Source organism: Hymenobacter sp. DG01 (genome assembly GCF_006352025.1).
Classification (GTDB): Bacteria; Bacteroidota; Bacteroidia; order Cytophagales; family Hymenobacteraceae; genus Hymenobacter.
Window position 1 is genome coordinate 2574933 of the sequence record NZ_CP040936.1, and the last position, 115343, is coordinate 2690275.

Sequence of the window (115343 nt, forward strand, 5' to 3'; positions counted from 1 at the left end):
GCACGAGCTGCTGCGGCCCTTCGGCTTCAGCTACTTGGTCGTGAAAGACATCGTGCAGAGCTTCGGGGCCGAGTCGGGCCGCCGGTTTGAGTCGCCGACGCACTTGCTGGTGAAGGACCGGGAGCAGCTGGTTATTACTCCGCGCAACCTCCAGAAGTTTGGCACCCAACAACTGCAGGCCGGGCAGGAAGCCCTCAAGATTGACGGCCTACACCTGCGCACCGAGCTGCTGGAAATAACCGAAGGCTTCGAGGTGCCGCGAGGCAAAGCCGTGGCCGCTCTGGATGCCGATGCCCTGAAGTTTCCGCTCACGGTGCGGGCCTGGCAGGAAGGCGACTGGTTTATGCCCATCGGTATGAAGGGCAAGAAGAAGCTCTCCGACTTCCTCATCGACCAGAAAGTGCCCCTCAACCTCAAAGACAACGTGCAGGTGCTGGTTTCCGGCGACGGTAAAATTGCCTGGGTTATCGGCTTCCGCCCCGACGACCGGTTCAAGGTGACCGAAGAAACCGAGCGGGTGCTGGTGGTGAAGCGGATGTAACGGACGGGGCTTTACGATGTCACAAATAGGGGCCTTTCGTCCTTGACCCTGCAGCTATTTTGAGATTTAATTAGGACATCCTTTCACTTAACCCTTATAGTATCATGAAAAAATTATTCTAGTGACTGCCCTGCTGGGCGGTGTGTCTGTGGGATCTGCCAAGGCGGAAACATCAATAAAAAGTACAGCGCCTCTGAATAAGTTAGAGAATACATCTGTTGAGCTACATACTCTTGAGGCTGCTCGACTGATCTTCCAAGCCCGCACCTATCATCTAATTGCTTGTGGGCACAATGAAACATTATATGCAGCAACCAAAGAAGCTGCTAAAGAATACATGGCTTGGATGATAGAAGCGTACTGTTAGCTTTTTTGACGACAGTATATTTAACATACTGACAGTGACCTTGAATATCCAAGGTCACTGTCAGTATGCTTTGACTAAATAAATATCATGAAACACTGCATCATAGTTATACTCCTTCTTGCATTTCATGCGAAACACAACTTAATCGCACAGACAGATCCATCTAATTCGACATCAAGATCAATTACTTGTATATATAAATTAACTTATCAGCCTGACTCATTGAATAATGACAGAAAAACAGAATTGATGTCACTTACTATTAACCCTAACTTATCTAAGTTTGAAAGTCAGTATTCCTATAAAGCAGACTCTATTATGGAAAGTGTAAACTTTAGCCAGGCATCTGTTGACTTATTGGGAACCTATCTTAAAACAGGCTTCTCCTATGAGCTATACAAGTTGTCGTCGCCCAAAACCATAAGATATTATGATAAGATCGGCAGGAAGCGTTATGAAATAGCTCAACAACGCACGGATATGAGGTGGCAAACCACAACTACCACCAAAAAAATAGCAGGCTATAGTTGCCGAAAAGCTATTACCACTTTTGCGGGCCGACACTGGGAAGCATGGTTTACTACTGAAGTTCCCGTATCAGAAGGACCTTATAAATTCAGCGGACTGCCAGGTTTGATTATTGAGATATACGACACCAAAAACAACTATCATTTTGCCCTGATTAGCCTAAAAAATAAAGTAAACTCACCTGCTCTAACCCCGCCCACCAACCTGCTAAAAACTAACGAAACCACTTTCAAGAAGGCAAAGCAAGATTATTTACTTCAAGGTGTAACTACAGTAATAAAAAATAATTCCAGCAACTCTCCAGCAGATGTACAAAAGCAGCTTCAGGCGTATAAAGACAAGGCTGCCCGGCGAAATAACCCTATCGAGTTGAAATAGTAGTAGCCATGCTACTCTTATAGTACAGTATCCTTACTCGGACCTAATGCCAGGCAAGCTTCTACTGACAGCGGCTGTACTGCTGGGGCTCTGCTGGCACTCTGCTGCCCAAACCACCCTTACGGGCACCATCACCGACACGCAGCGCCAGCCTATTCCGGGGGCGCTGGTGGAGGTGCAGCCCCTACCGGCCCTGAATGAGTCGGCGGTGGCCGTCACGGATGAGGCCGGCCGCTTCACGGTGCGCCTGCCGTTTACTGCCGACTCGGTGTTGCTGAGTGCCCGCTCCCTGAGCTTCCGGGAGCAGACGCGGCGGCTGCGCAACCAGTCGCAGGCGGTTACCCTGGCCCTGCCGGCCAGTACCACCGCGCTTAAGGAAGTCACCATCAAGGCCCCGCCCATCCGGCGGGAGGGCGACACGCTAAGCTACCGCGTGTCGGCGTTTACCGAGCAGAAGGATCGGGTACTTGCCGACGTGCTCAAAAAGCTGCCGGGCGTGGAGGTAGAGGCCGACGGGCGCATTCTGTACGAGGGCCGACCCATTCAGAAGTTCTACATCAACGGCGCCGATTTGCTGGAAAACCGCTACAGCCAGGCCAGCAACAACCTGCCCGCCGAGGCCGTGCAGGACGTGCAGGTGCTGAAGCGCCACCAGCCCATTGCGGCCCTGCGCGGGGTGCAGAGCACGGAGCAGGCCTCCCTCAACATCAGTCTGAAAAAGAAGGTAACGGCCACCGGGCAGGCCCGGCTGGGGCTGGGCGCGGCCCCGCTGCTCTGGAACGCCAACCTCTCGCCCATGCTGTTCACGCCCCAACAGCAGCTGCTGGATACCTACCAGACCAACAATACCGGCCAGGACGTAGCCGCCGAGCTCAGGCCCCTGGGCTTCGACGACCTGCAGCGGCTGCGGGAGCCCGGCCTGCGCAAACCCGAGCTGACGGGCATTCAGGACCTGGGGGCACCGCCGCTGCCGGCCAGCCGGTGGCTGTTCAACCGCGTGCACCTGCTGAGCGCCAACCATCTGGTGCCCTTCAGCAAGGAAGCCCAGCTCTGCCTCAACGCCTCCTACCTCACCGACGAGCAGACGCGCACCGGCACCACCCGCACCCGCTACACCCTGCCCGATGGCCGCGTCATTACGCTCCGGGAAGACAAGCGCAACATGCTGCGCCCCCGTCAGCTCACCATCGACCTGGCCTACATCCGCAACGTACAGCAGTACTACCTCAAGAACACGCTCAGCCTCGTGCGGAGCTGGGACGAGCAAACCGGCCTGCTCACGCGCGGCCCCAACGGGGCCGAGGTTTTGCGCCAACAGGCTCGCAACCCGTTCAGCAGCCTCAGCAACCGGCTGGCACTGGTGCGGCCCGCCGGCCGTGGGCGCATGGTGCAGGTCAGCTCTGAAATAGCCCTGGCTGGTAGTCCGCAGAGGCTCTTGGTGGAGCCGGGGCCCCTGCCGGAGGTTCTGGCGGGTGGGCAGCCCTACGCCCAAGCCGTGCAGGATGCCCGGCAGCGCAGTTTCTATACCAGCAACTCGGCGGCGCTGCTGTGGGGGCGGGCGCACTGGCACTATACAGCCACGGCTGGCTTCACCCAGGAAATTCAGGGGCTGACTTCGGAGCTGGGTGTATCATCGGGGGCCGAAGCGCCTACCCCCGATACGCTGCGCAACCGCCTCCGCGCCCACCAGGCTCACTACTACCTGCGGCCGGCGCTGGAATACAAAACCGCCCGGTGGCATCTGGAAGCCGAAGCCCCGCTGAGCTACCGCACCTTCCGGGCCACCGACGCCCCGCTGGCCGCCGCCCAGCACCGCCGCTGGTTTACGCTGGAGCCCCAGGTTTCGGGACGCTACGAGCTGAGCGGACTGTGGAACGCCAGGGCCAGCGCCGAGCTGACCAACCAGCCCGGCAGCCCGGAGCAGCTGTACTACGGCTACCTGCTGCGCGACTACCGCACTCTGCAGCGCAACGCGGCGCCTCTCACCCAGGAGCGGGTTGTTAGTTCGCGCCTGGGACTGTACTACGAAAACCCCTTGACCTCGTGGTTTTACCAGGCCACGTACAGTTTCAGCAGCAGCACCCGCAACCAGCTGCTGCGCAGCCTGGTGCGCCCCGATGGCACCCTGACCACCGTGGCCGTGGCCCGGCGCGCCACGGCGCCCCGGCACACCCTGGCGGCCCAGGCCAGCAAGTTCATCAGCCCCTGGAAAACTACCTTCACGCTGCAGCTCAGCGGCACGGTCAGCCGGCAACCCCTACTCCTCAACGCTACCCCCACCACCACCCGCAACCAGTCGGGTACGGTGCGGCTGCGGGCTAATGCGGCGGCTTTCAGCTGGGGGAGCCTGGAATATGCGGGGCTGCTGACGGTACTGCGGAGCCGGGTGGGCGCGGCCGCCCAGCCCACCACGCGGCTGCAGGAGCACCGCGCCAGCCTGGCCCTCTACCCCACCGAGCGGCATCAGCTGCTCTTCGCCACCGAATACTACCAGAACACGGGCACCGGCGCCACCATCCGCACGTTTTTTGCCGACGCCAGCTACCGCTACACCCTACCCACGGCCCGCAAGCTCGATGTGGAGCTAAAGGCCAGTAACCTGCTCAACAGCCGGGCTTACCAGTACGCCTTCGTGTACGACTTCGTGCTGGTGCAGAACGAGTATGAACTGCGGCCCCGGCAGCTGCTGGTTTCGGTCCGGGCTTCTTTCTAGGCCCGGTGAAAAGTGAAGAAACAACGCTCTGTAGAGGAATAATGCGTGGGGTCGTTGCCAAAGTAACCGTTATGTCGAGCCTTGCGAGACATCTCGCTCGGTTAACGTCTGAATTACTACAGCAACGTCAACACGCGGGATTCCTCGGCTGCGCTCGGAATGAGGGGCTTTTATCTTGCACTCTGCACGGCCTCACCGCAAAAGCCCTACCCCCTGCGCAGAGCGCAACCTTTCTTTCAGAACGCGAGGCAGTTGCTGAGGCACGGTGCAGTTTTATGCGGTCAGGACTTGCCGGAACGGGTTTTCGGTTAGCTTTACGACCTCATCCCTTAGTTCACACCCAATTCCTCACCCAATGAAAGTTACCGTAGTTGGAGCCGGCAACGTGGGCGCAACCTGCGCCGATGTACTGGCCACCCGCGAAATTGCCAACGAAATTGTTTTGGTTGACATTAAGGAAGGTTTCGCCGAAGGCAAAGCCCTCGACATCTGGCAAAAAGCCCCCATCATCGGCTACGATTCCCGCACTGTAGGCGTAACCGGCGACTACAGCCGCACCGCCGACTCTGACGTGGTAGTAATTACCTCGGGCCTGCCCCGCAAGCCCGGCATGAGCCGCGACGACCTGATTTCGACCAACGCCGGCATCGTGAAAACGGTAACCGAGCAGGTAGTGAAATACTCGCCCAACGCCATCATCATTGTGGTGAGCAACCCGCTCGACGTGATGACCTACCAGGCCCACCTCACCTCGGGCCTGCCCCGCGAGAAGGTGTTTGGCATGGCCGGCATTCTGGACACGGCCCGCTACCGCGCCTTCCTGGCCGAAGCTCTCAACGTAAGCCCCAAGGACATTCAGGCCGTGCTCATGGGCGGCCACGGCGACACCATGGTGCCCCTGCCCCGCTACACTACGGTAGGCGGCATTCCGGTAACGGAACTTATCGGCAAACAGGAGCTGGACGCCATTGTGCAGCGCACGGCCGTAGGCGGCGGCGAGCTGGTGAAGCTGATGGGCACCTCGGCCTGGTATGCGCCCGGCGCGGCGGCCGCCCAGATGGTAGAAGCCATCGTGCGCGACCAGCGCCGCGTGTTCCCGGTGTGCATTGAATTGCAGGGCGAGTACGGCATCAATGGCGTGTACCTGGGTGCTCCGGTTATCCTGGGCCGCAACGGCATTGAGAAGGTAATTGAGCTGCAGCTGAACGACGAGGAAAAAGCTCTGCTGGAAACCTCACGCGGCCACGTAAAAGAGGTAATGGACGCCCTCGACAACATGAGCAAGGCTTCAGCCTAAGCAGCTCAGCCCAAATCATAAATTCCTGACATAAAAAAGCCCGCTGAGCAATCAGCGGGCTTTTTTATAGGGTTGAAGATCTGAACGAGGGTAGCGTCTTACCGCTGGCTGGCCCGGAACAGCTTCTGCTTTTCATCCTTGGAAAGGCTTTCGTAGCCGGAGCGCGAAATCTTGTCCAGAATCAAGTCGATTTCGTCCTGCTCGGGCTTGGCCAGCACTCCCTTTTTGGGCGCGGCAGCCGCTGGAGCCGGAGACGCACCGCCGCGGGTTACGCGCAAGTTGGGCCGGCCCGTCACGAGGCGGGTAAACCAGTCGCCGATGGCCTGCACGGGGCGGCCCAGGTCGCGGCCGGCCTGCAGCTGCTTAATGAAGACGTAGCCCAGTATAGCCCCGCCGATGTGGGCCAGTCCGCCGCCCTCATTGCCCTGGTTGATGGCTATGAAGGACAGCAGAATAACCACGGCCGCAATGTACTTGATGCGTACGGCCCCGAAGAGGAAAAGCATAAACGTGTACTCGGGCAGCAGCGTGGCCGCCGCCATAATAACGGCCGTTACGGCCGCCGAGGCGCCCAGCAACGACACGCCCCCGGGCCGGTCCAGAGCCGGAATCAGGTTGAACGCCAGCAGAAATACCACCGCTCCGGCCAAGGCCCCCAGAATATACAGGCTCACGAGGCGCCGGTCGCCGAGGTACTCCCGAATCAAGGCGCCGAACCAGTACAGGTTCAGCAGATTGAACAGAATGTGCAGGAAGCCTTCGTGAGTGAAGGCGTAGGTGAGCAGGGTCCAGGGGTGGCGCAGCAAAGCGGCCAGGTCAGAAGGCAGCTGCAGTTGCCGGACTACATTGGGGTAGTAAGCTGCGTACGTGCCGCTCAGCTTCATCACGGTTTCAATCAGCACCAGGGCCACAAACACCAGCCCGTTCAGCAGCAGCAGCTGAATCAGGGCGTTGTCGCGGCGGCTGAAAGCAGTCCGGATATCGGTCAGAATACTCATGGGTGGGGCAGGGTTAGAGCCGGGCCGGGGGGTAGGAAAGGAAGCGGCACCGGGCGGTAATTTCTACAATTTTCGGGCAAGCACCTCACCCGCGCGCCGAGCCTGCCACTTAGTACAGGCGGGTGCGGTTGCGCTGCCAGAACAGCAACACCACCAGCCCCACCAGCATTCCGCCCAGGTGAGCAAAGTGCGCCACATTGTCGCCAGGTACGCGGTGCACACCAAAGTAAAACTCGTAGAGGCCGTAGAGCACTACGAAATATTTGGCCTTGATGGGAATAGGCAGCGGGAAAACCATCAGCTCCGTGTTCGGGAAGAAGAAGGCAAAAGCCAGCATAATCCCAAACAGCGCCCCCGAGGCCCCCACCATGGGGTAACGCACACTATCCGAATAAGCAGCCTGCATAGAAGTTACTACCCCTTGAATCAGGCGCTGGTCGTCGGGGGTTTGGTGCAGCTGCCGGATAACAGGCTGGTAAGCCTCGGCGTTATCCGACACGTTGTGGTCCACGAAATCCTGCAGGTGCAGGTCGGAGGGTTCCTGCTGAAACACCTCGATGTCGTGCTGCATGCGGCGCAGCTCGTAGGTGCGCAGGCCATTGTATAGGATGCCGGCTCCGAGGCCACAAATCAGCCAATACGTCAGGAAGCGCTTGGCCCCCCAGCGCTGCTCCAGCAGGGGACCCAGCGAAATCAGACCCAGCATGTTGGAGAAGATGTGCCCGATGTTGGCGTGCATGAACATATAGGTCGCCAACTGCCAGGGCTTGAAATTGGGGTTATCGAGGGGGTAGAGCGCCAGGAAATTGAGACCGCCGAGCTGCAAACTCAGAAAGAACACCACCACGTTGGCGATGAGCAGGTTGCGGACCATGGGGGTAAACTGAAACATGAATTGCGGGATTGACGCTGACAGGTGTGATTTCGCTCGGTACTCGTGCTTACGTGAACTCAACTGAATTTGCTGACTGCACCTTCGCCCAGGCTACCGGCAAGGCCGGCCTCAGGCTTCTTCTAACGTTGGTTGCTTACTGAACACTGCTGGCCTACCAAGCCAGAAACACCAGCGCAATCAACCTAAATCAGCGCCAATCAGCGGTTGAAGAGGGCCTGCACCTGCCCCAGCTCCAGCAGCACAATGGTGCGGCGGCCATCGGGGGTGTAGTTGGGCACCTGACAGGCAAACAGCTTATCCACGAGGGTGGTCATTTCCAGCTCCGAGAGGCGGGCCCCGGCAGCCGTGGTAGCCACGCGCCGGGCCAGCACCCGCGCCATCTGCTCACGGCGGTCCAGCTTTATGGGGCCGGCCGTATTCCGAAACTGCTCAATGAGGCCTTCTAGCAGCTCTTTCTCGTCGCGGGCCGGCACGTCGGCCGGAATACCCTCCACGGCAATAGTATTCTTGCCGAAATCAGTGAAGCGGAAACCCAGGGCCCGCAGTGGCTCCTCTACCTCCCGCAGAATGGCGAAGTCCTGAGGCGTGAAGGTGATAGTACGCGGAAACAGCAGGGTCTGGGAGGCACTGACTTCCCGCTCCAGGCTCTGAGCGTACTGCTCAAACAGAATTCGCTCCCGGGCCGCCACCTGGTCAATCAGCATCACCCCCGACTTCACGGGCACTAGCAGATACTGCTGGTGCAGCTGCAGCACTTTATTGCCAGGCCCCGTGGACGATTCGCGCAGGGGTAGCTCGGGGGTAGTATTGGGGGTGGCGGGTTGCGCGGGTGCGGCGGGGGTAGCAAAAGATGCGGCTATGGCCACACCCGCCTCCGCTGGGCCTGGCACTTCCGCTGCTGATTCAGTCGGGCTTTCCGGCGCAAGCGCCGGCCGGGGCACCGCCAGGTTGGCCGCCGAGGGCACAGGTACGCCTACGGCGGTGGCCTCATGCTCCACATCGGGCACGCTGATCTGGCTCAGGCTCTTGTAGAAGTTTTCCAGCTCGCGCTTGGCCTGCTCGGTCGGGCGGGGCGGCAGCTGGCGCTCGTAGGCATCGGCGCGGCTGGGCTTTTCGCGGGAAGAGCTGTTGCTGCCCGCCGCCTGCGCCGCCGCCGAGGCCAGGGCATCGGGCTGGAAGTCGTCGGCGAAGGGGCTTTTCTCATTGCCCGAAATGCGCAGCGGCTGAATGGGGGCAAAGTTCACGTTGCCATCGAAGTCCAGTGACGGGGCCATGTTGTGCAGGCCCAGGCTCTGCTTGATGGCCGAACGCACAATGGCGTACACCGTCTTCTCGTCCTCGAACTTGATTTCGGTTTTGGTGGGGTGCACATTGATGTCGATGGCCTTGGGGTCGAGCTCCAGAAACAGCACGTAGAAGGGGTGCGTGTCTTTGGGCAGCAGGCCCTCATAGGCGGTCAGCACGGCGTGGTTGAGGTAGGCCGAGCGGATAAAGCGGTTATTGACGAAGAAAAACTGGTCGCCCCGGCTTTTCTTCGCCGACTCCGGCTTACCGATAAACCCTTTCACCGTCAGGAAAGGGGTAACCTCTTCCACCTGCGCCAGCTGCTCCTTGTAGCCATTGCCCAGCAGGCTCACGATGCGCTGACTAAGCTTGCCAGCCGGCAGGTTAAACACTTCCAAATCGTTCTGAAACAGAGAGAAGCTGATCTGGGGGTTGGCCAGGGCTACGTGCTGAAATTCATCCAGAATGTGGCGCATCTCCACCGCGTTGCTCTTGAGGAAGTTGCGGCGGGCCGGCACATTGAAAAACAGGTTCTTGACGCTGATGCTGGTACCGTCGGGGCAGGCCACGGGCTGCTGGCTGCTGATCTGGGAGCCCTCCACCAGCAGCAGGGAGCCGGTATCCTGGTCGCGCTGCTTGGTCCGGATTTCTACCTGCGCCACGGCGGCAATAGAAGCCAGGGCCTCGCCCCGGAAGCCCAGGGTGCGGATGCGGAACAGGTCTTCGGTGGTGCGGATTTTAGAGGTAGCGTGGCGCTCCAGGCTCATGCGCGCATCGGTGGGGCTCATGCCCTGTCCGTTGTCCACCACCTGCACCAGCTGCTTGCCGGCTTCCTTCACGATGAGCTGCACCTGGGTAGCGCCGGCGTCCACGGCGTTTTCCAGCAGCTCTTTTACGGCAGAGGCCGGGCGCTGCACCACCTCGCCGGCGGCAATCTGGTTAGCTAAATACTCGGGTAAAAGCTGAATTATATCGGCCATATACGCTTGAAATCAGAAGAAAAACAGCCCCGCCGCCGGTGCCCGCCGCGGGGGCTATCCGCCTGATAACAACCGGCGTCGGGAAATTATCCGTAAGTTTGCGGCCAACTTTTGTGTGCGCGACGTGAGACGGTTTTGCTTGCTCATGCGTTGGAAGAGGCAGACGGCAAGAAGGGGAAGGCCCGCAGTTGAGGCCCGCCACTCCACCGAAAGCACCTTCCGGCACCCTTTTTGGAAAAGCAAAAGTAGGGCTTTTGGCTCGTCGTTCATCTCTCATACCCCTTCAGCACAGACCACCGGAGCCGATGCTCAAAGACTTTCGGATTGGAATCTTCCTGCTAGTACTGGCCGTCACGGGTCTGCTTATCTCCTGGTCGGCCCCGCGCGAAGAAGGCGGGCGCCCGATGTCGGTGGCGGAGCAGAACTGGGTTGACAGCGTCTTTAACTCGCTTACACCCGACCAGCGCCTGGGGCAGCTGTTTATGGTGGCTGCCTACTCCAACAAGGACCGCAAGCACGCCCAGTACACAGAGTTCCTGATCAAGAACTATAATATTGGCGGCCTGATGTTTCTGCAGGGCGGCCCGCGCCGGCAGGCCAACCTTACCAACCGCTACCAGGCGGCGGCCAAAGTGCCCCTGCTGGTAGCCATGGACGCCGAGTGGGGCCTGGATATGCGCCTGGATTCCAGCATGCACTTTGCCAAGGGCATGACCCTGGGCGCCATGGACGACGACCAGTACGTGTACCAGATGGGCCGCGAAATTGCCCTGAAGATGAAGACCCTGGGCGTGCACGTGAGCTTCTCGCCCGTTATCGACGTCAACTCCAACCCCAGCAATCCGGTTATCGGCAACCGCTCCTTCGGCGAAGACAAGGAGCAGGTTGCCAAGCACGGCATTAGCTACATCCGGGGCCTGCAGGACCACGGCATAATGGCCGTAGTAAAGCACTTCCCCGGCCACGGCGACACCGACGTGGACTCGCACGTAGCTTTGCCCGTCATCAACTCCGACATGGCCCGGCTCACGAACGTGGATTTGTACCCGTTCCAGAAGGCCTTCGACCAGGGCGTAATGGGCGTGATGGTCGGCCACCTCTACATGCCGCTGCTGGACACTGTCCGTTCCCTGTCGGCTACCATCTCCCGCAACCTGGTAACGGGCCTGCTGAAGGAGAAGATGAACTACCGCGGCCTCGTGTTCACGGACGCCCTGAACATGAAGAGCGTCTCGACGCTCTACAAGCCTGGCGAGTTGGATGCGCTGGCCCTGGCCGCCGGCAACGACGTGCTCCTGTTCTCGGAAGATGTGCCCATGGCCCTCCAGAAAATCAAGGAAACCATTGCGGCCGGCAAAATCGACCAGGCCGACATCGACCAGCGGGTGCGCAAGGTGCTGCGGGCCAAATACTGGGCCGGCCTGAACCGCTACCGCCCCGTGGATGTGCCCAACCTGATGCAGAACCTGAACCGGCCCCTAAGCCGCATGGTGCAGCAGCAGATTTATGAGCACGCCACCACGGTAGTCAAAAATGAGGACGACCTCCTACCCTTCAACCGCCTCGATACCCTGCGGATTGCGGCCGTAACCATCGGCTCGGATGCGCCCACCTATAAGGAGATTATGGGCAAGTATCAGAACGGACCGGTGTACGCCGTGCCCAACCGCTACGCCGTCGATTCGGCGTTTGCCCGCATTGCCGGCCGCCTCGCGCCCTACAACGTGGTAGTGGTGAGCCTGCATAATATGAACAATACGCCCACCCACAACTACGGTATTGGGGAAGGGGCGCTGAAGTTTCTGAAGGAGCTGCAGGCCAACCCCCGGATCAAAACGGTGGTGGTGGCTTTCGGCAACGCCTACTCCCTAAAGTATCTGGAAAGCAACCGCAACCTAGTGTGCGGCTACGAGGACAACTACGCCTCGCAGTTGGTGATGCCGCAGGTGCTGTTTGGGGCGCTGCCGGCTAAGGGTCGCCTACCCGTCACGGTTTCCGAAAACCTCAAAGCCGGCACTGGCCTACCTACCCCCGATTTCAAGCGCCTGCGCTACGGCACGCCCGAGGAAGCCGGCCTCGACTCACGCATCCTGTCCCAGATTGATAACGTGGCCCTGGAGGCCGTGGCCTACGCCGCTGCGCCTGGCTGCCAGGTGCTGGTGGCCAAGGATGGTATGGTAGTGTTCGACAAAAGCTACGGCTACTGCACCTACGATAAGTCGCAGCCGGTAAACAGCAGCACGCTCTATGACCTGGCTTCCGTGACGAAGGTAGCGGGCACTCTGCAGGCCATTATGTACCTCAAGGACCAGGGCAAGATCAACCTCGATGAGAAGGTAGCCACCTACCTGCCCGAGCTGAAAGCAACCAACAAAAAGGACATGACGGTGCGTGAGGTGCTCATGCACCAGGCAGGCCTCAAGCCCGGCATCCCGACCTGGGAGAAGACCGTTACCAAAGCCGGCCCCAAGCCTACCTTCTACGCCAGCACCGAGTCGCCGCAGTTTTCGCGGGAGGTAACTCCGGAGCTCTACAGCCTCAGCACCTCCGATGATTCCGTCTGGACCTGGGTGCAGCGCTCCGGCCTGCTACCCAAGGTGAAGGGCAAGTACCCAGTAGAGTACTCCGACCTGAGCTTTATCATTCTGAAGCGGGTAGCCGAGAAAGTGCTGAAAGAGCCCATTGATGGCTTCCTGCAGCGCACGTTCTACCAGCCCTTGGGCCTGGGCACCATGACCTACAACCCGCTCAGCAAATTCCCGAAGTCGTGCATAGCGCCCACAGAAAATGACACCTACTACCGCCGTACCCTGCTGCAAGGCACCGTGCACGACCAGACGGCGGCCATGATCGGGGGGGTAGGCGGCCACGCCGGCTTGTTCTCCAACGCCAACGACCTGGCCGTACTTATGCAAATGAACCTGCAGAACGGCCGCTACGGCGGGCAGCGCTACTTCCAGACGCCGGTGGTCACGGAGTTTGCCCGCAGCACTGAGGCTGGCAACCGCCGCGGCCTGGGCTGGGACAAGGGCGACCCGAGCAAGCCCGAAGGCCCTACCAGCAACCTCTCACCGGCCAGCACCTTTGGCCATACCGGCTTCACGGGTACCTGCGTCTGGATGGACCCCGAAAACAAAATCCTCTACATCTTTCTTTCTAACCGCGTGTACCCCGATGCGGGCAATAACAAGCTGCGTCAGTACAACATCCGGACCCGCATTCACGACGTGATATATAAGTCGTTGCAGAAAACATGATTTGTTGTTCCGCTTTCCTGTTTCTTTGATTCCGCAATCGGCGGTAAGCGCTTTCTGGAAGCGACTTGCCGCCGATTTTTTTGTCTGTAGCGCGAGGCTCTAGCTTCGCGCACCGTTGTACCGCTTTGGCGGCGCAACGTTGGCCCCTACTACCTCGCGAGGCTGGAGCTTCGCGTTACTTCTCCCCGCTCCCATGAACATCGGCATTGTTTGTTACCCCACTTTCGGCGGCTCGGGCGTCGTAGCCACTGAACTCGGTAAAGCCCTAGCTCTGAAAGGGCACCGCGTGCACTTCATCACCTACAGCCAGCCGGTACGCCTCGATTTCTTTAACGAGAATCTGTTTTATCACGAGGTCTATATTCCGCCCTACCCCCTCTTCCAGTTCCCACCCTACGAGCTGGCTCTGGCCAGCAAGATGGTGGACATCGTGCAGAACGAGAAGCTGGATGTGCTGCACGTGCACTACGCCATTCCGCACGCTTCGGCGGCCTACATGGCCAAACAGATTCTGCTTACCCGGGGCATTCGGATTCCGGTGGTAACTACCTTGCACGGCACCGATATTACCCTGGTGGGTAAGGATGCCAGCTACGAGCCGGTGGTAACGTTCAGCATCAACCAGAGCGACGGGGTTACGGCCGTTTCGGCCGATTTGCGACGCGAAACCTACGAGTACTTCGCCATTGAGAAGGACATTGAGATAATTCCGAACTTCATCAATCTGGAACGCTTCCAGAAGCTGAACAAGGGGCACTTCCGGGCGGCCATTGCGCCGGAGGGCGAAAAGCTGCTGGTGCATACCAGCAATTTCCGCTCCGTGAAGCGCATCGACGACGTGGTCAAGATTTTTGCCGGGGTGCGGGCCCATATTCCGGCCAAGCTCCTGCTGGTAGGCGATGGCCCCGACCGCCCGCGCATTGAAAAGCTCTGCCGCGAGGTTGGCTACTGCAACGATATCCGGTTCCTGGGCAAGCTGGAAGCCGTGGAGGAGGTCCTCAGCGTGGCCGATCTGTTCCTGATGCCTTCCGAAAAGGAAAGCTTTGGCTTGGCGGCCTTGGAAGCTATGGCCTGCGAAGTCCCGGTTATCAGCTCCGACGCCGGCGGTATTCCTGAGCTCAACGAGCACGGCGTGACCGGCATGGTCAGCCACATCGGCGACGTGGATGACATGGTAAAAAACGCCCTCTACGTGCTGCAGGAAGATAACCTGCCCCGGTTCAAGACCGCTGCCCGTGCCCACGCCGAAACCTTCGCGGTGGAGAAGATCGTGCCGCTCTACGAAGCCTGCTATCAACGCGCCATTGATGCTACTCTGGTGGAAGTAGTGAAATAATAAATGAGTGAAGTGTCATGGCGAGGACGGAGGACGACGCCATGACACTTCACTCATTTGCCCAAAGCCTGCTAAACAGATAAGCCCTTACCTCCAGCATGGAGGTAAGGGCTTGTTACATTTCAAGGGGGTAGCACATTGGTCAGGACAGATGGCGTCGGTGCCCTCGCCATGACACGTTACTCAATCACTCACTTACTTATTCACCGAATGGCTACTTAAAACATAGCCACGGCCTCACGCTTCACGGCTAGCAGGGCCGTGGCCGTGGGGTCGAACTGGTTGGTCATGAGGCCCTCCAGGATGTGGCGCGCCAACTCCGGGCCGCGGGCTTCCTGGGGGTTGGGCAGTGCCTGATAATGAGTGCTGATAAGGTTTACCACGCTCTCCTGAGCCTGCTTCACGGCGGCCCAGGTTTCGGGCTGCATGTAGAGCTGCTGGCTGAGATTGTGCTCTACCTCAGCCCGAATTTCCTGCAGCAGCAGGCGGTGGTAATCGGAGGCCGGAAGGCCAGCGCTGCTCACGCGCACCAGCAGGTTGTTCGGCGTGATGCGCTCCAGCAGCATGGTCACGCGCTCCAGAGCCTGCAGGCGCAGCGGCAGCGTGGTTTTGCTGGCTTCGAGACGCATTTCGACCAGGCGGCGCTGCTGCTCCTTTTCCAGGAATTGCTGAAAAAGAAAGTAAATGGCACCCGCCACAATAAGGGCCGGCAGAATAATCTTGAGCAGATCGAAGAGGTAGGCGGTGGAATCCATAGGGGCAGGTTGGGCCGAGTAGTAAGGGTAGGACGCCGGGGACGCCGGCGCCAAAACGAGGCATAAAGGGATAAACAAGCGGAAAAGGCAGCCGCCTGAGGCCCGCAAATATAGTGTGAACCGCCAGCCGCTACCTGCTGTTATACCTTCAATCGGAGCTTGAGTTTCGAGCAGGGCCTGCATCCGGGGTTCGGACGCATCAGGTGACTGCCGCGAGCTTCGTATATTTGTCGCCTTACTTCCCTAACGACGAACTCACTATGGCAACGGCCGTCTCCACGAAACTTGCTCCCATTAGCCTCACTCCCCGCGCACTGGAAGAGGTTCGGAATATTCTGATTGAGAAAAACGTGCCCGCTGAATACGGGCTGCGCGTTGGTGTGCAGGGTGGTGGTTGCTCGGGCATGAGCTACCTGCTCGGCTTCGATAAAGCCAAGGAGCAGGACGAAACCTTCGACCTCGACGGCGTACTGCTCATTATGGATAAGAAACACGCCATGTACGTGCTGGGCATGGAGGTTGACTTCCAGGATGGCCTGAACGCCCGCGGCTTCGTGTTCAACAACCCCCAGGCCAAAAGCACCTGCGGCTGCGGCTCCTCGTTCTCAGCCTAACCTATTGACTTGCGCTACCCAGGTAGCAAACTGAAAAGCCTCGGCCAGCTGGTCGGGGCTTTTTGTTTATCTACTAAACGCAGCTGACGGCACAGAGGCGGTGTATATCAGAGTTGCTGGCTACTTTAGGCCGCTCTTCCCTCCTACCCCCTTCTTATCCTCTGATGCGTTCCTTCCTAGCCCTGGGCCTTTTGCTGGCCGCTACCGGAGTACAAGCCCAAGCGTTCAGCCCCGCCGAAATTGCCCGCTGGCAGCAGCAAGCCAAGCAGGTAACCATCACGCGCGACACCTGGGGCGTGCCGCACGTACAGGGCCGCACCGATGCCGACGCGGTGTTCGGGCTGCTATATGCTCAATGTGAGGATGATTTTGCGCGGGTGGAAATGAACTACCTCGATGCCATCGGCCGGCTGGCCGAGGTAGAGGGCGAGTCGGCTATATACCACGATTTGCGCGCCCGCCTGTTCATGGACAGCACCCAGGCCGTTCGTCTCTACAAGAAAAGCCCGGGCTGGATGAAGCAGCTACTCAATGCCTTCGCCGACGGCACCAATTACTACCTCTACACCCACCCCAAAGTCCAGCCCAAGCTGCTACGGCGCTTCCAGCCCTGGATGCCTTTGATGTTTAGCGAGGGTAGTATTGGGGGCAATATCAGCGTAGTGCCCCTGGAGCGGCTGAAAAACTTCTACGGCAACCGGAAATCGACCTCCTGGCAGTGGCCCGATTTTGAGAAGGCCGAGCGGGAACCGGTGGGCTCCAACGGCTTTGCGGTGGCTCCGGCTAAAAGCGCCAGCGGCCACGCCCTGCTGCTCATCAACCCGCACACGTCATTCTATTTCCGCCCCGAGGTGCAGGTAAGCAGCGAAGCGGGCCTGAACGCCTACGGGGCCGTGACGTGGGGGCAATTCTTTGTGTATCAGGGCTTCAATGAGCACTGCGGCTGGATGCACACCTCCAGCCAGGCCGATTCCATGGATGAGTACCTGGAAACCATTGAGTTGAAAGACGGCAAGCCCTACTACCGCTATGGCCAGAAGCTGCGGCCCGTGCAGGTAGCTACCGTTTCCATTCCCTATCTGCAGGATGGCAAAATCGCGCGGCGGCAGTTTACTACCTACCGCACCCACCACGGCCCGGTGGTTGGCCAACAGGCCGACAACAAATGGGTGACGGTGCGCATGATGGACACGCCGCTGCAGGCCCTGGAGCAGTCGTACCTGCGCACGAAGGCCACCGACTACGCCAGCTTCCGGAAGGTGATGAAGCTCAACGGCAACGCCTCCAACAACACGGTATTTGCCGACAGCAAGGGCACCATTGCCTACTGGCACGGCAACTTCATGCCCCGCCGCGACCCGCAGTTCGACTGGAGCCAGCCCGTGGATGGCAGCAACCCCCAAACCGACTGGAAGGGTCTGCACAAAGTCGAAGACATTGTGCAGGTGATGAACCCCGCCAGCGGCTGGATTCAGAACTGCAACTCTACCCCCTTCACCGTCTCAGGCCCCAGCAGCCCCGATAAGAGCAAGTACCCCGCCTATATGGCCCCCGACGCCGAGAATTACCGCGGCATTAATGCAGTGCGGGTGCTCAGCCAGAAACCAGTGTTTACCCTGGATACGCTGATTGCCGCCGCCAAAGACCCCTACCTCCCCGGTTTTGAGGAACTGCTGCCGGCGCTGGCTAAGGATTTCCAGTTCGTGACGGACAGCCCTAACCCGCCGGAGGGTGAGGTAGTGGAAGCCATGAAAACCCTGCAGGCCTGGGATAAACGCTACGGCAAAGTCTCCGTAGGCCAGACGCTGGCTACTTATTGGGGTGAGCGGCTGTTGCGTCTGGCTCGTCCGCGCGTACCAGCCGGGCAGGTGCTGGACTACATCAGCCTCGTTAAGTTTACCATTGCCAACACCACGCCCCAGGAGAAGGTAACGGCCCTGCAGGAAACCGTGGACGAGCTAACCCGCGACTTTGGCACCTGGCGCATGCCCTGGGGCGAGGTAAACCGCTTCCAGCGCCTCACCGGCAACATCCAGGAAACCTACGACGACCAAAAGCCCAGCCTGCCAGTGGCATTTACCTCGTCGGCCTGGGGGTCGTTGGCGGCCTTTGGCTCCCGGGCCTACCCCGGCACCAAGAAGCGGTACGGCAGCGTCGGGAATAGCTTTATTGCGGTGGTGGAGTTCGGGCCGCGCGTTAAAGCCCGCTCCGTGCTGGCGGGCGGTAACAACAACCAGCCTACTTCCCCGCACTTCACCGACCAAGCCGGGCTGTACGCCGAGGAGAACTTCAAAGAAGTGTGGTTCTACCCCGAAGACGTAAAGCAACACGCCGAGCGCACCTACTCGCCGGGGCAGTAGTAGCAAGTATAGGGACGGTAAACCGTCATGTCGAGCTTGTCGAGACATCTCGCGTGCTGACGTTGCATTAGCATTACAACATCAGCACGCGAGATGTCTCGACAAGCTCGACATGACGGTTACTATTATGCCCGAAATGATGGTCTAAATTGACCTGACGATTTAAGAAAGAACGTCAAGTACTCTAATTAACACATCAGGGCGTTATTCTTTTCTACTTGAAATACTTGGCGTACTCGGCGGGCATGGTGTCCAGGGGCTTGATGAGGATGTCTTTGTAGAACACCTCGGCGGCTTCGCTTTGCAGCTGAATTTTGCCGTAAGTCAGCGGTTGGCGCTGCCCATTTACAATGGCTCCGGAGTTATTCACGGCCAGCACAACGTGGCCATTCACGATGTGCACACTCTGGCCGTTTACGTTGATGAGTTCCAGCTCATTCCACTGGCCGTTCGGTACTTCATAATTCGCCGAAGCCTGACAGAAGCCGGGCCCCCCGCGGCCCATGGTCACGGGGGCGGCCGTGGCGTTGTAGCGGAGCGTGTCCCGGGTTTTGTTGTAGGCGGCCCGGATGTCGGCGGTGGAGTTGGCAATGCACCAGAAGTCGCCCATGGCGTTGCCCTTCTGGTATTCCGACACCTGAAACTCTTGGCTGAGCATCCAACTGCGCCAGTAATCGACCCCGCACTCGCCCTGGCTGTTATACAGGATGCCACTGTCGAGGGGTTCATCGAGGCGGGGCGTCCACTTCTTGGTTCCCCATTTCACCTTCAGCTTGAGGGCGTAGTTGCGGAAATCCTGCTTCGTGAAAACGCAGCCGTATATCTCGCCGCTGATGCGCAGTACCGGCTCACCTTCCTGCATTACTACGGAAAAGACGTTTGCCTCATTTTTGCCGTAGCCGATGGGCGCCAGCGGCTTGCCCTGGGCGTCGGTGGGCTGCTGGCCCCGGTAGCCCACCTGATGGCGGTAGCTCTGAAACGTCTGCCACTTACTCAGATTTTTGTCTAGCAGCGGCTCCCACCCTTCGGGCGCTACCGAGGAGGTAGAGATTAGCAGCAAGATGGCCCCGCAAACCAGGGTAGTAGATTTTCTCATCGGGCGAAATAGATAGTAGATGGATAATGCGCCCAATCTACTGATTTCAAGCTACGATGTACCAGTAGCCTGCCCCAACTGAAACTATCTGCTACTTCCTGACAGGCTTGATGCTGATAGCGGCCCCGCCCCCGGCGGCGAGTGCTAGCTTGAGCGTGGTTTTGCGGTCCACTTTCTGCTTGCGAATCTGGTAGGCCATGGGGTTCTTGTCCCAGCTGGCTCCTTTGCCATCGGCGTAGATAGTGGCTTCGTAGGTAGTGCCGGGCGTGAGGAAATCGAGCTTAATGGTTTGAGTACGGGCATTTTCGTCGGTGATGGCGCCTACGTACCACTCCTCAGTACCTTTGGCTTTGCGGGCCGTGGTGAGGTAGTCGCCCGGCTCAGCAGCCAGAATGCGGGTGTCGTCCCAATCTACCGCTACATCCTTAATGAACTGGAAGGCATCGGGGTGCTGCTCGTAGGCTTCGGGCAGGTCGGCGGCCATTTGCACGGGGCTGTACAGGGTCACATACAAGGCCAGCTGCTTAGCGAGCGTAGTGTGTACCTGCTTGCCCTGGTTGCGCTGCGGGTTCCAGCCTTCCAGCTTAATCTGGAAGATGCCGGGCGTGTAGTCCATGGGGCCACCCATGAGCCGGGTGAAGGGCAGAATGGTTTCGTGCTCGGGCGGGTTACCGGTGCTCCAGGCGTTGAACTCGTTGCCCCGGGCCGCTTCTGAGGCCAGCCAGTTGGGGTACGTGCGGTGCAGCCCCGTTGGCCGCACTGATTCGTGCATGTCCACCATGATCTGGTTTTCGCCGGTTTTCTGGGCTGTGCGGTTGTAGTGGTTTACCATCCACTGGCCGTCGTGGTGCTCCCCGCGCGGGATGATGCGGCCCACGTAGCCGGTTTTCACGGCGTCGTAGCCATACTGCTTCATGAAGCGGTAGGCGGCATCCTGGCGGCGCTCATAGTTGGTGACGGAGGAGCTGGTTTCGTGGTGCATTATCAGCTTCACGCCCTTGCTGGCGGCGTAGGCCTGCAGCTCCTGCACATTGAAATCGGGGTAGGGCGTTACAAAGTCGAACACTTCTTCCTTCCAGTTATTCGCCCAGTCTTCCCAGCCCACGTTCCACCCCTCCACCAGCACGCTCTGCAGGCCGTGCTTGGCCGCGAAGTCGATGTAGCGCTTCACGTTGGCGGTGTTAGCGCCGTGGTGGCCGTTAGGCTTCAGCTTGCTCCAGTCGGTGCCGGAGAGCTTGATGTTGCTGGTATCGGCGTAGTTCCAGCTGGCTTTGTTGACGTGCATCTCCCACCACACGCCCACAAATTTCTGGGGCTTGATCCAGTCAGTGGTCGGGAATTTGGTGGGCTCGTTGAGGTTGAGGATGAGCTTGCTGGCTAGCACCTCGGGGGCTTTGTCGCTGACGATGATGGTGCGCCAGGGCGTATGCTCAGGGGCTTGCAGGTAGGCGGCCGCACCGGTAGCGGAAGGCACCAGGTGGCTGCGCAGCCCGAAGGTCTGGGGATTCACGTCCAGCATCATGGCGGGGTAATTGACCAGCGCCGCCTCGTGGATGTTCACGTACAGCCCCTCGTCGGACTTAAGCATGAGCGGCGTTTGGATGCGCTGGGGCGCCGATTTCTGCTGAATGGGCTCAATAGAGGCACTATTAACCTCGCTCAGGCGGGTAGTGCTGTAAGTGTATTCGTTGGAGTCGTAGTCGCCCGGAATCCAGAAGGCTTTGTGGTTGGCGGGCAGGTTGAACTCGGTTTTCTCTTCCTGCACCGTGAAATACTGCAGATTCGGCTGCTGCGGAAACTCGTAGCGGAAGCCCAGCCCGTCGTCGTAGAGGCGGAAGCGCACTACCAACCGGCGGCCGTCCGCAGAGGGCTGCCGCAGGGTCACGGCCAGTTCCTTGTAGCGGTTGCGGATCTGCTTTACCTCGCCCCATACGGGCGTCCAGGTATCGTCGTGCTGGCTGGAATCAACCTGCGCAACGGCCAGGCCCTTATCCAGAGCCGGCAGCCCTTGCAGCAACATGCCCAAGCGGCTCGGCTTGAGTACCGCCCTACCCCCTAGCCGCAGCTGATACGTTGGCTCGCCTGCCGGACTGAGCTGGAAACTCAGGGTGAGCTTATTACCAGGTGAGTGAACCGTTTGGGCTTGGACAGCAGAGCCCAGGAGGCCCGCCAACAGCAGGAAGGAAAGACGTTTCATAAACGAAGCCGGAATGAACAGGAAAGGTACGCCGTCATTTCCCAGACCCGCTAGGCCAGTGTTACCTGCTACTGGTTTTGTGTTACCCACCCGGCTGCCCGCCTATTTAGGCTTCTTATAAAGCGTTTCGAAGGCTTTGTACACCGCCCGGTGCAGAATAGTAGCGTGCGTTTCTTCCGGAAACGGTACGTATTCAATACGACTGCCTTTAGCCGGCGCGGCCCGCAGAGTCGCCACCATAGCTTCGGTGGCTTTCTTCATCTCGGGGCCTTCGTTGCCAAGCGCCACAAACACGTTGACGGGTGCCGCCGCTGCAGCCGGCTTGAGCAAGCCGGGGGCCTGGGCTACCAACGATTCATTATCCCACCACAGGCTGGGGCTGGCAATGATGTAGTTATTAAACAGCGTGGGCTTTTTCAGCAGCACTTCCATGGCAAACAACCCACCTAACGACTGACCTACCAATGTTTTTTGCCCATTGGTACGGTAGGTTTTCTCCACGTAAGGCTGCAGGTCCTTTTCCAGAAAGCGCATAAAAGCCGCCGACTTACCAGCCGTGGGGAAATCTTTCCGGTCCTTCTCATTGCGGGTTGGGAAGGTAAAGTCCCGCCGCCGGTCAACGGTAGCAATACCTACAATGATGGACTTAGGCAGCACGTCTATCCAGGGAAACGTCAGAAACTGCGCCAGCCCGACGATATGAATAAAATCTTCATCGGCGGACCCATCCAGCAGATAAATTACGGGGTAGGTAGCCTTGGGGTCGTTTGCGTAGCCCTCTGGCAGGTAGATGTTCAGTACCCGCTCCTCGTTTAGCTGCCCCGATTTGATTCTGTCGATGTGACCCAGCACGAATGGTTCGCGCTTTGGCGGCTGGCTTTGTCCGTGAGCTGCCGGCGGACACAGTAACAGCAGAAGTAGCGCGCAGCAGGCCAGGGCTGATTTGCAAAGGTTGGGGAGAAGCATACGTCTAAGCTAGCATAGAAACGGCTTAAAGGCACAAGACCCGCCCTGCTTTAGGTTGGCTACGAAAGCCTGTGAAATTCGCCCTGACAGGCCGGCAAATCAGAACTCCAGTCGCCGCCCTTGCTCCGGAAACACCAGCTTCAGCTGGAGCTTGTTGGCCTCGGTGAGCTGTTGGCGAATGGCGGCTTCATTCCCCGGCTTAGCGTGCGTGATAACCACCGGCAATCCGCGCAAGAACTCTGGCCCAGCCAACTGACCCAGCACCGCCATTTCCTGCATCAGTAGCGCCGGCGTAAGGTGACCGAAAAGCGGGGTTGTGGGCTGGGCGTTGGGGTAGGAAGCTTCAATGAAAATGGCCTTGAGCTGCCGGGCCTTAACCAGGGGCTGCATGGCCTGCCACACGGCACGCAACTTCTGGCTTTGCTCCACGGTATCGGCGCCGGTGTCGCCGAGGTAGAGTAGGTAGCTGCTGCCGCTGCGCACCAGAAACGCCGCGCTTTGGTAGAGTTTGCCGTGGCTAAGAGGGTAGGCCTGCACCTGCAGCGTCGTGTTTTCGATGGGCGTTTCCTGCTGGGGTTGCAACTCACGCAGCTGGTATTTCTTGAGGGCCGGCGGGGCGCCACCGTCGCCGAAATTGGGCCAGGCCCGCCAGTTGAAATAGTCGGTTTGGATGGTGGCGAGGCAGCTTTGAAGGCCATAGATACTTTTCGGCGTGTCGTCGGGGGCTCCGAGCAACAGGCCGGCTACATGGTCGAGGTGGGCGTGGGAAATGAGGTAGGCTTTGATTTGGGTGCGGACTACCTCACTGGCTGGTGCGGAAAACACCTTATTGCTAACAGCCTTTTCGACTCCGCTGTACACGGTTCCGGCATCCAGGCAGAGGTAGGAACTGGAGCCGGCCGGGGCCACCAGGTAGGCCGACAGGTTGCTTTCCTGCACGCCGCCCTTCACACCCAGCGGTACCACACTGAAGCTGGGTTGAGCCAAGGCTGGTAACCTCAACAGCAAGCTTACCACAAGCCAGCTACTTACTACCCTCATATAAAGGCTAAACCTTATGATGAATAATGAGCCTCTGTGGTTCATGCCGCCTACTTTATTCCGCTTTTCCGTCCCAGGTTCTTTCCAGTGTCATACGGCGATTCTTAATGCCGGAAAAGACCTCTACCCCACCTAGAGCAGTAAATTCTGAAAGCTTAGTTATCCCCGTTTCGTAGCAGTCATCCAAGCTCTCCACTTTCCACCTTACCAAATAGCCATCTGAGTTTAAATAAGGCTCAGAGTAGGTTGAACTAGCTGCCTCCACTCGGCCGTAAGCATCCTCTCTCGAGGAGGCCTTAATAAGAACAAACCGTTCCTCGCAGCCCTGCAAGCCGTCCTGTTTGCCTTCTATCTGAATAGCAACCGTCATTCTCACGCAGAAGAACTGGTGTACTTCTTTCTTACGGCGCACTATTCTCTTGCTTCCGGCTGCATTGCCAATGGTTACCGACTTAACCTGTTCAATGCTACACAAAACCGGAAGCTTAGCAGCCGGCAAGCTGCACCGCATGCCTCTAGGCCGACGGTTATCAGGCGAAGGAGAATGCGCTACAGGCTGAATCTGGCCGACTACCACCTGAATATTCTGCCGCATTATTTCATTTATCCTTTTCACCCGTTGGGCAGGCAAAAGGGGTTGTAGCTCCTCCGTGGGCGGGTAATTAAAATGAATAGAAACCTCTATCAAGGCATCCTCCGGCAGGCCACCTAGCTTCCACTCCTTCAAATTTGAAATTTTATTCGACAGCATTTATAACACACTCATTAACAAGCACAAATAACCTCACTATAATTACCTCTTCCACACCTCCACCCTCATTTCAAACCGAATTCCCCCCTTCTTGGTCCGGCCGGTGTCCTGCCAACCTTGGCGGCGGTAGAACTCTTCGGCGCGGGTGCCAGGAGCAGTGCTGAGCCAGACGGGTTCAGCGGTTTGGGCGAAGTACCAATCCAACATCCGGTCGTGCAGCTGCTTGCCGATACCCTGCCCGGCAAACTCCGGCTGCACGAACAGGGCCCAGATGCTGCGGCCCACCAGATCGGCAATGCCAAAGCCAACAACCTCGCCCGCTACCTCGCACAACCAGCCTTTACCGCGTTGCGCGAGGTACTCGGTGTAGTCCTGAGTTGTGATGCGGCCGGGGTCGGATAAGCGGTTCTCCTGCACCGACAGGCGCACCCGCGAGAGTTGCGGAATATCCGTTAACTGCGCTTCGCGAAACAGCATAGGCCTGATTAGTGAGAGTTTTGGCCCAGCCTACCAGCAGCCGGGTCCGGGCCAAATTATCTATTTCCCCGGCAATCCGTTGAGGAAGCAGAGCGGCTGGCTTATCGTGCCAGGCGTGCTACCCCTTCTATGTCACCAAACCCTTCTGCGTCCATCTTTCAGCGCGAAACGCTTTTGCAGCAGCTACAAGCCCAGCCGCTGTGGGATGTAGTTGTGATAGGGGGCGGTGCCACGGGGCTAGGCGTGGCGCTGGATGCCATCAGCCGTGGCTACAAAACCCTGCTGCTGGAGCAGGCCGATTTTGCTAAGGGCACCAGCAGCCGCAGCACCAAGCTGGTACACGGCGGCGTGCGCTACCTGGCCCAGGGCGACGTAGCGCTGGTGAGGGAAGCTTTGTATGAGCGGGGCCTGTTGCTGCAGAACGCGCCTCACCTCGTCAAAAACCTCGATTTTATTATTCCCAGCTATACCTGGTGGGGCGGCCCGTTTTATGCCATCGGGCTGAAGCTGTATGATCTGCTGGCAGGCAAGCTCAGCCTGGGCACCAGCAAACTGCTAAGCAAAGCGGAAACCCTGCAGCGCCTACCCGCCATTAGGCCCGAAGGTCTGCGCGGCGGCGTGCTTTACCACGATGGACAGTTCGACGATGCTCGCCTGGCTGTTAATCTGGCCCAAACGGCCATTGAGCACGGAGGTGCCATTCTTAACTACCTGCAGGTGAATGGGCTGCTGAAAGACGGTTCGGGCAAGATTACGGGGGTAGCCGCCACCGACCTGGAAACCGGCACTACCTACCAGGTGCAGGCCACGGCCGTCGTGAATGCCACTGGTGTATTTGTAGATGAAATTCTGCAGCTAGATGAGCCCGGCGCGCCCAAGCTGGTGCAACCCAGCCAGGGTGTACATCTCGTGCTCGATGCCTCCTTTCTGCCCGGCCCCCATGCCCTCATGATTCCGAAGACCGAGGACGGGCGGGTGCTGTTTGCCGTGCCCTGGCAGGGCCGCGTGGTAGTGGGCACCACCGATACACCCCTGCACACAACCCGCCTGGAGCCTCAGGCCCTCAATAAAGAAATCGAATTCATTCTGCGCACGGCCGCCGCCTACCTTACCCGAGCGCCCAAACGCTCCGATGTGCTCAGCATTTTCGCGGGCTTACGGCCGCTGGCCGCGCCCCAGAGCGGCTCTGCCTCCACCAAGGAAATTTCGCGCAGCCATAAAATTCTGGTTTCCCGTTCGGGCCTGGTCACCATCACGGGCGGCAAATGGACCACCTACCGCCGCATGGGGCAAGATGCCATGGACAAGATAACTGCCCTGGGCCTGCTACCCCCTGCCCCGAGCCAAACCGCCCACATGCCCATCCACGGCGCGGCTCCGGCCACTGACAGCGGCCACCTAGCCCGGTACGGCTCCGACTTGCCAGTTCTGCAAGAGCTTATTGCCCAACGCCCCGAGCTTGGCCGTCCTCTGGATGAGGCCCTTGAGTTTCTGCAGGCTGAAGTAGTATGGGCTGCCCGCTACGAAATGGCGCGCACCGTGGAAGATGTGCTGGCCCGCCGGGTGCGGGTGCTTTTCCTCGATGCGCGGGCAGCCATCCGGATAGCTCCGCAGGTAGCCAAGTTCCTGGGTCAGGAGCTCGGCCGGAACGAGCAGTGGCAACAGCGGCAGGTAGAAGCCTTTACAGCCCTGGCCCGGCACTATCTGCCCGAGCAGTCTGCGGATTAAGCAAACTGGTAGGGGTAGCCGATTTCCTGCAGATCGGTTTCTAACTGGGCCCAGTCTTCCAGCGGATCAATCAACTCTTTTACCAGCTCCCGGGCCAGGGGCTCGTGCTGATAAATACGGGCCACGGCATCGGCGTCTATCGGGTCCCGGTCGGTTTCGTCGATGTAGTACTCGTTGGCCCACTCGGCGTAGGTTGCAGGGTTGCCGTCGAAGATGAACAGGAGCTCTTCTGAGCCATCGTCCTCATCGGGCAAGATGCCGGTTTGCCAGCCGTGGGCCGGCGTGTACCAGAGGCAGAACGTGGTACCAATGGAGTTGACCGGCTCCCCGAGCATAAACTCATCAAAAACCTCGGGCAGGCCCCGCGTCACCTGAGCTTTATCGGGTTGGTCGTAGCCATCGAGGTAGCCGTTGATACAGCAGCCTTCCTCCCGGAACAGCACCAGCATCTGGTCGCCTTCTCCATCGTTCATTTCGAACAAAGCCTCGCCTTGGTCCCAGTTGGGGTCGAAGGTGTAGTAGCGGTATTCCAGGTCCTGGGAGTTGATGGCATCGAGCACGGCCAACGACTGGCAGAGGCGGCGCAAGCCCGCCATATCAGGGAGGGCGGCGTAGTTTTGAGTGGAAAGCATTGCAGAGGGGGTGAGGGGGTAGGCTTAATACGTCTTGGTCATATCCTGGGGTACTACCAGCACAAAATCGGCCTTCTGCTGATTCTCCTTATCCAGCTTACTGAGCTGCTCCTGGGAAACCGTGCTGATGGTCAGCACCTTCAGTTTGGGGTTTTGCTGGCGCAGGTAGGCCAGAATGCCGTCGTGGTTGTCGGAGTGGTATGCGCCGTTGAGGTGGAGTAGCAGGTGGCCTTCGGGGCGGGCCTGGTTGAGAAAGTGGGCCATAGTCGCATCCTTGAGGGCCTGGGCCTGAATAATATTCTGCACCCCGGCGGCGTGGGCCGCGTCGCCCCCAAACATTTTCGCCATGTTTTTATAGCCGGGCAGCTCATAATCTACCGCAAGCGGCAGGGGCGCCATCCAGGCCTTCTCCGAAGCTGGCAGCTCATTGAGCGCCGCGAGGCTGCCCTTTGCCACTTGTGAGGCGTAGCGGCGCGGCACGTTGGTGCCCACCACCCGAAACTTCTGCTGCTTGGCCAGCTGTAGCAGGGGCTTGTAGTCGGTGGCGTAGTTGGGCCAGGGGCGGCTTTGCTCCTCAAACTCTTTATCCGACAGCTCGCCGGTGGTGTACTGGTCCACCAGGGGTTGCACATCGCGCTCAAACATTTCCAGGCCCAGCACTAGTTGCCCTTGCCGCAGGCGCAGCAGGTCTTTGGTTACCTGCAGTTCCAGCCAGTGGGCCATGGGGTCGTTGTGCTGCTCCCCGAAGAATACCACGTCGGCGGCGGCCAGTTCCTTGAGCATCTTATAGTAGTCGGCGGCTTTGCCGACGGCCGTGAACAGGCGGTAGGCCGGCTTATCATCGGCCCGTAGGGTCAGGGAGGTTAGTAGCAAAAGCAGGGGTAGGAACAGGAATTTTCTGGTCATAGGAAATCAGGGCGGCCGGCAGAAGCTTGGGTGCAAGGTAGCAGAAAGCCCCGGCAGCTGCTTTTCAACAGCTACCGGGGCTTTCTGCGTTCAGTACCGATTTAGCCAGAAACTGGTTTAGCCTTTATAGAACAGCCACTTCGACAGTTCGCCGTAGGTTACCTTCTTGCCGTACATCAGAATACCTACCCGGTAGATGCGGCCCGCCAGCCAAATGGTGCCCAGGAACCCCAGAATCAGCAGGAGCATCGACAGGCCTAGCTGCCACATGGGCACGCCCCCAAAGGGCAGGCGCATCATCATGGCAATGGGCGAGGTAAACGGAATCATTGACATCCAGAAGGCTACCTGCCCGTTGGGGTTGGTGGTGAGGGTAGCCTGGGCCACTACGAAGGTGAGCACCAAAGGCATGGTCACGGGCATCATGAACTGCTGGGTGTCCGTTTCGCTGTCCACGGCCGAGCCGATAGCCCCGAACAAGGCACCGTAGAACAGGTAACCTCCCAGGAAATAAAACAGGAAGCAGCCGGCAATCATCCCGAAGTTAAGGTCAGCTTCTTTGAAGGCCTTTACAATTTCGTTGCCTTCCTTTTTGGTTTCTTTGGCTTCCACCGTAGCCGTGGCACCAGCAGCGGTATTCACCCGCTCCACGCGGTTCTGCACAATCTTGTCGGGGCTGACGGAGCCTGCTATGGCCGAAGTAATGCCAAACGACAGAATCACCCATAACGCTAGTTGCGTAAATCCTACCCCGGCAATGCCCAGCACTTTGCCCATCATCAGCTGGAAGGGCTTCACGGAGGAAATAACCACTTCCACGATGCGGTTGGTCTTTTCCTCCATCACCCCGCGCATAATCTGAATGCCGTAGATGAAGATGAACATGTAGATCAGAAAGCCGCAGGCGTAGGCCACGCCGGTGCTTACGCCAGTGCTGGAGCTCCGCTCCCCATCTTCACTTAAGCTAATGGTTTTCAGGCTCACATCGGCCTTCATGGTCTTCAGTACGGCTTGGTCGAGGCCGGCATTTTTGAGGCGTTGGGCTTCCACCGCGTTTTCCACGGAACGCTCAATGTCTCGTTGCAACGTCATGCCCAGGCCTTTGCGCGAGAATACCTGAAACCCGTCGGGGTTGGCTATATCCAGCTTGGGCACGTACAGCAGGGCGTCGTACTTGGCTTTGTTGAACTCTGCTTTGGCGGCAGGCAGGTCTGCCGACACGCGCTTGAACGTAATATCATTCTGGGGGTCAGGCAGCTTATCCGTGAACAGCCCTCCGGCGTCGGCCACGGCCACCACCTTGTCCTTATCCGACAGGGTAGCAATGAGCACGGGCACGGCAAAAATGGCGGCCGTGAGCAGCGGCCCCAGCAACGACATAATCAGAAAGCTCTTTTTGCGCACCCGGGTCAGGTACTCGCGCTGCGCAATCAACCAGATTTTCGACATAGTAAAGGTCTTTTCAGATGCAGAAGGAAAGGTAAGTTGCGCTAAGCCAGAGCGGTATCCGTTTCGGGCACGTAATCGGGCTGGGTTTCGCGCACCCGCCGAATAAAGATGTCGTTGATGCTGGGCACCAGTTCCCGGAAGGCGTGTACCTCCACGCTGCCGGCCCCAATCAGGTAGCGCAGCAGGTCGTTGGGAGTGGTACCGCCGTGCAGGCGAATGATGTCGTAGAAGTGGCCGTTTTCGCGCTCCTGGTGTTTGAGCACCTCAAAGTCGGGGTGCATCACCATCAGCCGGCCTTTGCCTTCCACTTCGTACGTCTGGGCGCGGTAGGCGTCGCGAACCTCGCGCACGGAGCCATCGAGCACTTTGCGGCTGCGGTTGATGAGGGCAATATGGTCGCACATCTCCTCCACCGATTCCATGCGGTGAGTAGAAAAGATGATGCTGGTGCCCCGGTCGCGCATGGCCAGAATCTCATCCTTGAGCAGGTTGGCGTTGATGGGGTCAAAGCCCGAGAACGGCTCGTCGAGAATCACTAGCTCCGGCTCGTGCACCACTGTGGCAATAAACTGTACCTTCTGCTGCATGCCCTTGCTTAGGTCCTCGATGTTTTTCTCCGACCATGACTTGATATCGAAGCGCTCCAGCCAGCCTTTGATTTTCTGCCGGGCTTCGTCCTTGCTCAAACCTTTCAGCTGGGCCAGGTACAGGAGCTGCTCCCCTACCTTCATTTTCTTGTAGAGGCCGCGCTCCTCGGGCAGGTAGCCAATGCGCCCAATATGGGAGGGGTTCAGCTTCTCGCCCCGGAACAGTACCTCGCCCGCATCGGCCCCGGTTATCTGGGTGATGATGCGGATCAGGGAAGTTTTACCGGCGCCATTAGGCCCTAACAGCCCAAAAATAGAGCCCTCCGGCACCGACAGGCTCACGCCGTCGAGGGCGGTATGAGCGGCGTACTGCTTGCGCACGTCGCGCACTTCGAGGATAGGTGGTTTCACAGCAGAAAGGCAAATTGGTTGTTGATGTAATATTACAGGAACCCGATAAAGCAGAGGCATAAATTCCAACCAACCGGCAGATTACTGGCCTGAACTGTCAGAAACGTAGCCTGAACGGGCTGCCTCAGGCCTCTAACTCCCGTAGGGCCTCTTCCAGCCGGTCGAGGTGCTGGCCGTAGCGGCGCTGCTGCTTAGCCTTGCCCACAATAAACAGCGCCGTTATCACAAGCGCAACCCCGAGGCAGCCCAAAACGAACACCGTAACGTTCCGGCCCCAATGCTCGGCTCCGGGACTCAGGTAAGCCAGCAGCTCTGCGTGTGTTTTGTACAGAAACATCCCGCATACCACTAGCAGCGCCCCGATGCCCATTACCCAGCTCGTCCGCAACACTTGCCGCAGCTTCTGGGAAGTCGTCTTCAACTGGTTATAGAGGTCGGCGTTGCTGTCTTCCATTTGCCGCACCAGCTGCAAACGCCGGTACACAGATGCCGCCAGTACCACCAGCAGCGCCGCCACCAGCCCCACAGCCATGAGGCGCGACTCAGTAGTGAGAGTCTTCCGGCTCATGATGTTGAAGACGTTGAAAAGATTCAGCAACAGAATAGGAATGCTGAGCTTCATATCCCGCTGCACATTTTGCTTCAGCTGGGCAATAGGACCGATGGTGCGTTGGGCTAACATAGTGCGTAGGATTTGTTCAGTGGTTTCGGGAGTGGGTGCCGGGCCGGATGGCTGCTGCTGCCAGCGGCGGCGAAAATCATCGAGTTCCATCAGGCGGGTTGGGTTAGCAGGTGGCGAAGCTTGTCTTGCACGCGGTGCATTTTCACACGCACGTTGTTTTGGGTGATGCCCAGGATGTCGGCCATGTCCTCATAGGTGCGCTCTTCCAGATACAGCAGCACGAAGGCTTTTTCCACATCCGAAAGCCGCTCAATGGCTTGGTATAACTGGCCTAAGTCCTCGGCATCGGGGCCAGCGTCAGGGGGCGCGGCAACATCGGGCAGGGCGGCCCCGAAGCGCTCCGGCGGGGGCTTGCGCGTCCGCAGCCGCAAATCAGAAATAGCCACGTTCAGGGCCACCTGATACAGCCAGGTGCTGAGCTTGGCCGAGGCCCGGGTCTGATAGGCTGGCCACGCCCGCCACAGTTGCAGCACGATGTCCTGGTAGAGGTCCTGCTGGTCGTCGGCATCGGCGCAGTACATGCGCACCACCCGCCGCAGCAAGGGCTGGTACTGCTGAAGCAAGTGCAAGAAATCCGGCGTGAGAGCAGCAGGCATATGGTGGGGAAGTTTGCCGGATTTATCGTAGAACCCGGCCCCGCATTACAGCCGTCTTCAACTTTTTTTCTTCCTACCCGAGCCCAACACCAAAAGCTTCCGACCAGCCACCCCCGCACCGCCCGAACAATACCCCTACCCCATCCATCTGCCTAAACCCTTCCCGGCAAACGTCAGCAACATCAACCCGCCGGAGCCCAATAGGCTTTGCATAGCGGGCCGGGGTAGGAAGCCCAAACAAAAAAGCCTGCCTCCCCATCAAGTGGGAAAGCAGGCTCTGAGCAGGATCATCGGAATCCGGTGAATCCGTCTAAATCCGTGATTATTGGAAGTACTCCTTCACTTTCTCGAAGAAGCCTTTCTCGTTTTTACCGGGGTTGGGCGTGAAGTTGCGGGCATCGCGCAGCTTTTCCAGCAGCTCACGCTCTTCGCTGGTCACGTTCTTCGGGGTCCAGACATTCAGATGAATCAGCTGGTCGCCGCGGCCGTACCCGTTGATGTCCTTGATGCCTTTGCCGCGCAGGCGCAGGATCTTGCCGGGCTGAGTGCCGGGGTCCACCTTGATTTTCACCTTGCCTTCAATGGTCGGCACCTCAATGCTGGCGCCCAGGGCCGCATCCACGAACGAGATATATTGCTCGAACATGATGTTGTTGCCGTCGCGCTTGAGCACTTCGTGTGGCTCCTCCTCAATCTGAATTAGCAGGTCGCCGGGTACCCCGCCGCGCTCCGGGAAGTTGCCTTTGCCGTTCATGCTCAGCTGCATGCCCTCGGCCACGCCCGCCGGAATGTTGATCGGAATAACCTCTTCGTGCAACTGGCGGCCGTCGCCGTGGCATACGTCGCACTTGCTGGTTACCACTTTGCCCTCGCCTTCGCAGGTAGGGCAGGTAGAGGCGCTAACCATCTGACCCAGCATGGTTTGCACCACGCGCTTCACCTGGCCCTGGCCGTTGCAGGTGCCGCAGGTTTTGAGGTCGGTGCCGTTTTTGGCGCCGGTGCCCGAGCAAGTGTTACACGCCACGTAGCGCTTCACCTTGATCTTTTTCTCGACGCCGTTGGCTACTTCTTCCAGGTCAAGTTTCAGCTTGATGCGCAGGTTGGAACCCTTGCGCACGCGCCGCCCGCCCTGCTGGCCGCGGCCACCCCCTCCGAAGAAGCCTTCGAAACCGCCGCCGCCGAAAATGTCGCCAAACTGGGAGAAGATGTCCTCCATGTTCGGGCCGCCGCCATTACCGCCGCCGGCCTGGTGGCCGAAACGGTCGTAGCGGGCGCGCTTCTGTTCGTCGCTGAGGACCTCGTAGGCCTCGGCGGCTTCCTTAAACTTGTCCTCGGCGGTTGGGTCGTCGGGGTTTTTATCGGGGTGATATTTGATGGCCACCTTACGGTAGGCCTTCTTTATCTCGTCGCCCGAAGCGTTTTTGGCTACGCCCAACACCTCGTAATAATCTCGCTTCGTTGCCATGATCTTACTGTACTTGGCTTGTCATGCAGAGGCGCAGCCGAAGCATCTCGCGTGCTGACATTATAGGGTTACTGCTTTAACGATGCCACGCGAGATGCTTCGGCTGCGCCTCTGCATGACGTTCTGATTTTTCTACTGGCCCAGTACCACCTTGGCGTGGCGGATTACCTTGTCGCCGAGGTAGTAGCCTTTCTCTACCTCATCCACAATCTTGCCTTTCAGATCTTCCGACGGGGCCGGAATCTGGGTGATGGCCTCGTGCAGATCAGGGTCGAAAGCGCCGCCCTTTGCTTCCATGGAGGCAAGGCCCTTCTGGTTCAGGGTTTTCTGGAGCTTGTTGTAAATGATGTCAATGCTTTCACGCACGGTGCCAGCATCTTCCGTGTCCTTGGTGTGGTGGCGGGCCCGATCGAAATCGTCCAGCACGGGCAGCAAGGCCACCATCAGCTCCTGGTTGGCGGTCTTGAACAGGTCGGCGCGCTCCTTGGTGGTGCGACGCTTGTAGTTTTCAAACTCGGCGGCCAGGCGCAGGTATTTATCCTTCAGATCGGCCAATTCGGCATCAGCTTTGAAGCCCTGTTCCGGGGTAGCCTCCGCGCCCTCTACTTCCCCAATTTCGGGGGCATTGGGCTCTTCGGGCAGCTCGCCGGCAGCGTGGTTACCTGAGGCGCTGGTCTGGTCGAATTGCGTTTCGTCGGGTTGTGGAGTTTTATCGTCAGCCATTTTCGCTTGAAATCGTCGGAATGGGTTGAATCGGGAAGACATAGAGGCTACGCTGGGCGCAAGGAACTTGCCAAAGCTTGATTAGCTGTCATTGTGGCACAGAAACCTCCGGCGGCCCGCAGTTAGTTCAGCCGGAGTGTCGTATTCCGGGTAGCTCGACGGTAGCCCGAAGTTTGCAAAGTGACAAGGGGTAGCAGATTCTGCCTCTTACTCCTGCGCGTGCAGGGCCTGCCAGATCATATCCTTCAGGGGCTGGATGTTCTTGTTGGTCAGGCTGGAAATGAAAATGGTGGGCAGGTCGGTGGGCAGCGTTTCCCGGATTTCTCCCTCCAATTCCTCGTCCAGCATATCCGACTTGGTAATGGCCAGCAGGCGCTTCTTGTCCAGCAGTTCGGGGTTGAATTGTTCCAACTCGCTGAGCAACACCTGGTATTCGGCGTTGATGTCGGGCGAGTCGCAGCTGATCATGAACAGCAGAATGGAGTTGCGCTCTACGTGGCGCAGGAAGCGGTGGCCCAGGCCCCTACCCTCGGCAGCGCCCTCAATAATGCCTGGAATGTCGGCCATCACAAACGACTTATAGTCGCGGTAGGCTACTACCCCCAGGTTGGGCGTGAGGGTCGTGAAGGCGTAGTCGGCAATCTTGGGTTTAGCGGCCGACACCACCGACAGCAGCGTGCTTTTGCCGGCATTCGGGAAGCCCACCAGCCCTACATCGGCCAGCAGCTTGAGCTCCAGAATCACCCACTCATCAATGCCGGGCTCGCCGGGCTGGGCGTAGCTGGGCGCCTGGTTGGTAGCCGACTTAAAGTGGTCGTTGCCAAGGCCGCCGCGGCCGCCGGGCGTGAGAATGAGGCGCTGGCCGTGCTCCGTGATTTCCAGCTTTTTCTCGCCGGTTTCCGCGTCGCGGGCAATAGTACCGAGGGGCACCTGCACGATAATATCTTCGCCCTGGGCACCGGTGCGCAGGTTTTCGCCGCCGCTTTCGCCGGGCTTAGCAATCAGGTGCTTCTGGTACTGCAGGTGCAGCAGGGTCCAGAGTTGGGAGTTGCCCTCCAGAATAATATGACCACCCCGGCCACCGTCGCCGCCATCGGGGCCGCCGTTGGGCAGGCCCTTGGCCCGGAAGAAGTGGTGCGAGCCTGCCCCGCCCCGGCCCGAGCGGCAGTTGATCTTGACGTAGTCGATGAAGTTATTAGAAGCCACTGGCGTAGAATTAGGTATTAAGAATGAGGAATTAAGAATCAAGACATTCCTAAGTCCGCCTTCTTAATCAAATGGTCTGAAAACAACTGTCATCCTAAGCGCAGCGAAGGACCCCTACCTAACTCGTTGGAGGAAAGCAGTAGAGGTCCTTCGCTGCGCTCAGGATGACAGAGGGGTCTGCCGCTACGAAAGCCGTAGCAGCGGCAAAGTTACGCTTTTACTTCGTCGGTTGCCTGGCGGCTGCCTTCGGTAGTGGCGGGCTGGTGCTCATCGAGGATGGCGCAGATCTGGCCGAAGATGTCTTCGATGGCGCCAATGCCGTTCAGGGAGTGGAATTTCTGCTGCCCGGCGTAGTAGCCGGCTACCTGGGCGGTTTCGGTATTGTACACCGTTACGCGCTTGCGGATTTTTTCTTCGTTCTGGTCGTCGGGGCGGCCCGAGGTTTTGCCACGCTCCAGCAGGCGCTTCACCAGCTCTTCCTCATCTACTTCCAGCGCTACCATGCACGAAACGCCGGTATCGTGCTGGGCCAGCAGCTGGTCGAGGCTTTCGGCCTGGGGTACGGTGCGGGGGAAACCGTCGAAGATAAAGCCGGCGGCTTGCTTGTTGGCTTTCAGAGCGCTGTCAATCATGCCGATTACTACCTCGTCGGGAACGAGCAGGCCTTCGTCCATGAGCTTTTTGGCCCGCAGGCCCAGCTCGGTGCCCTGAGTAATCTGGGCGCGGAGCAGGTCGCCGGTGGAGAGGTGAACCAGGTTATAGCGGGCAATCAGCTTCTGGCTTTGCGTTCCTTTGCCGGCGCCGGGGGGGCCGAAGAGCACGAGATTCAGCATGAGTAGCGGGGAGTTACGCGGGGAAGAAGAAAATACAGGGGTTTAGGCAATATAAGCAACGGAAGGGAAAGCCTTTACGGACGCCAGCGAATTTTAGCTGACCCGGCGGGCAGTATTCCTCCTACACGGCTTTGTACACATCGGGGTAATTGCGGCCCAGGCCATCGTAGTCGAGGCCATAACCCACAATAAAATCATTGGGGATGCTCAGGCCCACGTAGCGGATAGACAGCTCATGCTGCAGGCACTCGGGCTTGAGGAAGAGGGTAGCCACTTCCAGGGAAGCCGGCTGCTTTTCGGCCAGCGTATCCAGCAGCATCCGCATGGTGTGGCCAGTGTCCACAATATCCTCCAGAATAATGACCGGGCGGCCCTGCAGGTCTTCCGTGAGGCCCAGCAACTCTTTCACTTCGCCGGTGCTGCTGGTGCCCTGGTAAGAGGCTACTTTGATAAAGCTCACTTCGCAGTCGAGCGTGATGTGCTTCAGCAAATCAGCGACGAACATAAATGAGCCGTTTAGAACTGCCACGAACAGGGGCGTCTGGCCGGCGTAGTCCTGGTTGAGGCGGGCGGCTACGGCCTGCACCGCTTCGGCGAGCTGGGTGGCCGACAGGTAGGGCTCGAACTGCTTGTTGTGCAGCGAAATATGGTCCGGGGTCATCCGTTTGGGGTTGGGCCGTAGGTGAGCGGGCGGGCAAAGGTAGTAGAAAAAAGCCGCCTTCCCGGTGAAGGAAGGCGGCCTGGGTAGTTGAGCTTATGGCGTTAGGGGGTGAAAACAGTTGGCTGACTTACCTGCGCTACCGGGCGGCTGTGCTCGGCGGTGAGCCGGGGTGTTTGCTTACCTGGTTCCAGCGTCAGGGCCCGCTCGGGGGCGGCAATGTGGGGCGCAATCACCAGAGACACAATGCTCATGAGCTTGATGAGAATGTTCATACTGGGCCCGGAAGTGTCTTTGAAAGGGTCCCCTACCGTGTCGCCCGTTACGGAAGCTTTGTGGGCGTCGGAGCCCTTGTACTCCATTTTGCCGTCAATCATCACGCCTTTTTCAAACGACTTCTTAGCGTTATCCCAGGCCCCGCCGGCATTGCTCTGGAACATGGCCATCAGCACTCCGGATACCGTAACACCGGCCAGCGTGCCGCCCAGCACTTCGGGCCCGAACGCAAAACCTACGATGACTGGCACAATGAGGGCAATAGCGCCGGGCAGCATCATTTCCCGGATGGCGGCCTGGGTGGAAATAGCCACGCACTTCTCGTACTCCGGGCGGCCGGTGCCTTCCATAATGCCCGGAATTTCGCGAAACTGCCGGCGTACTTCCTGCACCATACTCATGGCCGCGCGCCCGACCGCCGAAATTGCGAGGGCCGAGAAGATAAACGGAATCATGGCTCCCACGAACAGCCCGCCCAGCACCCGCGCGTCGCTGATGTCAATGGCCGAAATGTTGGCCGTACCCATGAAAGCAGCAAACAGGGCCAGAGAAGTAAGGGCGGCGGAGGCAATGGCGAAGCCCTTACCGGTGGCGGCGGTGGTGTTGCCCACGGCATCCAAAATATCGGTCCGTTCGCGCACTTCCTTGGGTAGCTCGCTCATTTCGGCAATGCCGCCCGCGTTGTCGGCAATGGGACCGAAGGCATCAATGGCGAGCTGCATGGCCGTGGTAGCCATCATGCCGGCCGCCGCAATGGCCACGCCGTAGAGACCCGCACACTCGTAGCTGAGCACAATACCCGCCGCCAGCACAATAATGGGTAGCACGGTGCTTTCCATGCCCACGGCCAGCCCCCCGATGACCGTAGTAGCGTGCCCAGTGCTGCTCTGGCGGACGATGCTGAGCACCGGCCGCTTGCCCATGGCCGTGTAATACTCCGTAATGATGCTCATCAAAGTACCCACTACCAACCCGACCACCACGGCGTAAAACACATCCATAGCATCAAAGGTGGTACCCCGAATGGTAAGGTCTTCAGCGGGCAGAATCCACTGAATGATGAAGTAGGAAGCCACCGCCGACACCAGCACCGACACGTAGTTACCCAGGTTGAGGGCGCCCTGCACATTGCCGCCCTCCTTCACGCGCACCATCAAAATACCAACCAACGAGGCCACAATGCCCATTCCGGCAATAACCATGGGTAGCAAGATGGGTGAAAGGCCCTGAAACTGGTCGCCGCGGGCCACTACCTCCCGGCCCAGCACCATGGTAGCCAGAATGGTGGCTACGTACGAGCCGAACAGATCGGCGCCCATGCCGGCTACGTCGCCCACGTTATCGCCTACGTTGTCGGCAATGGTGGCGGGGTTGCGCGGGTCGTCCTCCGGAATGCCGGCTTCTACTTTGCCCACAAGGTCAGCGCCTACGTCGGCGGCTTTGGTGTAGATACCGCCCCCTACCCTGGCAAACAGCGCAATGCTCTCAGCGCCCAGCGAAAAGCCCGTCAGAACCTCCAGGGCAGTTTCCATTTCGATGCCGTTGGCCGTGCCGCCCTTGCTCACCACGAACATCTGGTAGAACACGATAAAGAGTGAGCCCAATCCCAGTACGGCCAGCCCTGCTACCCCCATCCCCATCACCGAACCTCCCGAAAAGGAAACGCTCAGGGCCTGGCTTAGGCTGGTGCGGGCGGCATGGGCCGTGCGCACATTGGCCTTGGTGGCAATCTTCATCCCGACAAAGCCCGCCAGCGCCGAAAATACGGCCCCGATGATAAATGCCACCACAATGATGGGGCTTGACTTCTCGCCGGTGCTTCCCAGGTAAAACAGAAAAGCCGAAGCAATAAGCCCGAAGAAAATCATCACCCGATATTCCGCTTTCAGAAAGGCAATGGCGCCATCGGCAATGTAGCCGGCAATGGTTTGCATGCGTTCATCACCGGCTGGTTGCCTACCCACCCAGCCCGAGCGCAGCCACGTAAACAGCAAGGCCAGCACCCCCAGGGCCGGCACTACGTAAAGAATATTCATCATAAGCGGTGGGAATAGGTTGAGGTGGTTGGGAGAGTGAAACTGGGAAAGAACGATTGGACGGGTAAAATAGAAGTTATTCCCTAATCCTCAAGCCTTAAGGAATATTCCTACCCCCTTCACAAAGCGAAACCCGGCCGGCGCAGCCGAGGAAAACCTCCGCTACCCCGGCCGGGCCACTCAACCTTATCGGGCGGCCTACAGCTCCTGCATCAGTACCTGGTACAGGGCCAGCATGCTGTCGATGTCGCGCTTGTCCACGATTTCGTCAGGTGAGTGCACATGGTCCTCGGGCGCCCCGATGAAGCACCAGTCCCAGGGTTGAGCCCCGTGCTGCAGCTCTTTAGCATCGGAGCCGCCGCTGCCTTCTACCTCCAACTGGTGCGGAATGCCGGCCTCGCGGGCAATGCGCCGGATGCGCTCCACATAGCTGCGGCGCGGAATCAGGGAGTCGCGCAGGGAAATGGCTACCCCCTCGCCGGGGCGTACACCTTCCGTTACCCAAGTAATATCGGATATGAGCGCCTGCCGGACTCCGTAGGTTTCGTAGATGTAGCGGGCCAGGTAGGCCACCGAGCCCCCGCCGTGTTCTTCCCAACATGAGAAAGCCACGATGCCATCCTGCAGGGTTTCGCAGAGGCGCAGGGCGTTCCAGACCCCCAGCCGGTTATCGAGGTAGCAGCTCTGCACGGTGGTGTCGGTTTCGCGGAAGTCGCAACGGAAGGTAAGCTCGGTGCCGCGCTCAATGTCGCGGTGAAAATCGTAGCTCAGAGCCCCGGTTTGCTCGTTTACCACCAGCGTACACTCAATCTCGCCCTCCTTATCCCGGCCTACCAGCCGGTAGCCGGTTTCGGCATCAGGCCCGCCGATGGGCACTAGCTGCCGGCCGTAGCGTACCGTAAATCCAATACTGTCCAAGTGAGCGAATACGGCGGTACGCGGCCTTCCAAATATTAGAATAATGCAATCCTGGAACTCTCCACCGGCCAGCACGGTTGGTTGAGTGCTCCACGAAGCTTGGTGCTGACGAATGTAGTGAAGCAGGAATTCTGTCAGGGGAGCTTCGTGGCCGGAAGGCGCGGCTATCTGGCACAGGGCTTGTAAAAGCTGCATATAGTGTATCTTATTTGTCCAAAACTAGGTCAAATGTTCTACTTTAGCTGTTGTAATGGGCAGTATAGGATATTTCCTGATTTGTGGTTGAAGGCTGCCCTTCGTTATTCCTATGTTTAGACGACTCCAATTTGTCCTGTTACTGTTGCTACTACCCTTAGCGGTATGGGCCCAGCAACCCGACACGGCGCGCCCCGCGCCCCTACCCGACTCGGTGCGGCAGGTGCAATTGGAAAACATAGACGTGGCCCCGGGTGCCATTGATACCAAAAGCTGGCTGCTGCTGGACAAGGACATTCAGACGGAGCTGGAAGGGGCCGTGTTCAACCTCTACAATTTTAAATACGATAAGGCCGAGCGCCAGTTCCGAAGCTTACGCCGCCGCTACCCCAACCACCCCATGCCCTACTTCCTGATGGGCCTGAGCACGTGGTGGAAAATCATGCCGTCGAACATTGCCAACACGCAGTACGACAAGATTTTCTTTGCCTACATGGATACGGCCGTTACGAAGGGCGAAGCCATGTACCGGGCCGATAGCCGGAACTACGAGGCCTGTTTTTTCCTGGCCGCCAGCTATGGTTTTGACGCCCGGCTGCACGCCGAGCGGCGCGACTGGCGCAAGGCTACGGTGGGGGCCAAACGCTCCCTCGACTACCTCGACAAAAGCAAGGAAGCCAATGGGCTGAGCCCGGAGTTTTTGTTTGGGCAGGCTTTGTTCAACTACTACGCTGTCTGGATTCCCGATAATTATCCGCTGCTGAAGCCTGTGCTGCTGTTTTTCCCGAAGGGCAACAAGCAGCTGGGCCTGCAGCAGCTGCGCAACGTAGCCGACAATGGCTTTTATGTGGGCCCTGAGGCACGCGTGTTTCTCATGCGCATCCTCATGAACGAGGAAGACAAGCCGGAGGAGGCCATGCCCATTGCCCGCTATCTGGCCACTACCTACCCCGATAATGGTTACCTGCAGCGCATTTACGCCAACGCCTGCTTCCGCCAGGGCGAATTCCGGGAGTGCGAGCGGGTTAGCCGCGACATTCTGGAAAAGCTCAACCAGGGGCTACCCGGCTACGAGGCCAACAGCGGCCGCTACGCCACGTATTTCCTGGGCTACCTGATGCAGAACAAGTATAAGGACTTCACCAAGGCCCGGGAGTACTACCAGCGCTGCATTGTGTTTGCCGAAACCAACGGCGAAACCAAGTACGGCTTCTACGTATTTGCCAACCTGGCCCTGGCCCGACTCGCCGACCGGGGCAAGGACGTGACGGCGGCCCGGCGCTACTACGGTGTGGTGCTGGACAAATCCGACCATGATTCGGAACAATACAAGGAGGCTAAAGCGTATTTGAAGACGAAACGAAAGTAGGAACGGCCTGCGCGCGACTGTATGGAACTCAAGGACCTTTTCTTAACCCCGCTCTACCTTGGTATTTTTTACGGAATAGCCTTTGCCGTGCGCAAGCGGTTTACCAACCCGATAAACAGGAGATATTTTATCCCAGCTTTATCTGTAAAGTTTGTAGGCGCCATAGGATTAGGCCTAATTTATCAGTTTTACTATGGCGGAGGTGATACATTCAACTATTTTAATCACGTAAAAATTGTATATCGAGCTTTTGGAGATTCACCAATTATCGGAGCAAAGTTATTAATTTCTCACGGTGAATATGATCCGGAAACCAGTAAGTATGCTGGTATGATGGAGTGGTATAGAGCACCTACAGAATTTTTTGTAATAAAAGTAGCAGCATTTTTTGGTCTACTTTGTTTTAACACATACACCGTAATCGGCTTGTGCTTTGCTGCCTTGAGTTTTTGCGGGATGTGGGCCATGTATTTAACATTCACTCGTATATACCCAATTGCGTACAAAAAACTAGCAATATCTATCTTTTTCCTCCCTTCAGTTTTCTTTTGGGGCTCTGGCCTTATGAAAGATTCTTTGTGCATGGGCGCGTTGGGGTGGGTATTTTACGGGTTTTATCATGCTTTTATCAATAAAAAGAATATAACAACAGCTATTACGCTAGCTGCTTTAGGTATATATATTATAATATCTGTCAAAGTATATATATTACTATCATTTTTACCGCCTGCATTGTTGTGGATATTCAATGAAAACAACCAGCGCATCAAGTCGGCCACTACACGTATGCTGTTAAAACCGTTATTTATAATAATGGGATTATTAGCATCTTACTTAGGTGCAACAAAACTTACAGCCGGGGATGAAAAATATGACATTGAAAAAATCGGCGAACGCACTAAAATAACCAAGGAATACCTAACTACTCAAGTCGTAAGTGGATCTGTGTACAATATCGGTGAAATCGACGGCTCAATTGGATCAATTCTTAAGGTTGCTCCTCAGGCAATTATTGTATCTTTGTACAGACCTTTTCTATTTGAAGCTAGAAATCCTGTAATGATTTTATCTGCTTTAGAGGCAACACTATTTATCTGGCTAACTGTTAACTTGTTTTACAAAACGGGTATTGCGAAAAGCCTTAGGCTAATTGCTAGCAAACCTATTCTAACATTTAGCTTTATTTTCTCCATCATTTTCGCTATTGGAGTGGGAACCAATAGTGGTAATTTCGGCACCTTGGTGCGGTATAAGATTCCACTAATGCCTTTTTATCTATCAGCCCTGTATATTATGCAGTTTATGGCCAAGAAAGCTCCGGCCCGCCGGCCTCAGCTAAACAACCCCAGGAAATTGCGGCGGTTGGCGACTACCGAGTAACGCTCCTCAATAGTGCGGCGGGCCGCCTCGCCCATTTGCGCCCGCAAGGCAGGGTTTACCAGCAGGCGCCGCAGCGCCGCTTCCCACTCGGCGGGGGTAGCGCAGATGTTGCCGTTCACGTTTTCCTGCACCACTTCCGTATTCATGCCTACCGGCGAAACCAGCGCCGGCTCGCCCAGGGCCATGTATTGCAGGGCCTTGAAGGCGCACTTGCCCTTAGCCCACGGGTCATCTTCCAGCGGCATCAGGCCCACGTGAAAGGTCAGCAGGTCCGCTATTTCGGTTTCCTTGCGCCAGGGCACGTACACTAAGCTGCGCAGGGGCAAGGCCGGCGGCTGGTTGGAAATCACCCGGAACTCGAAGTCGAATTCCTGCTCTAGGCGGGCCAGCACGGGCACTACCTGCTCAATGTACTTCAGGGTCGAGTGCGTACCGGTCCAGCCAATCACCAGCTTGCCCGGCGCCTGCTGGTCGCGCACCCGGTTATGCAGGTGCTCGGTATCAATGGTGGTGGGGTTGATGATGGCGTTGGGATTGAACTGCCGGGCGTAGTCGCGCAGGTAGGCGTTGCCGCAGCTCACCTTGTAGGCCCAGCGGCAGATGCTGCCTACCTTATGGTGCCACTTCACCCCGGCCACTATCTTGTTGGCCTCCGACGTGTTCGGAATCCAGATGGCGTCGTCGAAATCGTAGATGATTTTCTTACCCAGCACCTTGGCAATCAGCCACTCGAACACGGGCGGACCAATGGGCGAGGCTTCGCGGTGGATGAACACGTAGTCGTACTGCGGAACGGAGAACAGCAGGGCCGCCCGGCGCAGGAACCCGCCCAGAATGCCAGCTACCTTCTGCAACTGATGCCCGGGCTTGTAGAGAATGGCCCACGTGGCATCGGAAATGAAAGAAGCTACCCGGTACTGGTGCCCGGCAGCGGTCAGGGCCTCAAAGTACTGCTCGAAACGGAACCGTTGGGAAGGGGCTTTGCCGGTTGGATAGGGAACCAGGAACAGAATACGCATACTCAAAGGTAGGTAGGCCGGCGTTGCTCAGCGTTAGAACCGGCAAAGGTACGGCATCTGTTGTTGCATCGGCTACCCCGTAGCAGCTACTGCCGCCGACACAGTTCCGGCCTGTTATCTTTGCGGCCCAGCCACGCGGCCGTTCCTCGGGTGAGGAGGCCGATTCGCTGGTTCACTTTCCAGCGTATGCCGTCCGGTTCCTCATCTTCTCTCCCGCTCTTGTCCGTGGTTAGTCCCGTGTACCAGGCCGAGCAGGTCCTCGATGAGCTGGTGGCGCGCCTGGAAGCGGCCCTGGCCAACCTGCCCGTTGAGTATGAGATAGTTCTGGTGGATGATGCCAGTCGGGATGAAAGCTGGGCGGCCATCTGCCGGCACGCCGCGCGCACAACCCGCGTACGCGGCGTGCGGCTTTCGCGCAATTTCGGCCAGCACCACGCCATTACGGCCGGACTGGAGCACAGCCGGGGCGAGTGGGTAGTAGTGCTGGACTGCGACCTGCAGGACCGGCCCGAGGAAATCGGCCGGCTCTGGGCAACGGTCCAGGAAGACTACGATGCCGTGCTGGCCCGGCGCGGCCGCCGCACCGATTCGCCGTTTACCGTATGGCGGGCGCGCGCCTTTTACGCCGTGCTGTCCTACCTCACCGGCCAGCCCCAGGACCCCGAGGTGGGCAACTTTGGTATCTACCACCGCCGCCTCATCGATACGGTGCTGCGGCTGCGGGAAAGCACCCGTTACTTCCCCAGCATGGTCCGCTGGGCCGGCTTCCGGCAAACCTCGGTGCCCGTGCAGCACGGCCGCAGCGAGCGGCCCACCTCCTACTCCCTGGCCCGGCGCCTGCAACTGGCCCTGGACATCATGCTCACTTACTCCGACAAACCCCTGCGGCTGACGGTGTACTTTGGCCTGTTGCTGGCCGGTGTGGCGTTTGGCCTGGGCGTGGTAATGCTTGTGCGCGCTCTACGGGGCCAAATTGTGGTGCTCGGCTACGCGAGTCTGATTGTGTCGCTCTGCTTTTTCTCCGGCGTTCTTATTACCGTGCTCGGGGTTGTGGGCCTGTACGTGGGCAAAACGTTTGAGGGTGTGCGGGCCCGCCCCCTGTACGTAGTAGACACGGTTACCCCTGCTCTGGCCTAATGACGCCCATTCCCTTTAACAAGCCCTACCTGGCCGGCCCGGAGCTGGAGTATATTTCCCAGGCAGCAGCGCTAGGCAAGCTCTCCGGTAACGGCGTGTTTACCCAGCGCTGCCAGCAGTTTTTCGAGCAGCACTACGGCTTTGCCCGTGCCCTGCTCACGCACAGCGGCACGGCGGCCCTGGAAATGGCCGCGTTGCTGCTTGATCTGCAGCCCGGCGACGAGGTAATTCTGCCGTCGTTCACCTTTACTTCCACGGCCAACGCCTTTCTGCTGCGCGGGGCTACCCTGGTTTTCGCCGACAGCAGCCCCGCCCACCCCAACCTCGACCCCGCGGAAGTAGCCCGCCTGCTGACGCCGCGCACCCGCGCCGTGGTGCTGGTGCATTACGCCGGGGTAGCCTGCGACCTGGACGCGCTGCTACCTCTCATTCAGCAGCACAACCTGATTCTGATTGAGGACGCAGCCCAAGCTATTGAGTCGTACCACGGCACCCGCCGGCTGGGCACCATCGGGCATCTGGCGGCCTTTTCCTTCCACGAAACCAAGAACATCAGCGCCGGGGAGGGCGGCCTGCTGGCCATCAACGATGTCCGGTTTGCCGAGCGGGCCGAGATTCTCTGGGAGAAAGGCACCAACCGGGCCGCCTTCTACCGGGGCGAAACGGCCAAGTACGAGTGGGTCGATGTTGGCTCTTCGTTTCTTCCGTCGGAAATGACGGCGGCCTTCTTGTGGGCCCAGCTGGAGCACCGCCAGCGCATCCAGGACCAGCGGCTGCGGCAGTGGCACCGGTATCAGGAGGCCTTGGCGCCCCTGGCCACCGTAGGGGTAGGCCTGCCCTATATTCCGGCTTACGCCGCAGCCCACAACGGCCATATCTTTTACCTGCTGTGCCGCTCTTCCCAGGAGCGGCAGCAACTCATTAACCATCTGGCGGCCCACGATATTCTGGCCGTCTTCCACTACCAGCCCCTGCACGACAGTCCCTTCTTTCGCCCCCACTACACCGGCCCGGACTTGCCCCACGCCCAGTACTACGCGGCGCATCTCGTCAGGCTGCCGCTATACTACGAGTTAAGCGAGGCGCAGCAAGGCCGAGTAGCGGAGCTGATTATGCAGTTTTACTTTTCTTCGTAGTTGGCAGCTTTAACTAGGTAAGAATACCCAGCTATTGCAATAACCGCTTGTATTCCCCCACGTAGCGCCCGATAGCAGTTTGCAAATCATAGTACTCCTGAGCTTTCTGGCGCAGGTGGCGGCCATCCTTCTGCAACAGATCGGGAATGGTACGGGCGGCGGCCTCGTAGCCCGCTGGCTCCAGCCGGGATACTACTGTGCCACCGTCTGTCTGCCGGATGATATCCGCTACGTCCCCTACCCCATCATTGCAGATGACGGGCAGGCCCATAGCAAGAATCTCTCCGAGCTTGGTGGGTGAGCTGGCTTTCTTAGAGTAGCTCTGCTTAATAAAGAACAGATTCAGATCAGATGCTGCCACCAAACCAGGCACTTCCTTCCGGGTAGCGGGCCGGACCAGGAAATCAGTGGGCGCCAGCCCGGACACTTTCTGGGCGGCCTCCAGCACCATTTCCGGCGGCTCCTGGGTTACGAACAGCATTTTAGCGTCCGGGTAGTGCTGCTTAATGACGGCGAACTGCGCCAGCATTTCATCCAGCAGGTACCAAGCGCCTATGGAACCCAGATAGCTAACCACCAGTGCCTTATCATCGTAGCCGAGCTGGCGGCGAGCTGCCAGCCGGTCCTGCGGGGTCAGCAGAGGAAACACCGAGAAATCGGCGCTGCACGGGATGACCGTAATGGGCGTACCTAGGTAGGCCGGCCAGGTCTGCATTTCCCCCTTGCCGTTTTCCGTGAGGCTGATGATGCCGTCGGCGGCAGCAATAAACTCGGTTTCCTTGCGCTTGTAGGTGCGGTAGGCCCGGCGGTAGATGGGGTTCTGCAGATTCCACATGCCGCCTTCTACCCGTTCATCCACCCAGAAGCCGCGCATATCAAACAGGAACTTCACCCCGTACTTGCGCTTGAGTAGGAGCCCTACTTCGGCACTCACGTAGCTGCGGCAGTGGGTCATGTCGAAGCGTAGTTCTTGGTGCAGAGCCAGCGCCTTTTGCCGCAGTTGGTACCGGTCGTAGAACTTGGCCAGCACTGGCGGCTTACGCGTGAAGAAGATGTGCTCCCACCGGATTCCAGCCGGTTCTGTAATGGCCCGGATGGTTTTCTCGTGTTGGGTAAATCGCTCCTTTTTTTCCGTTGACAGCAGCGTAATCTGGTAGCCCTGCTGGGCCAACCCCACCAGGTAAGGCAACACCTGCGACTGTCCCAGGGGGTCAGTCATACCGTCGTAGGAAATGTATAATATTTTCTTGCTGTTACTTTTCACAAACGAAATTTATTTATTCGGCGATTAGACAAACTCTATATTCAACATCCTTTTTCGCATAATTTCTCGCCTTTTTTTCATGATATTATATAAGGGATATACTCTATACCTATCAATTATTTCTAACAGCATACCTTTAATGCTGCCAACAGCTACATAGTCGATGGAACTCTTGAAATCGGCTGGTTCAACTGCAAATGGATATATACATCTAATACTTTCCACTGCTCCATTATCGATAAATTTACCCCATGAATCAGCGGTCGACTTTACGGGCGATTGATACTCCAGCATGGTCCTACATGCGTCATTAGTGATAATATAAGCATTAGCAGACACAAGCTGCCTGGGATCCATCGAATCGAATATGCTATAGCAATTGTTTATTTTCACCTCTGTATTTTTGAGTAACGTTATTTTTTTCCATGCCGCATAATACAATAACACTATTTCGTTTTTATTTAAGTCGTTGTTGTTAATATTAGACACAATATCGATAATATCTGCATTGATATTACTATCATCTTCAAATATTAATCCCAAATCAATATTGTCATTTAATATTTTTTCATAAACAGATACATGACTTAACGAGCAGGCCAGAGCTCCTTTGCTTACCCAATAAGCATTCTCCTTAACAAAATCTAAATCAATTCTAGAATCATTATCTAACAAATTTTTACCATTAACAGCTTCTATTATCTCATAATCGATGTTATATTTTATTAGTTGTTTCTCAATGTTAATTCTACGCTCTACAGCTGATGGAAGGTTGATTACAAAAGCCTTTATCTTCTTCATTTCATTTTTTTAAAAGATTTAACAGTATATCTCCTTGCGAGATTTATTGTTATTGTTTTCAGGCTATTATAGGTTATGCATAATTGCCCACTGGTGCAACACAATCAGCAGCCACACGCGGTTGTACAAATGGTCTTCGCCGGCTTCAAACCGCCGCACCAGCTCTTTCACTACCTCGGGGCGTACAAATCCAATCTGCTCCAGTACCTGGGGCTTTAAGTACTCGTCAATGAGGTAGTGCAGGTCCTTTTTCAGCCACGTACCCAGCGGAATGGAGAAGCCCCACTTGGGCCGGTCGAAGATGTGGGCCGGTACGTAGTCGTACAGCACCTGCTTAAGCAGGTATTTGCTCACGCCATCCTTCACCTTGAGGGCTGGGTCGAGATTAAGGGCAAACTCGGCAATGCGGTAATCCAGCAGCGGCCCGCGGGTTTCCAGGGAGTAGCGCATGGAAGCCCGGTCCACTTTTACCAGCAAGTCATCCTGCAGGTAATACTGCATATCGAAAATAGCCTGCTGCTCGGCTGGTGTCAGGGTACGAGGGGCAGGCCAATGCTCAGGCAGCGTAGGCAAGCTGCTGAGGCCGGGCTTAAGCAGCTTAGCAATTTCTCTCTCAGAAAACAGGTACTGCTCCTGGGAGAAGATGTGGCTGCGCAGCCGCTCTTGAGCCGGGTAGTTCAACAAGTCAGCTACGCGCTTATAGCGGTTGCTCATCTGCTGCATTACCAGCCGGGCCGGGTGGCGGAGCAGGTTCACGCTACTCTTGGCCAAGCGGTTGGCCCAGGTATACATGCCGTAGCCATGAAACAGCTCGTCGCCCCCATCCCCGGACAGGGCCATGGTCACGTGCTGCCGCGCCAAGCGCGACACCATTAGGGTAGGCACGGCCGAGGAATCAGCGTAGGGCTCGTCGTAGATAGTGGCCAGTTCGGCCATGCTTTCCCGGGCTTCCCGCTCCGTTACGGTGAAGCTGTGGTGGTCGGTGCCCAGGTGCTGGGCTACGGCCGCGGCGAAGCTCGACTCGTTGTGCTTGGCCGAGTCAAAGCCGATGGAGAACGTCTTGACCGGCGTGGTCGAAACGCTCTGGGCCATGGCCGTTACCAGGCTGGAATCGATGCCGCCGCTGAGGAACGTGCCGAACGGCACGTCCGAAATCATGCGGTACTGCACCGAGGTGCGCACCAAATCATGGAGCTGCCGCTTGGCTTCAGTTTCGTCGCTGAGCACCTGAGGAGCTATTTTCTCCTCTAGCTTCCAGTAGCGTGATTCCGTGAACTCCGTCGCCGTAACGCGGATGTGCGCCCCAGAGTCCATCTTTTTAATTTCGTTGTAGATGGAGCGCGGCCGCGGGATGTAGCCCAGGTACAAGAACTGATTGACAGCTTCTTTGTCCACCGTCAGGCGCCGGCGGATGGGCGCCAGGTTCACCACCGACTTCAGCTCCGAGGCAAACGCAAAGGTAGCCCCGTCGAGGTAGTAGTAAATTGGCTTCTTGCCCAGCCGGTCGCGGAACACGTCTAGCTGGCCGGTTTGCTTATCGTAAATAGCAATGGCGTACATGCCGTTAAGCAGCTGCACGAAATTGGGGCCCAACTGCACGAAGGCTTCCAGGATAACTTCGGTATCGGAGGTAGTGCGCGTGCGCAGGCCCAGCTGGTCGCGGATTTCCTGGAAGTTGTACACTTCCCCGTTGAAAATCGTCACGTACCGCTCGTTGTGCGAAAACATCGGCTGGTTAGCGGCCGAAGACAAATCGAGGATGCTCAGGCGGCGGTGACCCAGCCCTATTTGTCCGTCGAAGTAAAAACCATCGGCGTCCGGGCCGCGGTGGGCCAAACACGTGGTCATATTGCGCAGCATCTCTTCGGTGAGAGGAGATGCCGCCGTACGATTCAGAAAACCAGCAATACCGCACATGGGCAATTAAACAGTTATGGCCCGGAAAGAATAGCCACGTCGCTACCTCCGCTCGGGCATCAAATGAATTAGGCTGCCGAATCAGACCGCCGCAACCGCCGCCACAGCGGACGAACGTCGGTGGAAACGGACTTGGCCAGAAAGCGCAGAAACCGCGCATTGTCGTGCATGTCGCCGCGGTAGCAGGCGGCCAGAATCAGGTACAGATTCGCCAGACACTGCCGGTAATACGCTTCCGATGGAAAGTAGGTACCTTCCTGATGTAGCTTAGTAAAAGCGTAAAGCATATCCCGCTCCATGAGTGGAATATTGTTGTGCATCTGCTGGCCATGGATGCGGTAGCGCACCAGCGTCTCGGGCAGGTAGCCGAACTCGGTGCACCGGGCTAGGCGCACCCACATTTCCCAGTCGGCCGAGGTTGAAAGCTTGGTATCAAAGTGCCCGGCTTCGTCCAGCACGCTCCGGCGCACTACCACGCTGGACGGGCTGTGAACAACCGTGGTACTCATTTCCAGCAGCAGGGGCAGTACCCGCCCGCCTTTGCCTTGAATAATTTCTACCGTCTGGTTGGTTTCTGACTGAAACCGTTCCTCCGCCGAGTGCACCAGCCCAATGGCTGGGTGTTGCTCCAAATATACCACTTTCCGAGCCAGGTTTTCCGGCTCAAACAGGTCATCGGCATCCAGGAAGGCAATGTATTCCCCCTGGGCCAAATTAATTCCTACATTACGCGAATCGGCCACACCTGAGTTAGGCTTGGAATGCAAACGCACTCGGGACTCGGCGCGGGCAATGTCGGCCACAATCTTGGCCGAGGCGTCTTTCGAGCCGTCGTCCACTACCAGCACTTCCACGGCCGGGTGAGTTTGTTGCAGCACCGATTGCAGGGTAGCAGCAATGTACTTCTCCGCATTATAGCACGGAATTACAACGGATACCAACGAAGCTACGGCCATTCTCAGAACTTTATTTTGGGCAGGGGCATCCCCATTTAGCGTAATTTTGCTTTAAGCTGCCGCCACTGCCGGCCCAGCGCTGGGTTGTCTAGGTACAGTTCCCGCAAACGCAGGCGCACTAGGCGAGGCACTTTCCCAAGGGCAAAATCAGTATAGGGGCTTTTTTTGGTGCTAGGCGATTGTTGCAGATACTGACTGTACAGGTAGCGGAACCGGTTCTGGCACAACATAGTCCAGGGTCTTTCCATGGTAAAGTGCAGGATGATCTTATCCGCCAGAAAGGAGTCAAACTCTTGGCGCGGTAGTGTTTCCGGAATGTAGGAGTACAGGGTATTAAACCGGCTCTCCACTTTTTTCCAATTGTTGCGCAGCACCGCGTTCAGAGCGCACTGATCTACGTATTGAATTCGCTCCGAATACTGCAGCAGATAGTCGAAGGCCTGCTCGGAAATACGCTGGCGCTTCCACTCGGCTACGTCCATGTACAGCACCCCGGAGTTGAAGTATTCCCCCTCTTCCGTAATACCGAGGAGCGGCTGCGTTTTCACCCAATTGTCGTAGACCGCAGCCACCGGGTGCGGCCCCAGCTCAATTTGCTCGAACTCACGCAGCTTGCCTACTACCAATGTATCGGTGTCGATGTAGAGCAGCCGCTGCACGGTTTCAGGTACCAGAAAGGGGAAAAACAAGCGGTAGTACACCGCAGCCGTCCATTTGCTGCCCAATACAAACCGGCTGACCAACTCCTGATCAATCTGGTAAAAGCTGATGGTAGATTGGTGAGCCTGCACGTATGCTTCTACCCGGGCCTTGTCTGCCGGCGGGATGCCTGTAGCAATGGCATGCACTGCAATAGGCACCCCCGGATTACTCTTGAATACAGACGTAATCAAGGCGTAAAACTGATCCAGATAGTTCTGGTCAAAGGCAATACCCAGATGAAATTCGCGGGGGGCGGACATACGGAGAAGTAGCTAAATTACGAGGACCCTAAGCTAGGCGAAGTACCCGCCGCAGCCGCGAGGCCCACAGAGAGTTCTCCCACAGCAGCCGTAGCTTGCCCGGGGTTTGCGGTGGATTTGCCGTGTAGAACGGCACCAGATCAGCAATGCGCTGCCCGGGCACAAACTGCAGCAAGGGCCATGCCTCTTTATCGAGAGGGTGGACGTTTTTCGCCTCCTTGTAGTTTTTCGGGCTAAGCTTCAGCCAGAAATCCAGGTACGCCTGTGTGTCAAAATCATGAGCGTGGCCCCAGTTACTAATCTTCTCCCGAATTTCCTGCTCATCGCGCGCCCATGACTGGTGCAGAATAAAGTAAGGCGCGTAGATGTTAAACCAATGGCTGACCCGCCCGTGATAATAGGCTGGGTCGTTGGTAGCCACCGGGTTAGACACGTCGGCCCAGAGCTGCTGCTGTCGGTCCACGGCCAGAAAGCCGCTGTCCAGCTGCTTGAAAAGAGTGATGTAAGGGCAGCGGATATTGACGGGGCGTGAGGGATTAAATCTGCGTAGCCATTTGGCAAAACCGGCGAAGTTGAGGAAGTACTCGTCGGCGTCAAGTTGCACGTGCCAACCGCCCTTGCCCAATCGCTCAGCTATCAGGTGACGCTGCCGCACCTCATTGTCCATGGGTGCGAGTTCCGGCCGGTGAAAGTCGTCCTGGTAGATGTCAATCTTGTTCTGGGTATCTAGCCGCTTGACCAAGGCGAAGAAGGCCTCGTCGTCGAAGGAAAACGGCTTACCGGCCCAACTGATGCGGTCTTGGTCCAGCGACAGGCAGATGTGGTCGGCCTGCTCGTACACCAGTGGCAGCGAGTGTTCCAGAAAATACCAGTCGTAGGCTACGCAGAACCCAATTTTTATGGCTTGGCTCATGCTTGGGTAATATGGCGCTTGGCGTGGTAGAGCACGTCTTTCAAAAATGAGGGCGTGAATGGCGATTTACGCAACGCTACCCAGGCGTGCTGGTACCCTTCCCGGAAACGGTTTTCGTTGAAGGCCTGCACTGCATTATCCTGGAGCATTAAGGGATGCTCCTCGTAAGTAGTAGGTAGCTGCTGCGTCAGGCGCCGCACGGCTGTCAGCTTATCAGCCCAGGTTTTACGCTGGAACTCGGGCGTAATAGCGTCGGCCAGCACCAAATCCGTGATTTGCTTCTTCACACGATACCAGTAATGGTATACGTACTGGTCGCAGGGGTGCAGCTCCGTGCGGGTCTGTAGCACCAGGGAAAAAGCATACTGCTCGCTAGCATGGTTCTGCGTAGGAGGGTAGAACTGGTCGGTGAGCTGATACACGTCCGGAATCATAGCTAGGATTTCGGATGGAAGGCCCATCACACCAGCATTCCACGATTCCTGCGTAGCCGTATAGTGCTCCGTTCCCCGCGAGGTCTGGAAATTCTGCCGCTCAATCAGGTTCAGAAACGCGTGAAACGTTACGCCCATGGGTAGGGGTAGCTTGCGGCATTCCTCGTAGGGATATTCCAGCAGGTGCATGAAGCTGCGTCCCGGCCGGAAGTCCTGCATCCAGGGTAGTGCATCAGCCGTGAAGAAGGTATCGGAATCAACGTAGAGCATATCCGCCCCCGGATGACGCTGAAACGCCTCCTCAATCAGCGCAATTTTCATGCGGTGCAGAAAATCAATCTGCCCCCGCATTACCTTAATCTTCTCGGGAGTCAGCAGCACATAGTCCACCTCAATGTCCGTCAGATACGGCCGGAAGAACTCAGGAGCATCCGTGAACAGCACGGTTTTCACCTGATCGGTCGGACCGCTATACCACGCCCAAAAGCTCATAATGGTGAGCAAAGCCCGGCGGTACTCATTTTCCCGGCCGAACGATTGGGTTACGAGCAAATGCATGGAGACAAAACGCTTAAAGGACGAAACTAGCGAGCAGACTGCCTGGGGGCAGTACTACCCTTCAGTTTAGCAATGAAAATCAGAGGGCACGAAAACAGGGCTGAAAGACGAAGCAGGTACAATTACTGCCCGCAGTACAGATCTTCCAAGGCACAAAGATACGTGTCTAACCCGAATCGTTGAGTTGCAACGGCCTGCCCTGCCGTCCGTACGTGCGCGCGCAAAGCGGTGTCAGTCAGGTAGCGTTGCACGGCAGCAGCAATGGCGGCGCTGTCGGCGAAAGGAACCACCAGCGCGTTTTCCTCGTGGCGAATGAACTCAGGCGCCACGCCAGAAAGAGTAAACACAGCCGGAATGCCAGCTGCTAGCGCTTCTACGTACGTCTGACCAAATGCTTCACTGTGGTCGTCGATGGGCGTGTGCACATACACGTCAAACAGCTGGTACAAAGAGCCCAGATCGTTTTCAAACCGAATTTGCTCGTACGACTCAGCCGGCAGGTACCGGTGCAGCAAGGCCTGGATTTCCTTTTGATAGTCGCCGTGGGCGTTGGCCAGTAGCAGCTTGGCGGTGGGGTACTGCGCAAGCAGCGTGGCGAAGGCCGGGATGATGTATTGTATCCCCTTCCACTCGGTCTGCCGGGCAATAACCCCGATAATCGGGTACCGGCCTGTCGTCTGATACTTCTGCTGCAGAGCGACTACTCGCTCGGGCTGGGGCTGCATAAAAGTTCCTAGGTCGAAGCCATGATGAATTAGGCGGATCTTTTCCGGCTTCACTCCCTCCTTTTCCACCAATATGCGCTTCACCATTTCCGTAATGGCAACAATGTGGGTGGTCAGGGCATTAGTAAACCGGTCGTAGTAAACAGCCCGGGGGAAATACTGGTGGTGCAGGGTGGAGTGGTGCCGCGTCAGGATGCGCCGCGGCACGCCCACCGACCACGCGGCCAGCAGCCCTACCACATTGGCATCAAATAGATGCGTGTGCACTACCTGGCTTTTCCAGACTTTGAGTTGGCTCCGCACTTCGCGTATTGCCCGTAGCAGATCCGGCTTGCCCCGATACACAACTCGCACCACGGGGAGTCCTAGCTCCCGGATATACTGTTCTAGCTCACTGTCAGCCGGGTTCAGCAGAATAAAGGACAAGGCTACCTTACGAGGGTTCAGGTGCTTGGCAATCCACTCGAAGGACAGCGCCTTATTAACGGCCGAAATGATGTAGGTGACGCGAACAGGAGAGCCGGGTACTGGGGAAGCAGACATAAACAAGTACTAAAATCTGGAGGTGCTGGCACAAATAGCCGCCAGGGTTACTATTCATTTCTTCCCTCCTAGTTACTGGGCGTCAGTGTGCGGCTTACCAGTTCTTGGTAGGTTCGCTCGGCTATCAGCTCCCCATCCTTCAACTCATAAATACGAGTGCAGTCCCGCAGGGTAGTAATGCGGTGGGCAATAATGAAAATAGTAATGTCAGTGGTAGCCAAGCGGCTGATGGCCTCGTTTACTTCCCGCTCAGTTTCGTTATCCAGCGCGCTGGTAGCCTCGTCCATCAGCAACACTTCCGTACGCTTGTACAGCGCCCGGGCAATGCCTATGCGCTGGCGCTGCCCCCCGGACAAACGTGAGCCCCGCTCACCCACGAACGTGTTAATTCCTTCCGGCAACGATTGGATAAAGTCAGCCAGCGAAGCTTGCTCAATAGCGTATTGCAGCCGCTGCTCATCCACCTGCTGATCGGCCAGCGTGATGTTATCCCGAATAGAGGATTCCATCAGGAAGGTATCCTGCTTCACGTAGCCTACCAGCTTGTACCACGCCTCCAAGTTATTTTCTGTCAAGGGCTGACCATCAATAAGCAGTTGCCCCTGTTGTTCCTCGTAAAAACGAAGAAGCAAATTCATCAAAGTTGTTTTGCCGGAACCAGAAGAACCAACAAGACCTATTCGTTCCCCCTTATTAACTTTAAAGGATATATTATTTAAAACAGGTTTGCTCGTTTCAGGGAATGTGAAAGACACATTGCGTAATTCAATGGAATGGTTAAACGGCAAAGGCTGCTGAGGTGGCAGTACACGGTGCACTAAATCACGATGGCTGCTCAAATTATCAAACGTAAATCGGTGCTGCTTCAAAGAAACCATAGCAATGATCAGACGATTGACCGATGGCATTAGACGATAAGCCGCGGCTGCAAACAAACCAATTATTGTTACCAGGTTCTCAGGGTCATGCGACAGAAGCAATGAGTATAGAAAGATAGTAGCAACTGCAATAATGGCTACCATCTCAATCATTTTGAGAGGTAGCTGCCCGTAGAGATAGGAAATAGCTTCCAGATCCTGCAGCTCATTCTGATTGCTAATTACCTTGTCCTTAACCTGAAACTGCTTACCCGCGAGTTTAAGCTCTATATATCCAGCAAACGCCTCGGATAATAGCAAATACGTTACTGGCCGTAGTGCATCAACCCGGACGCCAATGCGCATGGAGCGGTTGCGCAATAACCGATATGTAAAAAAGGTAGAGGGAGCCAATACTACGGCTAGCACCATAAACAAAATCGGCTGGTACACCAAAATGGACACTACAATTACAAGAATAACAACAACCTCTGATAGAAATACAAATAACTGTCGAATAATGCCATTCACAAATGCTTGCGGTACACCAACTGTGTAGTGGATTAGGTTGGATGAGCCAAGACGGCTAAAGTCCCAGAAGGAAAGATTATTATATTTATCTATCTGCGTGCCTACTACCTTCAAAGCTATATGAGCCGTGAACTTAACTTGTTGATAATTTACTAGCGCTGTAAATAAATTTTTAACTAAAAAAAAAATTACTAGAGCAACAATTATAAAGATTAGGAACGATGTCTCTGATTGAAAGTTTAGCGCGTGATATAACCAGTTTGAATAGGAATTACGAAAAATAGACCCGGGCTGAGAAGCCGCCATAATTACCGGCACCAGTGAAGCTAGCCCAAATACATCCAGTACAGAGGAGAAGATCAGTAGCAGGAACATCCAAACTGCTTTCCGCCGATCTGCATCGGATAGATAAAACAGAACGTTGTGTATTGTTTCGCTGATAATACCTTGGTTCATGGCTTCTTAGTAAGGGAAACGCATCAACAACTTGTCTTGAATGCGTGACTACAGCAATAGCCATAAGCTATTACCAGAAAACGTATAGTGCCTGTAGTACAGGCACAGTGGTGCAAAGATAGGCAAACCTATCGGCTAGGGCTTATCTTCTTAGAGGTACCCTCCTACTTGCGTCGCGGCAGGGTTTGATAGCCAGTATACAAAGCCGTCCCTAGCAGCAAGTTCATAATGCCGAAATACAGCTTGTCTAAAGATTTTGTATTAGGGATAATTGAGAGTACCCCAAGTACTAGTGGCTGCACAGTGGCTACTAGCTGGTAGATTCCGCCTTTTAAAGCTCCGTAGTTGTATACCAACTCCTGATGCCCTAGCTCGACTGCGACGCGTCGGGTTTCTCCTCCACGCCGTTTGCGAGCCAACCAAGCATGTAAGTTCATGCGGTCAGCCTCATTGTGATACATCACACTGGTGGGAAGAATGTAGGGCTGGATATGCTGAGTTGCTAAACGCTGGCTGAACTCGTGGTCTTCAAATCCTGCGTGAGGAAATTTCTCGTTATAGCCCCCTGAGCGCTCAAAGTCTACTTTTCGGATCGCCAGGTATTGACTGGTAATACCAGGGGTAGCAAACAGTTTATGATTATCCCAGGGTAGACCTCTGCACCAACCTTCAAGAGAGTCGAAGCCATAATGATGCAGATAGCGACCAAACTGGGTGCTTTGTACATATGCCTGCAAATCTGGCGGATAAACCCAATTGAGATTAAAGCACCGGGCTTCATCTCTGTACTGTCGATGCAAGGCAAGCGTCGCTTCAATGTTTTCGGCACTCACCCACATATCATCGTCCATGAATACCAGCAATGGTGCAGCAGCATGTCTGGCACCCAGGTTGCGAGCAGATGCTACCCCACTGGATGGATTATTGATGGCCCTTACTTTGTCTTGATATTCAATAGGAATTATAACCTCTTCCGTTTTAGAGTCGTTGATGATCAACACTTCTGCGTTGATATTTTGTATGGCTTGGTACACCTTCGCTAGCGTAACTGCTAAAATGGATGCACGGTCCTTTGAAGGTATGATGATGCTTAACTGGGGGGTAGACATGTAAGCTTGCAAACATTTTTGAATTGACTAGATAAAAAACACCTATTCATATATACTACACAGAATATAAACATAATAAGACAACAAATATCAATACTCTATTACAATGATTTTATCTTTCGCCATAATACACCTAATAGAGGATAATCAAAATACATTTCACGCATTCTAATATACGCCAACTTCTTAAGGATAGGAAGTTTAAAATCTTTATTATATTTATTTTTCGATGACTCCAAAATACCTGGAGTTTTTCTCAAGTACTCATGATACAAGTATCTAAATCGATTTTCACACAACAAATTCCATGGACGGTGCTGGGTAAAATGAATTATTATTTTATCTTCCAGAAATTGCTTAAACTCACTTTTAGGCAAATTTTCAGGAATATCAGCGTACATCAAGTTAAATTTAATATCCAATCTTATCCAATTGCCCTTCAATATATAATTAAGAGCATCCTGATCTGCATAAAGAACCTTTTCAGGCGAACTAACAAGAAAGTCAATAGCCCTAGATGTTATTTTGTATTCTTCCCAGAGGACTCGGTTTATATACAGTACACCAGCGTTGAAATAGGAATAAGGGTCGTAAATTTCCAGATCAGCCCTTACAGGAATCAACCTATCACGAACTGCCGCCAACACATGACCAGAAACATCAACTAATGCTAGTTTAGAAAGATCTCCAACAACTATGGTATCACTATCTATATAAATATATCGCTCAATTTCTTTAGGAAGCAAAGAAGGAAATAGCAATCGATAATAAGTTGCTGCAGTCCAATTACCATCTAACCTGAAATTCTGACCAAAATTGCGTGGAACACTATAAAAACAGATAGAGCTATTATTTTGCTCGACATAATTCTGAATATTGCTTTTACAAACAGAGTCTAGGCCAGACACGATAGCATGAAATTCAATGCGGTTATTTGCATTATTGGAAAATACAGAAGCAGCTACAGCATAGAATTGAGATATATAATTTTCATCGAATGCCAATGCTATATGAATTTTCATTTCAAAAAAGTGTTTTAAGTATTGAAAAAAGCGTAAATAAATTATTAAACAACTATATAATAAAACCTTTTAAATAAACTAAATTAAAAATTTACCAAGCTAACGTCTTAGCAACTTTCTTACTGGTGCCATAACTTTCGACCCTATTCTAAATTCCATAGACATTGCTTTGATATGATCTATTTCATATTCAACATTAGTTACTTTAATAGCATCTGTAATAGCAATTAAATTAGCAGCTATGAATAATTGCTTTTGTTCTATATCCATATCTTTCGCCTGAAGCACATCATTTAGTGCCTTGAATTGAGCAATGCGCAATTTAGACAAAATACTTCCTTCAAACTCTTGAGACAACAGCTGTAGCGTTTCAAACCATTTTGACATTTTATAACCAGTAGGCTTAGTCTGCCACATGCCACCTGAATGCACTCTATATACTCCCATTATATCAGAAAAATATTTAATCTTACCTTCTCTTGCATTAAGCATATGCAAGCAATAGTCGCCTGCTATTGCTTTATAAAACCACTTCGGAAAAGTAGTGACTATTTTATTTCTAAATACACAAGATGCTGTTGTAATATAATTGCGTTCAGCCAAATCATTTATATCTAGATCTGTCTTTTGATTTACCGGATTAGAAGTTATTGTTCTATTATCTTCTTCATGAACAACATTCATATTATGAAAACAAATAGAATAATCACGGTTATTATTTAAAAAAGCAACCTGTTTTTGTAATTTCAATTCATCTATCCAATAATCATCACCCTCTAACATAGCAACATACTCACCTTCGCAGGCATTGTATGCTCTAACAAAATTCATTTGAGCTCCTACATTATGCGAGGATGTTATGACACGTACTACATTTGGAAAGCGTCTTTGATACTCATTTATAATTGAGAGTGTACCATCAGTCGAACAGTCCTCTCCAATTACTAACTCCAAATCAAAATCACCTTTCTGCATCAACACACTTTCAATAGCTTCAGCAATGAAAGGTTCGTGATTATAGGTGATCATACATACACTAACCTTTAGATTTTTCATCTAAAAACTTTTCTTCAAGTCCAAGTAGATCACGACGGCGTTCTTTGATTTTACGGGCTGGGACACCTGCAACTATTACAAATGATGGCACATCTGAATTAACAAAAGAATAAGCTCCTATTGCAGCACCTTTACCAACATGAATGCCAGGCATAATTGTACTGCCGTTGCCAATAATTACATGACTCTCTACGTATACAGGAGCAGATTTCGTTCCAAGGTATTGGGAATCTAATGTCGCACCTGTCATAGTACGGCCACTATAGTCATCAGTAGAAGAAAAAATACGTACGTATGGAGCTAACGTCACAAAATTTTGAAGAGAGACATTACCCATTCCATTGATGAATGAGTAGGCTGATATTTGCACATTATCACCTATACTGAAAATAGCAGATGATGAAGGAGCTAATACACAGAAATTATCTATCCTAACATTATCACCTAAATGAATATTACCTCTATTATAAAGAGTGGATGTTTTGGATATGCGTACATTTTTGCCTAGGCTAGCAAAGCCGAGAGAGAGAAGTTCATCCTCAGAAAAATATCCTATCATATCGCAGGTTTATATTAGAGTGTACTCTTTTAGAAGTTGCTGCGCTTCCTCTACGGAATTGAACATCAACACATCAAGTATAGACAGCCAAGGCACAAACTCATTTTTGAACTGCCGGTACGGAACCTTGCGAGCCTGAATAAAGGACAGTTCCAGACCCTGCACCCGGAATACCTCTTTATTGTACAGCTGCTGTCCTCCAATGGGGTTGATGTAGGCCGTGGCTCCCTCCTGCCGGCAGATGTCCAGTACGCGCTGCTGGCCGGATAGCTCGGTATTGCCGTAGTGACTGGAAGTGGGCACTACCTCAGTTGTCAGACCCAGGTACTGCTGCACCACCACCAAGCTATCCAGAGCAACTGCACTAATACTGTGCCCGGCCGCTTTCTCCAGTACCTGCTCCGCCATGCCTACTACCTTCCCAACATGGGGCGCTTTACTATAGCTCTGGGCAAGGGTACGCAGAAACTTACCCTTCCAGGGTTCAAACAGCCGGTCATGGACTTGGATGTCGCGGATAAGCCGGTTGGAGCTGGCATCTACCAGCGGCAAGGTAAACAGCAGCGCTTGGCCGTTTGAGAGGGTATTGTTTCGGTTGATCCAGCCCTGCTTGATGTAGGTAACGTCGTCGTAAATCACAAACCGGTCTACCGCGCCCAGTAACTGGTAGTACCCGATGTACGGGAACAGGTAGGGCTGCATAATGGCAAGGGTCATACGCAGCTGGCTCGAATGATGTGGCAGATGCGTTGTACCTGTTCCGGCTCCAGTTCTTGGTAGAAGGGCAGGCTCAGCACGCGCAGGGCGATATCTTCGGAAACCGGGCACGCAGCTCCCGTGTGGTAAGGCAGCAGGTTCAGCGAGGGGTAGAAATAGCGCCGCGTGTTAATCTGCTCGGCAGCCAGCGCATCCTTTACTTTAAACATCTGCGCTTCGCTTTCCAGGATGATGGGAAAGTAGGCATAGTTGTACTCCAGCTCATCGGGCATCACTGGGAAGCGCAGGGGTAGGCCGGCCAACTCCTGCTGGTACAGCTCAGCTAGTTCACGGCGGGCCTCAATAAATTCGGGCACTCGGGGCAGGTTACACAGACCCATGGCGGCGTGAAACTCCGAGTTTTTACCATTTACTCCCAGCGAAAAGTAGTCGTCGCCGCGGTGCCCGAATGACTTGTATAGCCATATCTTCTCCGATAAGGCCGCGTCCTGCACCACAATGGCGCCCCCCTCGGTGGTATGGAATAGTTTGGTGGCGTGAAAGCTGCACGTAGAGATGTCCCCGTAGGTGAGCAGGGGCTTGCCGTGGTAGTTCACGCCGAATGCGTGGGCCCCGTCATAAATCACCTTCAGATTATGGCGCTGCGCAATCTGCTCGATTTTATGCACGTCGCAGGGAAAGCCGTATACATGGGTTGCCAAAATAGCTGAGGTCTGCGGCGTAATAGCAGCTTCAATCTTATCGGCATCAATGCAGAAGGTACGGTCTTCGATATCGACGAAAACCGGCTCGCAGTTTTCCCACAAAATAGCCGTGGTAGTAGCTACGTAGGAAAAAGGGGTTGTGATAATTTCACCCGTCAGCCCGAGTGCCTTGATAGCAATCTGCAGGGCAATGGTGCCATTAGAAGTAAACTGAACTTGCGCCCCACCCAGTTGCTCACTTAGGCTGCTTTCCAACTGCTGCACCAAAGGTCCATTGTTGGTTAACCATGACCGCTCCCAAATACCTTCCAAATGACGAACATACTCGCTTAGGGGTGGCAGGTAACTTTTCGTTACGTTGATCATGTTGGCGAAACAATAGTTATTGAGCCCGCAAAGGTAGGAGTAATAAATGGAAGCATTCAGGTGAAGAACTTTGCTATGGCCGCAGCAACCACGCCTACGTGCTCCTCAGTCATGCCAGGCCAGAGCGGCAGGCTTAGGCAGGTAGCGGCCAGTTCTTCAGCAATAGGTAGCGCCCCCGCCTGGTAGCCCAAACTCCGGTAAGCAAGTTGTAAGTGTGGCGGAATCGGGTAATGAATCAGGGTAGCAATGCCCGCCGCAGCCAGGTACTGCTGCAGGGCATCGCGCTGCGCCGTGCGAATGACGTAGAGGTGATACACATGAGTGCTGCCCACAGCGGTTTGCGGCAACTGCAGGCCACTGATGCCAGCTAATTGTTGCTGGTACCATGCTGCAATTTGCTGGCGCTGCTGGGTCCATTGCTGCAGGTAGCGCAACTTCACTAGTAAAACAGCGGCCTGCAGCTCATCGAGGCGAGAATTATAGCCAATGATTTCATTGTAGTACTTCTGCATGGAGCCATAATTCCGAAGTCGTTGCAATTTATGAGCCAGCGCCTCGTCGTTGGTGGTTACTGCGCCCGCGTCACCCAGCGCCCCCAGGTTTTTACCCGGGTAAAAGCTGGTAGCGTTAGCTTGGCCGAAGCTGCCCGCTAGGCGCCCGTGAGCCGTGGCTCCCTGTGCTTGGGCGTTGTCTTCTATCACAAACAGTCCGTGACGTTGCGCAACGGCCATAATTGCCGGCATTTCGCACGCCTGCCCGTACAAGTGAACTGGTATAATGGCGCGGGTGCGAGGAGTAATGGCTTCCTCGATGCGGGTAGAATCTATGTTGTAAGTGAATGGATCGGGTTCTACCGGGACGCATGTAGCACCCACATGCGATACGGCCAGCCATGTGGCGATATAGGTATTGGATGGAACCAATACCTCATCTCCTGGGCCAATTCCTAGAGCGCGAAGCGAAAGCACCAGCGCATCCAACCCATTGGCTACCCCTACGCAGTGGGCTGTGCCAGAAAAAGAGCTATATGCTGCTTCAAACGCCTCTACCTGTTGCCCTAGCACATACCATTTTGAGTCATACACCCGGGTTATGACAGATAGTATCTCTTCGCGCAGAGGGTTATGCTGCTCATCAAAAGATAGAAACGGAATATTCATAAAGTGGAAATGACAGTTCTACGTAAAGCCAAGGGTCCCATGTAAGTCCTTGGAACAGGGAAAACACTCGTCAGTCTACAGCTCACGCACGGCTTTTACCACATATAAGGGACGGTTGCGGGCGGCGTCGAGGCCACGCCAGACGTACTCGCCAATAATGCCGAGGGCCATCATCTGGAAAGCCGAAACAAAGAGGAGCACTACCATAAGCATGGTCCAGCCGGCAGGCTGGGCCGTACCGCTCAGCCGCAATGCCACCAGATACAGCCCGTAGAGCAACGCCACCGCGCCCAGGCAGATGCCGGTGACTGAAATAGCACGTATGGGAAAGAAGGAAAAAGACAGAAAAGAGTCCAGAAACAGCTTCACCTTCTTCGACAACGTCCAGCGGGAAGTGCCGATTTCGCGGCGGCGGCGGGAGTATGGGATGTTTACGTAGGGGTAGCCCAGCCACGTCATTAGGTAAAACACGTTGCTGTTGCGCTCCTGCAGGCGCACTACCTGCTCCCGCACCTGCTGATCGAACAGGACGTAATCAAAGCCCCCCGGCGGGATATTGCGGAGGGCAAAGCGCCGCATCAGGCTATGAAACAGTTTGGCTAAAAGGGTACTTATGGCACCTTCCTGCCGGTCCTGGCGGTTACCGATAACCAGCGGGAAACCCTGCTGCCAGTAAGCGTACATGGCGGCCATCAGCTCGGGCGGGTCCTGTAGGTCGGCGGTGATGATAACGTTACAGTCGCCGGTGGCATGGGCCATGCCCGCTACAATGGCATTGTAGGAGCCTACATTGGCGACCAGCTCCACTACCCTCACCCGCTCGGGGTACTGCTGCTGGAAGGTGTGGAGGGCAGCTAGTGTTCCATCACCGGAGGCGTCATCTACCAGCACGTACTCAAAGGTGACCCCAGCCGGGAAACGGGCCTCGTTGGCAATCAACGCCTGCATGGTAACGGGGATATTGGCCTCGTTGAAATAGCAGGGAATGATGATGGACAGTTTTGGCATAGGGAGAAATTGAATAGTTCGGGTGGAGCCTGCTACCGGGCCTGCCAGCTGACGATGTGCGTGAGGCCACCCAGCCGGAAGCCCAATACCTCGCAGTTATGGATTACGGCCCGGTTAGCTGCCTGGGTGGTCAGTAGAGCGTAGCGGCCGCCTGTCTGCTGCAAGTGCCACAGCGTTTCAGCAAGCAAGGGGCGGTGCCAACCCTGGTTTTGGGCGCCCACGGCCGTCAGCACTACGCGCCCCAGTGGGCAACCCAACAACCGGGCATCCGCTGCCAGATACCCAATAGCCAGAAAACTATCGAGCGGCCCGTGCTGCGGCACCAGAACTACGTCGGCGTAGCCGCGCACGGTAGCTGCCGCGTACTCGCCCAGGAAAGCGTCGCCCTGCTCGGGGCTGAAAAACGGATCAGCGTGGAAACGGTCGGCGGGGTTGCGGTTGGTGGCAGCAACGCGGCGTACAGCTTCGGCATCTTTTGCCGTGGCCCGGCGCACGGGGTAGCGGGTGGCTGGGAGCGGCTGTAGGGTGTGGTAGTAGTGCAACCGCGTTTCTACGGTGGCCCAGCCGGCGCGGCCCAAAGCAGTCAGCAGCAGGGCGTCGGGGGCGGCAACCTCACAGTAGCAGTGCTGCTGCCCGGTAGCAGCCAGGTGTCGGCTAAACTGATGAATGGCCGCCGTCAGTTCGGGCAGCCGCACTGCCGGACCGAATACCACGGCCTGCAACCGTGCCATGGCCTGGCCGAAAAAGGTCGTATCCCAGGGCAGATGCCGGTACAGAAATACCACCTGCTGCTCCCCTACCCCTTCTACCCAATGGAAGTGCCCGGCCTGCCGGGTAAACTCCTGTAGCCTGGGCCACACCAGCTGCTCAAATACGGCTTCAGGTGCAATACCGGGCAGGGCCGCGTAGGGCACGGCTGCCAACAAGGCCGGCCGGCGCGCAGCTAACTGCTCTGCGAACTGCATACCCGACGAAACTCGGCGTAGGTGCGGATATAATCGGCCTCGGTATAGGGCGTGGAGGCCAACGTGAGCTGCACAGCCCCGGCTGAGTACTGCATGGTATGCCAGCAGCAGGGCGGAATGTACACCCCCACGTCCGGCCGGTCGAGCACAAAGGTTTGCAGCTCCTGGTTGGGCATTTCCGTCAGGACCACAATGCGACCAGTAACGGCCAGCAGGATATGCTCCGTGCGATGGTGCGCGTGCCGGCCGCGCACAATGGTTTCCGGGGTATTATAGGTCCAGAACACCCGTTTCACCTCGAAAGGTGCGCCCCGTTGATCAACGACTGACAGGTAGCCCATATCGTCGGCGCCGATACCGGGAAAAGAAAGTAGATACGGGAGTTTCATAAGGTAGTGGGGCGGCGCAACGGCACTAGGCCCCGTAAAATAAGAAAAGCCGGTTGCTTTCGTCAACCGGCTTTTCGCTGCAATATAGCCGTGCTTAGGCTTAGAAGGTACGTGGGGTATTATCTACCTGGCCCGTCACTACGCCGGGCACGTGCGCCCGGAAGTACTCCAGGGTGCGGCGCAGGCCTTCGGCGCGGTCCACCTTCGGCTCCCAGCCCAGCACTTCCTTGGCCTTGGTAATATCGGGGCGGCGCTTCATGGGGTCGTTTTCGGGCAGGGGGCGGTAGTCGGGCTTGAACTCCACGCCGGTGAGGCGGGCAATTTCTTCGCCGAACTCCTTGATGGTGATTTCCGACGGATTGCCGATGTTCACGGGCATGTGGTAGTCGCTCAGCAGCAGACGGTAGATGCCTTCAATCAGGTCATCGACGTAGCAGAAGGAGCGGGTTTGTGAACCGTCGCCAAACACCGTCAGGTTTTCGCCACGCAGCGCCTGCGAGAGAAAAGCTGGCAGCACGCGGCCGTCGTTGAGGCGCATGCGCGGACCATAGGTATTGAAAATGCGCACGATGCGGGTTTCCAGGCCGTGATGGTTGTGGTAGGCCATGGTGATGGCCTCCTGGAAACGCTTGGCCTCGTCGTAGCAGCCGCGGGGGCCCACGGGGTTCACGTTGCCAAAGTACTCCTCTACCTGCGGGTGAATTTCCGGGTCGCCGTACACCTCCGAAGTGCTGGCAATCAGCATGCGGGCACCCTTCACGCGGGCCAAGCCCAGCAGGTTATGGGTACCCAGCGAGCCAACCTTCAAGGTCTGAATCGGGATTTTGAGGTAGTCGATGGGCGAAGCCGGCGAGGCAAAGTGCAGGATGTAGTCCAGCTTGCCCGGCACGAAGACAAACTTGGAAACATCATGGTGATGAAACTCAAAGTTTTCTTTACCAAACAGGTGCTGGATGTTTTCCAGGTCACCGGTTACCAGGTTATCCATGGCAATGACGTGGTAGCCTTCGGCCAGGAACCGGTCGCAGAGGTGGGAGCCCAGGAAGCCCGCTCCGCCGGTAATAAGTACGCGTTTTTTATCTGACATATACGTGTCGATTAGTCGTTGCTGAGAAGCAGGCAGGTAGCCAGAGTCGTGCTTACACTATCCGTAAGCCATACTCAAGCCATGCCTAAGCTAGGCTTGAGCCGGCTCGTGGTGGGCCGTTTTGATGCCAATGCAGTGGTAGGCGTAGCCAGCCTGCTGCAGTTCGGCGGCATCATAGATGTTGCGGCCGTCGAAGATAACCTTCTGCTTGAGCAGGCGGCTCATTACCTCGAAGTTTGGCACCCGGAACTCAGGCCACTCCGTTACCACCAGCAGAGCGTCGGCGTCAATGAGGGCCTCCATCTGGTCTTTGGCGTAGGTAATCCGGTCGCCGAGGCTGTGCTTGGCCTCTTCCATTGCCACGGGGTCATAGGCAGTTACGGTGCAACCTTCAGCCAGCAGTTTCTCAATAATAACCAGCGAGGGTGCCTCACGCATGTCGTCGGTTTTGGGCTTGAACGAGAGGCCCCATACGGCCATTTTCTTGCCCTTCAGGTCGCCGCCAAAGTGCTTCTGTACCTTGTTGAACAGCACCTCCTTCTGGCCTTCGTTTACGCTTTCCACGGCTTGCAGCACCTGCATCTGGTAGCCGTTTTCAGCGGCCGTTTTGATGAGGGCTTTCACGTCTTTGGGGAAGCAGGAACCGCCGTAGCCAATGCCGGGGTAGATGAACTTAGTACCGATGCGAGCGTCGGAGCCAATGCCTTTGCGCACCATGTTTACATCGGCGCCCATGATTTCGCAGAGATTGGCGATGTCGTTCATAAACGAAATCTTGGTGGCCAGCATGGAGTTGGCCGCGTATTTCGTCATTTCCGCCGACGGAATATCCATGAAGATGATGGGGTGGCCGTTGAGCAGGAAAGGCTTGTACAGGCGGCTCATCACCTCCTCGGCGCGCTCCGACGATACACCCACCACAATGCGGTCGGGCTTGAGGAAGTCGTCGATGGCGGCACCTTCCTTGAGGAACTCGGGGTTGGAAGCTACGTCAAATTCGATGGTTTCGCCGCGACGGGCCAGCGCGTCCTCGATTTCCTTGCGCACTTTGGCGGCCGTACCAACCGGTACCGTGCTCTTGGTTACGATGACGCCATAGCTGGTCATGTTCTCGCCGATGGCGCGGGCCACGGCCAGCACGTATTTCAGGTCTGCCGAGCCATCTTCGCCGGGAGGAGTGCCTACGGCAATGAAGGCCACGTCGCAGCCTTTGATAGCCTCGCTCAGGTTAGTGGAGAAGTGCAAACGGCCGGCCGCAACGTTGCGCGACACCATTTCCTCCAGACCCGGCTCGTAAATTGGCAGGATGCCTTTGTGCAGGTTGTCGATTTTGCGCTGGTCGATATCGATGCAGGTTACATCAATGCCGACTTCCGCAAAACAAGTTCCTGTGACAAGGCCTACATAGCCTGTGCCTACTACTGCAATTTTCATGTAAGTGGGAAAATAAGGGAAAAAAAGAGCCAGAGGCTCACCATGAAAGCTAGAGAGAAGGCCTACTTGAAAAGACCATATCTGATAATGCAATAAATAGCCCGGAACCCGTCGCGCCAGCCGATCTTCTTACCCTCGGCGTAAGTGCGCCCGTAGTAGCTGATGCCCACCTCGTAGATGCGCACATTCGGCACGCGGGCCATTTTGATGGTGACTTCCGGCTCGAACCCGAAGCGTTTCTCCTCCAGCTGCAGGCCCTGCACAATATCCCGCCGGAACAGCTTGTAACAGGTTTCCATATCGGTCAGGTTCAGGTTGGAGAAGGCATTGCACAGCATGGTCAGCCATTTGTTGCCGATGCTGTGCCAGAAAAACAGGATGCGGTGCGGGTTGCCGCCCATAAACCGAGAGCCGTACACTACGTCGGCTACGCCGCGCAGCACGGGCCGCAGCAAAATGTTGTATTCCTCCGGATCATACTCTAAGTCAGCGTCCTGAATGATAACATAGTCGCCGGTAGCTTTCCGGATACCCGTATGCAGGGCCGCACCTTTCCCCTGATTGACTTCGTGCCGGTAGTACTGAATAGGCAACTCCGGATTAGCAGCCATGTAGCGCTGCACAGCTTCCTCGGTGTTGTCGCGGGAGCAGTCGTTGATAATCAGTACTTCCTTGGTAAAGCCCCCCAGCAGCTGCACTGCCTTTACCTGATCGAGAATCAGGTGAATAGTAGCTCCCTCATTATAAGCCGGAATTACGATGGAGAGCTTACGGGAGGGCGCGGCCGGAATCATAGAGCTGTACGAGAAACGAGAAATATCTGGGGGGGTAGGGTCTGGAATAAGCAAAGGGTTAGCGTAGCCTGAGGGCTAGGCCATCATGTGCTTTTTCCACCACCACTGAAATACAATAAGTGCCCAGATGCGGGCATGCACGTCGCCGGGGCTGGAAGAGAACAGCTGGCGCTTGAGGGCGCGGGTAGCTTCCACATCGAATACGCCCTGAGCCTCAATGAACGCATCCGAGAGCAGGTCGTCCTCAATCAGGGGGCGCAGCTCTCCGCGGAACCACTTGAGCAGGGGTACCTCAAAGCCGTGCTTGGGGCGCTTGTACAGCTCCTCTGGCAGCATAGGCCGGAAAGCATCCTGCACGATTTTCTTTTTCATCTTGCCGTCAATCTTGCTCGAAACGGGCAGGGAGAAGGCGAAACGCACGACGTTGGGGTCCAGGAAGGGCGGGCGCACTTCCAGGGAGTTGGCCATGCTCATCAGGTCCACTTTGGCCAACATGTCGTAGGGGAGCACCATTTTGGTGTCGGTGAGCAGCACCTCATTCAGGTCGCCGTCGGCGTGCAGGTCGGCGAGCAGATCTTTGCGGCGCTTTTCAGCCAGCTTCTTGCCTACCTTACGGCGGGCGGCCGGGCTGAGCAGGGTGCGGGCGTCTTTCTCGGAGGCAAAGGAGGCCCAGTCCCAGTACCGGTCTTTGGGCCCGGAGAGCATGCCCCGCGAGAAGCGCTGAAACTGCCGCACTTTGTTGCCAAAGAACGAGTTGCGCGATTTGGGCAGCACGTCCCACAGCAGGTTCAGGCCCGTGACAGCCTCGGCCTTAAAGCCTCCCTGCCGCACCTGGAACTCGCCCATGTGCTTGTTATAGCCTGCAAATAGCTCGTCGGCCCCGTCGCCTGAGAGGGCTACGGTTACCTTTTCGCGGGTGCGCTTGCTGAGAATATACACCGCCAGGGCCGAGGAATCGGCGAAGGGCTCATCGATGTAATTCAGGACGTCGAAGATATGGTCGTAGAGGTCCTGGTTGGTCAGGGAGAAAACCGTGTGGTTGGTTTTGTACTTGTCGGCCACCAGCTTGGCGTACTTCGTCTCATCGAAGAACGGCTCGTCGCGGTAGCCGATGCTGAAGGTGTTCAGGTGCTGGGTGTGGCGCGAGGCCAGGGCCACAATCACCGAAGAATCGATACCACCGCTTAGGAAGGCACCCAGGGGCACGTCGGCCACGAGGCGGCGCGCGGTAGCGTCATCCAGCAGATCAACCAGTTTAGCCTGCTGCTGCTCGTAGGAAAGTTTGATTTTATCGGTCTTCTTGGGGTCGTACGGAATCTTGTACCACCGCTTCTTCACGACCTTCTTGCCTTTCACGTAGAGGTAGTGACCGGGCAGCAGCTTTTTTACTCCCTTGAAAATAGTAGCCGGACCCGGTATATAGTTCAGCTGCAGGTAGTGGCTCAGGGATACGTAGTCGAGCTTGCGGGGCACGCCCAGGGCCAGCAACGACTTCATCTCCGAAGCGAACAGCAGCTTATCCTCGTCGCGATAAACCAGCAGGGGCTTCTCCCCCATCCGGTCGCGGGCCAGGAATACGGAGTCTTCTTCCTTGTCGAAAATAGCGAAGTCAAAAAATCCGTTGAGCTTCTTCAGAAAGTTGCGCCCCTCCGATATATAAAGGTGTAGTACCACCTCCGTATCGGTCTGGGAGTGGAAGCGGTGTCCCTTGTTAACGAGTTTCTGACGCAGCTCCTTGAAGTTGAAGATTTCGCCATTGAAAACGATGGTGTACCGGCCCGACTCGTCGGTCATGGGCTGGTTACCATCGGCAGTCAAGTCAAGGATGGCCAGCCGCCGAAAGCCCAGGCCACACCGCTCGTAGGCGAAATGCCCCTGCGAATCGGGGCCACGGCTAACAATGGCGTCGGTTGAGGCACGCAGGGAGGCCAGCGAACCGCGGCCTGCATCAGTAAAAGCGAATACTCCGGAGATTCCACACATAAGGCGGGCAAAAGTACGAACTATCAGGACTTGAGTTTCTAAAAACTACAAGGCAGCGCCCGCAACCAAAGCCATGCCACGTTAGTACACACCTTAGGAATCGTTGTTTTTCCCAACCCTACCCCACCATGAATCTACAAGATCAACTAAGCCTGCAGCAGGAATTCGAGGCCGCCGTATCCCGGGTTGACAACCTGCCCGGCGACGCGGCCGCCGCCCAGATGACCGAGCTGTATGGCCTTTACAAGCAGGCAACCCAAGGCGACCATGACACGGAGAAAGACGTGGTCGGCGACGACTCACCTTCCAATCCCAGCGGCTACGCGGGCATGTCGCAGGCCCAATGGGACTCCTGGAGCAAGTTCAAAGGCCTGAGCGAAGACGACGCCAAGCGCCAGTACATCCAGAAGGTTGCGGAAATAGCCGGACCGGTAGGTGAAAAAACTACTGTTATTACCGGCAATGGCCAACCCGCTACCGGCTCGCAGGTAGGAGGCGCTGATGCTGCTTCGGGCCCCGAGGTGCAGCCCGACGACAACACGACCTTAGCCCAGCAGCCCAGCACCCAGCCCGGCGTTTCGCAGGGTGGCCTGCGCGGCGACATCACGGCCGGGGCTCCGTACGGCGGCGAAGACAAGCTAAAGGGCGACCAAAGCTAAATCACGGATTTCACGGACTCCCGTGGTCTTCTACTTACAGCATACACAAAAAGAGGCCGCCTGATCAGGCGGCCTCTTTTTGCGTCATGGTTGATCGTGTCAGAACCCAATCTGTGATTAGAAAATTTTGCCGGGGTTCATAATGCCGTGCGGGTCGAATACCTGCTTGATACCGCGCATCAGGTTCAGGTTAGCTTCCTTGAGCGCAATACCGATGTAGCCCTTCTGAACCAGCCCGATGCCATGTTCGCCGCTGATGGTGCCGCCCAGCTTCACGCACAACTCAAATATTTCGCTGATGGGCTGGCGCAGCCCCACGTTCCACTGTTCGTCCGTTAGCTCGCCCCGGATGATGTTTACATGCAGGTTTCCGTCGCCGGCGTGCCCGTAGCACACGCTCTTAAAGCCGTAGCGTGCCCCAATTTCCTTTACTCCTTTCAGTAGGGTAGGCAGTTCGGCCCGGGGCACTACCGTGTCTTCCTCCTTATATACAGAATTGTAGCGCACCGAATTGCCAATGTTGCGCCGGATCTTCCAGAGTTCGTCTTTCTGGGTGGCATTATCAGCCAGCAGAATTTCGCCCACATCGTAGCGTTCCAGAACGGCGTACACCTGTTCGGCTTCCTTATAAAGCTGCTCCAGATCCTGCCCGTCCAACTCAATCAGTAAGTGGGCCAGAATGTCCTCGGGCAGGGTAAGCGGGATTTTCAGGTAGTCGGAGGACCAGGCTATGGCCTCGCGCTCCATAAACTCCATGCCCGAGGGAATAATGCCGGCCCGAAACACAGCGGAAACCGCCTCGGCGGCCTGCTCCTCCCGGCGAAAGGGCACCAGCATTAGGATGGTATGCTGGGGGTAGGGCAACAGCCGGAATACTACCTTTGTAATTATGCCCAGGGTACCCTCCGAGCCAATCATGAGTTGGGTGAGGTTGTAGCCGGTGGAGTTTTTCAGGGTGTTGGCCGCCGTCCAGATGATGTCGCCGGTGGGCAGCACTACCTGCAGGTTGAGCACGTAGTCGCGGGTAGTGCCATACTTCACGGCTTTGGGGCCGCCGCTGCTGTGGGCCAGGTTGCCACCCAAAAAGCAGCTGCCCTTGCTGGCCGGATCGGGGGGGTAGAACAGTCCTACCTCCTTTACCGCGTTCTGAAACACCTCGTTCACTACCCCCGGCTCCACGGTAGCCTGCAGGTTGCGCTCATCTATTTCCAGGATGCGGTTTAGCCGCTCGGTGCTCAGCAGCACGCCCTGATGAATGGGTAGGGCCCCGCCACTCAGGCCGGTACCGGCGCCGCGGGGCGTTATCGGAATGTGGTGCTGGTGGCACAGGCGCACAATGGCACTTACCTCCTCCGCGTTAGCGGGGCGCACCACCACATCGGGGGCAAAGTGGAAATCCTCCGTGTGGTCGCGCCCATAATCGGCGTACACGTCTGCCTCCACCCGCTGGGCAGTCAGCACGTGCTGCGGCCCGACTATCGTTTCCAGTTCGGCTACCAGAGCAGGAGTCAAAACCTGATATTCCATATATAGATGAGTGAAATGGCCACTTCGCGTATCTTTGTTCCGATGCGGGAACACGTTACGAAGGTACGGTATTCAACGCAGTGGCAACGGCCACTTGTTACCGTCTTATTACTGATATTAAGCAGCTGGCTGGCCGCGTGTAGCACCAGCAAAGTAAACTACCGGAACGGCCGATATTACTCGGCCCGTGACATGGCGCGCATGAAGGCCGCCGACCGGCGCCGGGGCTCCGCGCCCGCCATGGTCAAATCGAAGGTAAAAACGGCCACGCCGGCTGGCAAAACCAAAACCGTAGCCCGCCGCCCGGCCACCTCACCCGCCCGGCCCCTGCCGGCCAATGTGCCCCGTCAGATGGCCGTGGTGATTGAAACCGCCCGCTCTTTCCAGGGTACCCCCTACAAGTTTGGCGGCACCACCCGCCTGGGTATGGACTGCTCCGGCCTGCTGCTTGAATCGTTTGCCGCTATTAACGTAGCCATTCCGCGCTCCAGCAACGAGCAGGCGCTGTGGGGTGAGCAGGTACGCCCTCAGGAGTTGCGGCCCGGCGATTTGGTATTTTTTGGAGCCTCGCCCGGGAGTAGCACTATTACCCACGTGGGTCTGATCACAGAAGCCTCGGCCGAAAGCGTTCAGTTCATCCACTCTTCCAGTTCGTTAGGAGTAGTAGAAAATGCTCTGGAAACCGATTACTACCTGAGCAGATTCATTAAGGCGGTACGACCAAGATTGTGAATTTCCCCCTTACCTTTGCGGCGAAATCGGCCCTGACTCCGCTGCTTTTTAATAATACTGACGTAACACAAAGCGGTTTTTGAAACCGTAATTTTGCACCTCGTTTTCTCAGCGAACCTCTTTCTTCACCAATCCCCCTTTATGAGACGCAATCTTTACGCCTCTGTGGCGCTGGTGCCGCTGGCAATTTTGTCAGCGCACATGAGCTGGGCACAGGTGACCACCTCCGCAATGAACGGTATCATTACCGACAAGAGCGGCGAGGGTCTGCCTGGGGCAACGGTAATTGCTGTTCACACCCCCACCAACACCCAGTACGTAGCGCCAACCAACTCGGAGGGTCGCTTCAATATTCAGGGTATGCGCGTAGGTGGTCCGTACACGGTCCGGATTACGTTTGTAGGATATCAGGATGCTACGCGGGAAAACCTGTTCTTGAGCCTAGGCCAGAACTTGCGCTTGGACATTAACCTGAGCGAATCGTCGCAGCAGCTGGGTGAGGTAGTAGTAAGCGGCCGCCGTGATGCACTCATCAACTCAGACCGCGTTGGCTCCGTTACGGCGGTTCAGCGCGAGCAAATTGAGCGTTTGCCTTCTATCACCCGTAGCCTCAACGACATTACGCGTCTGACCCCGCAGTCGAATGGCCAGAACATCGGGGGTGGTAACAACCGCCAGAACAACTTCACAGTTGACGGCTCTGACTTCAACAACAACTTCGGTATCGGCGGCAACCTGCCCGCCAACGGTACGCCTATCTCGCTGGACGCCATTGAGCAGCTGACGGTAAGCGTAACGCCTTACGACGTACGTCAGTCAGGCTTCGTGGGTGGCGCAATCAACGCCGTAACCCGCTCCGGTACCAACGACATCAGCGGCTCGGCCTACGGCTACTTCCGCAACGACAAGTTTATTGGTGACCGGGTTGGCAACGAGCGGGTTCCGCTGCAGGATTCGCGCTTCTACCAGTACGGCTTCCGTCTGGGCGGCCCCATCATCAAGGACAAGCTGTTCTTCTTCGCCAACGCTGAAATCGAGGAAAACCGCACTCCTGGTCAGACGCGCTTTGCCGCTACGGACGCCGCTCCTTACGGCTCGGCCACGAACATTACCCGCCCGACGGCTACCGAGCTGAATAGAATCAGTAATTATTTGAGTGATACGCTGGGCTACGAAACCGGCGGTTACCAGAATTACGATTTCACCAGCCCCCGCACGAAGTTCCTGGCTCGTATTGACTGGAACATCAGCCGGAATCACCGCTTCAACATCCGTTACAACCAAACGGAAGGTAAGACGCCCAGCTTCCCCAGCACCTCGTCGAGCCCGCTGACCAATTTTGCCTCCGGAGCAGGCCGTACGGACCTGAACGCCTTGCCGTTCCGCAATGCCGGCTACTTCCAGGAAGCCAACTTCTACTCAGCGGCCGCCGAATTGAACTCCACGTTCGGGGGCAACATGACCAACACGCTGCGGGCTACCTATACCAAGCAGAACGACCCCCGCAGCTCCGATAGCCGGGTGTTCCCCTTCGTGGACATCCTGAAGGCCGACGGCACCAACGCGCCTACCCCCTTCACCTCGTTCGGCTACGAGCCCTTCACGCTGGGTAACCTGCGCGACGTGGCTATCTACTCGGTTCGCGACGACTTCTCCTGGCTGATTGGCCGCCACAACATTACGTTGGGTGGTCAGGCTGACTACAGCATCACCAAGAACGGCTTCCAGCGCTTCGCCGCCAGCTACTACCGTTTCAACTCTTTCGCAGATTTCAGAACGGCTAGTAACCCCTTCCTGTCAGAGGCTCAGCGTGCTGCTGCCCGCCCCACTGACTTTGCTTACACGTACTCGCTCTCGCCGGGCTTTGAGCAGGCTTTCCCCACGTTCAAGTTTGGCCAGTACTCGCTCTACGCTCAGGACGACTACTCCATCCGGGAGAACCTGCGCCTGCTGGTAGGCTTGCGCGCCGACTACGTAACCTACCCCGAGAAGCTGAAGGAACACCCGCTGGTTTCGGCGCTGAACTTCGCCAACAACGAGAAAATCAACGTTGCCAACCTGCCCAAGTCGAGCATTCTGCTCTCGCCGCGTATCGGCTTCAACTGGGATGTGAACAACGACCAGACGGTGCAGCTGCGCGGTGGTACCGGTATCTTCACCGGCCGCGTGCCCTACGTTTGGATTGTAAGCCAGGCCGGCGACGCCGGTCTGCTGCAGATTACCCGTACGTTCTCGGGTAGCGCCATCGACCAGCTGCCCGGCGGCTACCGTGGCTTCAACGAAGACCCCGGTTTCTACCGTCCGGCTACCGTACCGGCGGCCGGCACGGTTATCCCGAACGTTATTTCGGCCGTTGACCAGAATTTCAAGTTCCCCCAGACGCTGAAGAGCAGCCTGGGTGTGGATGCCAAACTGCCCGGTGGCTTCGTGGCCTCGCTGGAAGGTATCTACAACAAGGACCTGAACACGGCTATCTTCCGCAACGCCAACCTGGTGGAGCCGCGTAATCTGGGCGTAGCCGGCTACCCCGATAGCCGCCTGATTTACCCGAACAACAACCAGGACAAGTTCCTGAACCCCATCAACGGCGCTGGTCAGGCAGTACCGAACGGCACGGCTGGTGGCGGCGCTTTCAATGCCATTGTGCTTGATAACGCCAACAAAGGCTACTACTGGTCGCTGACCGGTAAGCTGGAGCGCCAGTTCGACAACGGCCTGTTCGCCTCGGTAGCCTATACCCGCAGCGACGCCCGTAACCTTTACGACGGTGGCGGCGACCAGCCCCTCTCGGCCTGGCAGCAGACCCCGACCGTAAACGGCTCGAACAACCTGCAGCTGAGCTACGCCAGCTACGTAGTACCGGACCGCGTAATTGCTTCGGTATCGTACAAGCGTGAGTACCTCAAGAACCTGGCTACTACCGTCTCCGTGTTCTACGAAGGCAGCCAGCAGGGCCGCTTCTCCTACGTGTACTCGTCGGACTTCAACCGCGACGGTGGCAACGCCGACCTGATTTACATCCCCCGCGACGCGTCGGAAATCAACTTTGTATCGCAGACGGTAGGTACCGGCTCCAGCGCCGTAACTTATACGCCTCAGCAGCAGAGCGACCTGTTCTTCAAGTACATCGACCAGGATAAATACCTGCGCGACCGGAAGGGTACCTACGCTGAGCGCAACGGCGCCCTGCTGCCCTGGCGTAACCAGGTGGACGTGAAGCTGCTGCAGGACATTTTCACGAACATCGGCAACAAGCGCAACACCCTGCAGCTGAGCCTCGATATCTTCAACGTAGGCAACCTGATCAACAGCGACTGGGGTCTGATCAACGTGACCAACGCCAGCTCGGTGCTGGTGCCCACCAACGTGAGCTCCCTCACGCCCGGTGGTACCACTCGCCCCACGTTCCGTCTGCAGCTTGACCGCGGCGGTCTGGTGCAGGAAACTTTCCGCCGGAACCTAAGCGTTTCTTCGACCTACTACATGCAGGTTGGTGTACGCTACATCTTCAACTAAGCCAAGGCTTTAGCTTCTTAAAAATGGGCTGACGGTATCGTCAGCCCATTTTTTTTGTCTGGGCAACGCAAATTTTTTTGTGTTTTTTTTCGGTCCACCTCTTGCAGATTCAAAAAGCCGCAGTACTTTTGTCACACCAAACGCAACCGGCGGATGGATAACACCAAACGGGGGATTAGCTCAGCTGGCTAGAGCGCTTGCATGGCATGCAAGAGGTCATCGGTTCGACTCCGATATTCTCCACTCCCGTTTTGAAAAGCCTGACCTTCCGGTCAGGCTTTTTTTGTTTTGGCACGCACCTCCCTCCTACCTGCCAGTAAACGCAAAAGCCGCCCCCATTAGCAGGAAGCGGCTTTTGCGTTTATCAGGAGGCTTGTTAGCCGTTACACGAACAGGCCTTCTACTGACAGGTACCGCTCGCCGGTGTCGTAGCAGAACGTGAGGATACGGCCGCCCTGAGGTACTTCGTCGAGCTTTTTAGCTACTGCGGCCAGGGAAGCCCCGGAGGAAACACCCACGAACAGGCCTTCTTCGCGGGCAGCGCGGCGGGCATACTCAAAGGCTTCCTGCTGGCTGACCTGAATGGTCCCGTCGAGAATATCGGTGTGCAGGTTGTCGGGGATGAAGCCGGCACCGATGCCCTGGATGGGGTGCGGGCCCGGAGCTCCCCCGCTGATAACAGGCGAGAGCTCCGGCTCCACGGCGAAGGTCTTCATCTGAGGGAAGTGGGGCTTGAGCACTTCTGTTACGGCCGTGATGTGGCCGCCGGTGCCTACCCCCGTAATATGGAAGTCAAAGCCCTCGGGCACGTCGCGCAGGATTTCCTGGGCTGTTGTTTCGGCGTGCACCCTGATGTTGGCCGGGTTGCTGAACTGCATGGGCATCCAGGCGCCGGGCGTGTCGCGCACCAGTTCGTGGGCCTTCTCAATGGCACCCTTCATGCCTTTTTCCCGCGGGGTCAGCTCCAGGTTCGCGCCGTAGGCGGCCATCAGGCGGCGGCGTTCAATGCTCATGCTCTCGGGCATAACCAGCGTGAGGCGGTAGCCTTTCACGGCTGCTACCATGGCCAGGCCTACCCCCGTATTGCCCGAGGTAGGCTCTACAATCACGCTGTCGGGGGTGAGAATACCCTCCCGCTCAGCCTGCTCAATCATGCTCAGGGCAATCCGGTCTTTGATGCTGCCGCCGGGGTTGGCCCGCTCCAGCTTTACCCATACCTCCACATCGGGGCGGTGAGCAAACAGCTTATTGAGGCGCAGCAGCGGCGTATTGCCGATGGTATCCAGAATGGAAGTGGCTTTCATGGGTTTTAGAAATGAAGTGATGAGGTAAATGGAGATGGGGTGATGAGATGATGAGGTGATGGGATGATGAGGTGAACGGTGCAAGGGGGCTTCTGTGTATTGTGTCGGCAGGCTGGGGTTACCAGTCCGCTGCTCCCTTTTTCACCTTTCACGTATCACCATTTACCTTATCACTTCCTCATCACTCCATCATTTAAATTGAAAAGGTAATGTCCTCGGTAGGGTCCTGGGAGCGGGTGACGTGAATGTGGGCCTGATGGTACACCCGTGAGTGCGAGGGTACGCTTTCCGTGAGCCATACATTGCCCCCGATGATGCTGTGGCTGCCCACGGTAGTACTGCCGCCCAAAATAGTGGCACCGGCGTAAATCACCACATGGTCTTCGATGGTGGGGTGGCGCTTGATGCCCTGCAGGTGCTTGGCCACGCTGAGCGCCCCCAGCGTGACGCCCTGAAAAATTTTGACGTGTGCCCCGATGACGCAGGTTTCGCCGATAACCAGGCCCGTACCATGATCAATGCAGAACGAGGGGCCAATGCGGGCGCCCGGATGAATGTCGATGCCGGTACGCTGGTGCGCGTACTCGCTCAGGATGCGAGGCACGCGTGGGATGCCACGCTGGTGCAGGCCGTGGGCGAAGCGGTGCATGGCAATAGCGTAGAAACCGGGGTAGGAAGCTACCACCTCGGCCAGGCCCTGGGCGGCGGGGTCGGCAGCCACAATGGCGGCCGCATCCTGCAGCAAGGTGGCGCGCAGCACCGGCAGGGCACTCATGAGGCTGGCGGCCAGCTCGGGGGCCGGCTCGGGGGTAGGCACGGCGCGCAGCAACGTAGCCAGGTCGGTGCGCAGCTGGTCAAGGGTAGCGGCTACGGCATCTGGGGTGCGCAGAGGGCGGGCCGAGCGCTCAGGAAACAGCAGGTCCAGCAGCTGCTCGGCCAGCTGGCAGAACGCCTGCGCCGGCAGCGGAGCCGCCGTGTGGAGGTGGGCCTGCGTGAGAGCCTGAACGAAATCGGGGTTGGAAGAAGACATGAGCAGAAGGATGCCCGCTGGGGGCTGAAAGGCGGAAGATAGAACAGCCGCGACTTTTCCCAACCGCCAGCGCAGCACAAGGTTTCGGATTTGGGCGCCGCCGGTAACCCACCCCGGCCGTGCCGCGTTAGTCAGCTAAACCTATAGTCATTCACTTCTAGCCCCTTCCTCATGGCTGATACCACCATCACGAAAATCGATTCCCGCTTCTCGCCCAAAGGCACCGACGGCGAAAAATACCTGGCCTCCGGCGTGCACGTGGCCATGCGCCTCTGGGAAGATGAACAGCCCGGCGAGCCGAAAGAGCCCTCCGCCCGCCCCTACGAAACAGTAGGCTACGTACTCAGCGGCCGGGCCGAGCTGCACATTGAAGGCCAGATGGTGTTGCTGGAGCCCGGCAACTCGTGGGTGGTGCCCAAAGGGGCTTCGCACACCTACAAAATCCTCGAAGCCTTTTCGGCCGTGGAAGCTACTACCCCGCCGGCCCAGGCCCACGGCCGCGACGAAGAGTAGCCACACCCTACGCCAGCTACGCAACTGCCCCAGCCGAATCCGACGGCTGGGGCAGTTTTGCTTGGTAGTGCCTGGCCGGAAGCTGCCGACAGCACGCTTGGCTACCGCCGGCTATCCAGCAGCTCTACCCGGTCAATCCGGTCCCCGATATCGAGGCGGCTGACAACATCCATGCCTTGTACTACCTGGGCGAAAATGGTGTAGCGGCCATCGAGGTGAGGGGTAGGCGCGTGGGTAATAAACCACTGGCAGCTTTCAGTGTCTTTACCGGCTGAGGCCAGCCCGACGGCCCCTTCACCGTAGCGCAGATCGGCAAACTCGGAGCGCAGGTTATAGTCGGAGCTACCCCAGCCGTCGCCGCGGGGGCAGCCGCCCTGGGCCACGAAGTTGGGCACCACCCGATGAAAGTTTTTGCCATTGTAGAAACCCTGGCGGGTGAGAGCCACGAAGCTGGCCACCGACCCGGGCGCCTGCTCCACCAGCAGCCGCAGCACAATATCGCCTTTGCTGGTGCGCACGGCTACCCGCTGCCCGGCCGGAATAGTGCCCACGAGGCCCCAGTCGATGGGGTGGGTAGCGGCTGCCGCTACGGGCGCGGGAGTAGCCGGACGGTTCTGCAGGAAATCAATGGTCTGCTGCAACGACTGCCAGGCCTCCAGGTCGCGGGGCAGGGTGAGCCGGTCGCGGGCCTGCACCAGAAAATTGGAGTTGGGCAGCAGCTTCTGCAGTTTCAGCTTAGGGTCCCGGATGGCTTCGGCGGCAGTGCCCATCACGGCCACGTCGCCGCTGAGCACCCCTCGGCGCAAAGCCAGGGCAAACTCGGGGTAGCGACCGGCCGGGAAGGTGGGCTGGCGCCCCATGGCTACCAGCGCCTCCATGCCATAGGTGCCAATTACCAGCGGCTGGTTGGGGGCGAAGGTGGCCTGCTGCACAAAATCAAAAGCGGCCGGGTCTTCGCCCAGGGCTTTTAGCAGATAGCCTTTCTCGTAGGGGGCCGGGGCGGCCGTGTAGCGCTCCTGCACGGCTCCGCGAATGGCTGCCTGCTCGGGGCTGCGCTGGCGCAGGGCCGCCGCCAGCAGCGTGGCCCGGGCCCGCCAGTTTTCCAGCCGGTTCGCTTTTTCCAGAAACAGCCCACCGGGCTCCTGCGAAGCGTGGGCCAGAAAGAATTCGGCGGCCGAAAGCGCCACCTGGGCGTTGGCATCAGTTAATGCCCCCCAGGCGGCCTCCTTTACGGGGGCGTACATACCTGCGTTCATGGCGCGCAGGGCACTCACCCGCACCCGGTAGTCAGGGTCGCGGCGGGCCAGGCCGGCCAGCAGCGGGGGCACCGTAGGGTCGGTAGCGGCTTTGCTCAGGGCGGCGGCGGCGGCGCTGCGCACGGCGTAATGCGCGTCCTGCTGGGCGGCGGACCCAATGGCCGCGGCATAAGGAGCCAAGTTGAGGCCACGAGTGCGGGCCAGGGCATTGGCCGCAGCTATGCGGGCGCTGGCAGGGTTGCTCCGCCCCAGCAGCTGCACCAGCCGGCTAACCGCTGCCTCGGACGTAAGTCCGCGCAGGCCGGCCCGGTACAGGCCCCAGGCCTGGCCGCTCAGGGCAGCGGTGTCTGTAGCCAGGGCGGGGGGTAAGCGCACGAGGCGAACCAGGCCCGCGCGGGAAGTACAGCGGCCCAGTGCCTCCAGCACGTAGCGGCGCACCACGCCATCGGGCTCCGCCGTGATGCGCTGAACCAACATCGCTTCAGCCGTGGAATCGGCCGTTTGCCCCAGGGCATAGGCGGCTTCGCGGCGCACCGAGGCTACGGCATCTTGCTGGAGGCGGGCCAGCAGGGCGGGGGTAGCGGCTTTGTCCTGCACCGAGGCCAGGGCCTCGGCAGCGGCGCGGCGGTAGGCTTCTTCCGGCCGGTTGAGGTAGGGCAGCAAGGCCGGGGTACGGCGCTCGTCCTGGGCGGTGGCAATGCGGCGCAGAACGGTGTCGGCGGTAAACTGGTTGGGGGCGGCCGGAGCAGAGGAGGCAGCGGAGGGCCGGGGAGCGCAGGCCGGCAATAGCAGACTGCCGGCGGCCACTACGGCAGCCGCCCGGCACAGAGCGGAGTAGGTCATGATCGGCCTAAGTTAGAAATTGCCCCGACAAGCAACCAGCCGGCTGCGGCTACCATCTACCCTAGCACCAGCAGAAGCCTAGCCTTACGGGGCCTAGGTAAGCATTTCTGCCGCAGGATAGGGGTAAACCTATTTATAGTAGCATCTTTACGACAGCAATATTCCCGTTATGTTGGGCTTTAGATTATTCCTTTTACTAGGCTTGCTGCTACTTAGCGCCGGACGTAGCGTGGCCCAGAGCCGCCCGGCCCCGGCGCCCGCCCCGCCCCCGCAGAAGGAGCTGACCGTGCACCTGACGCTTCCTACCGTGGTCGGGGTTATTGGCGAGTACGCCGGCATTCTTTCTTCCAAAGAGAAAGGCAAGCTGAAAACCCTGCGTAAGCAAAGCCGGACTACTACCAGCAACCCGGTGCTTATCTTAACCATTCCGCTGCCCAAACTATGGGCTGACCGCAAACCGAAACCAGAGTAACGGCCTACCCCCTCTTTCGTCACTAACCCTCCCCTGCCCCTCCCGAATTGCTTTAACCCATGAAACTGAATGCGGATGTGTTGCTGAGCGTGCTGATAGCGTTGTTTGTAGTGCGGGGCCTGCGCAAGTTTCTGGACTTGCCTGTCCGCCTGCCTTCCCTGAACCGGCTGCTGGGCTGGCTCTGGATACCCGGCCTGTTGCTCTTTATCGGGAGCCGGGCTATTGGGTGGGAGTCGGATCAGCTGGATGAGGTGTACATGCTCTTCGTGCTGGCCGTGCTGGCCGTGCCCTTGTTTCTGCTCCGCGACTACCGCCCGGCCCGCACGCTGCTCATCGGGTTGGTGCCCTACGTGTTGTTTTCGGCCGTAGAGCTGCTGTTGGCCGACACCCAGCTGGTGAAGAACTACGATGAGGTATCCGATACATCGAAGGGCTTTTCGTTCATCTGGATGTTTACGTCCATCTTCATTGCCCGCAGCCAGAAGCGCCACTTGGAAAAGGAACGCCTGGAGCGCGAGGAAGAGGAAAAAGCCCGCCTGCTGATGGCCACCCAGAAGGCTGAGCTGGAACGCCTGGTAGCCGAGCGCACCGCCATTCTGACCCAGCAGGCCGAGGAGCTGCGCGAGGCCCTGACCGAGCTCAAAACCACCCAAAACCAGCTGATTCAGGCCGAGAAAATGGCTTCCTTGGGCGAGCTAACGGCCGGCATTGCCCACGAAATTCAGAACCCGCTCAACTTCGTCACCAACTTCTCCGATGTCAGCGCCGAGCTGATTACGGAACTGGAGGAGGAGCAGCAGAACCCCAACCGCGACCCGGAGCTGGAAGCCGAGCTACTGGGCGACCTGAAACAGAATCTGCTGAAAATAAACCACCACGGCCAGCGCGCGGCCAGCATTGTGCGGGGCATGCTGGAGCACAGCCGCGCCAGCACCGGCGAGCGGCAATCCACCAACCTGAACACCCTCGCCGACGAGTACCTGCGCCTGGCCTACCACGGTCTGCGCGCCAAAGACAAAACCTTCAACGCTACCCTCACCACCCACTTCGACCCCAGCCTGGGGCCCATTGAAGTGGTTTCGCAGGACGTGGGCCGGGTGCTGCTGAACCTGTTCACCAATGCTTTTTACGCGGTGCAGAAGCGCAAAGAGCTGGGTCAGCCGGGCTATGCGCCTACCGTTACGGTAACCACCAAACAGCTGCCCGACGGCGACGTGGAAGTGCGGGTGCACGACAACGGCACGGGTATTCCGCAGGCCGTGGTCGATAAAATCTTTCAGCCCTTCTTCACCACCAAACCCACCGGCGAGGGCACCGGCCTGGGACTTTCTCTGAGCTACGACATTATTACGAAAGGCCACGGCGGCACCCTACTCGTAGAAACCCAGGAGGGCCAGGGCACGGAGTTCATCATTACCCTACCCGCATAATATCAGTTGTCAGTTGTGAGTTGCCGGTTGTCAGTACTGGGTTATCAGGCCTGCAAGAACGAACTGGTAACCCGCAACTGATAACTGATAACTGATAACTGGCAACTCACAACTGACCACCCACGACTCACACCTAAGCTTTGCTTCCGATGAAAATTCTTGTAGTTGATGATGAGGCTGACGTGCGCACCCTGTTTGAACAGCGCTTTCGCCGGGAAATCCGCAGCGGCTTATTTTCGTTTTCCTTTGCCTACTCCGGCGAGGAAGCCCTGGACTACCTGCACGCCCACGCCTCGGAGGTGGTCCTGATTTTATCCGACATCAACATGCCCGGCATGAGCGGGCTGGAGCTGCTGCGCCAGATTAAACAGGAATACGCGGCGCCCCCTCCCCCACCCTCACCCCAGGTGATGATGATTACGGCCTACGGCGACACGGAAAGCCGGGAGCAGGCCCTGCAGCTGGGCGCCTTCGACTTCCTGACCAAGCCGGTGGACTTCGCCGCCCTCAAAGATAAACTTCTGACCCTGGCCAGCCATGAAAACTAAAATACTGGTGGTAGATGATGAGGCCGATCTGGAGTTGCTCATCAAGCAGAAATTCCGGCGCAAAATTCGGGAAAGCGTGTACGAGTTCGTGTTTGCCAGCAACGGACAGGAGGCGCTGGACACCGTGCAGAAAACCCCCGACCTCGACATTATCCTCTCCGACATCAACATGCCGGTGATGGACGGCCTGACCTTGCTCAGCAAGCTGCAGGAAGCCAACCCTGTGCTGAAAACGGTGATGGTGTCGGCCTACGGCGACATGCAGAACATCCGCACGGCCATGAACCGCGGGGCCTTCGATTTCGTGACCAAGCCCGTGGATTTCCAGGACCTGGAGGTGACCATGGATAAAACGGCCGCCCACGTAAAGCAACTGCGCGAAACGCTGCGGGCCATTCAGGAAAACAACATCCTGAAAATGTACGTGGACGAAACCGTGCTCAATTTCGTGAGCAAGCCCGGCTTCGAAAACACCCTGATGGCCAGCGAAACAGTAGAGGCCACGGTGGCCTTCATTGATATCTGCGGCTTCACGTCGCTGTCGGAAGTGCTACCCCCCGCCGACATCGTAACCATGCTCAATACCTACTTCGACCAGATGGTGAAGGAGGTTATTGCCCAGGGCGGCTACATTGACAAGTTCATGGGCGACGCCGTGATGGCCGTGTTCCGGGGCGAGTACCACCTCGACCGGGCCGTGGATGCGGCCCTAGCCGTGCGCAGCGTGGTGCAGGCCAACGAGCACATACTGCCCAACGGCAAGCCCTACCAGCCCCAGGTCAGCATTGGCATCAACACCGGCGAAATGGTATCGGGCAACATCGGCTCGGCCTCCCTCAAGCGTCTCGACTACACCGTTATCGGCGACAACGTGAACGTGAGCCAGCGGCTGCAGTCGGTGGCCCTGCCCGGCCAGATCATCGTCACGGAAGCTACTTACCAACTCCTGAAGGAGTCGTTTCAGTGTAAGCCCATCAAGGAGGTTACCCTCAAGAACAAGGCCCAGCCCGTCATGATTTACGAGGTGGTGGCGTAGGAGTGAAGTGTAGTCCTGTCATGGCGAGGAGGCACGACGAAGCCATCCGTCCTGATCAACGCCCTACCCCCTTAAGATGTGACAAGCCCTTACCTCCGTGCTGGAAGTAAGGGCTTGTCTGTTTAGCAGGCGTATCACATGGAGAGGAAGGATGGCTTCGGTGCCCTCGCCATGACAGGACTACACTTCACTCAGTTACTCATTCACCTATTCTACCAGCTCACTATCTCACCATCTCGTTCTGGCGGCGCAGGCGTTGGCAGAGTACACGCAGGATGTTGCGCAGCACTTCGCCGCGTTCTTCCATCACGTCGTAGAAATCTTCCTGGTCGAGGCGGAAAGCAACGACGTCGGTTTGGGCCACGGCCGAGGCGGAACGGGGCTCCGCATCCAGTAGGGCTAGTTCCCCAAAGAAGTCGCCTTTGCGAAACGTAGCCAGCTGCTGAGCGCCGGTGAAGACGCCTACCTCCCCTTCATGCACAATGAACAGGGAAGTACCCAGGTCACCTTTGGCAAAAATCTGATGACCGGCCGGGAAGGTTACCTCCTTCATAATGGGCACGATGCTGCTGAGCACGTTGGCGGGGGTAGCCGCGAAGAGGGCGGTGCCCTGCAGTACGGCCACCCGCTCGGCGGCCGATATATGGAAAACAGAAGCAGAATGACTCATAAGCAACTCAAGAATAGCCGGGTGGGCGGTAAGTAAAGCAGTATAGGCGGCGGGCTGCTCGCGCTCCAGCCGGGCCAGCGCCTGCCGAGCACTTTCCCCGATCAGCGGGTTTGCGCTGTGCAGATGGGGTAGCAACAGGGCCGCAGAGGCGGGCTCCGGCTGCCAGTGCCGCAGGGCCAGACTGATGGTCCAGTCGGTGAAAGCTGCTTCGCCCCGCCGGACGATAGTAGCCGGCATGGGCTCCGAAGCAGTAAAGTCGCCCAGCAAAACGTCGAGCCGGCGGGCCTTTTCGGCTACGGGTCCTACCTCCAGCAGCGTCTGCAGGCCCTGATATACAGGGCGCGGAATCAGATTATCGAGCACCTCCAAAGCGTTGGCCTGCCGCTCGCGGGTAGCGTGGGCTACCCCGCGTTGGGCATCGGCAATCAGGTGGGACGGGTAGAGCTGCTGGAGCAACCCGAAAATACGCTGCTGCACCCGGGCCAGCTCATAATCCAGACTGGCGCGCACGGCTTTATCGTGAGTGGCGGCCAGGCCGTGCAGGAGCTGCTGAGCCAGGCGCATTTCTTCTTGTAGCAGACCCTGGAACACAGGCGCTTCGGTGGGGGTAGCCGTTGTAGTGCGCAGGGCCCGCAGGGCGGCTTCGCGCCGGAACAGATTGGGCTGCTGCGCCAGAGTTACCAGCGCCTGCCGGCTGGCCGGGCGCCGGATGTGGCCACAGAGCACGGCTACGCGCCGGATCAGGGCCTCATCGGGAGTGGTGCGCAGGGTTTCCACCAGGGCCGGCAACGCCTGCTCCCCTAGCGCCAGCAAGGTATCGGTGGCCGCCGCGCGGGTAGTCTTATCGGTCAGGGCGGCTATCTGGGCCTCTATTTCGGCGGGGCTGATTACCGTATCTGTACCGTTGCTGTACGGAGCGGGGGTAGGCTCCTCGTCGGCAAAGCCAAAGCGGCGGCTTACGGCGTGCTGCAGCTCAGCCAGGTAATGCCCATAGGTGCGGTGGAGGCAGAATAAAGCCACTAGCAGCAGCAGACCCATCCAGGCAAATGTGAAGCCCAGCCCCAGTTCCGGCCAGGCGTGCAGCACAAACGACAGCCCACCGGCCAGGGCCATGCCCAGGGGCTCATATACCCCTTTGGCCAGCGTGTGCGCCTGCAGGCGCTCCTCGGCGGGCAAGGGCTGAAACAGCACCAGAAATACGGGGTCGAATACGGCGCGGCGCAGAATTTCCAGGGTCAGGAACAGGCCGCAGAAGTAGAGAACCAGCACATCCGGGCCGGCCGTGCGCAGGCCCACAAACAGCCCCAGCCCCGCCAGCAGCACGGCTGGTGGCCCCAGCAGCACCGCCCGCAGCCCTACCCGGCTCAGCACCGGGCCCGTCAGGACGAGCTTTACCACCAGTGCCAGCAGGTAGGCCAAAGCCAGCACGCCGCTTACGTAGCGCATCACGGTGGCCTGATCGTGGAAGCGGTGCTTCACGTTCACGAAGAAAGAATACTCGATGCCCGTGGTGACAGCGGCCACGGCCAGCATACTCAGGCACATAGTAAGCACCACCTGGCTGGAGCCAAACCAGCGCTGCAGCCCCGGCGCCACCGCTGTAGTGCGCTGGGCCCGGGCCGCCGAGCGGGCCTCTACCAGGTGGGAACGGTTGGTACGCCGCAGCACCAGCAGGGCGCCCATGTAGGCCCCAAACGCCGTTAGCAGCAGCCACAGCAGCTCCGTATGATGATGAATGAGCAGGGCCAGCACGGCGCCCAGGGCCTTGGCGGGCATGTCGCCGGAGCTGATGACGCTGAACAGGCGTCGGCCCTGGCGCACATCGAACACCACCGCCGACACGCCCCAGAACTCCAGATTGGTTAGCAGGTAGATGATGCGGTAGCCCGCCATAATAGCCACGGCCGCCAGCACCGAGTGGCCCACGGCTACCAGCACCCCCAGCACCCCGGTTAGGGCTACTACTGCCAGCAATACCCGCACCGCTACCCGCTGCAGGCCCAAATGGTGCTCGTAGTAGGCATACACCTGGCCGGCCACTATCATGCACAGCGCGGCTGCTCCGTAGGCTAGAGGGAGGTTGCGCTCGGGGTTATTTTCGAGCAGAATGACGTTGGCCGAGACGTACACCAGAATGGTGCCGATGCCCAGCAGGAAGTTGTGCAGAAAGAATAGCCCCACCGTGCGGCCCTCCTCCGGCCGTATGCCCAGGAGCTGCTGCCAGCGTGCAAGTAGTCTTACTCTATTCATGAAAAGCGAATGGCCAGAAGCTGCAAGATAGGAGCCTGACGCGGCACGGCGCCGGATTTTTCCCATACTTGCGGCGCTTTCTCTCCCGCCTGCCTTCTCGTTCATGGACTGCTCCCGCGCCGAAGCCTACGTGCTGACGCAGCTGCGCCAGCAGCTGCCCGCCACCCTCACCTACCACGGCCTGCACCACACCCTCGACGTGGTGGAACAGGCCCTGTCGCTGGCGGCGGCCGAGGGGGTTACCAACCCGCTGGAGTTGGCGCTGCTCCGGACAGCGGCTTTCTATCATGACGCAGGTTTTCTGACTACTTACCAGGGCCACGAAGAGGCCAGCTGCCAGCTGGCCCGCCGGGTGCTGCCCACCTTTGGCTACCTGCCCACCCACATCGAGCTGATTTGCCAGCTGATTATGGCAACGCAGGTGCCCCAGCGCCCCGGCGCGCTGCCCCTGGCCCGGATTCTCTGCGACGCCGACCTGGACTACCTTGGTCGCCCCGACTTCTGGCCCATCAGTCAGACGCTTTTTGAGGAACTGCTGACCCGCAACCTGATAACCGATGAGGCGGCTTGGTTGCGGCTGCAGACCAGGTTTCTGGGCGAGCACCGGTACTGGACGGCCAGCGCCACCCGCCGGCGCGAAACCGAAAAGCAGGCCCGCCTGACCGAGGTGCAGGCGAAGCTAGCCGCAGCCAGCCTGTAACCCCACGCGCTACGGCCGGGTAGCCGGGTGGGCTACTTCCGCCAGTATAGATTCCAGGGCGGCAAACAGCGCCTCGTTGCCGTGCTGCTCGTAGGTGCTCAGGGCCGCCTCAAACCCGCTCAGGTCATACAGGAAGGCCCGCAGGTTGTCGGGGGTAAGGGCCTCGAAGTGGCGGCCGTAGCCCAGCTTCTCGACCTCAGCGGCGTTCAGAAACTGCTCGAACTGCGCCGGAATAGGCACCGCGCAAATGGGCTTGCGCAGGTACACGGCCTCACTGATCAGGGAGAAGCCGCCGTTGGTTACCACGGCCCGGGCACTGGCCAAGTCCTGCAGAAAGCCCTGCTCGCTGAAGGCCCGCAGCTGCACGTTGCCGTGGTTTTCCTCTTTATTGAAACCGTACACCCGAAACTCCTGGCCCGGCAGCTGCTGGAGTTGGGCTATCAGGTTCTGTTGGGTAGTAGCCGACTGGTACACCAGTACGTGTGTGCCGCGGGTGGGCGCGAGGGCCAGCACCTCGGGGCGCAGAATGGGCGGTACCAGCGTGGTTCGCTCCTTGAGCAGGGGTAGGCGGAAGAAGGTCGTAATCAGGTAATGATGGCTCCGGGGCAGTTTGGCCCGCACAATCTGCCGGGCCAGGGTCAGGTTGGGGCGCTCCTGGGGCGGCACCGGCACATCCAGCGCGGCCCTGCTGATAATCTGCATGTTATCAATACTAACCACGGGCAGGTCCTTCCATTTGGCAAACAGAAAGCTGAACGACTCGAAATCGGAAATAACCACGTCGGGCTCGAAGTCGCAGAGCAGCTCCCGGTACTTGCGGAAGTTCACCCGCAGGTTTTCCGGTGCCGAGCGCAGCGTCAGGGCCGCCGTCCGCGCCTTCGAAACGGTGAGGTTCTTATAGGCTAGATGAAAGCCCCGGATTTCGTGCACCCGGCCCGGAAAGTTGGCCGCCAGCATCTGGTAGGCGCGGGAGCTGCTGACCACGCACACATTATGCCCCTGGCTGAGCAAATGCCCGATTACTACTTTGCTGCGGGTGGCGTGACCAAGCCCTTCGCCGGGCACTCCGTACAGAATATTCATTTGTTACTGGATAAAATTGACCGGCTAAGATGCTGATTTTGCCAGCAGCAGTCGGGCAGCCTAAGCATTTCTCTTCAAAGAAAACATCGTCTGAGGGGACGCTCCCAGCCCCTGTGTGCTACCCGCCCCTGAGCCAGGAACCTCGATTAGCAAGCAGCCGGCAGAGCCTAAGCTAGAGCAGGCACCCGCATAGGCCAGGCCAGCCGGCTTCCGCACCGGCTTACTGAGGGAAATAGATGGCGAAGGTAGAGCCCTGACCAAGCTGGCTTTGTACCTCCACGCGCCCACCGGCGTTTTCCACTATGTTCTTGACCATGTACAGGCCCACGCCGGTGCCCTCTACATGCGTATGCAGGCGCTGAAACATGGCAAACAGTTTCTCCTGCGCCTGCACTTGCGTCAGGTCCAGGCCGAGGCCATTGTCCTGTACTTCCAGCACCCGGTAGCTATCCTGCACCCGGCACCGGATCAGGACCTCGGGCACGCGGTTGGGGTGGCGGTACTTAAGGGCGTTGCTCAGCAGGTTGTAGATAATGCTACGCAGGTTTTTCTCCGCGAACTGCAACGTTGGGCAGGCCTCAACCTCTACTTTCAGCACGGCGCCTGTTTCCTGGAGCAGGGGCATCAGGTCGAGGCGTACGGCCTCAATGAGGTTCGCCAGCTGCACCTGGTCGCGGGGTTGGTCGTGCTCTTTTTGCAGGCGCGAAATATCGGTGAGGTTAGTAATGGTGCGCTGGAAGCGCTCTACGGCCCCTTGCATCAACTCCAGCATCAGGGGCACGTCGCCTACCCGGGCCGTGGTGGGCAGCTCGTGCTCCAGGGCCTGCAGTAGGCCCTCAATATTGGCAATGGGAGCCTTCAGGTCGTGGGAGGCCGTGTAAATAAAGTTATCCAGGTCCACGTTGGTGCGCTGGAGCTGGCGCTGCAGCTCCACCTGCTCATGAACTTCGAAGGAGATGCCGCTGTGGCCGACGAGCTGGTTGTGGGCCCCCAGCAGGGGCTGGGTGCGGGTAAACATCCAGCGGTACTGCCCATCGTGGCGGCGCATGCGGTGCACGGGGCTTTCCCAGGGCTGGCGGGCGCTTACCGCAGCTATAAACGCAGGCTGCAACGTGGGCAGGTCTTCGGGGTGTACGGCGTCCCATATCTCATCCAGCAAGCTTAAGTCGGTTATTGCCAGCCCGGTCCATTCAAAATACGCCTCATTAAGGTAGGTGAAGTGGCCAGTGGCGTCGGTGCGGAACAGGAAGGCCGGGACGTGGGACGTGAGCAGGCGCAGGTCGGCGGCGGCCTCATCGGCGCGGCGGCGGGCCAGCATCAGGTCCGTCACGTCGGCGGCGGTGTTCAGAATGCCGTACACCTGCCCCCGCGTGTCGCGCAGGGGGGTAAAGCTGTAGTTGTAATAGAACGTCTGCGACTGGCCGTTCATCACCACTTCCAGCCGCTGGTTGCGCAGGTGTAGGGGCTGTCCGGTGGTAAATACCTGGTACAGCTGCTCAAATACGGCCTGGCCTTCCAGCTCTGGTAGCACGTCAACGTAGCGCCGGCCGATAATATCCGTGCCCTTTCCGAGGGCCTTCGTCATGGCCTGATTCACCAGCTGAATCCGGAACTCCGGGCCTACATACACCCCGATCAGAAACGAGGCCCCCTCTACCACCGCGCGCACCTGCTGGGCGCTTTCCTCTACTTTGCGGCGGGCCAGCACCTGGTCGGTAACTTCGTAGGCGAATACCAGTACCCCATCTACCTGCCCCTGCCTATTGCGCCGGGCCTGATACGTAAAGGTCGAGTAGATTTCTTCCAGCGGGCCACCCTCGTGGCGGGCCAGCATCAGGGGCAGCTCCTGGGCTATAAAGGTTTCGCCCGTTTCATACACACGGCGCAGGAGTTCGGGAATAGGGCTGTCGGCTAGCTCAGGCAGGGCCGCCAGCAAGGGCTTGCCCAGCAGCCGGCGGCCCGGAAAAATCAGCTGATAGGCCGGGTTCACCAGCTGAAAAACCAGTTCAGGACCATCGAGGATGACAATGGGCGTGGGGGCCTGCATAAACAGCTGATGCAGGTGCTGGCGTTGGGCTTCCCGCTCCTGGCGAGCCAGCACCTGCTCCGTAACATCAGAGGCAAACACATCGATGCCCGCAATGCGCCCGCCCACCCGGTAGGCCTGGTAAGTAAAGTCAAAGTAGGCTGTTTTGCGCGTACCATCCGGCTGGTTGATATCAAGCGGCAGCTCCCGCCCGAAAAACGTTTCCCCGGTCTGATACACGCCATCAAGCAAGGCCAGGAAGCCTTGCTCAGCGGCATCGGGCTGCACTTCAGAAATGGTACGGCCCCGCATCTGGCGGTCCGGAAACAGGTTCTGGTAGGCTTGGTTGTAGTATTCGATGCGGTGCTCGGGCCCGCGCAGCAGCACAATGCTGGCCGGGGTCTGCTCAAACACCTGATACAGGGCTTCCGGCCTTTGGTGCGGGCCCGGGGCCGCCCCGGAGGGGGTACCGTCGGGGTCCGGGGTGGCGGTGAAGCTCAGCACCAGCCGCTCGCCGCTGCGCCGGGCCGCTACCCGTACGTAGGCATGCAAGCCCTCCGCCTGGCGAGGAACCGCGAAGTGCCCGTCCTCGCCCGTTTCAAACACGCCCCGGCAGAAAGCAAAGAGGCCGTTGGCAGAAATAGCGGAGAAATGCGTGCGCAGTGTGCCGCCGGGCCGTTCGGGCAGCCCCGTTATGCGCTGGGCGGTGGGGTTCAGGTACTCCAGCGCGAAGTCCTCCAGCTCGCCGGCCGGGCCGCCATAGAGCGGGCGCAGAAAGCTGACACCCGTAAGCGAAACGGCCAGGAGGTCGGACAGAAGGGTGCTGGCGGAGCCGGCGTCGGAGAAATCAGGACCAAACATAAGCAGCGGGCTACAACACACGAAGTTACTAGCCAAAACCACACCCGGCCACCAGCCCAGGCACATAGGTTTGCGCTTTGCCTTATAACAAAAGCTCCGGCCACTGGGCCGGAGCTTTCATAAAAATTCGCATCAGAGCAGGCCCGGCAGTTGCCTACCCCGGCCCGTTAGCGCCGGGCCGTCGGAATCCGGAACTGCAGGCCCAGGCTGGGAATAAAGGTAAAGCCCTTCAGGCTGGCGGTTTTGTTGTTGAGCAGCTGATACTCGCCGTAGTTTTGGTAGTACACCGAGAGGGCCGGAATGACGTAGGCGTAGCGGTAACCCAGCTTGGCGTTGAAAAAGGCCCCGAAGGAGCTGAAGTTCCGGCGGGCGGTAGGCAGCTCGGGCACGCGGTTGGCTATGGCTCCGCTGCCGGGGCCGTTGTAGAGGTTGCCGGGCGTGAGGCCGTAGCGCACGAAACTGTGGGCGTACACCACCCCGTAGGAAATGGCCCCGATTTCTTCTTCCGGCCCGAGGGAAGTACTGAATACCAGTGGCACCAGCACATCGTGGCGGGTGGCCTTAAAGCCAAGCAGGCTGTTTACGTCGTCGAGAAACGGGATGCTGGGCAGCTTGGCGCGCTGCGTGGCGTACTGCAGCCCGATGCTGCCGTAGGTGGCACCTGCCTGCCGACTACCAGGGTTTTCGGGCGTGCCGGTGGTGCCCATAAACTGGTACATGGCATCGAACACATGGGAGCCGAAGGCATACTTATAGCCTACGTCGAACCGCTCCGCCAAGCCGTAGCGCAGATAGAGGTCGGAGGAGGGCCGCACCGGGTCGAGGATGTAGGCCAGGGCCGCTACCTGCAGGTTATCCACCGTCGGGCTGTAGTACACGCTGTCCTTGGCAGCCTGATTGGCCAGGTCCTTGGCCGCCGACTTGATGGTGGAGCCCAGCTTGCCGATGGTTTGGGTGGGGGCGTTGAAGGACACGTTGCCCCCCACCCGGAACTCGCCCTTGGGCGTTACCTTGCCCGTGCTCACAATGGCGCGTGGGGCAGTGCAGGAAGCGGCAAACAGCAGGCTGGCCCCGGCAGCCAGGCTCAGCACGGAACGGAAAGAGAAGAAACGATTCATAGAAGGCAAAGAAAAACGACCAGGGGCCCCACGACCAAAACCAGGCCGAAAGTAGAAAAACCCCGGTGCTAACCCGCCCCTAAGATAAGGCCGCTACCCCTGGCAGCCTCCGGTTGAGGGAGGCGGCCGCCACATACTGCTCGTATCTGACCGGCAGGCTAAACGCTGAAAATCCCGTAACTTTCCCTTCCGTTTTTGATTTCTGGCCGCCTTATGCTACAGTTTTACCTTAATCAACAGCTCATCCGTACCCAGGAGCCTGCCGGTAGTACGCTGCTCGATTTCGTGCGCTACCACCAGCACCTGACGGGCACCAAAATAGGCTGCCGGGAGGGCGACTGTGGGGCCTGCACCGTGTTGGTAGGGGAGCTGGCGCCCGATGGCCTGACGGTGCGCTACCAGTCCATGACCTCGTGCCTGACGCCCCTGGGCAATGCCCACGGCAAGCATGTAGTAACGGTGGAGGGCATCAACGCGGCCCGGGGTGCCCTCACGCCCGTGCAGCAGGCCATTGTAGCAGAAGGCGGCTCGCAGTGCGGGTTTTGTACGGTGGGGTTTGTGATGTCCCTGACCGGGCACGCCCTCAGCCCCCGGCCCAGCACACCCGAAACGGCTTTGGCTTCCATTGACGGCAACATTTGCCGCTGCACGGGCTACAAAAGTCTGGAGCGCGCCACGGCCCTGCTGCAGCAGCAGCTGGCCCAGCGCCCCGAGTCCGCGCCCCTACCCTGGCTGGCCGAGCAAGGCTTCGTGCCCACTTACTTCGCCCACATGCCCGGCAAGCTCACGGCCCTGCGCGACCTGGCCGCCGACGACACCCCTACCCCCCTGACCACTGCAAACCCCCAGCCCGAGCCAACGGCCTGCCCGCCGGCACGGGCTCAGGTGCTGGGCGGCGGCACCGATTTGCTGGTGCAGCGCCCCGAGCAGGTGCGGGCCGTGCCGGTAGAGCTGGTGTACGACCAGCCGGGCCTGCGGGGCATTCGGCGCACCAAGGGGGGTAGCATTGTGCTGGGAGCGGCTACCACGGCCCAGCAGCTCCTGGAGTCGGAGCTGATGCGGGAGGCCGTGCCCGCCCTGCCCCGCTTCCTGAAGCTGGTCAGCAGCACCCCCATCCGGCAGATGGGCACCGTAGCCGGCAACTTCATCAACGCCTCTCCTATCGGCGACCTGACCATTCTGTTCCTGGCCCTGGGTGCCGAAATCGAGCTGGAAGCTGCCAGTGGCCAGCGCCGCACCCTCCCCCTAGCAGAGCTTTACCTCGACTACAAAAAGCTGGCAAAAGCCCCCGATGAGCAGGTGCGGGAAATTTGCTTTCCGGCACCACGCCCCACCGATATTTTCAATTTCGAGAAAGTCTCGAAGCGCACCCACCTCGACATTGCCAGCGTGAACACGGCCGCCTGGCTGCGGGTTGAGGATGGCCTGATCCGGGAAGCCCGCCTCTCGGCGGGTGGCGTGGGGCCCGTTCCGCTGCTGCTGCGCCGCACCAGCGCCTGGCTCGTGGGCCAGCCCTGGTCGGCCGAGACGGTACAGCAGGCCCTACCCCTGGCCCAGCAGGAAATCAGCCCCATCAGCGACGTGCGCGGAACCGAGCAGTACAAGCGCCTGCTGCTCCGGCAGCTCCTGATGGCCCATTTCAGTGAACTAGTGCATGCGTGAGGCCGTCAGCTCCGGTCCGGCGGGCTCTGCCCTTCCGACTGGTTGATGTCCGTACCACTCGCGCCTTAAGCCCGCCGCCTGCCTACCCCCTGCTGCCTGCTTAAACCCAATTGGTTTGGGCAGCGGCAACGTTCCCCGTCCCGGGGCCGGGAACAACCTACCCCTTCACTCTCCCACCGTATGAACCACCTTGATCCGGCCCGCCACGTGCGCGGCGAGTCTCAGTACCTCGATGATATTCCGGTGCAGCACGGCACCCTGTACGCGGCGGTAGTAGAGTCGCCGGTGGCACATGGGCAGCTGCTGCGCCTGGATATGGCCGCTGCCCTGCAGCAGCCGGGCGTGCTGCACATCCTCACAGCCCAGGATATTCCCGGTGAAAACCAGATTGGCGGCATCGTGCCCGATGAGCCCCTGCTGGCGGAAGGCCACGTTCATTTCCGGGGGCAGCCCGTAGCGCTGGTGCTGGCCGAGTCGGAGCACGCGGCCCAGACCGCCCTGCGCCATGTGCGCGTGGAGGTGGCACCGCTGCCGGTGCTGGTAGATCCGCGCGAAGCCGCCGCCCGGGGCGAGCTGATTGTGCCGCCCCGCACCTTCCGCCTCGGCGACGCGGAGGCGGCCTGGGCCGGCTGCACCCACGTATTCGAGGGCGTGGCTGAATCGGGCGGGCAGGAGCACTTGTACATTGAAACCCAGGGCGCCTACGCCTTCCCCACCGAAATGGGCGGGGTGCGCATTATTTCCTCTACGCAGGGCCCTACAGCCGTGCAGCGCCACACGGCCCGGGTACTGGGGGTAGGCATGCACCAGGTAGAAGTGGACGTAACCCGCCTCGGTGGGGGCTTTGGCGGCAAAGAGGACCAGGCCACGCCCTGGGGCGCCCTGGCCGGGCTAGGTGCTTTCGTGGCCCGCAGGCCCGTAAAGCTGGTGCTGGACCGCATGGCCGATATGCGCATGACCGGCAAGCGCCACCCCTACTCTTCCGACTTCAAAATCGGGCTGGATGAGAACCTGAAGATCGTAGCTTACGAAGCCACGTTCTTTCAGAACGCCGGGGCCGCCGCCGACCTTTCGCCGGCCGTGCTGGAACGGACGCTTTTCCACGCCACCAACACGTACTTCATCCCGAACGTTACGGCCACGGCTTACAGCTGCCGCACCAATCTGCCGCCCAATACGGCTTTTCGGGGCTTTGGCGGCCCCCAGGGCATGTTTGTTATTGAGTCGGCTATTGCCTGCGCGGCCGGGCGCCTGGGGGTAGCAGCCAGCGAGATTCAGCGGCGCAACCTGCTGCGCGAAGGCGACTTGTTTCCGTACCGCCAGCCCACCGAAGGCTGCCACGCCGAGCAGGCCTGGGACACGGCCGCCTCGCTCTACGACCTGCCGGGGCTGCGCCGGGAAGTGGAGGAGTTCAACGCCGCCCATCAGCTTCAGAAGAAGGGCCTGGCCGTCATGCCCATCTGCTTTGGCATTTCCTTTACCAAAACGGCCATGAACCAGGCCCGCGCCCTGGTGCACATCTACACCGATGGCTCGGTGGGCGTGAGCACCGGCGCGGTGGAAATGGGCCAGGGCGTAAACACCAAAATAGCCCAGGTAGCAGCCCGCACGCTCGGCATTTCGGTGAGCCGCATTAAGGTGGAAAGCACCAACACCACCCGCGTGGCCAATACCTCGCCCTCGGCCGCTTCCGCCACCGCCGACCTCAACGGCAAAGCCACCGAGCTGGCCTGCCTGGCCCTGCGCGAGCGGCTGCTGCGCCTGGCTGCCACCGAACTGCACCTGAACTACGAGGGCCTGCACATAGAGGACGAGCAGGTGCTGGCCGCCGGCAAACCCGCTGACACCAACTGGGAAAAGCTGGTTTCGGCGGCCTACTGGCAGCGCATCAGCCTCTCAGAAAATGCCCACTACGCTACCCCCGACCTGCACTTCAATGCCGAAACCAACCAGGGCTACCCCTTCGCCTACCATGTGTACGGCACGGCCCTGACCACCGTGCGGGTGGACTGCCTGCGCGGCACCTACGAGGTGGAGGCCGTGCGCATTGCCCACGACTTCGGGCAGAGCCTGAACCCGGCCGTGGACCGCGGGCAGATTGAGGGCGGGGCCGTGCAGGGCATTGGTTGGATGACGCTGGAAGAGCTTGTGTACAACGAGGAAGGCCGCCTGCTCAGCAATTCCCTCAACTCCTACAAAATACCCGACCTGTACTCGGCGCCCAAGGTGCTGGAGGTCCATTTCCTCGACACGCCCGGCCACCCACGGGCGGTGCTGCGCTCCAAGGCCGTGGGCGAGCCGCCGCTCATGTACGGCATCGGGGCCTACTTCGCCCTGCGCGACGCCATCCAGGCTTTCCGCCCCGATGCTCCTTTGCCTTTCTCGGCGCCCATGACGCCCGAAAAAGTTTTGCTTAATCTGTACCCCGACGCCCCCAGTACCCTTCACGCTTGGACCTCACCCGCTCAACCCAACTTCGTAACCACCTCCGTGGACTGCTGATTTACGCCGCCGGCGACACGGCCGCGGCGCTTTTGGTGCACCAGTTTTCCTGGAGCCGCTTGCTGGGCATGGCCCTGATAGGAGGCCTGCTCTACTCCTGGGAAGTACCCGCTTATTTCCGGTGGCTCGACCAGCGCGTACCGCCCAGCCCTACCAGCAGCCTGGCGGCCCGCTGGATGCGCGCGGCCTTATCGTTGGCCTACTTCAACCCCCTCTGGATTGCCCGCCACTATGTGTTCCTGAAGCTGTTTTCGGGCCACCCCGAGCAGGTTACCTGGGAGCTGCTGCCTTTGGCTACCCGCTCGTTTGTGCTGAACATCCCGGTTTCCTTGTTCGTGAACTACTACATCCAGAACCGGGTGTCGGCCGACTGGCGCTTCGTGGTCAGCGCGGCTTTTTCGGGCGTAATGGCCGTGTATTACGCCCTGAGCGCCGTGTGGCTGTAACCAGCCGCCGGCCCTTCTGCTTTTCTTTGCTGCTTTGGTTATGCCCCCCGTGCCCCCTGCCTTCCTGCCTACCCCGGCCCTGCCCCGCGACCTGCCGGTGTGGGAGCACGCGGCAGCCTGCCTGCGCGGGCAGGTGGGGGTAGTGCTGCTGTGCGTGCTTCAGAGTGAGGGCAGCAGCCCCGGCCGGCAGGGCTTCAAGATGGCCGTAACGGCTACGGAGCTGGTCGGCTCCATTGGGGGCGGCATCATGGAGCACAAATTTGTGGAGCTGGCGCGCAGTATGGCAGGGAAAGACGTGGCCAGCCCGGCCCTGCGCCACCAGGTTCACCGCAAGGAAGCCGCCACCGACCGCTCGGGCCTGATTTGCTCCGGCGAGCAGTGGGTGCTGGTTTTTCCGCTGAGCCCCCACCATTTACCCACGGTGGAGGCTATTGGGCAGGCGCTGCGGACCCACGCGGGCGGCGCGCTGCGGCTCTCGGCAGCGCAGGGGCTGCAACTGCTGCCCGCCGCTACGGGCTACTCGTTTCGCTCCGGCCCGGTGTGGGAATATACCGAGCGCCTGGGCTTCCGGGACCAGGTCACGATTGTAGGCGGCGGGCACGTAGGGCTGGCTTTGTCACGGGTGCTGGCCCTGCTGGATGTGGAACTGACCGTGCTCGACGACCGGCCTGACCTGAACACGCATCAGCTTAACCCCTACGCCCACCACAAGCGCACGGTAGCCTACGACACCCTGGCCCAAGAAATTCCGCCGGGGCCCCATCAATACGTTATCCTGATGAGCTTTGGCTACCGCACCGATCTGCTGGCCCTGCGGCAGCTGCTGACCCACCCGGTGCGCTACCTAGGCGTGATGGGCAGCGCGGCCAAAATCCGGGAACTGCTGGCCACGTTGCGGGCCGAGGGGGCTACGGAGCAGCAGCTGGCGCGGGTGCGGGCCCCCATCGGTTTGCCCATCCATAGCCGCACCCCCGAGGAAATAGCCATCAGCATTGCCGCTGAGCTGATTCAGGAGCGCAACCGGCCGGAGCAGCGCGGGTAGAGCCGGGCTGCCCAACCGCGCCGCTTAGTTGCCTTGCTCTTCGGAAGAGGGCGGGTTGTTGCCTTGCAGAAAGCCTTCGGTGAAGACGTGGTACTGGTCGAAGATGGAGCGCACGGAGCGGCGCAGCACTACCTCTCCCTGCGGCCCCGAAGGCACGCTCACCCCAGAGGCGTACCCGTTCCAGACGGCGCGGTTGGTGCGGTTATCAATGAGGGTAACCAGCAGCGTGCCTTCCGCCAGCAGCAGCCGCACGGGCTGGTAGCCCTGGCGGGCATCGGCGGGCGTGTCCTCATCCTCGGTGCTGCCGTTTTTCACCCACTTCGAGAAGTCGTCCTGGCTGTAGCCGCGGAAACGCATGTCGCCCTCGAACAGGCGGAAGTTCACCAGCAGATCGGGGCGGCGCCGGGAGGAGCGGTAGCCCTGGATTTTCAGGCGGGTCCGGATAGCGTCGCGCACGGCCTCACCCAGGCGGCTGGTATCGGAGTTGATGCCTTCGCCGCTGATAAACTCGTAGGTGCGGTAGCGCCGAAACTGGCCGGCGTAGCTGTAATCGGATTCCACCCGCGCCTCGCGCGACATCAGGCACCCGGACAGCAACAGGCCGCCGCTGGCCAGCAGGGTAGAGAGCAATTTCATAGGCCCGGAAGGATTAGGAGGATGACGTTCCTAAAATACGAAACCTAGTGTGCTTTGGGCCTGCTAGTTAGAGGTAAAATTATGATACTTCTCCGTACCCCCCGCCAGCATGAAATTGGGCCCTTTTCCGCCTACAAAAACTGCTTTTCCAGCACCAGCGTCAGGCCCCTACCCCCCTGCACCGTCCCAACGATATCAAACCCGAAGCGCAGGTTGAGTATCAGCATGGCTCGCCAGCGGTTGAAGGTTTGGGTGCGGATGCTTCGGTAGCCATTTGCCGTGCACCAGGCGTGCTGCCGCCGCATCAGTTCAGCCCCCAGGCCCTGGCCCCGCCGGGCAGGGTGTACCCCACCCAGCCAGCTATAGTAATTCCCGGGCTTCCGCTCGTAACCCAGCTTACAGGCTACAAGCTTGCCCCCGGCAAAGGCCAGCCACGCCTGCACCGGCTGCTTGCTTTGCTGGTAGCGCAGGTCGGCGGCAAACCCGGCCGCGTCATCTTCCAGCACTTCGGCCAAAAGTTGGGGTAGGGCATCAAAGGAGGCATCGGTGGGCAGCTCCGCCCAGAAAATGTATTCAACGGACATGCGCCCAAGATAGGCGCGGGCCTGCTACCCTCCTACTGATACCCGGCGGCCTGCAGCTGAAACAGCTCGGCGTAGCGGCCACCGCGGGCCAGCAACTCAGGATGACTCCCGATTTCCACGAACTGCCCGTTTTCGATGACCAGAATCCGGTCGGCCATGCGCACGGTGCTGAAGCGGTGCGAGATGAGCACGGCAGTTTTGCCCTGGGTCAGGTCCTTGAAACGCTGAAATACCTCGTATTCGGCGCGGGCATCGAGGGCAGCGGTGGGCTCATCGAGGATGAGCAGCTGGGCGTCGCGCATGTAGGCGCGGCCGAGGGCTATCTTCTGCCATTCGCCCCCACTCAGGTCCACGCCCCCATTGAAGCGCCGGCCAATCATCTGCTCGTAACCCTGGGGTAGCTTGGCAATAACCGAGTCGGCGAGGCTTTGGGCGGCGGCCTGCTCAATGCGGGGTTGGTTGTCTTTCTGCTCGATGCGGCCCACAGCCAGGTTCTGTCCCGCCGGCAGCTGGAAGCGCACGAAATCCTGAAAAATCACTCCAATCTCCTGGCGCAGCTCGGCGGGGTCGTACTCGCGCAAATCATGGCCATCCAGCAGAATGTGGCCCTCGGTGGGGTCGTAGAGGCGGGCCAGCAGTTTCACGAGGGTAGTCTTGCCGGCGCCGTTTTCGCCCACTAGCGCCAATTTCTCGCCGGCCTGCAGCGTGAAGTTGAGGTTACGCAGGGCCCACTTCTCGGCATTGCGGTACTTGAATCCCACATTATCGAACCTGAACCCTTCCCGGATAGGCCTTGGAAACGGCCGCACCGGCTGCGCCTCGTCGCGGCGGATACGGGGCTGCAGGTGGAAGAAGTCAAAGAAATCCTGCAGGTACAAGGCGCCCTCGGCCACGGCGCTAAACCGGCTCAGAATACCTTCCAGCAAGCCTCGCATCCGACCAAAGGAACCGGCCAGAAACGTAAGCTGTCCAATGCTCACCTGCCCGCGCACGGCTTGGCTGATGATATACACGTAGGCAGCGTAGTAACCGGCCGCGCCCACCGCTGCGAAGAACGTACCCCAGCCCGCCCGCCGAATCACGAGCGACCTATTCTGCTGGTAAAACTCGTCGGAAAGGGTCCGGAACCGGTCAATCAGAAAGCCCGACAGCCCGAAAATCTTGACTTCCTTGGCCGTTTCATCGGAGGCGCCGGTTTGGCGCAGGTAGTCCAGCTCGCGCCGCTCGGGCGTCCAGCCGTGCACCAGGGAGTAGCTGCGCTCATTGAAGTGCGACTCGCCCAGGAAGGCCGGCACCACCGCCACCAGCAGCAACAGCAGCAGCCACGGGTTAAACGCTACCAGGCCCACGGCCAGAAACACCATGGTAATAAAGTCCTGGGCCTGGCTGAGCACCTGAGCCATGAGCACGGTGCGCGAAAGGGTCTGGCGGCGCGCCCGCTCCAGCTTATCGTAAAAAGCGCTGTCCTCGAACTGGTCTAGGTCCAGCTCGGCGGCGTGCTGCATGAGGCGCACCGAGGTCTGGTTGGCAAACAGGTCGCCCAGCAATGAGTCGAGCAGGGCCACACCCCTACCCAGGGCATCGGACAGAATGGCCAGGCCAAACTCCAGGGCCACCAGCGTCAGCACCGGCGTGAGCAGGCGCTCCGCCGCGGGTTGGCGACTGAGCTGCACCACCGTATCGAGGATGAGTTGCCCGACATAAAGCATAGCTACCGGCAGGGCCGCCCGCAGCAGGCGGAGCGCCACATTGCCCAGCGTCAGGGCGGGGCTGGTCTGCCAGATCAGGCGCAGAAACTCCGGCAGATTTTTGAGGGCCGAAAACCGCTCCCGCACCGTCAGGGCAGGCTTGCCATCGGGACGGGGCTTCTTGGCAGAAATGGTAGAGAAGAAGGAATCAGAACGAGCCATACCCCAGCTATACGGCACACTTCGGGCCGGAGTGCGCCGGCCGCCGTTTTGGCAGAGCAGAGGGGGTAGTAAATAGCGGCCGAGCAAGCAATAGGGCAAGCCAGGCCTGCCCTACCCCTACGCATTCATAATCTTGCCCTGGTTGTCCCAGTGGCTGTGCTTAACAGCCATGCTGCCCGGCTCGCGCTTGATGGTGCGCGTAAACCGCTCGCCTACAATCTTGCCATCGGGACGGCGCTTCCCGAAAAACAGGGTTACGGGCTCCCCATTTTCGTTGGTCAGGAAGGTGATGTCATAGCCCTTGAACACGTCATTGATCGTGGCCTTGGGCTCGTAAATCTTGCTGAGTTTTTTGTCTAGTTCGTGGTGCAATGGCATGATGACTTCGGGTTGGGTGCAGGGGTAGTGTACGGCCGGTTTTGGCGGGAGGTATAGCGTTGAGCTGCTCCAGGGAGCGCCGCGGCCGAATTACCGCGTACTGCTGGTATGCCGAAGAGCGTTACTTTACGGCACCAATTCTTCCTTGTGCGTACATATCCGTTGGGCTTGCGCAGGTAGCGGCCCGTTTGCACTCCCTATGCTGCATAGCATCCCGTTTTCTGCCTTCGATGACACCACCCGCCAGGCTCAGTACGTAGCTGTACAGGCTGCCCTGGAAGCCGAGCCCACCGCCTTCCCGACGTTGCTGCTCAGCAACTTTGAGGTGGAAGGCGAGGTAGTAGATGCCTTGGTAGTGCGCCCTCACAGCATCACGGTGCTGCTCTTTGTGCCGGAAGGTGGCCTGCTCGACATTCCCAATCAGCAGGACGGGGCCTGGCAGCTGGGCGCCTACACCCTGCACGGCGATGATCACGCCGCTAACCCCCTCGAGCAGTTTCTGCGGCAGCAGGAAGCTGTGGCGAGGTGGCTCAGCGCCCAGCTCACTTCCGCGCAGGTGCAGCCGGAGCTGATTACCGGAGTGGTGCTATTTGCCGGTCCCGTGCAGTTCGGGCCGGGAGTGGAAACCTACCTGCGCCGCCAGCCCGGGGCCGAAAACTTCCAACTGCTGGCTGATCTGCACCAACTGCCGCGCCGCCTGCGCCAGCTCAGCAACCCCGAAATCGACCTTCCCGCTGATGCGCTGCTGACCTGGGCCCAAACCCTTGCCGACACGCCGGCGCCCCCCTACCCCTCCGCCGAGCCTGAACCCGACGGTGGCAGCTACTGGGAGGAAAAAGCACGCAAACTGTGGCGCTGGCTGGGGGCCGAGGACATTCCGCACGACGCGCCTTACGGCTCGGCGGCTGAGGCCGTGGCCGCCAGTGAGCAGGAAATGCACCGCCTGGAGCAGCTCAGCCAACAGGTACGCACTGAGCTGGCCCAGCAGCGCCAGGAAATGGAAGCCCGTGAGGCTGAGCGGGAGCGAAGCATCGAGCAGCTGCGGGCCCAGCTCACGCAGGCACCCGGCCCGGCCGCCGAGGTAGCCGCCCTACAGGCCCGCCTGGCTGCCGAAACCCAGGAGAAAAACCGCCTGGAAGAAGCCATTCGGGCGGCCCAGCAGGAGTCGGCGGTGCGTAACCAGGAGCTGGACGCGCGTATTCAGCAGCTAAGCCACCTGATTCAGCAGCTGCAGCGCCAGCCCGAGCCGGTGGCTGCCGCTACCCCCGCCGCGCCGGTGACTCGGCCCACACCTGCGGCAACTGCCCCCGCTAAGCCTCCGGTGCGCAATACGTCGGTGCCCCCTACCCGCCCGGCGGCCGGCAACCTGCTTCCCCGCGACTCCTGGCGTATTAAGTGGCCGCGGGTGCTGCTGGTGATAGTAGGCATTTGCGGCATAGGCGGGGCCGTGTGGGGAGTGGCGCGCTTTGTCAGCACCCACTTCGCGGCGGCTTCTGCTCCCACCCGCCAGGCCCCGAATGAAGAGCCGGAAGCCGAAGAGGAAACCGCCCAGGCCCCTTCCCTCACCGACATCCAGCCCGACACCCTGCTGGTTGAGGAAGAAACCCCTACCCCCGAGTCGGCTACCAACCCCACACCAACGCCTGCAGCTACCCAATCTGACAGCGCCGATCAGGATGCTGACTTATATAAGACCGACGAAGAAGGAACGGATACAGAAACCACCGACTCAGCCGCAGTTGAAAATCAGGTTCCCGATAAGTAGCCATACTACATTTGGCAACAAAAAAGCCCTAGCCAGTATGGTCGGGGCTTTTTTGTTGTTAACCGAGTTGATTAGTACGGTTTGGCTTCGTGCGCAATTTTCTCGGCTTGCTGAGCAGCTTCCGAGCTCTTGGCGTCGTTGTACTGGTTGCCGCCTTCGGCCGTTTTGCCGGCTTTGGCTTGCTTCAATCCTTCAGCCAGGCGGCGGCCGTACTCCGCGTCGCACTGGGTGCACAGGTCAACCATCTTGTCCTGAATCACCTGGGCGGCATCCGTGAGGGCTCCCACCAGGTTGTTGATGAGGTCGTCCTTTTCCCAGTCTTCGTGCAGGTTCCAACGCTCACCGGCCTGCTTGAAGTTGTTGGTGCGGTCGATGCTCTCCCGGATCAGGCGGCCTTCGTAGCGGGGCGTATGGTCGGGGAAGGTGCGGGGTGCTTCCTTCAGGCCGCTCAATGAAGAAGGCTCGTAGTTCACGCTCAGGTTCTGGCCCGGAGCCGAATCAACGTGGTAGGTCATCTGACCGTCGCGCTGGTTGGTGGCTACGTGCTTTTTAGGCGCGTTGATGGGCAGTTGCAGGTAGTTGGCACCCACGCGGTAGCGCTGGGTATCCGAATACGAGAACGTGCGGCCCTGCAGCATCTTGTCGTCTGAGAAGTCGAGGCCATCTACCAGTACACCCGTACCGAACGCAGCCTGCTCTACTTCGGCGAAGTAGTTCTCGGGGTTTTTGTTCAGCGTCATCTTGCCCACGGGCAGGAAGGGGAACTGATCCTGGGGCCAGATCTTGGTGTCGTCGAGCGGGTCGAAGTCCAGCTCCGGGTGCTCATCGTCGCTCATGATCTGCACGCACAGCTCCCACTCGGGGAAGTCGCCTTTGGCAATGTGCTCGAACAGGTCCTGGGTGGCGTGGTTGAAGTTCTTGGCCTGAATGGCTTCGGCTTCCGGCGCCGTCAGGTTCTTGATGCCCTGCAGCGGCTCCCAGTGGTACTTCACCAGCACGGCTTCGCCCTTGTCGTTTACCCACTTGTAGGTGTTCACGCCCGAGCCCTGCATCTGGCGGTAGTTGGCCGGAATGCCCCAGGGCGAAAACAGAAACGTGACCATGTGCATGGCCTCCGGGGTGTTGCAGATAAAGTCGAAAATCCGCTCCCCGCTTTGGCGGTTAGTTACCGGGTCGGGCTTCTGGGAGTGAATCAGGTCGGGGAACTTGATGGCGTCGCGGATAAAGAACACCTTCAGGTTGTTGCCTACCAGGTCCCAGTTACCGTCTTCGGTGTAGAACTTCACGGCGAAGCCGCGGGGGTCGCGCAGGGTTTCCGGCGAGTGGCCGCCGTGGCCTACCGTGCTGAAGCGCACGAACACGGGCGTTTGCTTGCCGGCCTGCTGGAACAGCTTGGCGCGAGTGTACTTCGCAATAGGCTCGTCGCCTACCTTGCCGTAGGCCTCAAACACACCGTGGGCACCGGCGCCGCGGGCGTGCACCACCCGCTCCGGAATCCGCTCCCGGTCGAAGTGGCTGATTTTCTCCAGAAACTGATAGTTTTCCAGCGTAGCCGGACCTCGGTTGCCCACGGTGCGCAGGTTCTGGTTGTTCGTGACGGGGTGGCCCTGGCGGGTGGTCAGGGTGTTAGCATCCTCGCCGCTGGCCGTGCGCTGGTCGTACGAGGAACCGGTGCCGGTCACGGCCGTGCCGGTTCCCGACATGGCGTCGCTGGAAGCGGCGGAGTGGCCGTTTTGCGCTTGATTCTGCTGATCTTGTGCCATACCTGATAATGTGTGAGTGATGGATGTAATACCGGCAAGGTACACCAGAGGTTAGCTCTAGTGGAGAATTTTTCTCCGAAAGAATTTTGGCATTTTACTTCCTGCTCCGCCGAAACCACGTTTTATACGCCGCCCGAAGCTTCCGGGGCTACCTTTGCCCTCCATGTCTGCTCCCGCTGCTCCTTCCGCCACTCCTGCTACCCCCGTCTATACCATCGGCTTCTGGCTGATGTGCCTTTCGTCGCTGCTCTTTTTCATGAGCTTCAACATGCTCCTGCCCGAGCTGCCCGACTACCTCACGCGCCTGGGCGGGGCCGAGTACAAAGGCTTCATCATTGCCCTGTTTACGCTCACGGCCGGCCTTTCGCGCCCGTTCAGCGGCAAGCTGGCCGATACGGTGGGCCGCATTCCGGTAATGGTATTTGGCTCTTTGGTGTGCTTCGTGTGCGGATTTTTCTACCCCTTCACGGCCACGGTAGCGGCTTTTCTGGGGTTGCGGCTGCTGCATGGTTTCAGCACGGGCTTCAAGCCCACCGGTACCGCCGCCTTCATTGCCGACATCATTCCGTACGCCCGCCGGGGCGAGGCTATGGGGCTGCTGGGGGTAGCCGGCTCCCTGGGCATGGCCGGCGGGCCCATGCTGGGTTCCTTCCTGGCCGAGCAGTTTTCCCTGAACACCATGTTCTACTGCTCCTCGGGCCTGGCCCTGCTGAGTTTGGTAGTGCAGGGCACCATGACGGAAACCCTGCCCCAAGCCCAACGGCAGCGCTTTAGCTGGAGCCTGCTGCGCCTGGACTGGAGCGAGGTGCTGGAGCCCCGGGTACTGAAACCGGCCCTGGTGACCTTGCTGTGCCTGTTTCCGTTCGGGGCGGTGCTCACCGTCATCCCTGACCAGAGCCGCCTGCTGGGCCTCACCCACGGCAGCAAGGGCTTGTTTTACACCTGCTACACCGGTGCCTCTTTGGTCATCCGCCTGCTGGCCGGCAACGCCTCCGATAAGTACGGCCGCGTGCCGGTGCTTATTGGCTCTTCGGCCCTGATGGCCTTTGCGCTGGTTATAATGGCCTTATCCACTTCAGTGCCCTTGTTTCTGGGCTCGGCCATTCTGTTCGGGCTGGCTACGGGCCTCAACTCCCCCACCCTCTACGCCTGGACGGTAGATTTGAGCCACCCCGAGCGCCGGGGCCGGGCTGTGGCTACCATGTACATAGCCCTCGAAGCCGGTATTGGCCTGGGCGCCTTGCTGGCGGGCTGGCTCTACGCCAATGAGCCCGCCCGCCTACCCCTTGTGCACGGCCTAAGTGCCCTAATGGTCCTGGCGGCCCTGCTCTACCTGCTGCGGCACCAGCGGGTTTCGGCCCCGGAGGTGGGGTAGGACTTGGCAGCTCAACAGCTTTTCAATAGCTTTACTGTTGTGCTACCCCGGGTAGCCGCTTATCCGAAGCCGTTTATTATTGGTTTGATGTTTACGTATAATGCTCCCGCCATTCGGCGCGGGGTTTTGAGCAGCCTGCTGCTCGCACTGCCCGCCCTGATGCGGGCCCAGGAGTTACCTATCCGTTTTGGCAAGCTCGATGCAAAAGAAGCCGCCGAGGTGCTGGCCCGTCCCGCCCCCGATTCGGCGGCGGCTGAGGTTCTCTGCAACTTTGGTCAATCCAAAATTCAGGGGGCACAGGAGGGATTTGAGCTGCGCTTCGAGCGCACGGCCCGCCTGCTAATCCGGCGCCGGCCGGGCTATGAGCACGCCACGGTGCGGGTGGTGCTCTACCACGACCCCAAAGACGGCCGCAGGGAGCAGATTATGCAGCTCAAGGGCTTCACCTATAATCTGGCGGGCAAGGAGCTGACCAAGGAGCCGCTGCGCACCGAGGCCGTATTCAGCCGCAAGCTCAATGAGCGCCTCGACGAATACGCCTTCACGCTGCCCAATGTGCGGGAGGGTTCCATTCTGGAGTTTACCTATGTTATCCGCTCGCCCTTCCTGTTCAATCTGCAGGACTGGCAGTTTCAGCAGGAAATTCCGGTGCGCTGGAGCGAGTACCGGGTCCAGATTCCGGGGTTTTTCGTGTATAAGGAGCTGAGCCACACCTACTGGCCCTTTGCCATCAACGAAACCGGCTCAGCGCCCTACACCACCGGCTACCGCGAGAAAGTGCAGGATTCCTTCGGCGGGCACGCAGGCCTGCAGGAGCGCTCCTATTCTATTTCCACTCAGGCCATTACCCGGCGCTGGGTGCAGAAAGATATTCCGGCCTTCCGGGAAGAGCCCTTCCTGACCACAGAAACCGACTACCTGAGCCGGGTGGATTTCGAGCTGGAGCGCATTCAGTTCGACCCCAACCGCGAACCAAGCTACGTTATCGGGACCTGGGCCCAGATTGAAAAGGAGCTGCTGGAACAGGAAGAGTTTGGCCAGTACCTGAAGCGCGACTCACCGCTGGCCGACGGGGCTGCCGCCCTGCGTACCATTCCGGACCCAGCTGCTCGGGCCGCGGCGGCCCGCCAGCTGGTGCTGCAGGCCGTGGGCTACTCGGGTACTGCCTCCCTGTACGCACGCAACTCCCCCAAAAAGGTACTGGAAACCCGCCAGGGCAACGCCGCCGAAATCAATCTGCTGCTGGTGCGGGTATTGCGCGAGGCGGGCCTGGAGGCCCAGCCCCTGCTTCTGAGCACCCGCCGCCACGGCCGGGTGCAAACCGAGCTGCCCGTGCTTAGCCAGCTCAACTACGTAGCGGCCCACGTAGCCCTGCCCGGCGGCAAGCAGCTGCTGCTGGATGCCACCGATGCTACCCTCCCCCCGGAGCTGCTACCCGAGCACTGCCTCAACGGCCAGGGCCGCCTGCTGGGGCCGGCCGGGCGCTGGGTTTCCCTGGCTCCCGCTGCCTCTCACCTGCGCTACACTCACGCCCGCCTTACCCTCGATGCCAAAGGTAGCCTGCAGGGCACCGTGCGCCAGGAGTATGCCGGCTACGCCGCCACCGAAAACCGCCAGGCCCTGGCAGCTTTGCGCCAGCAGTGGCAAAAGGCCCACCCCGACTGGCAGATCGACAAGGCCGAGGCCACTGCCGATGACCTCACGCGTCCCGTGGCGCTTACGCTGAACGCGCGCCTGCCCGGCGCCGAGGCCCCGGCCACCACCCTCTACGTGCGGCCCGTGGCGCAGCTGGGCGTACCGGCTAACCCCTTCCTGCACGCTGACCGCCTGTATCCCGTGGACATGCCCACCGAGCGGCGCCTGGAGTACATGGTGGAGCTGACGCTACCCGAGGGCTACGCCGCCACCGAGCTGCCGACGGGCACTACCCTTACTCTGCCGAACAACGGGGGGCGGTTTATCTTCAACGTAAGCCAGCCCAATCCGCGCACGCTCACCGTTACGGGCCGCCTGCACCTGGCCAAAACCCGCTACCCGGCCGAGGAATACCAGGCCCTGCGCGAGCTATACACCCGCGCCCTGGCCAAGCTCGCCGAGCCCATCGTGCTGCACCGTCAATAAATCTTTCAACGGGCTTGGCTCGCTTCCGCCGAATAGTGATATTCCGGCATTAGTCCTTTTTCCTGTAGGCCCGGCTTCTTATTTTCTCTGCTTTCCGGCTGCTACGCCGAAAAGCGACCATCCTCTTTCTGACATTTTTTCAATTATTCTACCCCTGTTGGTATGATGCAACCTTTACTCCGCCGACTGTTTCTGGCCGGCATCTGCAGCGTTGCGGCCGTGTCGCTGGCCCAGGCGCAGGCCGAGCCCATTAAGTTTGGCAAAATTGACGAGCGTGACCTGACCGGGCAAAACTTCGTGGCCGACAGCGCCGCTCCGGCCGTAGTGCTCTGCGACTTTGGCCGCTCCATCTTCGACTATAACGAAGGGCAGTTCCGGGTGATTTTTGAACGCGTGGCCCGCATCAAAATTCTCAAGAAAGCCGGCTACGAGTACGCTACCGTGAAAGTGCCCCTCTACCACCGCGGCACCACCGAGGAAAAGATGAGCGGCCTGCGCGGCTTCACCTACAATCTGGTGAACGGCCAGGTGGTGAAGGAAAAACTCAATTCTGAGTCCGTCTTCCGCGAGGTAAGCTCCCCTAATGTGAACATCCGCAAGTTCACGATGCCGAACGTGCGGGAAGGCTCCATCATTGAGTTCACCTACACCGTGGCCTCGGAGTTTACCTTCAACTTCCAGGACTGGTCGTTTCAGTCAGACATTCCGGTGCGCTGGAGCGAGTACCGCGCCGCCATTCCGGAGTACTTCGACTACAAAATGCTGATGCAGGGCTACGAGCCCCTGGAAGTGCAGGAGCGCAACGAAGGCGTGACCCAGTACTCCATCCGGTGGTCGTCGAGCATGGATGTGCGCACGGGCGAGCGGGAATCGGGGGGCTCCACGGTCGTGACCCCGCGCGTAACCAACTACCGCTGGGCCATGAAAAACGTGCCGGCCATGCGTGAGGAGCCCTACATGACCACCACCGACGACTACGTTTCAAAGATTGACTTCGAGCTGGCCGGCATCAAGTGGCCCGAGCAGCCCTACAAGCCAGTGGCCAACTCCTGGGACAAAATTGACCGGGAGCTGCTCAACGAGGACAACTTTGGCGCTCAATTCAGCCGCGGCGGCTTCCTGAAGGAGCAGGTGGCGGCCCTGGTGGCCAAGCATCCCGAGCCGGCCCAACGCGTTGCGGCCGTACATGACCTGGTGCGCAGCGCCGTGAAGTACAACGGCAACAACGGCCTGCTGTCCTCGGGTAACCTACGTCGCATCTACGACCAGAAATCCGGGTCGTCGGCCGACGTGAACCTGCTGTTGATTGCGGCCCTGCGCGAAGCCGGCCTGAAGGCCAACCCCGTGGTACTCAGTACCCGCAGCCACGGCCGCATGGAAACCAACGTGCCCCTGCTCAGCCGCTTTAACTACGTGCTTGCCCACGTAGCCCTGCCCGAAGGCAAGGAGATGCTAGTGGATGCCACCGAGGAAATGGCTCCCTGCGGCATGCTGCCCTACCGCTGCCTCAACGGGGTAGGCCGCCTGGTGATGAGCAAAACCGAAGAGTCGCGCTGGGTGGAGCTCAAGCCCGCCGACCGCCTGCTCACCTACCGCCAGATCAACCTGACCGTGGACGAGAAGGGCGGCATGAGCGGACAGGTGCACCAGGAGCACGGTGGCTACCTGGCCCTGAACCAGCGCGAAAAGCTGCGCAAGCTGGGCGAGAAAAAGTACGTGGAAGAAATGACGACTGGCCACGAAGGCTGGAGCATCCCGAAGTACACCTTCAAGGAGCGCGACATCTTCCATAAGCCCCTAACGCTGGAATACGACTTCGCGACTACTGGCAGCGACACGCCCGTGGGTACCATCTACCTGAACCCGCTGCGCTACTTCGGCACCGATAAGAACCCCTTCCTGCACGAAGACCGCCGTTTTCCCGTGGACTTCGGCACGGCCCTCGATGAAACCATCATGGTGAACATCAAGCTGCCGGCCGGCTACGAGCTGGAAGAAACTCCGAAAGGCCTGGCCGTGGAACTGCCGGAAGGTGGGGGCCGCTTTATCTACAACGTGCAGCCCGGCGCGGGCACCCTCCAGATTATTAGCCGCATGAGCCTGGTGCGGCCGGTGTACTCAGCCGAAGAGTATGCCTACCTGCGGGAGTTCTTTACCCACGTCATCACTAAGCAGGGCGAAAAGCTGGTCCTGAAGAAGAAAGCCTGATGCGCACGTTTCTGCTACCCCTGGCCGCCGGCTGCACCACGGCCCTGGCCCTGCTGCTCGGCGGCCCGGCCCATGCCGCCTACGGCCCCGCGCCTAAGTATGCGGTGGCTACCCTACCGGCCCCCCTGCGCGAAAACGCCCACGCCGTGGTGCGCCGCCACGAGGAAACCCTGACGGTAAAATCGGTGGGGCGCACGGTGGAAACGGTGCGCCGGGCGGTAACGGTGCTGGATGAGGCCGGGGCGCGCTGGGCTACGGAGTTGGTGTACTACAGCTCGCTGAACAGCATCAGCTACTTCCGGGGCAGTGTGTACGATGCCGACGGCCGCCTGCTGCGCCAGCTGCGCGCCGCCGACATCCACGACATCAGCCTCTCCGATGGCTTCAGCCTGGCTACCGACGCCCGGGGCCGCGTGGCCGACCTGAGTCAGCCTTCCTACCCCTACACCGTGGAGTTTGAGTACGAGGTGGTGTCGGATAACCCGCTGTTTTACTCTACCTGGCGCCCCCAGCCGGTGGAGCAGCTGAGCGTGGAGCAGGCCTCGTTTAAGGTGCTGATGCCCGCAGGCCTGAAACTGCGCTACCAGGAGCTGCGCCTACCCCCTGGCACCACCCAAGCCCCCCGTGCCCAGGGCAGCCAGGAGGTGTATGAGTGGCAGGTGCACGACCTGACTGCCCGCGAGGAAGAGCCCGATGCGCCCTCAGTGGCCGACGTGACGCCCACTGTGCTGACGGCCCCCACCGAGTTTGAGGTGGAAGGCCACGCCGGCCGCCTGAACTCCTGGGCCGACCTGAGCCGCTGGACCTACGAGCTGAACGCCGGCCGCGACGCTCTGCCCCCAGCCTTGCAGGCCCGTATAGCCACCCTGGTGCAGGGCGAAACCGACGAACGGGCCCGCATCCGGAAGGTGTATGAGTTTCTGCAGGCCAACACCCGCTACGTATCCATTCAGTTGGGCCTCGGGGGCTGGCAGACGTTTCCGGCGGCCTCGGTAGCGGCCAACGGCTACGGCGACTGCAAGGCCCTGACCAACTACTGCAAAGCCTTGCTGGGCGCGGCGGGCATCACGGCGCACGCCGCCCTGGTGCGCGCCGGCTCCGACGAGCAGGACATCCGCACGGAATTCCCCAGCTCCCAGTTCAACCATGTGGTGCTGTGCGTGCCCCTGGCCAAAAGCGCCCGTCCCGATACCGTGTGGCTGGAATGCACCAGCCAGAGCAACCCGTTCGGGTACATGGGGGGCTTTACGGGCAACCGCCACGCCCTGCTGCTGCTGCCCGAGGGCGGCCGGTTGGTAGCCACGCCCCGCTACGGAGCCCCGGAGAACCGGCGCGAGCGGCGGGCCGAGGTGTACCTCGATGCCCAGGGCAACGCCACGGCCACCCTGCGCACGCTGCGCACCGGCCTGGAGTATGATGCCGTATCGGAGCTGCCGAACCTGGACCCGGCCGAGCAGAAAAAGCACATCAGCAACCGGCTGCCCCTGGCCAACTTCACGCTGACTAAAGTGGCTTTTCGGCCTACCCCGCCCGGCGCGGCCATCCCCGGCCTGACGGAAAATCTGGCCCTGACCCTGCCCGCCCTGGCCCCGCCCAGCGGCCGGCGCGTGTTTCTGACGCCCAACCTGCTCAGCCGCTGGTCGGCACCGGCGGGCACTGTGGGCGAGCGGCAGACGGACTTGTGGCTGGACCATGCTCTCACCCACACCGATACCGTGCGCCTGCACCTGCCCGCCAGCCTGCGGCCCGAGCAGCTGCCGGCCCCGGTGCAGCTTAGCACTCCGTTCGGTACCTACTCCAGCCAGCTCCAGACCCTGCCCGACGGTACCATTCAGTACATCCGGCATCTGCAGTTGCCCCGCACCCGCTTCGCCCGCACCGAGTACCCGGCCTACCTGGAGTTCCGCCGCAAAATCAGCGCCGCCGACAAGGCC

General features: G+C 58.5%; 92 protein-coding genes and 1 tRNA gene (2 of these 93 cut by a window edge). 33 read left to right on the plus strand and 60 right to left on the minus strand.

Annotated features, from left to right (window positions below):
* The 5 genes from tilS to mdh all read left to right on the plus strand — a co-directional run.
* Positions 1-541, plus strand: partial view of a tRNA lysidine(34) synthetase TilS gene (tilS, locus tag FGZ14_RS10875; protein WP_139924156.1) — the 3' end only. 788 nt of this gene lie to the left of the window's left edge; 541 of the gene's 1329 nt are visible here — the last part of the coding sequence; the start codon falls outside the window, past its left edge; its stop codon occupies positions 539-541.
* A 121-nt stretch (positions 542-662) separates the two neighbouring features.
* Entirely contained in the window at positions 663-908 is a 246-nt protein-coding gene (locus tag FGZ14_RS10880; protein ID WP_139924158.1) for a hypothetical protein, read from the plus strand.
* A gap of 87 nt (positions 909-995) precedes the next feature.
* Positions 996-1814, plus strand: coding sequence for a GLPGLI family protein (locus FGZ14_RS10885; RefSeq protein WP_139924160.1), 819 nt, complete (start codon positions 996-998; stop codon positions 1812-1814).
* Between the two features lie 46 nt (positions 1815-1860).
* Positions 1861-4527, plus strand: a complete 2667-nt coding sequence (locus FGZ14_RS10890; RefSeq protein WP_139924162.1) for a carboxypeptidase regulatory-like domain-containing protein — start codon at positions 1861-1863, stop codon at positions 4525-4527.
* Positions 4528-4882: 355 nt separating this feature from the next.
* Positions 4883-5824 carry a malate dehydrogenase gene (mdh, locus tag FGZ14_RS10895; protein WP_139924164.1) on the plus strand — a complete coding sequence of 314 codons (942 nt, stop codon included), beginning with the start codon at positions 4883-4885 and terminating at the stop codon, positions 5822-5824.
* A gap of 98 nt (positions 5825-5922) precedes the next feature.
* Here the strand turns inward: mdh and FGZ14_RS10900 are convergent, their stop codons facing one another.
* From FGZ14_RS10900 to mutL, 3 genes are all read right to left on the minus strand, one after another.
* Positions 5923-6822, minus strand: a complete 900-nt coding sequence (locus FGZ14_RS10900) for a rhomboid family intramembrane serine protease (protein WP_139924167.1) — start codon at positions 6820-6822, stop codon at positions 5923-5925.
* Between the two features lie 109 nt (positions 6823-6931).
* Positions 6932-7714, minus strand: a complete 783-nt coding sequence (locus FGZ14_RS10905; protein ID WP_139924169.1) for a rhomboid family intramembrane serine protease — start codon at positions 7712-7714, stop codon at positions 6932-6934.
* Between the two features lie 200 nt (positions 7715-7914).
* Positions 7915-9981: a DNA mismatch repair endonuclease MutL gene (gene mutL, locus FGZ14_RS10910; RefSeq protein WP_139924171.1), complete on the minus strand. Its 2067-nt coding sequence runs from the start codon at positions 9979-9981 to the stop codon at positions 7915-7917.
* 305 nt (positions 9982-10286) lie between these two features.
* Here mutL and FGZ14_RS10915 point away from each other — a divergent pair, with 305 nt between their 5' ends.
* Complete coding sequence (locus FGZ14_RS10915; RefSeq protein WP_139924174.1) at positions 10287-13238, plus strand: glycoside hydrolase family 3 N-terminal domain-containing protein; 2952 nt, start codon at positions 10287-10289, stop codon at positions 13236-13238.
* A 193-nt stretch (positions 13239-13431) separates the two neighbouring features.
* Positions 13432-14574 carry an N-acetyl-alpha-D-glucosaminyl L-malate synthase BshA gene (gene bshA, locus FGZ14_RS10920; RefSeq protein ID WP_139924176.1) on the plus strand — a complete coding sequence of 381 codons (1143 nt, stop codon included), beginning with the start codon at positions 13432-13434 and terminating at the stop codon, positions 14572-14574.
* Positions 14575-14792: 218 nt separating this feature from the next.
* Here bshA and FGZ14_RS10925 read toward each other — a convergent pair whose 3' ends face one another.
* Positions 14793-15329 carry a hypothetical protein gene (locus tag FGZ14_RS10925; RefSeq protein WP_139924178.1) on the minus strand — a complete coding sequence of 179 codons (537 nt, stop codon included), beginning with the start codon at positions 15327-15329 and terminating at the stop codon, positions 14793-14795.
* Positions 15330-15589: 260 nt separating this feature from the next.
* Between FGZ14_RS10925 and FGZ14_RS10930 the strand changes: the two genes are divergently transcribed.
* Together FGZ14_RS10930 and FGZ14_RS10935 are read left to right on the plus strand one after the other, a co-directional pair.
* Positions 15590-15943, plus strand: a complete 354-nt coding sequence (locus FGZ14_RS10930) for an iron-sulfur cluster assembly accessory protein (protein WP_045687449.1) — start codon at positions 15590-15592, stop codon at positions 15941-15943.
* Between the two features lie 164 nt (positions 15944-16107).
* Positions 16108-18303 (plus strand): penicillin acylase family protein, encoded by a 2196-nt coding sequence (locus tag FGZ14_RS10935; RefSeq protein ID WP_139924180.1) that lies wholly within the window; start codon positions 16108-16110, stop codon positions 18301-18303.
* A 214-nt stretch (positions 18304-18517) separates the two neighbouring features.
* On the opposite strand, the gene FGZ14_RS10940 is transcribed toward FGZ14_RS10935, so the two are convergent.
* The 6 genes from FGZ14_RS10940 to FGZ14_RS10965 all read right to left on the minus strand — a co-directional run bounded on the left by FGZ14_RS10940 (position 18518) and on the right by FGZ14_RS10965 (position 24831).
* The gene (locus FGZ14_RS10940) at positions 18518-19399 is read right to left on the minus strand and encodes a DUF1080 domain-containing protein (RefSeq protein WP_139924182.1); all 882 of its coding nucleotides are present in this window, start codon (positions 19397-19399) and stop codon (positions 18518-18520) included.
* Positions 19400-19490: 91 nt separating this feature from the next.
* Positions 19491-21596: a glycoside hydrolase family 97 protein gene (locus FGZ14_RS10945; protein WP_139924184.1), complete on the minus strand. Its 2106-nt coding sequence runs from the start codon at positions 21594-21596 to the stop codon at positions 19491-19493.
* 102 nt (positions 21597-21698) lie between these two features.
* Positions 21699-22562: an alpha/beta hydrolase gene (locus tag FGZ14_RS10950; RefSeq protein ID WP_139924186.1), complete on the minus strand. Its 864-nt coding sequence runs from the start codon at positions 22560-22562 to the stop codon at positions 21699-21701.
* A 99-nt stretch (positions 22563-22661) separates the two neighbouring features.
* The gene (locus FGZ14_RS10955; protein WP_257883207.1) at positions 22662-23549 is read right to left on the minus strand and encodes an MBL fold metallo-hydrolase; all 888 of its coding nucleotides are present in this window, start codon (positions 23547-23549) and stop codon (positions 22662-22664) included.
* Positions 23550-23658: 109 nt separating this feature from the next.
* On the minus strand, positions 23659-24354 hold the full coding sequence (locus FGZ14_RS10960; RefSeq protein ID WP_139924190.1) for a DUF4288 domain-containing protein: 696 nt from the start codon (positions 24352-24354) through the stop codon (positions 23659-23661).
* Positions 24355-24396: 42 nt separating this feature from the next.
* Entirely contained in the window at positions 24397-24831 is a 435-nt protein-coding gene (locus FGZ14_RS10965) for a GNAT family N-acetyltransferase (RefSeq protein ID WP_139924192.1), read from the minus strand.
* A 129-nt stretch (positions 24832-24960) separates the two neighbouring features.
* Between FGZ14_RS10965 and FGZ14_RS10970 the strand changes: the two genes are divergently transcribed.
* A complete protein-coding gene (locus FGZ14_RS10970; protein ID WP_139924194.1) occupies positions 24961-26559 on the plus strand; it encodes a glycerol-3-phosphate dehydrogenase/oxidase in 1599 nt (532 codons plus the stop codon).
* On the opposite strand, the gene FGZ14_RS10975 is transcribed toward FGZ14_RS10970, so the two are convergent.
* The 13 genes from FGZ14_RS10975 to FGZ14_RS11035 form a co-directional block, all read right to left on the minus strand.
* Positions 26556-27191, minus strand: coding sequence for a hypothetical protein (locus FGZ14_RS10975; RefSeq protein WP_139924196.1), 636 nt, complete (start codon positions 27189-27191; stop codon positions 26556-26558). The genes FGZ14_RS10970 and FGZ14_RS10975 overlap by 4 nt on opposite strands.
* A gap of 24 nt (positions 27192-27215) precedes the next feature.
* Positions 27216-28097 carry a ChaN family lipoprotein gene (locus FGZ14_RS10980; RefSeq protein WP_139924198.1) on the minus strand — a complete coding sequence of 294 codons (882 nt, stop codon included), beginning with the start codon at positions 28095-28097 and terminating at the stop codon, positions 27216-27218.
* A 117-nt stretch (positions 28098-28214) separates the two neighbouring features.
* Entirely contained in the window at positions 28215-29546 is a 1332-nt protein-coding gene (locus FGZ14_RS10985; protein WP_139924201.1) for an ABC transporter permease, read from the minus strand.
* 41 nt (positions 29547-29587) lie between these two features.
* Positions 29588-30544 carry an ABC transporter ATP-binding protein gene (locus FGZ14_RS10990; protein WP_257883208.1) on the minus strand — a complete coding sequence of 319 codons (957 nt, stop codon included), beginning with the start codon at positions 30542-30544 and terminating at the stop codon, positions 29588-29590.
* A gap of 124 nt (positions 30545-30668) precedes the next feature.
* Positions 30669-31316 (minus strand): hypothetical protein, encoded by a 648-nt coding sequence (locus tag FGZ14_RS10995; protein WP_139924204.1) that lies wholly within the window; start codon positions 31314-31316, stop codon positions 30669-30671.
* Complete coding sequence (locus FGZ14_RS11000) at positions 31316-31822, minus strand: RNA polymerase sigma factor (protein ID WP_139924206.1); 507 nt, start codon at positions 31820-31822, stop codon at positions 31316-31318. Before FGZ14_RS11000 ends, FGZ14_RS10995 begins: the two co-directional genes overlap by 1 nt.
* Positions 31823-32144: 322 nt before the next feature.
* Positions 32145-33287 (minus strand): molecular chaperone DnaJ, encoded by a 1143-nt coding sequence (gene dnaJ, locus FGZ14_RS11005; RefSeq protein ID WP_139924208.1) that lies wholly within the window; start codon positions 33285-33287, stop codon positions 32145-32147.
* A 132-nt stretch (positions 33288-33419) separates the two neighbouring features.
* Positions 33420-34010, minus strand: coding sequence for a nucleotide exchange factor GrpE (locus FGZ14_RS11010; protein WP_139924210.1), 591 nt, complete (start codon positions 34008-34010; stop codon positions 33420-33422).
* 207 nt (positions 34011-34217) lie between these two features.
* Positions 34218-35216 (minus strand): GTPase ObgE, encoded by a 999-nt coding sequence (gene obgE, locus FGZ14_RS11015; RefSeq protein WP_139924213.1) that lies wholly within the window; start codon positions 35214-35216, stop codon positions 34218-34220.
* Between the two features lie 209 nt (positions 35217-35425).
* A complete protein-coding gene (locus FGZ14_RS11020; RefSeq protein WP_139924215.1) occupies positions 35426-36049 on the minus strand; it encodes an adenylate kinase in 624 nt (207 codons plus the stop codon).
* A 121-nt stretch (positions 36050-36170) separates the two neighbouring features.
* On the minus strand, positions 36171-36710 hold the full coding sequence (hpt, locus tag FGZ14_RS11025) for a hypoxanthine phosphoribosyltransferase (RefSeq protein ID WP_139924218.1): 540 nt from the start codon (positions 36708-36710) through the stop codon (positions 36171-36173).
* A gap of 101 nt (positions 36711-36811) precedes the next feature.
* The gene (locus FGZ14_RS11030; protein WP_257883209.1) at positions 36812-39022 is read right to left on the minus strand and encodes a sodium-translocating pyrophosphatase; all 2211 of its coding nucleotides are present in this window, start codon (positions 39020-39022) and stop codon (positions 36812-36814) included.
* A 195-nt stretch (positions 39023-39217) separates the two neighbouring features.
* Entirely contained in the window at positions 39218-40132 is a 915-nt protein-coding gene (locus FGZ14_RS11035) for a M20/M25/M40 family metallo-hydrolase (protein WP_139924220.1), read from the minus strand.
* A gap of 145 nt (positions 40133-40277) precedes the next feature.
* On the opposite strand from FGZ14_RS11035, the gene FGZ14_RS11040 reads away from it, so the two are divergent.
* Positions 40278-41501 carry a tol-pal system protein YbgF gene (locus FGZ14_RS11040; protein WP_257883210.1) on the plus strand — a complete coding sequence of 408 codons (1224 nt, stop codon included), beginning with the start codon at positions 40278-40280 and terminating at the stop codon, positions 41499-41501.
* Between the two features lie 21 nt (positions 41502-41522).
* Positions 41523-42881 (plus strand): hypothetical protein, encoded by a 1359-nt coding sequence (locus FGZ14_RS11045; RefSeq protein ID WP_139924224.1) that lies wholly within the window; start codon positions 41523-41525, stop codon positions 42879-42881.
* Here FGZ14_RS11045 and FGZ14_RS11050 read toward each other — a convergent pair.
* Positions 42833-43900, minus strand: a complete 1068-nt coding sequence (locus FGZ14_RS11050; RefSeq protein ID WP_139924226.1) for a glycosyltransferase — start codon at positions 43898-43900, stop codon at positions 42833-42835. The genes FGZ14_RS11045 and FGZ14_RS11050 overlap by 49 nt on opposite strands.
* A gap of 186 nt (positions 43901-44086) precedes the next feature.
* Here FGZ14_RS11050 and FGZ14_RS11055 point away from each other — a divergent pair, with 186 nt between their 5' ends.
* Positions 44087-45037, plus strand: a complete 951-nt coding sequence (locus FGZ14_RS11055) for a glycosyltransferase family 2 protein (RefSeq protein WP_139924228.1) — start codon at positions 44087-44089, stop codon at positions 45035-45037.
* A complete protein-coding gene (gene rffA, locus FGZ14_RS11060; RefSeq protein ID WP_139924230.1) occupies positions 45037-46173 on the plus strand; it encodes a dTDP-4-amino-4,6-dideoxygalactose transaminase in 1137 nt (378 codons plus the stop codon). The genes FGZ14_RS11055 and rffA overlap by 1 nt, the downstream gene beginning before the upstream one ends.
* A gap of 31 nt (positions 46174-46204) precedes the next feature.
* On the opposite strand, the gene FGZ14_RS11065 is transcribed toward rffA, so the two are convergent.
* From FGZ14_RS11065 to asnB (FGZ14_RS11175), 23 genes are all read right to left on the minus strand, one after another.
* Positions 46205-47392 (minus strand): glycosyltransferase, encoded by a 1188-nt coding sequence (locus FGZ14_RS11065; RefSeq protein ID WP_139924232.1) that lies wholly within the window; start codon positions 47390-47392, stop codon positions 46205-46207.
* Positions 47393-47461: 69 nt separating this feature from the next.
* Complete coding sequence (locus FGZ14_RS11070; RefSeq protein ID WP_139924234.1) at positions 47462-48238, minus strand: glycosyltransferase family 25 protein; 777 nt, start codon at positions 48236-48238, stop codon at positions 47462-47464.
* A 66-nt stretch (positions 48239-48304) separates the two neighbouring features.
* Positions 48305-50155 carry an asparagine synthase (glutamine-hydrolyzing) gene (asnB, locus tag FGZ14_RS11075; RefSeq protein WP_139924236.1) on the minus strand — a complete coding sequence of 617 codons (1851 nt, stop codon included), beginning with the start codon at positions 50153-50155 and terminating at the stop codon, positions 48305-48307.
* A 68-nt stretch (positions 50156-50223) separates the two neighbouring features.
* Positions 50224-51111: a glycosyltransferase gene (locus FGZ14_RS11080; RefSeq protein WP_139924238.1), complete on the minus strand. Its 888-nt coding sequence runs from the start codon at positions 51109-51111 to the stop codon at positions 50224-50226.
* A 35-nt stretch (positions 51112-51146) separates the two neighbouring features.
* A complete protein-coding gene (locus FGZ14_RS11085; RefSeq protein WP_139924240.1) occupies positions 51147-52073 on the minus strand; it encodes a glycosyltransferase family 8 protein in 927 nt (308 codons plus the stop codon).
* A gap of 28 nt (positions 52074-52101) precedes the next feature.
* Positions 52102-52986 (minus strand): hypothetical protein, encoded by an 885-nt coding sequence (locus FGZ14_RS11090; protein ID WP_139924242.1) that lies wholly within the window; start codon positions 52984-52986, stop codon positions 52102-52104.
* Positions 52983-53978 (minus strand): hypothetical protein, encoded by a 996-nt coding sequence (locus FGZ14_RS11095; RefSeq protein WP_139924245.1) that lies wholly within the window; start codon positions 53976-53978, stop codon positions 52983-52985. Before FGZ14_RS11095 ends, FGZ14_RS11090 begins: the two co-directional genes overlap by 4 nt.
* A 122-nt stretch (positions 53979-54100) precedes the next feature.
* Positions 54101-55246, minus strand: coding sequence for a glycosyltransferase family 4 protein (locus tag FGZ14_RS11100; RefSeq protein WP_139924247.1), 1146 nt, complete (start codon positions 55244-55246; stop codon positions 54101-54103).
* A 68-nt stretch (positions 55247-55314) separates the two neighbouring features.
* Positions 55315-57090, minus strand: coding sequence for an ABC transporter ATP-binding protein (locus FGZ14_RS11105; protein ID WP_139924249.1), 1776 nt, complete (start codon positions 57088-57090; stop codon positions 55315-55317).
* Positions 57091-57254: 164 nt separating this feature from the next.
* The gene (locus FGZ14_RS11110; protein ID WP_139924251.1) at positions 57255-58199 is read right to left on the minus strand and encodes a glycosyltransferase family 2 protein; all 945 of its coding nucleotides are present in this window, start codon (positions 58197-58199) and stop codon (positions 57255-57257) included.
* A gap of 101 nt (positions 58200-58300) precedes the next feature.
* Complete coding sequence (locus FGZ14_RS11115; protein ID WP_139924253.1) at positions 58301-59221, minus strand: glycosyltransferase family 8 protein; 921 nt, start codon at positions 59219-59221, stop codon at positions 58301-58303.
* A gap of 99 nt (positions 59222-59320) precedes the next feature.
* Entirely contained in the window at positions 59321-60250 is a 930-nt protein-coding gene (locus FGZ14_RS11120) for a glycosyltransferase (protein ID WP_180754330.1), read from the minus strand.
* 7 nt (positions 60251-60257) lie between these two features.
* Complete coding sequence (locus tag FGZ14_RS11125; protein ID WP_139924257.1) at positions 60258-60836, minus strand: DapH/DapD/GlmU-related protein; 579 nt, start codon at positions 60834-60836, stop codon at positions 60258-60260.
* Positions 60837-60845: 9 nt separating this feature from the next.
* Positions 60846-61553 carry a WbqC family protein gene (locus FGZ14_RS11130; protein ID WP_139924259.1) on the minus strand — a complete coding sequence of 236 codons (708 nt, stop codon included), beginning with the start codon at positions 61551-61553 and terminating at the stop codon, positions 60846-60848.
* Entirely contained in the window at positions 61550-62623 is a 1074-nt protein-coding gene (locus tag FGZ14_RS11135; RefSeq protein ID WP_139924261.1) for a DegT/DnrJ/EryC1/StrS aminotransferase family protein, read from the minus strand. Before FGZ14_RS11135 ends, FGZ14_RS11130 begins: the two co-directional genes overlap by 4 nt.
* Positions 62624-62679: 56 nt before the next feature.
* Positions 62680-63783 carry a DegT/DnrJ/EryC1/StrS aminotransferase family protein gene (locus FGZ14_RS11140; RefSeq protein ID WP_139924264.1) on the minus strand — a complete coding sequence of 368 codons (1104 nt, stop codon included), beginning with the start codon at positions 63781-63783 and terminating at the stop codon, positions 62680-62682.
* Positions 63784-63858: 75 nt separating this feature from the next.
* On the minus strand, positions 63859-64791 hold the full coding sequence (locus FGZ14_RS11145) for a glycosyltransferase family 2 protein (protein WP_139924266.1): 933 nt from the start codon (positions 64789-64791) through the stop codon (positions 63859-63861).
* A 32-nt stretch (positions 64792-64823) separates the two neighbouring features.
* Positions 64824-65756 (minus strand): hypothetical protein, encoded by a 933-nt coding sequence (locus FGZ14_RS11150; RefSeq protein ID WP_139924268.1) that lies wholly within the window; start codon positions 65754-65756, stop codon positions 64824-64826.
* Positions 65735-66145 carry an FdtA/QdtA family cupin domain-containing protein gene (locus FGZ14_RS11155; protein ID WP_139924270.1) on the minus strand — a complete coding sequence of 137 codons (411 nt, stop codon included), beginning with the start codon at positions 66143-66145 and terminating at the stop codon, positions 65735-65737. Before FGZ14_RS11155 ends, FGZ14_RS11150 begins: the two co-directional genes overlap by 22 nt.
* A gap of 100 nt (positions 66146-66245) precedes the next feature.
* Positions 66246-67232, minus strand: a complete 987-nt coding sequence (locus FGZ14_RS11160; protein ID WP_139924272.1) for a UDP-glucuronic acid decarboxylase family protein — start codon at positions 67230-67232, stop codon at positions 66246-66248.
* A gap of 90 nt (positions 67233-67322) precedes the next feature.
* Positions 67323-68666 (minus strand): UDP-glucose/GDP-mannose dehydrogenase family protein, encoded by a 1344-nt coding sequence (locus FGZ14_RS11165; RefSeq protein WP_139924274.1) that lies wholly within the window; start codon positions 68664-68666, stop codon positions 67323-67325.
* A 62-nt stretch (positions 68667-68728) separates the two neighbouring features.
* On the minus strand, positions 68729-69460 hold the full coding sequence (locus tag FGZ14_RS11170; RefSeq protein ID WP_139926092.1) for a glycosyltransferase family 2 protein: 732 nt from the start codon (positions 69458-69460) through the stop codon (positions 68729-68731).
* Positions 69461-69535: 75 nt separating this feature from the next.
* Positions 69536-71443: an asparagine synthase (glutamine-hydrolyzing) gene (gene asnB / locus FGZ14_RS11175; protein WP_139924276.1), complete on the minus strand. Its 1908-nt coding sequence runs from the start codon at positions 71441-71443 to the stop codon at positions 69536-69538.
* A 128-nt stretch (positions 71444-71571) separates the two neighbouring features.
* Here asnB (FGZ14_RS11175) and FGZ14_RS11180 point away from each other — a divergent pair, with 128 nt between their 5' ends.
* Positions 71572-72102: an acyl-CoA-binding protein gene (locus FGZ14_RS11180; RefSeq protein ID WP_139924278.1), complete on the plus strand. Its 531-nt coding sequence runs from the start codon at positions 71572-71574 to the stop codon at positions 72100-72102.
* A 117-nt stretch (positions 72103-72219) separates the two neighbouring features.
* Here FGZ14_RS11180 and FGZ14_RS11185 read toward each other — a convergent pair whose 3' ends face one another.
* Complete coding sequence (locus FGZ14_RS11185) at positions 72220-73629, minus strand: FAD-binding oxidoreductase (protein WP_139924280.1); 1410 nt, start codon at positions 73627-73629, stop codon at positions 72220-72222.
* Between the two features lie 192 nt (positions 73630-73821).
* Between FGZ14_RS11185 and FGZ14_RS11190 the strand changes: the two genes are divergently transcribed.
* The 3 genes from FGZ14_RS11190 to FGZ14_RS11200 all read left to right on the plus strand — a co-directional run bounded on the left by FGZ14_RS11190 (position 73822) and on the right by FGZ14_RS11200 (position 78120).
* Positions 73822-74361 carry a C40 family peptidase gene (locus FGZ14_RS11190; protein WP_257883211.1) on the plus strand — a complete coding sequence of 180 codons (540 nt, stop codon included), beginning with the start codon at positions 73822-73824 and terminating at the stop codon, positions 74359-74361.
* A gap of 141 nt (positions 74362-74502) precedes the next feature.
* Entirely contained in the window at positions 74503-77877 is a 3375-nt protein-coding gene (locus tag FGZ14_RS11195; RefSeq protein ID WP_219601018.1) for a carboxypeptidase regulatory-like domain-containing protein, read from the plus strand.
* Between the two features lie 169 nt (positions 77878-78046).
* Positions 78047-78120: transfer RNA gene (locus FGZ14_RS11200), tRNA-Ala, on the plus strand.
* A gap of 140 nt (positions 78121-78260) precedes the next feature.
* Here FGZ14_RS11200 and cysK read toward each other — a convergent pair.
* Both cysK and FGZ14_RS11210 read right to left on the minus strand, forming a co-directional pair.
* Entirely contained in the window at positions 78261-79181 is a 921-nt protein-coding gene (cysK, locus tag FGZ14_RS11205; RefSeq protein ID WP_139924282.1) for a cysteine synthase A, read from the minus strand.
* A 193-nt stretch (positions 79182-79374) separates the two neighbouring features.
* Entirely contained in the window at positions 79375-80211 is an 837-nt protein-coding gene (locus FGZ14_RS11210) for a serine O-acetyltransferase (protein WP_139924284.1), read from the minus strand.
* A gap of 171 nt (positions 80212-80382) precedes the next feature.
* Between FGZ14_RS11210 and FGZ14_RS11215 the strand changes: the two genes are divergently transcribed.
* Positions 80383-80724, plus strand: coding sequence for a cupin domain-containing protein (locus FGZ14_RS11215; RefSeq protein WP_139924286.1), 342 nt, complete (start codon positions 80383-80385; stop codon positions 80722-80724).
* 101 nt (positions 80725-80825) lie between these two features.
* Here FGZ14_RS11215 and FGZ14_RS11220 read toward each other — a convergent pair whose 3' ends face one another.
* Complete coding sequence (locus FGZ14_RS11220) at positions 80826-82823, minus strand: peptidylprolyl isomerase (protein WP_139924288.1); 1998 nt, start codon at positions 82821-82823, stop codon at positions 80826-80828.
* A gap of 202 nt (positions 82824-83025) precedes the next feature.
* Here FGZ14_RS11220 and FGZ14_RS11225 point away from each other — a divergent pair, with 202 nt between their 5' ends.
* From FGZ14_RS11225 to FGZ14_RS11240, 4 genes are all read left to right on the plus strand, one after another.
* The gene (locus FGZ14_RS11225; RefSeq protein ID WP_139924291.1) at positions 83026-83295 is read left to right on the plus strand and encodes a hypothetical protein; all 270 of its coding nucleotides are present in this window, start codon (positions 83026-83028) and stop codon (positions 83293-83295) included.
* 59 nt (positions 83296-83354) lie between these two features.
* Entirely contained in the window at positions 83355-84725 is a 1371-nt protein-coding gene (locus FGZ14_RS11230; RefSeq protein ID WP_139924293.1) for an ATP-binding protein, read from the plus strand.
* A gap of 149 nt (positions 84726-84874) precedes the next feature.
* Positions 84875-85273: a response regulator gene (locus FGZ14_RS11235; RefSeq protein ID WP_139924295.1), complete on the plus strand. Its 399-nt coding sequence runs from the start codon at positions 84875-84877 to the stop codon at positions 85271-85273.
* On the plus strand, positions 85263-86309 hold the full coding sequence (locus FGZ14_RS11240; RefSeq protein WP_139924297.1) for an adenylate/guanylate cyclase domain-containing protein: 1047 nt from the start codon (positions 85263-85265) through the stop codon (positions 86307-86309). The genes FGZ14_RS11235 and FGZ14_RS11240 overlap by 11 nt, the downstream gene beginning before the upstream one ends.
* A gap of 223 nt (positions 86310-86532) precedes the next feature.
* Here the strand turns inward: FGZ14_RS11240 and FGZ14_RS11245 are convergent, their stop codons facing one another.
* A complete protein-coding gene (locus FGZ14_RS11245) occupies positions 86533-89229 on the minus strand; it encodes a cyclic nucleotide-binding domain-containing protein (RefSeq protein WP_139924299.1) in 2697 nt (898 codons plus the stop codon).
* 103 nt (positions 89230-89332) lie between these two features.
* Here FGZ14_RS11245 and FGZ14_RS11250 point away from each other — a divergent pair, with 103 nt between their 5' ends.
* Positions 89333-89929, plus strand: a complete 597-nt coding sequence (locus tag FGZ14_RS11250) for an HD domain-containing protein (protein ID WP_139924301.1) — start codon at positions 89333-89335, stop codon at positions 89927-89929.
* 9 nt (positions 89930-89938) lie between these two features.
* On the opposite strand, the gene FGZ14_RS11255 is transcribed toward FGZ14_RS11250, so the two are convergent.
* From FGZ14_RS11255 to FGZ14_RS11265, 3 genes are all read right to left on the minus strand, one after another.
* Entirely contained in the window at positions 89939-91012 is a 1074-nt protein-coding gene (locus FGZ14_RS11255; RefSeq protein WP_139924303.1) for an MJ1255/VC2487 family glycosyltransferase, read from the minus strand.
* A 220-nt stretch (positions 91013-91232) separates the two neighbouring features.
* A complete protein-coding gene (locus FGZ14_RS11260; RefSeq protein WP_180754331.1) occupies positions 91233-93899 on the minus strand; it encodes a PAS domain-containing protein in 2667 nt (888 codons plus the stop codon).
* A 167-nt stretch (positions 93900-94066) separates the two neighbouring features.
* Positions 94067-95017, minus strand: a complete 951-nt coding sequence (locus FGZ14_RS11265) for a hypothetical protein (RefSeq protein WP_139924307.1) — start codon at positions 95015-95017, stop codon at positions 94067-94069.
* A 213-nt stretch (positions 95018-95230) separates the two neighbouring features.
* On the opposite strand from FGZ14_RS11265, the gene FGZ14_RS11270 reads away from it, so the two are divergent.
* From FGZ14_RS11270 to FGZ14_RS11285, 4 genes are all read left to right on the plus strand, one after another.
* Positions 95231-96679 (plus strand): FAD binding domain-containing protein, encoded by a 1449-nt coding sequence (locus FGZ14_RS11270; RefSeq protein WP_139924309.1) that lies wholly within the window; start codon positions 95231-95233, stop codon positions 96677-96679.
* Between the two features lie 180 nt (positions 96680-96859).
* Positions 96860-99181, plus strand: a complete 2322-nt coding sequence (locus FGZ14_RS11275) for a xanthine dehydrogenase molybdopterin binding subunit (RefSeq protein ID WP_139924311.1) — start codon at positions 96860-96862, stop codon at positions 99179-99181.
* Positions 99130-99627: a hypothetical protein gene (locus FGZ14_RS11280; protein WP_139924313.1), complete on the plus strand. Its 498-nt coding sequence runs from the start codon at positions 99130-99132 to the stop codon at positions 99625-99627. The genes FGZ14_RS11275 and FGZ14_RS11280 overlap by 52 nt, the downstream gene beginning before the upstream one ends.
* Before the next feature lie 40 nt (positions 99628-99667).
* The gene (locus FGZ14_RS11285) at positions 99668-100669 is read left to right on the plus strand and encodes an XdhC family protein (RefSeq protein WP_139924315.1); all 1002 of its coding nucleotides are present in this window, start codon (positions 99668-99670) and stop codon (positions 100667-100669) included.
* Between the two features lie 24 nt (positions 100670-100693).
* Here the strand turns inward: FGZ14_RS11285 and FGZ14_RS11290 are convergent, their stop codons facing one another.
* The 4 genes from FGZ14_RS11290 to FGZ14_RS11305 all read right to left on the minus strand — a co-directional run bounded on the left by FGZ14_RS11290 (position 100694) and on the right by FGZ14_RS11305 (position 104177).
* Positions 100694-101305 (minus strand): DUF4136 domain-containing protein, encoded by a 612-nt coding sequence (locus FGZ14_RS11290; RefSeq protein ID WP_139924317.1) that lies wholly within the window; start codon positions 101303-101305, stop codon positions 100694-100696.
* Positions 101306-101436: 131 nt separating this feature from the next.
* Positions 101437-101889 (minus strand): GNAT family N-acetyltransferase, encoded by a 453-nt coding sequence (locus tag FGZ14_RS11295; protein ID WP_139924319.1) that lies wholly within the window; start codon positions 101887-101889, stop codon positions 101437-101439.
* 32 nt (positions 101890-101921) lie between these two features.
* Positions 101922-103799 (minus strand): ABC transporter ATP-binding protein, encoded by a 1878-nt coding sequence (locus tag FGZ14_RS11300; RefSeq protein WP_139924321.1) that lies wholly within the window; start codon positions 103797-103799, stop codon positions 101922-101924.
* A gap of 117 nt (positions 103800-103916) precedes the next feature.
* Positions 103917-104177, minus strand: coding sequence for a hypothetical protein (locus FGZ14_RS11305; protein ID WP_139924323.1), 261 nt, complete (start codon positions 104175-104177; stop codon positions 103917-103919).
* 199 nt (positions 104178-104376) lie between these two features.
* Between FGZ14_RS11305 and FGZ14_RS11310 the strand changes: the two genes are divergently transcribed.
* Positions 104377-105942, plus strand: a complete 1566-nt coding sequence (locus FGZ14_RS11310) for a hypothetical protein (RefSeq protein ID WP_139924327.1) — start codon at positions 104377-104379, stop codon at positions 105940-105942.
* A 71-nt stretch (positions 105943-106013) separates the two neighbouring features.
* Here FGZ14_RS11310 and FGZ14_RS11315 read toward each other — a convergent pair whose 3' ends face one another.
* Positions 106014-107645 (minus strand): catalase, encoded by a 1632-nt coding sequence (locus FGZ14_RS11315; RefSeq protein WP_180754615.1) that lies wholly within the window; start codon positions 107643-107645, stop codon positions 106014-106016.
* A gap of 223 nt (positions 107646-107868) precedes the next feature.
* On the opposite strand from FGZ14_RS11315, the gene FGZ14_RS11320 reads away from it, so the two are divergent.
* The 4 genes from FGZ14_RS11320 to FGZ14_RS11335 form a co-directional block, all read left to right on the plus strand.
* Positions 107869-109080: an MFS transporter gene (locus tag FGZ14_RS11320; protein ID WP_139924330.1), complete on the plus strand. Its 1212-nt coding sequence runs from the start codon at positions 107869-107871 to the stop codon at positions 109078-109080.
* A gap of 87 nt (positions 109081-109167) precedes the next feature.
* Positions 109168-111201 carry a transglutaminase domain-containing protein gene (locus FGZ14_RS11325; protein WP_139924332.1) on the plus strand — a complete coding sequence of 678 codons (2034 nt, stop codon included), beginning with the start codon at positions 109168-109170 and terminating at the stop codon, positions 111199-111201.
* 162 nt (positions 111202-111363) lie between these two features.
* Complete coding sequence (locus FGZ14_RS11330; RefSeq protein ID WP_139924335.1) at positions 111364-113409, plus strand: DUF3857 domain-containing protein; 2046 nt, start codon at positions 111364-111366, stop codon at positions 113407-113409.
* On the plus strand, positions 113409-115343 hold the 5' portion of the coding sequence (locus FGZ14_RS11335) for a DUF3857 domain-containing protein (protein ID WP_139924337.1). 30 nt of this gene lie beyond the right edge of the window; the window shows 1935 of its 1965 coding nt (coding positions 1-1935); the start codon lies at positions 113409-113411; its stop codon lies beyond the right edge, outside the window. The genes FGZ14_RS11330 and FGZ14_RS11335 overlap by 1 nt, the downstream gene beginning before the upstream one ends.

Coding starts and splice junctions, on each gene's coding strand:
- FGZ14_RS11110 (WP_139924251.1), bottom strand. CDS start 58,199: ATGTCTACCCCCCAGTTAAGCATCATCATACCTTCAAAGGACCGTGCA.
- FGZ14_RS10940 (WP_139924182.1), bottom strand. CDS start 19,399: ATGAGAAAATCTACTACCCTGGTTTGCGGGGCCATCTTGCTGCTAATC.
- FGZ14_RS11090 (WP_139924242.1), bottom strand. CDS start 52,986: ATGAGCCAAGCCATAAAAATTGGGTTCTGCGTAGCCTACGACTGGTAT.
- FGZ14_RS11245 (WP_139924299.1), bottom strand. CDS start 89,229: ATGAATAGAGTAAGACTACTTGCACGCTGGCAGCAGCTCCTGGGCATA.
- FGZ14_RS10885 (WP_139924160.1), top strand. CDS start 996: ATGAAACACTGCATCATAGTTATACTCCTTCTTGCATTTCATGCGAAA.
- asnB (WP_139924236.1), bottom strand. CDS start 50,155: ATGTGCGGTATTGCTGGTTTTCTGAATCGTACGGCGGCATCTCCTCTC.
- FGZ14_RS11305 (WP_139924323.1), bottom strand. CDS start 104,177: ATGCCATTGCACCACGAACTAGACAAAAAACTCAGCAAGATTTACGAG.
- FGZ14_RS11065 (WP_139924232.1), bottom strand. CDS start 47,392: ATGACTGACCCCCTGGGACAGTCGCAGGTGTTGCCTTACCTGGTGGGG.
- hpt (WP_139924218.1), bottom strand. CDS start 36,710: ATGACCCCGGACCATATTTCGCTGCACAACAAGCAGTTCGAGCCCTAC.
- FGZ14_RS11030 (WP_257883209.1), bottom strand. CDS start 39,022: ATGATGAATATTCTTTACGTAGTGCCGGCCCTGGGGGTGCTGGCCTTG.
- FGZ14_RS11160 (WP_139924272.1), bottom strand. CDS start 67,232: ATGTCAGATAAAAAACGCGTACTTATTACCGGCGGAGCGGGCTTCCTG.
- FGZ14_RS11285 (WP_139924315.1), top strand. CDS start 99,668: ATGCCCCCCGTGCCCCCTGCCTTCCTGCCTACCCCGGCCCTGCCCCGC.
- FGZ14_RS11035 (WP_139924220.1), bottom strand. CDS start 40,132: ATGCAGCTTTTACAAGCCCTGTGCCAGATAGCCGCGCCTTCCGGCCAC.
- FGZ14_RS11320 (WP_139924330.1), top strand. CDS start 107,869: ATGTCTGCTCCCGCTGCTCCTTCCGCCACTCCTGCTACCCCCGTCTAT.
- FGZ14_RS11145 (WP_139924266.1), bottom strand. CDS start 64,791: ATGCCAAAACTGTCCATCATCATTCCCTGCTATTTCAACGAGGCCAAT.
- FGZ14_RS11050 (WP_139924226.1), bottom strand. CDS start 43,900: ATGCGTATTCTGTTCCTGGTTCCCTATCCAACCGGCAAAGCCCCTTCC.
- FGZ14_RS11020 (WP_139924215.1), bottom strand. CDS start 36,049: ATGCTGAATCTCGTGCTCTTCGGCCCCCCCGGCGCCGGCAAAGGAACG.
- FGZ14_RS11315 (WP_180754615.1), bottom strand. CDS start 107,645: ATGTCGGGAACCGGCACGGCCGTGACCGGCACCGGTTCCTCGTACGAC.
- FGZ14_RS11275 (WP_139924311.1), top strand. CDS start 96,860: ATGAACCACCTTGATCCGGCCCGCCACGTGCGCGGCGAGTCTCAGTAC.
- FGZ14_RS10985 (WP_139924201.1), bottom strand. CDS start 29,546: ATGTCGAAAATCTGGTTGATTGCGCAGCGCGAGTACCTGACCCGGGTG.
- FGZ14_RS11310 (WP_139924327.1), top strand. CDS start 104,377: ATGCTGCATAGCATCCCGTTTTCTGCCTTCGATGACACCACCCGCCAG.
- FGZ14_RS11230 (WP_139924293.1), top strand. CDS start 83,355: ATGAAACTGAATGCGGATGTGTTGCTGAGCGTGCTGATAGCGTTGTTT.
- FGZ14_RS11185 (WP_139924280.1), bottom strand. CDS start 73,629: ATGGAATATCAGGTTTTGACTCCTGCTCTGGTAGCCGAACTGGAAACG.
- FGZ14_RS11070 (WP_139924234.1), bottom strand. CDS start 48,238: ATGAAGAAGATAAAGGCTTTTGTAATCAACCTTCCATCAGCTGTAGAG.
- FGZ14_RS11220 (WP_139924288.1), bottom strand. CDS start 82,823: ATGACCTACTCCGCTCTGTGCCGGGCGGCTGCCGTAGTGGCCGCCGGC.
- FGZ14_RS11290 (WP_139924317.1), bottom strand. CDS start 101,305: ATGAAATTGCTCTCTACCCTGCTGGCCAGCGGCGGCCTGTTGCTGTCC.
- FGZ14_RS11120 (WP_180754330.1), bottom strand. CDS start 60,250: ATGATCACCTATAATCACGAACCTTTCATTGCTGAAGCTATTGAAAGT.
- FGZ14_RS11330 (WP_139924335.1), top strand. CDS start 111,364: ATGATGCAACCTTTACTCCGCCGACTGTTTCTGGCCGGCATCTGCAGC.
- FGZ14_RS10980 (WP_139924198.1), bottom strand. CDS start 28,097: ATGACCAGAAAATTCCTGTTCCTACCCCTGCTTTTGCTACTAACCTCC.
- FGZ14_RS10950 (WP_139924186.1), bottom strand. CDS start 22,562: ATGCTTCTCCCCAACCTTTGCAAATCAGCCCTGGCCTGCTGCGCGCTA.
- FGZ14_RS10935 (WP_139924180.1), top strand. CDS start 16,108: ATGCGTTCCTTCCTAGCCCTGGGCCTTTTGCTGGCCGCTACCGGAGTA.
- FGZ14_RS11100 (WP_139924247.1), bottom strand. CDS start 55,246: ATGTCTGCTTCCCCAGTACCCGGCTCTCCTGTTCGCGTCACCTACATC.
- FGZ14_RS11150 (WP_139924268.1), bottom strand. CDS start 65,756: ATGCAGTTCGCAGAGCAGTTAGCTGCGCGCCGGCCGGCCTTGTTGGCA.
- FGZ14_RS11240 (WP_139924297.1), top strand. CDS start 85,263: ATGAAAACTAAAATACTGGTGGTAGATGATGAGGCCGATCTGGAGTTG.
- FGZ14_RS11155 (WP_139924270.1), bottom strand. CDS start 66,145: ATGAAACTCCCGTATCTACTTTCTTTTCCCGGTATCGGCGCCGACGAT.
- FGZ14_RS11055 (WP_139924228.1), top strand. CDS start 44,087: ATGCCGTCCGGTTCCTCATCTTCTCTCCCGCTCTTGTCCGTGGTTAGT.
- bshA (WP_139924176.1), top strand. CDS start 13,432: ATGAACATCGGCATTGTTTGTTACCCCACTTTCGGCGGCTCGGGCGTC.
- FGZ14_RS11135 (WP_139924261.1), bottom strand. CDS start 62,623: ATGATCAACGTAACGAAAAGTTACCTGCCACCCCTAAGCGAGTATGTT.
- FGZ14_RS11190 (WP_257883211.1), top strand. CDS start 73,822: ATGGCGCGCATGAAGGCCGCCGACCGGCGCCGGGGCTCCGCGCCCGCC.
- FGZ14_RS11130 (WP_139924259.1), bottom strand. CDS start 61,553: ATGACCCTTGCCATTATGCAGCCCTACCTGTTCCCGTACATCGGGTAC.
- FGZ14_RS11295 (WP_139924319.1), bottom strand. CDS start 101,889: ATGTCCGTTGAATACATTTTCTGGGCGGAGCTGCCCACCGATGCCTCC.
- dnaJ (WP_139924208.1), bottom strand. CDS start 33,287: ATGGCAACGAAGCGAGATTATTACGAGGTGTTGGGCGTAGCCAAAAAC.
- FGZ14_RS11250 (WP_139924301.1), top strand. CDS start 89,333: ATGGACTGCTCCCGCGCCGAAGCCTACGTGCTGACGCAGCTGCGCCAG.
- FGZ14_RS10905 (WP_139924169.1), bottom strand. CDS start 7,714: ATGTTTCAGTTTACCCCCATGGTCCGCAACCTGCTCATCGCCAACGTG.
- FGZ14_RS10975 (WP_139924196.1), bottom strand. CDS start 27,191: ATGCTTTCCACTCAAAACTACGCCGCCCTCCCTGATATGGCGGGCTTG.
- FGZ14_RS10930 (WP_045687449.1), top strand. CDS start 15,590: ATGGCAACGGCCGTCTCCACGAAACTTGCTCCCATTAGCCTCACTCCC.
- FGZ14_RS10960 (WP_139924190.1), bottom strand. CDS start 24,354: ATGCTGTCGAATAAAATTTCAAATTTGAAGGAGTGGAAGCTAGGTGGC.
- FGZ14_RS11270 (WP_139924309.1), top strand. CDS start 95,231: ATGCTACAGTTTTACCTTAATCAACAGCTCATCCGTACCCAGGAGCCT.
- asnB (WP_139924276.1), bottom strand. CDS start 71,443: ATGTGTGGAATCTCCGGAGTATTCGCTTTTACTGATGCAGGCCGCGGT.
- FGZ14_RS11095 (WP_139924245.1), bottom strand. CDS start 53,978: ATGCATTTGCTCGTAACCCAATCGTTCGGCCGGGAAAATGAGTACCGC.
- FGZ14_RS11170 (WP_139926092.1), bottom strand. CDS start 69,460: ATGATTCCGGCCGCGCCCTCCCGTAAGCTCTCCATCGTAATTCCGGCT.
- FGZ14_RS11105 (WP_139924249.1), bottom strand. CDS start 57,090: ATGAACCAAGGTATTATCAGCGAAACAATACACAACGTTCTGTTTTAT.
- FGZ14_RS10890 (WP_139924162.1), top strand. CDS start 1,861: ATGCCAGGCAAGCTTCTACTGACAGCGGCTGTACTGCTGGGGCTCTGC.
- FGZ14_RS11325 (WP_139924332.1), top strand. CDS start 109,168: ATGTTTACGTATAATGCTCCCGCCATTCGGCGCGGGGTTTTGAGCAGC.
- FGZ14_RS11165 (WP_139924274.1), bottom strand. CDS start 68,666: ATGAAAATTGCAGTAGTAGGCACAGGCTATGTAGGCCTTGTCACAGGA.
- FGZ14_RS11255 (WP_139924303.1), bottom strand. CDS start 91,012: ATGAATATTCTGTACGGAGTGCCCGGCGAAGGGCTTGGTCACGCCACC.
- FGZ14_RS11080 (WP_139924238.1), bottom strand. CDS start 51,111: ATGGCCGTAGCTTCGTTGGTATCCGTTGTAATTCCGTGCTATAATGCG.
- FGZ14_RS11210 (WP_139924284.1), bottom strand. CDS start 80,211: ATGTCTTCTTCCAACCCCGATTTCGTTCAGGCTCTCACGCAGGCCCAC.
- FGZ14_RS11140 (WP_139924264.1), bottom strand. CDS start 63,783: ATGAATATTCCGTTTCTATCTTTTGATGAGCAGCATAACCCTCTGCGC.
- FGZ14_RS10925 (WP_139924178.1), bottom strand. CDS start 15,329: ATGGATTCCACCGCCTACCTCTTCGATCTGCTCAAGATTATTCTGCCG.
- cysK (WP_139924282.1), bottom strand. CDS start 79,181: ATGAAAGCCACTTCCATTCTGGATACCATCGGCAATACGCCGCTGCTG.
- FGZ14_RS11300 (WP_139924321.1), bottom strand. CDS start 103,799: ATGGCTCGTTCTGATTCCTTCTTCTCTACCATTTCTGCCAAGAAGCCC.
- FGZ14_RS10945 (WP_139924184.1), bottom strand. CDS start 21,596: ATGAAACGTCTTTCCTTCCTGCTGTTGGCGGGCCTCCTGGGCTCTGCT.
- FGZ14_RS11195 (WP_219601018.1), top strand. CDS start 74,503: ATGAGACGCAATCTTTACGCCTCTGTGGCGCTGGTGCCGCTGGCAATT.
- FGZ14_RS10915 (WP_139924174.1), top strand. CDS start 10,287: ATGCTCAAAGACTTTCGGATTGGAATCTTCCTGCTAGTACTGGCCGTC.
- FGZ14_RS11265 (WP_139924307.1), bottom strand. CDS start 95,017: ATGAATCGTTTCTTCTCTTTCCGTTCCGTGCTGAGCCTGGCTGCCGGG.
- FGZ14_RS10995 (WP_139924204.1), bottom strand. CDS start 31,316: ATGGAACTCGATGATTTTCGCCGCCGCTGGCAGCAGCAGCCATCCGGC.
- FGZ14_RS11125 (WP_139924257.1), bottom strand. CDS start 60,836: ATGATAGGATATTTTTCTGAGGATGAACTTCTCTCTCTCGGCTTTGCT.
- FGZ14_RS11235 (WP_139924295.1), top strand. CDS start 84,875: ATGAAAATTCTTGTAGTTGATGATGAGGCTGACGTGCGCACCCTGTTT.
- FGZ14_RS11180 (WP_139924278.1), top strand. CDS start 71,572: ATGAATCTACAAGATCAACTAAGCCTGCAGCAGGAATTCGAGGCCGCC.
- FGZ14_RS11215 (WP_139924286.1), top strand. CDS start 80,383: ATGGCTGATACCACCATCACGAAAATCGATTCCCGCTTCTCGCCCAAA.
- mdh (WP_139924164.1), top strand. CDS start 4,883: ATGAAAGTTACCGTAGTTGGAGCCGGCAACGTGGGCGCAACCTGCGCC.
- FGZ14_RS10965 (WP_139924192.1), bottom strand. CDS start 24,831: ATGCTGTTTCGCGAAGCGCAGTTAACGGATATTCCGCAACTCTCGCGG.
- FGZ14_RS11085 (WP_139924240.1), bottom strand. CDS start 52,073: ATGTCCGCCCCCCGCGAATTTCATCTGGGTATTGCCTTTGACCAGAAC.
- FGZ14_RS10900 (WP_139924167.1), bottom strand. CDS start 6,822: ATGAGTATTCTGACCGATATCCGGACTGCTTTCAGCCGCCGCGACAAC.
- FGZ14_RS11260 (WP_180754331.1), bottom strand. CDS start 93,899: ATGTTTGGTCCTGATTTCTCCGACGCCGGCTCCGCCAGCACCCTTCTG.
- FGZ14_RS11010 (WP_139924210.1), bottom strand. CDS start 34,010: ATGGCTGACGATAAAACTCCACAACCCGACGAAACGCAATTCGACCAG.
- FGZ14_RS11000 (WP_139924206.1), bottom strand. CDS start 31,822: ATGCCTGCTGCTCTCACGCCGGATTTCTTGCACTTGCTTCAGCAGTAC.
- mutL (WP_139924171.1), bottom strand. CDS start 9,981: ATGGCCGATATAATTCAGCTTTTACCCGAGTATTTAGCTAACCAGATT.
- FGZ14_RS11045 (WP_139924224.1), top strand. CDS start 41,523: ATGGAACTCAAGGACCTTTTCTTAACCCCGCTCTACCTTGGTATTTTT.
- rffA (WP_139924230.1), top strand. CDS start 45,037: ATGACGCCCATTCCCTTTAACAAGCCCTACCTGGCCGGCCCGGAGCTG.
- FGZ14_RS11115 (WP_139924253.1), bottom strand. CDS start 59,221: ATGAAAATTCATATAGCATTGGCATTCGATGAAAATTATATATCTCAA.
- FGZ14_RS10970 (WP_139924194.1), top strand. CDS start 24,961: ATGTCACCAAACCCTTCTGCGTCCATCTTTCAGCGCGAAACGCTTTTG.